General features: G+C 29.1%; 88 protein-coding genes, 6 tRNA genes, 2 rRNA genes, 1 pseudogene, 2 riboswitches and 3 other annotated features (1 of these 102 running past the window's edge). Of the genes and pseudogenes, 82 read left to right on the top strand and 15 right to left on the bottom strand.

Annotation, left to right across the window (positions count from 1 at the left end):
* Window positions 1-6: 6 nt before the first annotated feature.
* The 7 genes from HH195_RS10470 (at window position 7) to HH195_RS10440 (ending at window position 6,006) form a co-directional block, all read left to right on the top strand.
* A complete protein-coding gene (locus HH195_RS10470; protein ID WP_196371037.1) occupies window positions 7-1,206 on the top strand; it encodes a molybdopterin molybdotransferase MoeA in 1,200 nt (399 codons plus the stop codon).
* A 10-nt stretch (window positions 1,207-1,216) separates the two neighbouring features.
* Entirely contained in the window at window positions 1,217-1,789 is a 573-nt protein-coding gene (locus tag HH195_RS10465; RefSeq protein WP_055258824.1) for a molybdenum cofactor guanylyltransferase, read from the top strand.
* A gap of 6 nt (window positions 1,790-1,795) precedes the next feature.
* The gene (gene mobB / locus HH195_RS10460; protein ID WP_055258822.1) at window positions 1,796-2,284 is read left to right on the top strand and encodes a molybdopterin-guanine dinucleotide biosynthesis protein B; all 489 of its coding nucleotides are present in this window, start codon (window positions 1,796-1,798) and stop codon (window positions 2,282-2,284) included.
* A 48-nt stretch (window positions 2,285-2,332) separates the two neighbouring features.
* Window positions 2,333-2,824, top strand: a complete 492-nt coding sequence (locus tag HH195_RS10455; protein ID WP_196371036.1) for a MogA/MoaB family molybdenum cofactor biosynthesis protein — start codon at window positions 2,333-2,335, stop codon at window positions 2,822-2,824.
* 18 nt (window positions 2,825-2,842) lie between these two features.
* Window positions 2,843-3,859: a molybdopterin-binding protein gene (locus HH195_RS10450; RefSeq protein ID WP_055258818.1), complete on the top strand. Its 1,017-nt coding sequence runs from the start codon at window positions 2,843-2,845 to the stop codon at window positions 3,857-3,859.
* 29 nt (window positions 3,860-3,888) lie between these two features.
* The gene (gene moaC / locus HH195_RS10445) at window positions 3,889-4,365 is read left to right on the top strand and encodes a cyclic pyranopterin monophosphate synthase MoaC (protein WP_196371035.1); all 477 of its coding nucleotides are present in this window, start codon (window positions 3,889-3,891) and stop codon (window positions 4,363-4,365) included.
* Between the two features lie 162 nt (window positions 4,366-4,527).
* Window positions 4,528-6,006, top strand: coding sequence for a 4Fe-4S dicluster domain-containing protein (locus HH195_RS10440; RefSeq protein WP_196371034.1), 1,479 nt, complete (start codon window positions 4,528-4,530; stop codon window positions 6,004-6,006).
* 167 nt (window positions 6,007-6,173) lie between these two features.
* On the opposite strand, the gene HH195_RS10435 is transcribed toward HH195_RS10440, so the two are convergent.
* Entirely contained in the window at window positions 6,174-7,154 is a 981-nt protein-coding gene (locus HH195_RS10435; RefSeq protein WP_196371033.1) for a hypothetical protein, read from the bottom strand.
* Between the two features lie 560 nt (window positions 7,155-7,714).
* On the opposite strand from HH195_RS10435, the gene HH195_RS10430 reads away from it, so the two are divergent.
* The 10 genes from HH195_RS10430 (at window position 7,715) to HH195_RS10385 (ending at window position 20,208) form a co-directional block, all read left to right on the top strand.
* Window positions 7,715-8,764 carry a carbamoyl phosphate synthase small subunit gene (locus HH195_RS10430; protein WP_196371032.1) on the top strand — a complete coding sequence of 350 codons (1,050 nt, stop codon included), beginning with the start codon at window positions 7,715-7,717 and terminating at the stop codon, window positions 8,762-8,764.
* A 12-nt stretch (window positions 8,765-8,776) separates the two neighbouring features.
* The gene (carB, locus tag HH195_RS10425; protein WP_196371031.1) at window positions 8,777-11,986 is read left to right on the top strand and encodes a carbamoyl-phosphate synthase large subunit; all 3,210 of its coding nucleotides are present in this window, start codon (window positions 8,777-8,779) and stop codon (window positions 11,984-11,986) included.
* 197 nt (window positions 11,987-12,183) lie between these two features.
* Window positions 12,184-12,393 (top strand): hypothetical protein, encoded by a 210-nt coding sequence (locus HH195_RS10420; RefSeq protein ID WP_055258806.1) that lies wholly within the window; start codon window positions 12,184-12,186, stop codon window positions 12,391-12,393.
* A 282-nt stretch (window positions 12,394-12,675) separates the two neighbouring features.
* Complete coding sequence (gene murI / locus HH195_RS10415; RefSeq protein ID WP_196371939.1) at window positions 12,676-13,458, top strand: glutamate racemase; 783 nt, start codon at window positions 12,676-12,678, stop codon at window positions 13,456-13,458.
* Window positions 13,459-13,678: 220 nt separating this feature from the next.
* Window positions 13,679-13,948, top strand: a complete 270-nt coding sequence (locus HH195_RS10410) for an STAS-like domain-containing protein (RefSeq protein ID WP_196371030.1) — start codon at window positions 13,679-13,681, stop codon at window positions 13,946-13,948.
* A 257-nt stretch (window positions 13,949-14,205) separates the two neighbouring features.
* Window positions 14,206-14,718 (top strand): peptidylprolyl isomerase, encoded by a 513-nt coding sequence (locus HH195_RS10405; RefSeq protein WP_196371029.1) that lies wholly within the window; start codon window positions 14,206-14,208, stop codon window positions 14,716-14,718.
* 89 nt (window positions 14,719-14,807) lie between these two features.
* Complete coding sequence (locus HH195_RS10400) at window positions 14,808-15,497, top strand: helix-turn-helix domain-containing protein (RefSeq protein ID WP_196371028.1); 690 nt, start codon at window positions 14,808-14,810, stop codon at window positions 15,495-15,497.
* A 259-nt stretch (window positions 15,498-15,756) separates the two neighbouring features.
* The gene (locus tag HH195_RS10395; RefSeq protein ID WP_196371027.1) at window positions 15,757-17,460 is read left to right on the top strand and encodes a S8 family peptidase; all 1,704 of its coding nucleotides are present in this window, start codon (window positions 15,757-15,759) and stop codon (window positions 17,458-17,460) included.
* 82 nt (window positions 17,461-17,542) lie between these two features.
* On the top strand, window positions 17,543-18,868 hold the full coding sequence (locus tag HH195_RS10390) for a peptidoglycan-binding domain-containing protein (RefSeq protein WP_196371026.1): 1,326 nt from the start codon (window positions 17,543-17,545) through the stop codon (window positions 18,866-18,868).
* Between the two features lie 23 nt (window positions 18,869-18,891).
* Window positions 18,892-20,208 carry a peptidoglycan-binding domain-containing protein gene (locus HH195_RS10385; RefSeq protein ID WP_196371025.1) on the top strand — a complete coding sequence of 439 codons (1,317 nt, stop codon included), beginning with the start codon at window positions 18,892-18,894 and terminating at the stop codon, window positions 20,206-20,208.
* A 75-nt stretch (window positions 20,209-20,283) separates the two neighbouring features.
* On the opposite strand, the gene HH195_RS10380 is transcribed toward HH195_RS10385, so the two are convergent.
* Window positions 20,284-21,336, bottom strand: a complete 1,053-nt coding sequence (locus HH195_RS10380) for a YkvI family membrane protein (protein WP_196371024.1) — start codon at window positions 21,334-21,336, stop codon at window positions 20,284-20,286.
* 152 nt (window positions 21,337-21,488) lie between these two features.
* Between HH195_RS10380 and HH195_RS10375 the strand changes: the two genes are divergently transcribed.
* The 3 genes from HH195_RS10375 to HH195_RS10365 all read left to right on the top strand — a co-directional run bounded on the left by HH195_RS10375 (window position 21,489) and on the right by HH195_RS10365 (window position 24,356).
* Window positions 21,489-22,601, top strand: a complete 1,113-nt coding sequence (locus HH195_RS10375; protein ID WP_196371023.1) for a hypothetical protein — start codon at window positions 21,489-21,491, stop codon at window positions 22,599-22,601.
* A 78-nt stretch (window positions 22,602-22,679) separates the two neighbouring features.
* Window positions 22,680-23,612, top strand: a complete 933-nt coding sequence (gene mnmL, locus HH195_RS10370; RefSeq protein ID WP_196371022.1) for a tRNA modification radical SAM protein MnmL/YtqA — start codon at window positions 22,680-22,682, stop codon at window positions 23,610-23,612.
* 24 nt (window positions 23,613-23,636) lie between these two features.
* Window positions 23,637-24,356 (top strand): 2-phosphosulfolactate phosphatase family protein, encoded by a 720-nt coding sequence (locus HH195_RS10365; RefSeq protein ID WP_196371021.1) that lies wholly within the window; start codon window positions 23,637-23,639, stop codon window positions 24,354-24,356.
* Between the two features lie 51 nt (window positions 24,357-24,407).
* Here HH195_RS10365 and HH195_RS10360 read toward each other — a convergent pair whose 3' ends face one another.
* The 4 genes from HH195_RS10360 to HH195_RS10345 all read right to left on the bottom strand — a co-directional run bounded on the left by HH195_RS10360 (window position 24,408) and on the right by HH195_RS10345 (window position 29,129).
* Window positions 24,408-25,331 carry a DMT family transporter gene (locus HH195_RS10360; protein ID WP_196371020.1) on the bottom strand — a complete coding sequence of 308 codons (924 nt, stop codon included), beginning with the start codon at window positions 25,329-25,331 and terminating at the stop codon, window positions 24,408-24,410.
* Window positions 25,332-25,538: 207 nt separating this feature from the next.
* Window positions 25,539-26,480, bottom strand: a complete 942-nt coding sequence (locus HH195_RS10355) for a DMT family transporter (protein ID WP_112365442.1) — start codon at window positions 26,478-26,480, stop codon at window positions 25,539-25,541.
* A gap of 57 nt (window positions 26,481-26,537) precedes the next feature.
* Window positions 26,538-27,458, bottom strand: coding sequence for a DMT family transporter (locus HH195_RS10350; protein ID WP_055258781.1), 921 nt, complete (start codon window positions 27,456-27,458; stop codon window positions 26,538-26,540).
* Between the two features lie 495 nt (window positions 27,459-27,953).
* Window positions 27,954-29,129, bottom strand: coding sequence for a class I SAM-dependent rRNA methyltransferase (locus HH195_RS10345; protein WP_196371019.1), 1,176 nt, complete (start codon window positions 29,127-29,129; stop codon window positions 27,954-27,956).
* 135 nt (window positions 29,130-29,264) lie between these two features.
* On the opposite strand from HH195_RS10345, the gene HH195_RS10340 reads away from it, so the two are divergent.
* Together HH195_RS10340 and HH195_RS10335 are read left to right on the top strand one after the other, a co-directional pair.
* A complete protein-coding gene (locus tag HH195_RS10340; RefSeq protein WP_196371018.1) occupies window positions 29,265-31,187 on the top strand; it encodes an ABC transporter ATP-binding protein in 1,923 nt (640 codons plus the stop codon).
* A 144-nt stretch (window positions 31,188-31,331) separates the two neighbouring features.
* Entirely contained in the window at window positions 31,332-31,949 is a 618-nt protein-coding gene (locus HH195_RS10335; protein ID WP_196371017.1) for a DUF1643 domain-containing protein, read from the top strand.
* Between the two features lie 74 nt (window positions 31,950-32,023).
* Here the strand turns inward: HH195_RS10335 and HH195_RS10330 are convergent, their stop codons facing one another.
* Complete coding sequence (locus tag HH195_RS10330; protein ID WP_196371016.1) at window positions 32,024-32,239, bottom strand: (2Fe-2S)-binding protein; 216 nt, start codon at window positions 32,237-32,239, stop codon at window positions 32,024-32,026.
* A gap of 222 nt (window positions 32,240-32,461) precedes the next feature.
* On the opposite strand from HH195_RS10330, the gene HH195_RS10325 reads away from it, so the two are divergent.
* From HH195_RS10325 to HH195_RS10315, 3 genes are all read left to right on the top strand, one after another.
* A complete protein-coding gene (locus tag HH195_RS10325; protein ID WP_196371015.1) occupies window positions 32,462-33,799 on the top strand; it encodes a hypothetical protein in 1,338 nt (445 codons plus the stop codon).
* A 39-nt stretch (window positions 33,800-33,838) separates the two neighbouring features.
* Window positions 33,839-34,118, top strand: a binding site (T-box leader).
* Window positions 34,119-34,255: 137 nt separating this feature from the next.
* The gene (ileS, locus tag HH195_RS10320) at window positions 34,256-37,366 is read left to right on the top strand and encodes an isoleucine--tRNA ligase (RefSeq protein ID WP_196371014.1); all 3,111 of its coding nucleotides are present in this window, start codon (window positions 34,256-34,258) and stop codon (window positions 37,364-37,366) included.
* A gap of 374 nt (window positions 37,367-37,740) precedes the next feature.
* On the top strand, window positions 37,741-38,739 hold the full coding sequence (locus tag HH195_RS10315) for a LacI family DNA-binding transcriptional regulator (protein WP_055258768.1): 999 nt from the start codon (window positions 37,741-37,743) through the stop codon (window positions 38,737-38,739).
* 72 nt (window positions 38,740-38,811) lie between these two features.
* On the opposite strand, the gene HH195_RS10310 is transcribed toward HH195_RS10315, so the two are convergent.
* Window positions 38,812-38,997, bottom strand: a complete 186-nt coding sequence (locus HH195_RS10310; protein WP_055258765.1) for a hypothetical protein — start codon at window positions 38,995-38,997, stop codon at window positions 38,812-38,814.
* Window positions 38,998-39,107: 110 nt separating this feature from the next.
* Between HH195_RS10310 and HH195_RS10305 the strand changes: the two genes are divergently transcribed.
* From HH195_RS10305 to adhE (HH195_RS10290), 4 genes are all read left to right on the top strand, one after another.
* Window positions 39,108-39,683, top strand: coding sequence for a nucleoside recognition domain-containing protein (locus HH195_RS10305; RefSeq protein WP_196371013.1), 576 nt, complete (start codon window positions 39,108-39,110; stop codon window positions 39,681-39,683).
* Window positions 39,684-39,692: 9 nt separating this feature from the next.
* Complete coding sequence (locus tag HH195_RS10300; RefSeq protein WP_058993366.1) at window positions 39,693-40,217, top strand: spore maturation protein; 525 nt, start codon at window positions 39,693-39,695, stop codon at window positions 40,215-40,217.
* 544 nt (window positions 40,218-40,761) lie between these two features.
* Window positions 40,762-43,350: a bifunctional acetaldehyde-CoA/alcohol dehydrogenase gene (gene adhE / locus HH195_RS10295; protein WP_196371012.1), complete on the top strand. Its 2,589-nt coding sequence runs from the start codon at window positions 40,762-40,764 to the stop codon at window positions 43,348-43,350.
* Window positions 43,351-43,890: 540 nt separating this feature from the next.
* The gene (gene adhE, locus HH195_RS10290; protein WP_196371938.1) at window positions 43,891-46,488 is read left to right on the top strand and encodes a bifunctional acetaldehyde-CoA/alcohol dehydrogenase; all 2,598 of its coding nucleotides are present in this window, start codon (window positions 43,891-43,893) and stop codon (window positions 46,486-46,488) included.
* Window positions 46,489-46,563: 75 nt separating this feature from the next.
* On the opposite strand, the gene HH195_RS10285 is transcribed toward adhE (HH195_RS10290), so the two are convergent.
* Window positions 46,564-47,232: an aquaporin gene (locus HH195_RS10285; RefSeq protein WP_196371011.1), complete on the bottom strand. Its 669-nt coding sequence runs from the start codon at window positions 47,230-47,232 to the stop codon at window positions 46,564-46,566.
* Between the two features lie 314 nt (window positions 47,233-47,546).
* On the opposite strand from HH195_RS10285, the gene HH195_RS10280 reads away from it, so the two are divergent.
* The 12 genes from HH195_RS10280 (at window position 47,547) to HH195_RS10225 (ending at window position 63,778) form a co-directional block, all read left to right on the top strand.
* Window positions 47,547-48,791 (top strand): aminopeptidase P family protein, encoded by a 1,245-nt coding sequence (locus HH195_RS10280; protein ID WP_055258755.1) that lies wholly within the window; start codon window positions 47,547-47,549, stop codon window positions 48,789-48,791.
* A 71-nt stretch (window positions 48,792-48,862) separates the two neighbouring features.
* Window positions 48,863-49,037: riboswitch (Lysine riboswitch) on the top strand.
* Between the two features lie 161 nt (window positions 49,038-49,198).
* Window positions 49,199-50,953, top strand: a complete 1,755-nt coding sequence (locus HH195_RS10275) for a Na+/H+ antiporter NhaC family protein (protein WP_148524079.1) — start codon at window positions 49,199-49,201, stop codon at window positions 50,951-50,953.
* 537 nt (window positions 50,954-51,490) lie between these two features.
* Window positions 51,491-53,428, top strand: coding sequence for a methionine--tRNA ligase (gene metG, locus HH195_RS10270; RefSeq protein WP_055258753.1), 1,938 nt, complete (start codon window positions 51,491-51,493; stop codon window positions 53,426-53,428).
* Between the two features lie 140 nt (window positions 53,429-53,568).
* Complete coding sequence (metG, locus tag HH195_RS10265; protein ID WP_196371010.1) at window positions 53,569-55,113, top strand: methionine--tRNA ligase; 1,545 nt, start codon at window positions 53,569-53,571, stop codon at window positions 55,111-55,113.
* A gap of 191 nt (window positions 55,114-55,304) precedes the next feature.
* Window positions 55,305-56,813, top strand: a complete 1,509-nt coding sequence (locus HH195_RS10260) for a DUF445 family protein (RefSeq protein ID WP_055258749.1) — start codon at window positions 55,305-55,307, stop codon at window positions 56,811-56,813.
* 145 nt (window positions 56,814-56,958) lie between these two features.
* Complete coding sequence (locus tag HH195_RS10255) at window positions 56,959-57,738, top strand: TatD family hydrolase (RefSeq protein WP_196371009.1); 780 nt, start codon at window positions 56,959-56,961, stop codon at window positions 57,736-57,738.
* 40 nt (window positions 57,739-57,778) lie between these two features.
* A complete protein-coding gene (gene rnmV, locus HH195_RS10250) occupies window positions 57,779-58,321 on the top strand; it encodes a ribonuclease M5 (RefSeq protein ID WP_058993355.1) in 543 nt (180 codons plus the stop codon).
* A 9-nt stretch (window positions 58,322-58,330) separates the two neighbouring features.
* Window positions 58,331-59,179, top strand: coding sequence for a 16S rRNA (adenine(1518)-N(6)/adenine(1519)-N(6))-dimethyltransferase RsmA (gene rsmA, locus HH195_RS10245; RefSeq protein ID WP_196371008.1), 849 nt, complete (start codon window positions 58,331-58,333; stop codon window positions 59,177-59,179).
* A gap of 80 nt (window positions 59,180-59,259) precedes the next feature.
* A complete protein-coding gene (locus tag HH195_RS10240; protein ID WP_196371007.1) occupies window positions 59,260-60,960 on the top strand; it encodes a hypothetical protein in 1,701 nt (566 codons plus the stop codon).
* 191 nt (window positions 60,961-61,151) lie between these two features.
* Entirely contained in the window at window positions 61,152-61,718 is a 567-nt protein-coding gene (locus tag HH195_RS10235; RefSeq protein ID WP_196371006.1) for a hypothetical protein, read from the top strand.
* 83 nt (window positions 61,719-61,801) lie between these two features.
* Complete coding sequence (locus tag HH195_RS10230) at window positions 61,802-62,578, top strand: prolipoprotein diacylglyceryl transferase (protein WP_196371005.1); 777 nt, start codon at window positions 61,802-61,804, stop codon at window positions 62,576-62,578.
* A gap of 351 nt (window positions 62,579-62,929) precedes the next feature.
* Window positions 62,930-63,778, top strand: coding sequence for an Mrp/NBP35 family ATP-binding protein (locus HH195_RS10225; protein ID WP_196371004.1), 849 nt, complete (start codon window positions 62,930-62,932; stop codon window positions 63,776-63,778).
* 47 nt (window positions 63,779-63,825) lie between these two features.
* Here HH195_RS10225 and thiT read toward each other — a convergent pair whose 3' ends face one another.
* Complete coding sequence (gene thiT / locus HH195_RS10220) at window positions 63,826-64,524, bottom strand: energy-coupled thiamine transporter ThiT (RefSeq protein WP_196371003.1); 699 nt, start codon at window positions 64,522-64,524, stop codon at window positions 63,826-63,828.
* 82 nt (window positions 64,525-64,606) lie between these two features.
* Window positions 64,607-64,714, bottom strand: a riboswitch (TPP riboswitch).
* Between the two features lie 335 nt (window positions 64,715-65,049).
* Here thiT and nrdD point away from each other — a divergent pair.
* Window positions 65,050-67,164 (top strand): anaerobic ribonucleoside-triphosphate reductase, encoded by a 2,115-nt coding sequence (nrdD, locus tag HH195_RS10215; protein WP_196371002.1) that lies wholly within the window; start codon window positions 65,050-65,052, stop codon window positions 67,162-67,164.
* Between the two features lie 159 nt (window positions 67,165-67,323).
* Here nrdD and HH195_RS10210 read toward each other — a convergent pair whose 3' ends face one another.
* Window positions 67,324-68,016, bottom strand: coding sequence for an HDIG domain-containing metalloprotein (locus tag HH195_RS10210; protein WP_196371001.1), 693 nt, complete (start codon window positions 68,014-68,016; stop codon window positions 67,324-67,326).
* Window positions 68,017-68,240: 224 nt separating this feature from the next.
* Between HH195_RS10210 and nrdG the strand changes: the two genes are divergently transcribed.
* Together nrdG and HH195_RS10200 are read left to right on the top strand one after the other, a co-directional pair.
* Window positions 68,241-68,747, top strand: coding sequence for an anaerobic ribonucleoside-triphosphate reductase activating protein (gene nrdG / locus HH195_RS10205; RefSeq protein WP_058993341.1), 507 nt, complete (start codon window positions 68,241-68,243; stop codon window positions 68,745-68,747).
* Window positions 68,748-68,824: 77 nt separating this feature from the next.
* The gene (locus tag HH195_RS10200; RefSeq protein ID WP_196371000.1) at window positions 68,825-70,306 is read left to right on the top strand and encodes a leucyl aminopeptidase; all 1,482 of its coding nucleotides are present in this window, start codon (window positions 68,825-68,827) and stop codon (window positions 70,304-70,306) included.
* A gap of 77 nt (window positions 70,307-70,383) precedes the next feature.
* On the opposite strand, the gene asnS is transcribed toward HH195_RS10200, so the two are convergent.
* Window positions 70,384-71,781 (bottom strand): asparagine--tRNA ligase, encoded by a 1,398-nt coding sequence (asnS, locus tag HH195_RS10195; protein ID WP_196370999.1) that lies wholly within the window; start codon window positions 71,779-71,781, stop codon window positions 70,384-70,386.
* Between the two features lie 59 nt (window positions 71,782-71,840).
* Window positions 71,841-72,087 (bottom strand) — a binding site (T-box leader).
* A 133-nt stretch (window positions 72,088-72,220) separates the two neighbouring features.
* Entirely contained in the window at window positions 72,221-72,916 is a 696-nt protein-coding gene (locus tag HH195_RS10190) for a metallophosphoesterase family protein (protein WP_196370998.1), read from the bottom strand.
* Between the two features lie 254 nt (window positions 72,917-73,170).
* On the opposite strand from HH195_RS10190, the gene HH195_RS10185 reads away from it, so the two are divergent.
* Window positions 73,171-74,247 (top strand): M24 family metallopeptidase, encoded by a 1,077-nt coding sequence (locus HH195_RS10185; RefSeq protein WP_196371937.1) that lies wholly within the window; start codon window positions 73,171-73,173, stop codon window positions 74,245-74,247.
* A 112-nt stretch (window positions 74,248-74,359) separates the two neighbouring features.
* Here the strand turns inward: HH195_RS10185 and HH195_RS10180 are convergent, their stop codons facing one another.
* Both HH195_RS10180 and murC read right to left on the bottom strand, forming a co-directional pair.
* A complete protein-coding gene (locus tag HH195_RS10180; RefSeq protein WP_196370997.1) occupies window positions 74,360-75,178 on the bottom strand; it encodes a purine-nucleoside phosphorylase in 819 nt (272 codons plus the stop codon).
* 213 nt (window positions 75,179-75,391) lie between these two features.
* Complete coding sequence (murC, locus tag HH195_RS10175; protein ID WP_055258717.1) at window positions 75,392-76,765, bottom strand: UDP-N-acetylmuramate--L-alanine ligase; 1,374 nt, start codon at window positions 76,763-76,765, stop codon at window positions 75,392-75,394.
* Window positions 76,766-77,083: 318 nt separating this feature from the next.
* On the opposite strand from murC, the gene purR reads away from it, so the two are divergent.
* The 37 genes and pseudogenes from purR to HH195_RS09990 all read left to right on the top strand — a co-directional run.
* On the top strand, window positions 77,084-77,899 hold the full coding sequence (gene purR, locus HH195_RS10170) for a pur operon repressor (RefSeq protein WP_196370996.1): 816 nt from the start codon (window positions 77,084-77,086) through the stop codon (window positions 77,897-77,899).
* 104 nt (window positions 77,900-78,003) lie between these two features.
* Window positions 78,004-78,291 carry a septation regulator SpoVG gene (spoVG, locus tag HH195_RS10165; protein ID WP_058993329.1) on the top strand — a complete coding sequence of 96 codons (288 nt, stop codon included), beginning with the start codon at window positions 78,004-78,006 and terminating at the stop codon, window positions 78,289-78,291.
* 184 nt (window positions 78,292-78,475) lie between these two features.
* Window positions 78,476-79,840: a bifunctional UDP-N-acetylglucosamine diphosphorylase/glucosamine-1-phosphate N-acetyltransferase GlmU gene (glmU, locus tag HH195_RS10160; RefSeq protein ID WP_196370995.1), complete on the top strand. Its 1,365-nt coding sequence runs from the start codon at window positions 78,476-78,478 to the stop codon at window positions 79,838-79,840.
* 93 nt (window positions 79,841-79,933) lie between these two features.
* Window positions 79,934-80,083, top strand: a pseudogene (locus HH195_RS10155) (ribose-phosphate pyrophosphokinase); the annotation flags it as partial.
* A gap of 113 nt (window positions 80,084-80,196) precedes the next feature.
* Window positions 80,197-80,886 (top strand): response regulator transcription factor, encoded by a 690-nt coding sequence (locus HH195_RS10150; protein ID WP_196370994.1) that lies wholly within the window; start codon window positions 80,197-80,199, stop codon window positions 80,884-80,886.
* A complete protein-coding gene (locus HH195_RS10145; RefSeq protein ID WP_196370993.1) occupies window positions 80,886-82,289 on the top strand; it encodes a sensor histidine kinase in 1,404 nt (467 codons plus the stop codon). The genes HH195_RS10150 and HH195_RS10145 overlap by 1 nt, the downstream gene beginning before the upstream one ends.
* Window positions 82,290-82,387: 98 nt before the next feature.
* Window positions 82,388-82,954, top strand: a complete 567-nt coding sequence (gene pth / locus HH195_RS10140) for an aminoacyl-tRNA hydrolase (RefSeq protein WP_112365420.1) — start codon at window positions 82,388-82,390, stop codon at window positions 82,952-82,954.
* Window positions 82,955-82,973: 19 nt separating this feature from the next.
* Entirely contained in the window at window positions 82,974-86,495 is a 3,522-nt protein-coding gene (gene mfd / locus HH195_RS10135; protein ID WP_196370992.1) for a transcription-repair coupling factor, read from the top strand.
* 78 nt (window positions 86,496-86,573) lie between these two features.
* The gene (locus tag HH195_RS10130) at window positions 86,574-87,614 is read left to right on the top strand and encodes a SurA N-terminal domain-containing protein (protein WP_196370991.1); all 1,041 of its coding nucleotides are present in this window, start codon (window positions 86,574-86,576) and stop codon (window positions 87,612-87,614) included.
* A gap of 215 nt (window positions 87,615-87,829) precedes the next feature.
* The gene (gene spoVT, locus HH195_RS10125; RefSeq protein WP_055258697.1) at window positions 87,830-88,378 is read left to right on the top strand and encodes a stage V sporulation protein T; all 549 of its coding nucleotides are present in this window, start codon (window positions 87,830-87,832) and stop codon (window positions 88,376-88,378) included.
* A 75-nt stretch (window positions 88,379-88,453) separates the two neighbouring features.
* A complete protein-coding gene (locus HH195_RS10120; RefSeq protein WP_196370990.1) occupies window positions 88,454-89,992 on the top strand; it encodes a putative polysaccharide biosynthesis protein in 1,539 nt (512 codons plus the stop codon).
* Window positions 89,993-90,036: 44 nt separating this feature from the next.
* Window positions 90,037-91,485, top strand: a complete 1,449-nt coding sequence (yabN, locus tag HH195_RS10115; protein WP_112365416.1) for a bifunctional methyltransferase/pyrophosphohydrolase YabN — start codon at window positions 90,037-90,039, stop codon at window positions 91,483-91,485.
* A gap of 169 nt (window positions 91,486-91,654) precedes the next feature.
* A complete protein-coding gene (locus HH195_RS10110; RefSeq protein ID WP_055258692.1) occupies window positions 91,655-91,930 on the top strand; it encodes an HU family DNA-binding protein in 276 nt (91 codons plus the stop codon).
* A gap of 65 nt (window positions 91,931-91,995) precedes the next feature.
* Entirely contained in the window at window positions 91,996-92,256 is a 261-nt protein-coding gene (locus HH195_RS10105; protein WP_055258690.1) for an RNA-binding S4 domain-containing protein, read from the top strand.
* A gap of 110 nt (window positions 92,257-92,366) precedes the next feature.
* Complete coding sequence (gene yabP, locus HH195_RS10100) at window positions 92,367-92,654, top strand: sporulation protein YabP (RefSeq protein ID WP_055258688.1); 288 nt, start codon at window positions 92,367-92,369, stop codon at window positions 92,652-92,654.
* An 8-nt stretch (window positions 92,655-92,662) separates the two neighbouring features.
* Window positions 92,663-93,037, top strand: a complete 375-nt coding sequence (gene yabQ, locus HH195_RS10095; RefSeq protein WP_055258686.1) for a spore cortex biosynthesis protein YabQ — start codon at window positions 92,663-92,665, stop codon at window positions 93,035-93,037.
* Window positions 93,038-93,126: 89 nt separating this feature from the next.
* Window positions 93,127-93,408: an FtsB family cell division protein gene (locus tag HH195_RS10090; RefSeq protein WP_055258684.1), complete on the top strand. Its 282-nt coding sequence runs from the start codon at window positions 93,127-93,129 to the stop codon at window positions 93,406-93,408.
* Window positions 93,409-93,478: 70 nt separating this feature from the next.
* The gene (locus HH195_RS10085) at window positions 93,479-93,880 is read left to right on the top strand and encodes a S1 domain-containing RNA-binding protein (protein WP_055258682.1); all 402 of its coding nucleotides are present in this window, start codon (window positions 93,479-93,481) and stop codon (window positions 93,878-93,880) included.
* Window positions 93,881-94,166: 286 nt separating this feature from the next.
* A tRNA-Leu gene (locus HH195_RS10080) sits at window positions 94,167-94,255 on the top strand.
* Between the two features lie 5 nt (window positions 94,256-94,260).
* Window positions 94,261-94,336, top strand: a tRNA-Met gene (locus HH195_RS10075).
* Between the two features lie 6 nt (window positions 94,337-94,342).
* Window positions 94,343-94,419: transfer RNA gene (locus HH195_RS10070), tRNA-Met, on the top strand.
* A gap of 16 nt (window positions 94,420-94,435) precedes the next feature.
* Window positions 94,436-94,524, top strand: a tRNA-Leu gene (locus tag HH195_RS10065).
* Window positions 94,525-94,746: 222 nt separating this feature from the next.
* Window positions 94,747-97,119, top strand: coding sequence for a stage II sporulation protein E (gene spoIIE, locus HH195_RS10060; protein ID WP_196370989.1), 2,373 nt, complete (start codon window positions 94,747-94,749; stop codon window positions 97,117-97,119).
* A 170-nt stretch (window positions 97,120-97,289) separates the two neighbouring features.
* On the top strand, window positions 97,290-98,702 hold the full coding sequence (gene tilS, locus HH195_RS10055) for a tRNA lysidine(34) synthetase TilS (protein WP_196370988.1): 1,413 nt from the start codon (window positions 97,290-97,292) through the stop codon (window positions 98,700-98,702).
* A complete protein-coding gene (gene hpt / locus HH195_RS10050) occupies window positions 98,695-99,243 on the top strand; it encodes a hypoxanthine phosphoribosyltransferase (RefSeq protein ID WP_055259166.1) in 549 nt (182 codons plus the stop codon). The genes tilS and hpt overlap by 8 nt, the downstream gene beginning before the upstream one ends.
* A 47-nt stretch (window positions 99,244-99,290) precedes the next feature.
* Window positions 99,291-101,096 (top strand): ATP-dependent zinc metalloprotease FtsH, encoded by a 1,806-nt coding sequence (ftsH, locus tag HH195_RS10045; protein WP_055258676.1) that lies wholly within the window; start codon window positions 99,291-99,293, stop codon window positions 101,094-101,096.
* A 216-nt stretch (window positions 101,097-101,312) separates the two neighbouring features.
* Window positions 101,313-102,983 carry a formate--tetrahydrofolate ligase gene (locus HH195_RS10040; protein ID WP_196370987.1) on the top strand — a complete coding sequence of 557 codons (1,671 nt, stop codon included), beginning with the start codon at window positions 101,313-101,315 and terminating at the stop codon, window positions 102,981-102,983.
* Between the two features lie 216 nt (window positions 102,984-103,199).
* Window positions 103,200-104,015: a type III pantothenate kinase gene (locus tag HH195_RS10035; protein ID WP_055258672.1), complete on the top strand. Its 816-nt coding sequence runs from the start codon at window positions 103,200-103,202 to the stop codon at window positions 104,013-104,015.
* A complete protein-coding gene (dusB, locus tag HH195_RS10030) occupies window positions 103,984-104,964 on the top strand; it encodes a tRNA dihydrouridine synthase DusB (RefSeq protein WP_196370986.1) in 981 nt (326 codons plus the stop codon). Before HH195_RS10035 ends, dusB begins: the two co-directional genes overlap by 32 nt.
* A gap of 251 nt (window positions 104,965-105,215) precedes the next feature.
* The gene (gene greA / locus HH195_RS10025) at window positions 105,216-105,692 is read left to right on the top strand and encodes a transcription elongation factor GreA (protein ID WP_055258669.1); all 477 of its coding nucleotides are present in this window, start codon (window positions 105,216-105,218) and stop codon (window positions 105,690-105,692) included.
* A gap of 42 nt (window positions 105,693-105,734) precedes the next feature.
* Entirely contained in the window at window positions 105,735-107,243 is a 1,509-nt protein-coding gene (lysS, locus tag HH195_RS10020) for a lysine--tRNA ligase (protein ID WP_055258667.1), read from the top strand.
* Window positions 107,244-107,371: 128 nt separating this feature from the next.
* Window positions 107,372-107,535 (top strand) — a binding site (T-box leader).
* A 74-nt stretch (window positions 107,536-107,609) separates the two neighbouring features.
* Window positions 107,610-109,001 carry a glycine--tRNA ligase gene (locus HH195_RS10015; protein WP_196370985.1) on the top strand — a complete coding sequence of 464 codons (1,392 nt, stop codon included), beginning with the start codon at window positions 107,610-107,612 and terminating at the stop codon, window positions 108,999-109,001.
* 178 nt (window positions 109,002-109,179) lie between these two features.
* Entirely contained in the window at window positions 109,180-110,556 is a 1,377-nt protein-coding gene (gene murD, locus HH195_RS10010; RefSeq protein ID WP_196370984.1) for a UDP-N-acetylmuramoyl-L-alanine--D-glutamate ligase, read from the top strand.
* 468 nt (window positions 110,557-111,024) lie between these two features.
* Window positions 111,025-112,534 (top strand): 16S ribosomal RNA (locus HH195_RS10005).
* Window positions 112,535-112,627: 93 nt separating this feature from the next.
* Window positions 112,628-112,703, top strand: a tRNA-Ala gene (locus HH195_RS10000).
* Window positions 112,704-112,706: 3 nt separating this feature from the next.
* Window positions 112,707-112,783 (top strand) — tRNA-Ile (locus HH195_RS09995).
* Window positions 112,784-112,887: 104 nt separating this feature from the next.
* Window positions 112,888-115,343: ribosomal RNA gene (locus tag HH195_RS09990) — 23S ribosomal RNA — on the top strand (it continues 448 nt past the right edge of the window).
* The 16S and 23S rRNA genes sit together here with 2 tRNA genes alongside, the layout of an rRNA operon.

Raw genomic sequence — 115,343 nt, 5'->3', positions numbered from 1 at the left:
GATATTATGGTATCTTTAGAAGAAGCACAAAAATATTTATTAGATAATTCAAGAAAAATGGATATAGAAATTATAAACATATGTGATAGTCATAAAAGGGTTTTAGCAGAAGATATACATGCACCTTTTGATAATCCTCCATTTAATAAGTCACCTTTGGATGGATATGCTGTTATGGCTGAAGATTTAGAGAATGCATCAAAGGAAAATCCAGCTATATTTAAAGTTATAGATAAAGTTTATGCAGGTTATGTTGCTAAGGAAAAAGTAACTAAGAATACTGCGATAAGAATAATGACTGGTGCACCTATTCCAGATGGAGCAAATTGTGTTGTAAGACAAGAGAATACAGAAAGAGATGGAGATATGGTCAAAATTTTTGAGAGCCTTAAACCATATGATAATTTTTGTTATAAGGCAGAGGATTTTAAAGCTGGAACAAAGATTTTAGAGGAAGGTGAAATCTTAGATTCATCAAGAGTTATGTCTTTAGCTTCATTAGGATTTGATAAAGTTAAAGTTTACAAAAAAGTAAGAGTTGGAATAATAACAACAGGGGATGAAATACAAACACCAGGGACAGCTTTAAAACCAGGAAAGATTTACAATAGCAATGGATATTTCTTATATACTAGACTTATTGAACTTGGAGCTGATCCTGTAATATTTAATTTAGCTAAAGATGATTCGCAAGGTATACAAAATGCAATGGAACAAGCTTTTGATAAATGTGATATATTAGTGACAACAGGTGGGGTTTCTGTTGGAGAAAAAGATTTAGTTAAAGAAAGCGCTAAAAATGCAGGTTATGAAATATTGTTTTGGAAAGTAAACATAAAGCCAGGATCACCTATGTTTGGTGCTGTAAAAGATGGGAAAATACTCATAGGTCTTTCAGGGACTCCTGTTGCAGCTTCAACAACTTTTGAATTGACAGTAAGACCTATTCTTAGCAAGATGATTAACTGCAATGAGATAAATTTAAAACAGGTAAAAGCTATTGCAGAAGATGAGTTTACAAAGGTCTCAGGAAAAAGAAGATTTTTAAGAGTGAAAATTGAGCAAAAGCAAGAAAATAGAGTTTACATAGAGCATGCATATCAAAGCCCAGGGCAAGTTCACACAATGTTAAATAGCAATGCAATACTTGAAGTTAAACCAAAAACATCTATTAAAAAGGGTGATTTAATAGAAGTTATTTTATAGGAGAATTTTTATGAGTATTAAAAAAAGTGCAGTTATATTATCTGGTGGAAAAAATTCGAGAATGGGATATGAAACTAAGGCTTTTTTGAAATTAAATGATAGGAAATTTATAGATTTAATAATAGAGTCACTAAAAGATTATGATGACATAATAGTGTCTTGTAATAAGTTAGAAGATTATAAATATTTAAAACAAGTTACATTGATAGAAGATGAAATAAAGGATATTGGCCCTATGGGTGGGATTTATTCTTGTCTTAAAAAGTGTAATTATAATAAATGTTTATTTGTTGCGGCAGATATGCCATTTATAAATAAAAATGTTATAGACACTTTAACTTATTGCGAATTTAATGAAGATGCATTGGTTCCTATAGTTAATGGGAAAATTGAGCCTTTAGTTGCTGTGTATGATAAAAAAATAGTACATATTATAGAAGAATTGATAGATAATAATGACTTTAAAATAAGAAATCTTTTAAAACTTATAAATGTAAAATATATAGAAATAAATGACAATAAAGCATTTATAAATGTAAACACTAAAGAAGAATATGAAAATATTAAAAAAGAAGAGGAATAGGGTACTATGGCAAAAGTTATAAATATAATTGCCTGTAAATCTAATGTTGGTAAAACAACTTTAATTGAAGGTTTAATAAAAGAACTTAAATTAAGGGGACATAGTGTAGCAACAATAAAACATGATGCTCATGACTTTGAAATTGATAAGGAAGGCAAAGATACATGGCGTCATAGAAAAGCTGGTGCTGAGGCTGTAGTTATATCCTCTAAAAGTAAAATGGCGATGATAAAGGAAATTAAGCAGGAAATATCACTAGATGAATTGATTAATCTAGTTAGTGATTATGATTTTGTAATAGTTGAAGGTTATAAAAAAAGTTCTTATAAAAAAATAGAAGTTTTTAGAAGTGCAGTAAGTACAGAAATTATAACTCCAAAAGAAAAGTTAATTGCAGTAGCTAGTGATATTGAACTTAATTTAGATGGAGTTTTAGAGGTCAATATTAATGATTATAAATCTTTAGCAAATATTGTGGAAGAAATAGATTTGTAAAGTTTTAATAATATTATTAATATAAAAAATATTTAGGAGGTAAATAGAATGTATACAGTAGGAATTATAACAAGTAGTGATTCAGGGTATGCAGGAAAAAGAGAGGATAAAAGTGCAGAAGTTATAAAAAAATATGTAGAGAGCAGGGGCTTTAAGGTTGAAAAATATATTTTAGTTCCAGATGATAAGGAAATGCTTAAAGAAGCTTTTATAAAAATGAGTGATGATTTAAAACTTAATTTAGTTTTAAGTACAGGTGGAACAGGTTTCTCTCCAAGAGATGTAACTCCAGAGGCTACTAAAGAAATTATACAAAGAGAAGCTCAAGGGATAGCAGATGCTATAAGAATGTATAGTTTACAAATAACTAAAAGAGCTATGTTATCTAGAGCAATATCTGGAATTAGAAATAAAACATTAATAGTAAATCTTCCAGGAAGTCCAAAGGCTTGTGAAGAAGCTTTAGATTTTGTTTTAGAGGATTTAAAACATGGAATTGATATATTAAATGAAACAGCTAAGGATTGTGCAAGAAAATAAATGAGGAAGTGGATTTAAATGAAAAAAGTAAATGTACGTGATGCAGTAGGAATGGTCTTATGTCATGACATAACACAAATAATACCAGGAAAATTTAAGGGTAGAGCTTTTCAAAAAGGACATATAATACAAGAAGAAGATATAGAAAAATTATTAAGCTGTGGTAAAGAACATATTTATGTTTGGGAGTATAAAGAAGGAATACTTCATGAAAATGAAGCAGCTGAAAGACTTAGAGATATAGTTTGTGGTGATGGAATAGAATTTGGAGCAGAAATAAAAGAAGGAAAAATAGACTTTTTTGCAAAAGAAGATGGACTTTTAAAGGTTAATGAAGAAGAACTTTTTAAGATTAACTCTTTAGGGGAAATGATGGTTGCAACAATACATAATAATACTCCAGTTAAAAAAGGTGAAAAATTAGGTGGAACAAGAATAATTCCATTAGTTATAGAAGAAGAAAAAATAAAAAGAGCAGAAGACCTTATACCAACTAAAATAATGGAAGTTAAAAAAATACACCCTAAAAAGGCTTATATGATAACAACAGGTAGTGAGGTTTATTCAGGTAAAATTCAAGATGCTTTTGGACCTGCTGTAAAGAGAAAACTTGAAGAATACAATTGTGAACTTGTAAGACAAGTAATTTTACCAGATGATAAAGAAAAAATAAAAGAGGCTATAAAGGATGCATTAAATGATGGAGCAGAACTTGTAATGTGTACAGGAGGAATGTCAGTTGACCCAGATGATATGACTCCGACTGCTATAAAAGAAACAGGAGCAGAACTTGTAACTTATGGTTCACCAGTTTTACCAGGAGCTATGCTTTTAGTTGCATATAATGGTGATGTCCCAATATTAGGGCTTCCAGGATGTGTAATGTACAATAAAAGAACTGCATTTGATTTAGTTTTACCAAGAGTATTAGCAAATGAAAAAGTTACTTTTGAAGATATAGCAAAACTTGGTCATGGTGGATTCTGTTTAAACTGCAAGGTTTGTACTTTCCCACATTGTTCATTTGGTAAATAGAATTAAGATTAAGTAAGAAGGTGTAGATTATGTCTAATGAATTTACTCATTTTGATAGTAAAGGAAATGCTATCATGGTAGATGTTACTGAAAAGCAAAAAACTGAGAGAGTTGCAGTGGCTGTTGGAAAAATAAAGGTTAGTAAAGAAACTTTAGATTTAATTTTAGTAGGAAAAATAGGCAAGGGAGATGTTTTAGGAGTTGCAAGAGTTGCAGGTATAATGGCATCAAAGCAAACATCTAATTTAATTCCTATGTGCCATCCACTTATGTTGACAGGAAGTGGTATAACATTTGATATAGATGAAAAAAATTTAGAAATAAATATAACAGCTACAGTTAAGGTTTTTGAAAAAACAGGTGTTGAAATGGAAGCTTTAACTGCTGTAAGTGTTGCGGCTCTTACAATTTATGATATGTGTAAAGCAGTAGATAAAAGAATGGTTATAGGAGATATTCATCTCTTAAAGAAGACCGGAGGAAAAAGTGGAGAATTTAATTTTTAGACAGAAAACTTTATTGTAATTTTTATTATATCATTATAATAATTATGTAGTATCCCTAAAAGTTCAATCATATATTTTAGTTTAGAATAATAGTTATTTATATAGCTTAAAAGTTACTAGATTTAAATATATTTAGGTTGAGTTTTTGGGGGTATTTTATTTATGGAGAAAGATACTAATAAGAAACATATAAAATTTGATACATCTGTTCAAATTTTAAAATATGAAGTTTTAAAAAGAGTAGCTGAAAATGCATTTAATGACACATTGGATAAAAATATTTTAAGTATAGCAAAAGAAGTTGTTGATGATTTAAACCCTAATGTTAGATGTTGTATTTATAAGGAAAGAGCTATTGTCCAAGAACGAATAAAGGTGGCTTTAGGAGGGGATAAGCTTAATGATAATGTTATTGAAGTTATAGATATAGCTTGTGATGAATGCTCAATAAATAGATTTATAGTTACAAATGCGTGTAGAGGATGTTTAGCTAAAAAATGTCAAGAAAGTTGCAGATTTGGGGCAATAAGCTTTGATAGCAAAAAATCTAAAATAGATTATTCTAAGTGTAAAGAGTGTGGAAAGTGTAAAGAAGCATGTCCTTACGATGCTATAGCAGAAGTTAGAAGACCGTGTATGAAATCTTGTTATCCTAAAGCATTATCGTATAATACTGAGAGTAAAAAAGCAGTGATAGATAATAATAAATGTATTCAATGTGGAGCTTGCGTTATTAATTGTCCTTTTGGAGCAATAATGGACAAATCATCAATAGTAGATGTAATAAATCTTATAAAGGATAATTCTAAAAAAGTTTATGCAATTATTGCACCAGCAATTGCTTCACAGTTTAAAGGAAATCATATAAATAAAGTTATAACAGCCATTAAAACATTAGGGTTTGATGATGTTTTAGAAGTAGCTTTAGGGGCTGATTTAGTAGCACTTCATGAGTTTAATGAATTTGCAAACTATGGGGAAGAATCATTTTTAACATCAAGTTGTTGTCCATCTTTTGTTTCATTTATTGAAAAAAAATTCCCAATGCTTAAAGATAATATATCAAATACTGTATCTCCTATGATAGCTATTGCAAGGCTAATAAAGAAAAATGATGAAAATTCTAATATTGTATTTATAGGTCCATGTATAGCAAAGAAAATGGAGATATTAAGAGAAGAGATAAAAGAAGAAGTTAATTACGTTATGACATTTGAGGAACTTTTAGCAATGCTTGATGCAAAAGATATATGCATAGATAAGTGTGTTGATGGTATGAGTGAAAATGGTTCTCTTTATGGAAGAATGTTTGCACGTTCTGGTGGAGTGTTAGAAGCTATAAAGCATGTAGTTAACGAATATGGACAAGATATTTATTTTAATCCACAAAGTGCAAATGGAATAAAAGAATGTGATGCTAAGCTTATGCAGGCTAAATTTAAAAGAATTCAATGTAATTTTTTAGAAGGAATGATTTGTACTGGAGGATGTATAAACGGGCCTGGTACATTAAATCATGATATTAAAAATAATAAAGAAGTAGATATTTATGGCAAGGAATCAGACTATCAAAATATAAAAGACTCTACTGAAAAATATAATGATTTGATGTTGAATTTAAAAAAGTATAAAGATAGATAAATTTTTAAATTGATAAATAAAAATTTATCTATAAGTGTATAAAACCATATTTTTAATACAATGTTGATTTTAGAGAAGATAAAAAACTTAATTTTTAAACTTATCTAAATCAACATTTTTTATATGGTTAAAATATTAAAACTTTATATATAGAGCTGTTAAAATATTTAATGATTTTTATAGCATAAAATAGCATCAACTCTTTTAACATGTTGATTAAATTTAATCCATCTTCGTCCTATCCATTTCCAACCACTTAAAAAACCTCTGTCAAATCTATCTAAATAAGCCCAGTAACCTCGTCCATTTATTTCCCATATATAAACTAAATTATTAACACAGTTTCTTATATAAGATGGAGGTACGTATTTGCAAGGGTTTTCACTAGAATATCCAGGGCCATGAGCGGGACCTCCTTGATGTGGTGGTTTTGGTGGTGGACATTTATGAGTTCCATCATAATCTATTATTTTTACATTTTTACTATTTTTTAAAGGTAATTTAGAAGGTGGTGGACTTGTTGGAGGTTTATCGTAATTATAAGAAGGTGCAGGGCCCCTTTCATCTTCTAAGAAATCATAGTCATCATTATCATAATTGTTGTATTCATCATAATAATCAAAGCTTCTTTGATTTTCATCAGAGACATCTTCTCTAGGAGATTTTGGTTTACAAGAGCCTTGACTGCCACAATAGTTTTTCTTATGCATAGACCAAGGGTAATTCCAATTCCATGGAAAATGATTAGACCAAGGATAATTCCAATTCCATGGCCACCAAGGCCCTTGCCATGGAGTAAATGGTGGGAATGGAGGTCTTAATTTAGTTACATCTAAATAGGGAATTTTTATTTTAGCAAATTTAATTGGTTTATTTTTATCATCAACCTGTTTAGATTCTTGGGAACCTCTGTAATCATAGTCACTAAGATAATTATAATTAGGATAATCATAATCGCTTAAATAGTTATACGATTCATCAAAATTATACTCATCGTAATTATCATACTCATAATAGTCATCAGTATTATAGTCTTCTCTCAAATCATAGTCATATGTTTCATCAGTAATATTCATATCTGTTAAGGAATCTATGTCTTTATTTTCGTTAAGAGATTTTAAAAATTCATCAGGATAAATAATTTCCATAAAAAACTCCTAAATATTAATTATATTATAAGATATGTAATATTTGTAATTTTATGATTTTGTTAATAATATTTTGTTCATACTTAATAATGTTGACAAAACATTATATATATATCATAATGTTAAAGTAAATATTCAATAGGACAAAGGTATAGGTTGAAATTAAGTTAAGGTGTTAGAAATTTTCTAACACCTTAACTTATTTGTGAATTGGAAATATTATTTAATATGTGAAAAATAAAATTTTTTATAAATAAATAATCTTATTGACGATTTTAAATAATTAGACTAAAATATGTGTAATAAGAATTTATAAACAATACACTTTAAATTGGTCCTGTGAGGCCAGAAAGAGGTATAAACATGAGAAATAAAAATGGAGAAAATCTATTACAAAACAAAATAACTTTGAATTTTATAATAATTGAAAATATATGTAGGTAACAGGGGATTAAAAAAATGAAATTTTAATCTCCATGTTACCTTTTCCTTTTTTTAAATAAATAATACGTAAATTCCTTGTAAAGTGTGTTTTATAAATATTTAAAGGAGGCAGTTTTATGAAAGCAAAGCTTATATTAGAAAATGGTATTGTATTTGAAGGTAAAGCATTTGGATACTTAAAAGAATGTGTTGGTGAGGTTGTTTTTAATACAGGAATGACAGGATACCAAGAAGTTTTAACAGACCCATCATACTATGGACAAATAGTTACTATGACATATCCCTTGATTGGTAACTATGGGATAAATTTAGAAGATGTTGAATCTAATAAACCAAAGGTTAGAGGGTTTATAGTTAGAGAAAAATGCCAGTATCCAAATAATTTTAGGTGCGAATTAGAACTTGAAACTTATTTACATCAAAATAAAATATTAGGTTTAGATGGAATAGATACAAGAGCTCTTACAAAAATATTAAGAAATAATGGTACTATGAAAGGAATTATAGTATTAGATGAGCATTCAGAAGAAGAAGTTAAACAAAAATTATCAGCTTTTTCTAATAAAGATGCAGTATCAAAGGTTTCAACTAAAGAAATATATGAATTAAATGGTGTAGGAAAACATGTTGCTATGATTGATTTTGGAATGAAAGAAAACATAGTAAGAAATTTTATTAAAAGAGATTGTAAAGTAACAGTATTTCCACATGATGTTAAAGCAGAAGAAGTTTTAAATGTAAATCCTGATTTAGTGTTTTTATCAAATGGTCCTGGAGATCCAGAAGATATGGGATATGCAATAGAAGAAATAAGAAAAATAGCCAAACAAAAACCAATGGTAGGAATATGTTTAGGGCATCAATTGTTAGCTCTAGCTTTTCATGGTAAGACTGAAAAATTAAAATTTGGTCATAGAGGATGTAATCATCCTGTAAAAAATATTTTAAACGATAGAGTTCACATAACATCACAAAATCATGGGTATTATGTAGCTAAAATACCAGAAGGATTTGAAGTGACTCATATAAGTATGAATGATGAAACAGTAGAAGGAATGAGACATAAGACTATGCCAATATTCTCTGTTCAATTCCATCCAGAGGCTTGCCCAGGTCCAAAGGACAGTGAGTATATATTTGATGAATTTATGAAGTATGCACTATAGGAGGAAAATATTATGCCATTAAATAGAGATATAAAAAAAGTTTTAGTAATAGGTTCAGGTCCAATTATAATAGGTCAAGCAGCAGAATTTGATTATTCAGGAACACAAGCTTGTCAAGCTTTAAAAGAAGAAGGTATAGAAGTTGTACTTGTAAACTCAAATCCAGCAACTATAATGACTGATAAAGAGGTTGCCGATAAAGTTTATTTAGAGCCTTTAACTTTAGAATTTTTAGAAAAAGTAATAGCAAAAGAAAGACCAGACTCCCTATTAGCAGGAATGGGTGGGCAAACAGGATTAAATCTTGCTGTTGATTTAAGTGATGCAGGGATTCTAGATAAATATAATGTTAAAGTAATAGGTACATCAATATCTTCAATTAAAGAAGGCGAAGATAGAGAATTATTTAGAAATATGATGAATAGAATAAATCAGCCTGTTATAAAAAGTGAGATTATAACTGATTTAGAATCAGGTATTGAATTTGCTAAAGAAATTGGATATCCAGTTATAGTAAGACCAGCGTATACTCTTGGAGGAACTGGTGGTGGAATAGCTAGTAATGAGCCAGAACTTAGAGAAATATTAAGCTCAGGATTGCAACTAAGCTCAATAGGTCAAGTATTACTTGAAAAGAGTGTTAAGGGTTGGAAAGAAATAGAGTACGAGGTTATGAGGGATTCTAAAGGAAACTGCATAACTGTTTGTAACATGGAAAATATAGATCCAGTTGGTATACATACTGGAGATTCAATAGTTGTTGCACCTAGCCAAACTTTATCAGATAAAGAATATCAAATGCTAAGAGATGCTTCTTTAGCAATAATAGATGCAGTAGGAATTGAAGGAGGATGTAACGTTCAATTTTCTCTAAATCCTCACTCATTTGAATATGCTGTTATAGAAATAAACCCTAGGGTTTCAAGGTCGTCAGCTCTAGCTTCAAAGGCAACAGGTTATCCAATAGCAAAAGTTGCTGCAAAAATAGCTTTAGGATACGGATTAGATGAAATAAAAAATGCAGTAACTCAAAAAACATATGCGTGTTTTGAACCATCTCTTGACTATGTAGTTGTAAAAATTCCAAAATGGCCATTTGATAAATTCCAAAGTGCAGATAGGGCTCTTGGAACTAAGATGATGGCAACTGGAGAAATAATGGCTATAGGAAGTAATTTTGAATCAGCTTTCTTAAAAGGGATAAGGTCTTTAGAGATTGGTAGATATTCTTTAGAACATAAAAAGTTTCAAGAGCTTTCTATGTATGAATTAAGAGAAAGAGTTATAACTCCAGACGACGAAAGAATCTTTGCCTTGACTGAAATGTTAAGAAGAGGATACAGAATAGATATGGTTTCTAAGATAACAGGAATAGATATATTCTTCTTAGAAAAATTTAGATGGCTTGTTGATGAAGAACAAAAACTTAAACAATCTAGTATAGATAACATGAATAAGGCTTGGCTTTATAAGTTAAAAAGAAGAGGATTCTCAGACAAAGCAATTGCTGATATGCTAAGAGTAACACCAGAAGAAATATATAGATTAAGAATGATTTGGAATATTAAGCCTGCGTACAAAATGGTTGATACTTGTGGTGGAGAGTTTGAAGCTTTATCCCCATACTATTACTCAACATATGAAGAATATGATGAGGTTGAAGTTTCAGATAAAAAGAAAGTAGCAATTTTAGGTTCGGGTCCAATTAGAATAGGTCAAGGTATTGAGTTTGATTATTCTTCAGTTCACTGCGTAATGGCACTTAAAAAGTTAGGAATAGAAACAATAGTTATAAATAATAACCCAGAAACAGTAAGTACAGACTTTAGTATATCTGATAAGTTATACTTTGAACCATTAACAGAAGAAGATGTTTTAAATATATTAGATAAAGAAAAACCAGATGGAGTTATCCTTCAATTTGGTGGTCAAACAGCAATAAAACTTGCTAAATTTTTAAAAGAAAAAAATATAACAACTTTAGGAACTACTTCTGATCAAATAGATTTAGCTGAAGATAGAGAACAGTTTGATGCTTTATTAGAAAAGTTAGATATTGCAAGACCAAAAGGAAAAGGTGTATGGAATGTTGAGGAAGGGTTAGAAGAGGCGAGAAGACTTGGATTCCCTGTTCTTGTTAGACCTTCGTTTGTTCTTGGAGGTCAAGGAATGGAAATAACTCATGATGAAGATGAGCTTGTATTCTATTTAAAAAATGCTTTTGAAAAAGATAGTAAAAATCCAATTCTTGTAGATAAATATTTAATGGGAAGAGAAATAGAAGTAGATGCTATATCAGATGGAGAAGATGTTTTAATTCCAGGAATAATGGAACATTTAGAAAGAGCTGGTGTTCACTCAGGAGATAGTATAACTATGTATCCTCCACAACACTTAAGCGATAAAATAAGAAATGATGTATTGGAATATACTAAAAAACTTGCTTTAGAAATTGGAATAAAAGGGATGATAAATATTCAATTTATTGAATATCAAGAAAATCTTTATGTTATAGAAGTTAATCCAAGAGCATCTAGAACTGTTCCATATATATCAAAGGTAAGTACAGTTCCGATAGTAGATATAGCTACAAGAGTTATGCTTGGAGAAAAATTAAAAGATTTAGGTTATGGTACAGGTGTATTTAAAGAACCAGAATTAGTTTCTGTTAAAGTACCAGTATTTTCAACTCAAAAGCTTCCAAATGTTGAGGTAAGTTTAGGACCTGAAATGAAATCAACAGGAGAAGTTTTAGGTGTAGGTAGAAACTTAGAGGAAGCTTTATATAAGGGATTTTTAGGTGCATCAATGTATATTGGTAACGGAAATAAAACAATTCTTGCAACTGTAAATAATCATGATAAAAAAGAATTTTTAGAGATAGCTAAAGATTTAAATAAATTAGGATTTAATTTTGTAGCAACTGAGGGTACAACTAAATTTTTAAGAGATGCAGGAATTGATGCTAGAGAAATTGCTAGAATAGGGGAGAACTCTCCAAATTTAATGGATCTTATAAAGAATAAGGAAATAGATTTAATTGTTAATACTCCAACTAAAGCAAATGATTCAAAGAGAGATGGTTTCCTTATGAGAAGAGCAGCAGTTGAGAGAAATATTGGTGTTATAACTTCATTAGATACATTAAAAGCATTAGTAGATGTTAAGAAAAGCAAAGTTGAAGATAAAGATTTAGAAGTATTTAATTTAGTTGAAATGTAATTTAAAAATAATCCACAAGTGATAGATTATTTAATCTTGTGGATTATTAATCTTCATACAAATAGTTTCTATGTTTTTATTAATTATTGAAAAACTAATAATTAAATAGTATTTAAAACATACATAAGTGGAATAATAAATGCAAAGTTTGTAGTAATGAAAATGATTTGTTATAATTTAGAAAAGGAGTGATTATAATGTTAGAAATGTTTAATAAACTTGATAAATTTGATAAAAAAGATTGTGAATTAAAGAGAGCAGTTCATCAATTAATAAAAGAAGATAGAAAATTAAAAAATGCAATACTTTTAGATTGTGCAATTGGAGCTATGGTCGTTGGTACAATTATAGGCTTAAAGATGCATAAATGTTATAAATATCGTAAAGAATCTAAATATGAAGAATAATCATATTTAGTTTTTGATGGATGTAGATTATTTTTAAGATAAATAGGAATAGAAATGATGTTTTTTATTTTTTAGCATTTACGTTTTTATATAAAAAGTAGTTAATTTTTATGTGAAAGTGTAAATGTTTTTTTTATTGCTTAAAAATAGATATAATTTTGTTATAGATAAAATAAAGTTTAAAGTAATGAGATTTAGTATTTAATGAAATTATAGATTTATTAGTCATAAAGGTATAAAATAATTTTAGTGTTATAATGCAATGTAGGAGTGAGAGTGAAAATGTATAATACGGTTGATAAAAATAGTCCTATAGGTTTTTTCGATTCAGGGGTTGGTGGTATAAGTGTTATGAGGAGAGCTGTTGAACTTATGCCAAATGAAAATTACATATATTTTGGAGATTCTAAAAATGCTCCATATGGTGTTAAACATGCTGATGAAGTGAGAAAATTAACTTTTAATGCTATGAAATTCTTTGAAGAAAGTGGAGTAAAAGCTGTTGTTATAGCATGTAATACAGCCACATCTGCAGCTATAAAAGAGTTAAGAGAAACTTATAATATTCCGATAATAGGCATAGAACCAGCTATAAAGCCAGCAGTTGAATCTAAAAAACAAGGTAAAATAATAATAATGGCAACAACTATGACCCTTGCAGAGAAAAAATTTAACAATCTTATGGACAAGTATAAAGATGAAAGAGAAATTATAAAACTTCCAGCACCTGGTTTAGTAGAATTTGTTGAAAGTGGAATATTCAGTGGCGAAGAGGTTATGGATTTTTTAAAAGAAAAATTAAGTCCTTATTTGAATAGTAAAATATCGACTATTGTATTGGGATGTACCCATTATCCTTTTGTAAAAAATGCTATACAAGATATAGTTGGAGAAGATGTTGATATAATAGATGGTAGCTATGGAACCATAAGAGAACTAAAAAGAAAATTAGAAAAAATTAATTTAATAAATAATCAAAGAGAAGATGGATATGTTAAAATATTTAATTCATCAGAAGATAAAAAAATAGTAGAACTTTGTAAAGTATTATTAAAAACAAAATAAAAAAAATAATAAGAATTAAGCTATCTGGATATATTACTTATAAAGGTAGCTTAATTTTTATAATACGAAAAATCAATAGAATTAAATATAAAGAAAAATATTTAAACAATTTGTTAAAATATTGACATGAAAAACGTAAGGTGATATTATAATATCATAAAAAAAGAATTTTCAGAAAATTTTAAATAAATAAAAAATTACAAACTTAGGAGGGGAATTTATGAATATAAATGTTAAAAAAATATTAGGGAATGCACTAAATATTGAGGATGCTATTGTTTTAAGGAGCTATTTAGAGGAAAATCAAAATCAAAATGTTGAATTAGATTTTGAGGGAATTGATAGAGTACCATCAACTTTCTTAAATTGTTTATTTGCTGATATGATAAATAAAGAGGGAAGAGATATTGTAGCTAATAAAGTAGAAGTGAAAAATTTATCAAATTATAATGATTATTCAAGAGTTGTGTTAGGAACAACATTTTGTTAACAAAAATATTTAATATAATTTGAGGGTAGTTTATAATTTTAAGCTACCTTTTTTATATTTATTAAATCGTATTATTTTTATGTGGAGTGAATGATTTTATATTATAATGTTTTAAATTATAATAAGGATTTCTTTAAATAATTAAAAAAATAATATATAATTTATTAAAAGACTACTTAAATATAAATAGTAGAAAAATATGAAAGGAGAAGCTACTTATATAATATAAATTTAATTATAGGTAGCACATAAAATTTATGAATCCAATAGTTACTATAGAAATGCAATCTGGGGACAAAATAAAAGTAGAACTTTATGAGAATATAGCTCCAAATACAGTAAGAAATTTTGTTAGTTTAGTTAAAAAAGGTTTTTATAATGGAGTAATATTTCACAGAGTTATTCCGGGATTTATGATTCAAGGTGGAGATCCAGACGGAAATGGAACAGGTGGTCCAGGATATTGCATAAAAGGTGAGTTTGAGGCTAACCGTATTAAAAATGATTTAAAACACACAAGAGGTGTTATATCAATGGCTAGAACCATGGTTAATGATTCAGCAGGAAGTCAATTCTTTATAATGGTTGAAAATGCTCCACATTTAGATAGACAATATGCAGGATTTGGTAAAGTTATAGAGGGAATGGAAGCTGTTGATAAAATAGTATCTGTTAAAACTGATAGAATGGATAAACCTTATGAAGATCAAGTTATGGCTAAGGTAACAGTTGAAAATGCTGATAATATGCCAGAACCAGAAAAAATATAAATTTTTTAAATATTAAAATTGGTGCTTAAGGTAGTTAAGACTAACCATAAGCACCTTTTTAGAATGTATTTAACAAATGGAGGTAAATTATGAGTAGAGTTGGAGAAAGAATAAAAAGTGTTAGGGAAAAAAGCGGATTAACCCAAAAAGCTTTAGCTAAAAAATTAGGTGTAGCTGAAAAATTCATAAATGAAGTTGAAACTGGAAGAAAAATATTAAATGAAGCACTTATAGAGAAGGTGTCTAAAGTTTTAAATACAGATTTAAATGATATAAGTATGGTTGTAACTGATGATGATTTACAAAAAGAAAAAATAGCAGAATCTTTAAGAAAAGCTCCTGCTATTAAAAAAACTAAACCAGATAAAGAGGTTGATGAGGTTTGGAATCAAGCTTTTGGTAACGTCTTAAAAAATGTTCCTATATATAACTATAGTTTAACTAAAAATAATGGATATAAACAACTTCCTATGCATTCAAATAAAATAGAAGGACATTCATCTGATAAAGTATTTTATGTTGTTATAGAAAAAAATGATATGACAGGATATAGAATTCAACAAGGTGATTTAGCTTTTTGCCATTCTATAAAAGAAATTGAAAACAACTCTATATGTTTAATTGAATTTCAAGGAGTAAGAGTTATTAGACAAATAAAAAGATTAGATAATTCTAAGGTATTATTAATAAGTAATGGTGGTTCTATGAAAACAGAAACTGCATTAATAAAAGAAGTACTTCCAATAGCAAAACTTGATAGAATAGAATTTAATATATAAATTTGTTGCATGCTTATATTACTTTTATAAATTAAAAATTTAAAAAATAAAGCTGTACTATAATAAACATTGTAGTACAGCTTTTTATTATTTAATACATTTGTATGGAATAATAAAACATAAATGTATAAGTTATCCACAAATGTGGATAACTTATGTGGATAACTTGTTTTAAAATTAAAATATATTATGAAAATGTATATAAATCTAATAAATAAGAATATTTTATAATAAATTAATTATTTTTTAGGAGAATTTTATGAGTGAAGGTTTAAGGCAGTTTTCTAAGTATTTAAGCAATATTCCTCAGGATATATTAAATGAGATAATAGTTAAAAATTCTTTTAATACTCAAGATGGTAATTTTATAGAATTTATAGTTGTATATCAGGGGACGGCAGATGATTTTAGAACAGATGCTGAAAGTATAGGAGTTAAATTTGATGATTTAGGTTATGGGTTTGGCATTGTAACTATGAAGGTTTCTGAGATTAATAAATTAGATAATTTAACAAGGATTCAATATGTAGAATTACCAAAAGTATTAGAAACTACTGATTATCAAAGTAATAGTGCGTCTTGTGTTCAATCAGCTTGGAATACTTATGGATTATCTGGAGAAGGAACGATTATAGGTTTTTTGGATACAGGTATTGATTTTACTCATCCAGGATTTATAAGCAATGATGGAGAAACTAGGCTTCAATATATTTATGATTTGCAGACAGATAAAATATACAATAGAGATGATATAAATAGAGCTTTAAAAAGTGATGAACCTTATGATGTTGTGCCAGTTCAAGACCTTGCAGGTCATGGTACTCATGTAGCAGGAATTGCATGTGCTGGTGGGAAGATAAATTTTAATAATTATGGAGTTGCTTATAAAAGCGATATAATCATGGTCAAAATAACCAGGGAAGGTGATATAAATAGATCACTGTCTACTCAACTTATGAAAGGAGTGAAATTTTTAATAGATAAGGGATATGAATTAAATAAACCTTTGATTATAAATATAAGTTTAAGTACAAATCAGGGAGGACACAATGGAAGGAGTTTGCTTGAACAATATATAGAAATAGTAAGTACAGTAGAAAAAGTGACAATAGTTATAGCTGCGGGAAATGAAGGAAGTGCAGGGCATCATGTTGGCGGTGAAGTACAACAAATAGTAAGAATACCTCTTAGTATAGCAGATGAAGAAAAATCTATTTCTATTCAATTTTATAAGACATTATTAAATAGTTTTTCAATAGAGATAATATCTCCAGCTGGAATAAGTAGTCAAGAAATTATATTAGACCAGCGTTATAATGAAAGATTTTTAGGAAGGGTAAAAGTAGCAACTTATAATATGGGGGCATCACCAATTGATGTAATTGGGCAGATATATATTAGATTAACCACATCAGATGTTCAATTAATTTCTGGAGAATGGACAATTATTTTAAGAAGTTTAAATGAGTATGAGGGTTATTACGATATGTGGCTTCCAGTGGCAGAAGGGTTAAATCCGCAAACAAAATTTTTACAGCCAAGTATTTCAAATACTCTAGGAATACCAGCTACAGTAGATGGGGTTATTTCTGTTGGTAGTTATAGTTATATAAATAATACTCTTTCACCTTTTTCAGGAAGAGGGGTTAAGAGACCGGGAAGGGACAGAAAGCCTGATATATTAGCACCTGGAGAGAATATATTATCAACTATAGTGGGAGGAGGATTTGATACTAAAACAGGAACATCTATGGCAGCACCAACAGTAGCAGGTGTATGTGGTCTTCTTTGTGAATGGGGAATTGTAAAGGGTAATGATATATATCTTTATTCGGGAAGGCTTAAATATTATTTGTGTAGGTCTGCTAAAAGACCTATAAATAATTTAAATTATCCTGATATAGCCTATGGATATGGATTGGTATGTGTGGATAATGTAGTTAATTTAATACAATCTGAGTAATGTAATTAGTTGTAGTTCAAAATCACATCTTATAAAAAGTTTCATACAATAAATTATATTATTTATTTTAAAGGAGAGTTTTATGGCTAAAGGTGCTCTTAAGGTTCAATGCTTTAGTGAAGACACATATATTCCTGTTAATAAGGCAAAAATAATAATAACCCCAACAGGTATAGATGGTGTAGCTATAGGGAATAATATAGAACTTTATACTAATTCATGGGGAGCCACAGAAGTTATAGATTTGGAAACTCCTCCAATTAAAAATTCCCAAACACCAGGTCTTATTCCATATAGTTTTGCTGATATAACGGTAGAAAGAGATGGGTATATACCGGTTTTAGTGAAAGGAGCTCAAATATATCCAGATAGAGTTGCATTTCAAAAAATAAATTTCACGAATGATGATAAGTTAACAAGGCAACAAATAATTATTGATATTCCAGCTAATGTACAAGTAGGAAATTATCCAGCTAAAATACCAGAAGCAGAAGAAAAACCTCTTCCAAAGCCTCAGGGAACAGTAGTGCTTCCTCAACCAGTTGTTCCAGAATATATAAGAGTTCATGCAGGAGTTCCAGATGATAATTCAGCTCCTAATTATACAATACCTTATAAAGAATATATAAAAAATGTGGCATCTTGCGAGATATATTCAACATGGCCAGAAACAACAATAAGAGCTAATGTCTATGCTATAATATCATTTACTTTAAATAGAGTTTATACAGAGTGGTATAGAGGTAAGGGAAAAAATTTTGATATAACAAGTTCTACGGCTTATGATCATGCATTTAGTTATGGAAGAAATATATATGAGAATATAGGTGCAATTGTTGATGAGATATTTTCAACATATATAAAAAGAGATGGTGCAAAGCAACCACTTTTAACCCAATACTGTGATGGTGTAAATGTTCAATGTCCTAATTGGATGACTCAATGGGGTTCAAAATATTTAGGCGATCAAGGAAAAACCCCTTATGAAATATTAACATACTTTTATGGAGATAATATAAATCTTACAACGGCACCTAAAGTAAATGGTATACCAAAGTCATATCCTGGAACATCTTTAACTATAGGATCTACTGGAGAAGCGGTAAAAACAATTCAAAGTCAGTTAAATGACATAGCTAAGGCTTTTCCATTGATTCCTAAGGTAGCGGTAGATGGAATATATAATCAAGCAACTGCTAATTCCGTTAAAGTTTTTCAAGAAAATTTTAACTTATCAAACACAGGTATTGTAGATTATGCAACTTGGTATAGGATTTCTGATATTTATGTAGGAGTTACTAAAATAGCTGAACTTAGATGTTATGATGGGAACTCAAAAAAGATATTTGTTCCGCCAACTATATCAGCCTATGAGGATGATATACCAAAAGTACCTTATTATATATAGAGTAATTTTAAGGAGAAAATTATATGGCAAAAGGTTCTTTAAAAATAGAATGTTTTAGTGAAAATACATTTATTCCTGTAAATAAGGCGAAAGTAATAGTAACGCCTACAGATTCAAATGGAACTGCTACACGAGATAATGTAGAATTGTATACAAATTCTTCAGGAGCAACACAAGTTATAGAATTAGATGCACCACCGATAGAAAATTCTTATACTCCAGGACTTATTCCGTATAGCTTTGTTAATGTGACAGCAGAGAAGGAAGGGTATGAAACTGTTTCTATTAAAGGAGTTCAAATATATCCAGGTAGAGTTGCAATTCAAAAAATAAATTTTAAAGAAACTACGACTCCATCAAGACAAGAAGTTATAATTGAAATTCCAGCTAATGTTCAAGTTGGAAATTATCCTCCTAAAATATTAGAGGCAGAAGAAAAACCACTTCCAAAACCACAAGGAGTGGTAGTTCTTGCACAACCTGTTGTTCCTCAATATATAAGAGTTCATGCAGGACTTCCAAATGATAATTCAGCACCAAACTATACAGTCACTTATAAAGAATATATAGCAAATGTAGCGTCTTGCGAGATATATTCAACATGGCCAGATACGACAATAAGAGCAAATATTTACGCTATAATCTCATTTACTTTAAATAGAATATATACAGAATGGTATAGGGGACAAGGAAAAAATTTTGATATAACAAGTTCTACTGCTTATGACCAAGCTTTTAGTTATGGAAGAAATATTTATGAAAATATTGAACAAATAGTTGATGAAATATTTGCAACATATATACAAAGGCAGGATGCTAAGCAACCTCTTTTAGCCCAGTTTTGTAATGGGACAACAGTTACATGCAATGGATTATCACAATGGGGTTCTAAATATTTAGGTGATGAAGGAGATACGCCTTATGAAATATTAACTTATTATTATGGTGATAATATAAATCTTGTAGTAGCACCGAAAGTTCTTGGTATTCCACAATCATATCCTGGGTATTCATTAAGTTTAGGGTCAAGTGGAAGTGCGGTTAGAACAATTCAAAATCAACTAAATACAATAGCAAATTCATTTCCTTTAATACCTAAGTTAGCTGTTGATGGAATATATGGAAGTAGAACTCAAAATTCGGTTAAAATATTTCAACAGACATTCAATTTGCCAGTTACAGGAATTGTAGATTATGCTACATGGTATAAAATATCAGCTGTTTACGTGGGTGTTACTAAAATTGCAGAGCTTAGAGATGATTTAGATTTGCTTGAAAAAATATTTATCCCACCAGTTATTGAGGCTTTAGAAGAAGAAATACCGAGGGTGCCATATTAATAAAAAATATTTAAAAATAATCCACAATATAGTTAATAAATTTTAACTTTATTGTGGATTATTTTTTATAAATAATTATTTTTTCATTTTAAAAAAATAAAAATAACAACATTGTGCAATAAAAATAAGACTAAGTATGCCAAAGATAGGATATAAAGTTGATATAAGGTTGGAAAATCCTATAAGAGATATAGGAAGTGCTATTAAAAGCACAAGAAATATAGATTTCTTATATTTAATTTTAAAAGATTTATTTAATGTTTTGCTTATTGAGTATACATCTGAAACTTCTGTTGAGAACATTTCAGCTAAAATTATAGCAAGAAGTAAAATTTGAATAGGTTTGCCAAATCTATCGGTAATATAAAGAAGAGGTATATCGTATTTGTAAATGTAAGGTTGGTTAACCATAAGCATAGCATTTATAAAGATGCAAATTATTGAAAGAACTAATGCACCTAAAGCAATACCTTTTATCATGGATTTTCTATCAGATGTTTCGTAGCTTAAAGGTACAATAACTCCACAGCAACATAATGTGTTATATCCTGCATATAAAATTGTAGATGTTAACCAGCCAGAGTTTTCTACAGGCTCAATGGATAAAATATTTGAAATAGTTAAATCTTGTCTACAAAATAAAAGGTATAAAATCATAATTAATGTGATTACTGTAACTAATGATGGTACGATAACTGAGTTTATTTCAACTAATCCATTTGTTTCACGCAAAAGAGCAAAGGATGCAATTATAGCCATTATAATAGAACCGACTATTTTAGGTATACCAAAAAATTGATGTAAAAGTGCACCACTTCCAGCTAAGATTATGGACGCACTAGATATTAAGTAAAATGTTGTTGTAATACCTGTTATTTTTCCTAAAATATTAGGACTTACAAGATTTATAGCCTCACTATATGAACTTAATTTATGCTCTATGCTTATTTTAGATATGATGGTACATATAAATATGTAAAATATACCGGTTAATAAAATTCCTAAAAAGCTTATATATCCATATTTAGTGAAAAAAGTTGTTATTTCTTTACCAGAAGCTAATCCAGCTCCAACAATAGTTCCAATAAAGACAGCAGCTATTTGAAATATTTTAATAAAGTTTTTCAAATTTATCCCCCCTTAAATAAATATATTAGATAAATATTAGTTTATTCATAAAATCAATCATAGATTTATATGTTTTGGAAAACATAATAATGTATTTATATGTCTTAATTTTAAAAATAATAAACCTAATATAAAAAGGAGTGAATATCTTCATGAAAAACTTAGTAATAGGTATTTTGTCAGTTTTAATGCTTTTTACTTGTGGATGTACTAGGCAAAAAGAAATTGAAGAGCAAAAACAAGAAGTTATAAATTTAAGTTTTGATAATAACATATCGTCTAGTATAGCTGATACATATATGAATGCCTTCTCTATTGGAGATGTTACAGGGATGAAATCTTTAGGAACAGAAACATTTCAAAAAGGATTTGATGGAGAATTAAATAAAAATATTAAAGTTTTGGGAATAAGACAAGAAGAGGCAAATCAAAATGGCTTAAGTGCTCTCTATGAATATACTGTTATAAAGGCATTAGAAACTGAGCCTAGAGCATATTTACAAACTTATTATCTTAAAGTTAAAAAAGAAAATAATTCTTATAAGGTAGAGTCTGCTACAGCGATTCCACAATATGAAATCTTTAGAGAAGGAAAAGAGTTAAAAATAAGAAAAGATAATAATGTTGAAATAGGTAATTTAATGATTATGAAAAATTTGCCTGATGTTGCTTATTCTAAAAGTGATAGTGGTGATGTTGTTATGTTAAGTGTTCCTAATAAAGACTATGGACCAATTGGTATATCATATACAGGACAAAAAGTTGCTATAAGTACAACGGATGGAGAAAGAAGTTATGTTGGGATAGTTGAGGTTGATGAAGCAGTAAATACAGCAACACAAAGTTCTAATCAAAGTTCACAAGGTTCAAATCAAGGTCAAAATTCACAAGATAACGGGCAAAATCAAAGTGAGGAGATTTATTTTGATGAATTAGTGGGAAAAAGTATAGATACAATAGATGTCTATAGTAATGTGGTTATAAAAAATATAGTATTTTCTAAAGATGATGCTTATGTTGCTGTAGTTTATGACAATGAGGATTCTGTGACTAAATTCAAATTTTATAAAGTAAGTGGTGAGATTGTAGGATTAAACTTGGATAGCATTTTTGCACAAAATAAATATAATTTAATATATAAGGATTATAAAGATAATGAAGTTTATTTTGATGTTACAGGTGTTAGAAATGCAGATGGCATAGTTGAAAGTTTGCTTGGAAGCTATAAGGTGTCAACAAAGGATTTTAAAGTAAGTAAATTGTAGTATAATAAATATAAAAAGTGCAATAAGTTTATCTAAGTTGTTGCGCTTTTTTTATTGGTTGAGAAAGGATGAATTTTAGTGGAGATAAAAAAAAATTGGGGAGATAAAAGGTATCATACTTTAAATTATTTTTTAAGAGAAAAATTTGGTTGTAAAACTTTTAAAATAAGTTTAGATGGGGGCTTTACTTGTCCTAATAGAGATGGAAAAGTTGCAAAAGGTGGGTGTACTTTTTGTAGTTCAAATGGTTCAGGAGATTATGCTGGAGAAAGAATGAAGTCAATTTCTGAACAATTTGATAATATAAAAGATATGATGAATAAAAAGTGGAAAGATGGAAAATACATAGCTTATTTTCAGGCTTACACAAATACATATGCTCCAATTAATGAACTTAGGGAAAAGTATGAAGAAGCTATTTCAAAAGATGGTGTTACAGCTCTTGCTATTGCTACAAGACCAGACTGTATAAATGAAGAAGTTTTAGATTTGATAGAAGAGATGAATAAAAAGGTGTATACATGGGTAGAACTAGGTCTTCAAACAATTCACGATAAGACAGCAGAGAGTTTTAACAGGGGCTATAATTTAGAAACTTTTGATAAATCTATGGAAATGTTAAAAAAGAGAAATATAGATACTGTTGTTCATTGTATATTTGGTCTTCCAAAGGAAACTAAAGAAGAAATGTTGCAAACAGTTGACTATATAGCACATAGTGGTGCTAAAGGCATAAAATTTCATCTGCTTCATCTTATGAAAAACACTAATATGGTTAAGGATTATGAAAATGGCAATTTGAAATTTTTATCTAAGGAGGAATATATAGACCTTGTTTGTGAAGGGGTATCTAGAATTCCACAAGATATGATAGTTCACAGATTAACAGGAGATGCTCCAAGAGATCTTTTAATAGGGCCTATGTGGAGTTTAAATAAATGGGAAGTTTTAAATGCTATAGATAAAACTTTAGAAGACAATGATATTTATCAAGGAAAAAACTTTAAGTAAAGTTAAACATGGGGGAATGTCTTTATGAAGATAGATTTAATAATTTCAGCAGATTATATAGAAGAAAATAAAATAAAGGATAAAATAGTTGTAGTTATAGACATGTTAAGAGCAACAAGTGTTATAACAACAGCTTTAAAAAATGGAGCGAAATGTGTAATTCCAATTCTTACGGTAGATGAAGCTTTTGATAAAGCAAAAAAATTAAAAGATTGTGGGGAAAATGTAGTTTTAGGTGGAGAGAGGAGAGCTTTAAAAATAGAAGGTTTTGATTTTTCTAACTCGCCTTTAGAATATGCTCAAAATAAGGTATTAAATAAAACAGTAATTTTATCTACTACAAATGGTACAAGAGCGTTAAATCTTTGTAAAAAAGCTGATTTAATATTGATTGGTTCTATGATAAATGGACTTGCAGTATCTAAGAAATTGCTTGAATTAAATAAAGATGTTGTGTTTGTCAACGCAGGAACAAATGGCGAATTTTCTATGGATGATTTTATTTGTGCGGGATATATGATAGATAATATATTGAAAGAAAAGTATTGTGAAATGTCTGATATAGCCAAAACTGCTAAATATGTTTATGAAAATAATACAGATATAATTTCGTTTATTAAAAATGCTAGACATTTTGAGGTTTTAACATCTTTAGGATTACAAGATGATTTAAATTATTGTTGTTCTAAAAATTTAACAGATATAGTTCCTATTTTTAGAAATAATAATATAGACATATTATAAGTTATTCTACTAAATATTATTAAAAGAAAATTTAAATTAAAAACAAAAATTTTAGCTAGTAGCCTTAGTTTCTTTTTTTGAACTATCTGTAGTTTTTGAATTGTATAGGACTAAGGTAATAGCTGCTGCTAAAATTATTATGTAACCGATGATAGAGATAATTGTTGGAAGTGATCCAAATACAATAAATCCAAGCACAGCAGAGAATATAACATCAATATATGAGAATATAGCTATTTCTCTAGCAGGGGCATATTTATAAGCTGAAGTTATGGCAAATTCAACTACAAGATAACAAACTCCTGATAAAAGTAAGTAAGTCATTGCTTTAATAGTTAAAACCTTATAATCCATTAGCATAAATGGTGTAAGAACTACTGCACAGGCAACATTGTAAAAGAATACAATTGTACTTGGTGAAGCAGTTTTTCTTAAATATCTCATAGAAACTGAATCTCCAGCATTCATTGCAGAACCAAATATAGCGGCTAAAGATGGTGTAAGAACAAATTTGGCGCTAGATGGGTTTATTACAAATACAGCTCCGACAAAGCCAACGCATATCAATACAACTTGCCAAAATTTAATTTTTTCTTTCAAGAATATAAAAGAGAAAATTACAAGAAAGAACACACTTAAATCTTGAATTACGCTAGAAGTAGATAAAATTAGATACTGAAGTGCATAAATATTTGCAGTTCCTCCGGTTAAACCACATATTGTTCTAATGGAAAGACCAAAAATATTTTTTTTATTACCAATAAATCTACCCTTATCTTTGAAGCCGTAGGTTTTAGCTATAACAATAAATCCTCCGATAATACAAATAAAGCTTTTGTAAACTATTTTTTCTGTTGGAGGAATAGGACCTGCTAATTTTAATAATGTATTCATTAAAGCAATTGATATAGCATATAAAATTATGTAAATTAATCCTTTTTTCCTGTTATCTAAACTATTAAATTTTTCACTCATACTATTATTTTATGTAAAAATACATAAACCTCCTTTAAATATAAAATTGTAAAAATAAAAAAAATAATACTTAGTAGATTAACTTTATAAGTTAGTTAATTCAATTATATTGTTTAGTTATGAACATTTATAAAATAAATAATTAATAAAAAATTAATTTTTTGTAAATTAAAAAACTATGCTTAAATTAAGCATAGTTTTTTTCTTTTATGCTGTATGTTTTTGATTTGAAGTGTTTTCTTTAACTTTAAAATTGTATAAAACTAAAAGTATAGCGGCTGCTATAATTATGACATATCCTATTATAGCTGTTACTTTTGGGAATGTTCCAAATACAATAAATCCAAGAGCGGCAGAAAATACTACATCTACATAGGAAAAAATAGCAATTTCTCTACCTGGAGCATATTTGTATGCTGAAACCATGGCAAATTCAACAACGATATAACAAAGTCCAGCAAGAATCAAAAATATAGTTGTATGTAATGATAAAACTTTATAATCCATTAACATAAATGGAGTAAGTATTATTGCAGAAACAAAGTTATAGAAGAATACTACGGTAGATGGAGAAGCTTTTTTTCCTAAAAATCTCATAGAAACAGCATCTCCACCATTCATTGCAGCACCAAAAATAGCAGCAAGAGCAGGAGCAATAGCAAATTTTACGCTAGTTGGGTTTATTACAACTAAAGCACCTAAAAATCCAACACAGATTAATACAATTTGCCATAATCTAATTTTTTCTCTTAAGAATATAAATGAAAATATTACAACAAAGAATACGCTTAAGTCTTGAAGTACACTGGCTGTTGATAAAATTAAATATTGCAAAGCATAAAGGTTAGCTGTAATTCCAAGTATTCCACATATAGTTCTCATAGAAAGACCTAAAATATTTTGTTTATTTCCAAAGTAACGACTTTTATCCTTAAATCCATAAGCTTTAGCTACAGCAATAAAACCTGCGATAGCACAAATTCCATTTCTATAAACAGTTTTTTCAGCTACTGGAATATGACCTGCTGATTTTAAAAGAGTATTTGTAATAGCTAAAAATAAGCCAAATATAAGTATATATATAAGACCTTTTGTTTTATTATCTAAATTGTTAATTTTTTCTGACATTATATTTTTGTGTGAAGCCACACATCCTCCTTAATAAAATTTTTCTTTTGTATATTAGTAAATTAATTGATACTTTTGTTAAAGGCTAGTATCAAGAGCTTTTTTAGTTTCTTTAATTTTAAAGTTATATAAAACTAAAAGTATAGCGGCTGCTATAATTATTGCATATCCTATTATAGCTGTTACTTTTGGGAATGTTCCAAATACAGCAAATCCAAGAGCAGCAGAAAATACTACATCTACATAGGAAAAAATAGCAATTTCTCTACCAGGAGCATATTTGTATGCCAAAACTATGGTAAAATCAACTACAGTATAGCAAACTCCTGCAAGAAGTAAAAATATAGTTGTATGTAATGATAAAACTTTATAATCCATTAACATAAATGGCGTAAACACTATTACAGAAACAAGGTTAGAGAAAAATACTACAGTAGATGGAGCGGCTTTTTTTCCTAAAAATCTCATAGTAACAGAAGTTCCGCTATTCATTGCAGCGCCAAAAATAGCAGCAAGAGCAGGGGCAAGAGCAAATTTTACGCTAGTTGGGTTTATTACTACTAATGCACCTAAAAATCCAACACAAATTAATACAACTTGCCACAATCTAACTTTTTCTTTTAAGAATATAAATGAAAATATTACGACAAAAAATACACTTAAATCTTGAAGTACACTAGCTGTTGATAAGATTAAGTGTTGCAAGGCATAGAGGTTAGCCGTAATTCCAAGTATTCCACAAATATTTCTCATGGAAAGACCAAAAATATTTTTTCTATTTCCAAAGTAAAGGCTTTTATCTTTAAATCCGTAGGTTTTAGCAAGAAATACAAAACCTGCGATAGTACAAATTACATTTTTATAAACAATCTTTTCCGCAATAGGAATAGGACCTGCTAATTTCAAAAATGTATTCATAATAGCCAAAAATAAGCCAAATATAAGTATATATATAAGGCCTTTCGTTTTATTATCTAGATTATTAATTTTTTCTGACATTATATTTTGTGTAAAAACACTTCCTCCTTAGTAAATTTTTTATCTAATAGATTAGACTAAGAACAATTATAATACAAAGTTTAAAAAAAATTAAGGGATTTTATGAAAAAATTTTTTGAAATGGATTAAAGGTATGAAATTTTTTATGAGAGAAAACGAGGAAATATAAAGGATAGGAAGGTTTTTGAAATATATAATACTTTAAATTAGATAATTATGGATTAAAGAATTTGAAAAAATTTAATATATAATTTAATAATAGAAGACTATATTAAATATTCTTCTTATACTATTTTTAGATATTATAAGCGTAGATATTTAACATAGTCTTGCATTTATATAAATTAAATATTATATAAAATAAGTTATATAATATTTAAATTAAAGTAGCCAAGCAGGATATTTTTTAAAATATCCGTGCTACATTATTATATTTTCCAAAATAATTTAGATAATTCTAAGAAATTTATGGAATTTATTAAATTAACTTAAAAACTAAATAACTTGAAATATAAAAAATTTTAAATAATAAGACTCATCTGAATTCCAAAGAATTGGATGATCTGAACTTTGTGTTCTAACTTCAATTTGCCTTAGAGTTCTTCTTGCATCATGGGCAGCTTCTAAAACTGTTTTTTTAAGTTGTTCTTCACTCATATAATGAGAACAAGAGCAGGTTGCAAAATAGCCACCTTTCTTTACCATTTTTAATCCTCTAAGATTTATTTCTTTGTAGCCCCTTATTGCTTGTTTTATTGTATTTCTAGATTTTGTGAAAGCTGGAGGGTCTAATATAACAACATCAAATTCTTTTCTATTTCTTGACCATTCTCCTAAAACATCAAATGCGTTATGACATTCAAATTTTACTGTGTTTTGAAGATTATTAAGCATGGCATTTCTAGTTGCACAGTCTACTGCATGTTGAGATACATCAATACCTAAAACTGATTTAGCACCTGCTATTCCAGCATTTAATGCAAAAGAACCTGTGTGTGTAAAGCAATCTAGAACATCTTTATTTTTACAAATCCTATGAATTGCAGCTCTATTTTCTTTTTGATCTAAGAAAAATCCAGTTTTTTGTCCGTTTTCTAAATCTACTATATATTTAACACCATTTTCAATTATTTCTATGTCTGTATTAAAAGGCTTGGTTAAAAATCCTTTAGTTTGCTCTAAACCTTCTATTTCTCTAGTTTTTATATCACTTCTTTCGTAAACACCTTTTGCATTATATTCTTCAACTAAGATTTTAACTATTAGGTCTTTATACTGTTCCATACCTAAAGTTGATATTTGAATTACATAATAATCTTCAAATTTATCTACAGTAAGTCCTGGTAAAAAGTCAGCTTCGCCAAAGATAAATCTGCAAGAAGATGTGTCAATTACAGTTTTTCTATAATCCCAAGCATCTTTAAATCTTTTTTTGAAAAACTCTTCATTAATTTCTTCATTTATATCACGAGTCATTATTCTAATTGTTATTTTACTTCTGTCATTTATGTAGCCTTTTCCTAAAAAATAGCCTTTATGATTATAAACTTCAACTATATCTCCATTTTCATAATCACCATCATATTCATTAATTTCATCAATATAAACCCATGGTCTACCTTGTTCTACTCTTTTGTTTTTTCCTTGATGTAAATAAAATTTACTCGCCATAAAATTTCTCCTCTCAAACTATTAGCTTTAAAGATTATAACATAAAATGATTAATTATTGATGTTTATAAATTCTTTAATAAAATTGAGTGTTATATTATAATGAAGTTAATATTCTTAGAAAAGGATGATAAAAATGAATTTAATTACGTTGGAAAATATAACGAAAAGCTATTCAGAAAAAAATTTGGTTAATAATATATCTTTAGGAATAAATGAAGGAGAGAAAATAGGTCTTATTGGTGTAAATGGAACAGGAAAATCTACCTTTTTAAAAATTATTGCAGGTATAGAAGAGTGTGATAGTGGAAGTATTACAAAGGGAAATAGGGTTAGAATAGAATATTTATCTCAAAATCCTGATTATGATAATGAATTAACTGTTATAGAGCAAGTATTTAGAGGAAATTCTAAAGAAATGCAAATTATAAGAGAATATGAGGAAGTTTTAGAAAAAATAAATTCAAATACAGCAGATGAAAGTTTACATAAAAAACTTATAAATCTTCAAGGGGAAATAGATAGTTTAAATCTTTGGGATTTAGAAAGTGAGGCTAAAATAGTTTTAACAAAGCTTGGTATAGAAGATTTTAATGCTAAAGTGGGGAATTTATCTGGGGGACAAAGAAAGAGAGTGATGTTAGCTTCAGCTCTTATAACTCCGTGTGAGCTTTTGATTTTAGATGAGCCTACAAATCATTTAGATAATGAAACTATAAACTGGCTTGAGGAATATTTAAATAAAAGAAAAGGTGCTCTTTTAATGATTACTCATGACAGGTATTTTTTAGATAGAGTAACTAATAGAATTTTAGAATTAGATAGAGGAAGATTATTTAGTTATGATGGAAATTACTCTATGTTCTTAGAAAAAAAGATGGAAAGATTAGAGATTGAACAAGCAAATGAGGATAAAAGACAAAATCTTATAAGAAAAGAATTAGCTTGGGTTAGACGAGGAGCAAAAGCTAGAAGCACTAAACAAAAAGCAAGACTTGATAGGTTTCATGATTTGACTTCTCAAGAAGGATTAGTAACCAATGATAATATTGAGATTTCTGTTATGAGTAGTAGGTTAGGTAAGAAAGTAATAGAACTTCATGATATTTCAGAGACTTTTGGGGACAAAAAAATAATAAATGATTTTAGCTATATAGTTTTAAGAAATGATAGGATAGGTATAGTTGGACAAAATGGGGTTGGAAAATCAACTCTTATAAAAATTTTAGAGGGAAAATTAATTGCAGATAGTGGGGAAGTTATAAAAGGTGAAACAGTAAAGATTGGTTGTTTCTCTCAAGATGATAGTCACATGAATCCTGATATGAGAGTTTTAGAATATGTAAAAGAAGCAGGAGAATATTTACCAACAGCAACAGGTGATAGAATAACTGCCTCTCAAATGTGTGAAAAGTTTTTATTTGATGGAACTATGCAGTGGACTTTAATTGGAAAATTATCAGGTGGTGAAAGAAGAAGACTTCATCTTTTAAAGATTCTTATGGAAGCTCCAAATGTATTGCTTTTAGATGAACCTACTAATGATTTAGATATAGAAACATTAAAAATTTTAGAAGACTATTTAGATGATTTTAACGGTGCAGTTATAACAGTATCTCATGATAGATATTTCTTGGATAGAATTTGCAATAAGATATTTTCTTATGAAGGAAAAGGTGAGATAAAAAAATATGAAGGAAATTATAGTGATTATTTAATCCACAAGGAAAAAGATAAAGTTGTTGATAAAGAAGAAAAAACTGTGGATAAAAATAAAATTTCTGTGAATAAAAAAGTTGAAAAAATTAGAGAGAAAAAATTAAAATTTACTTTTAAAGAGCAAAAGGAATTTGAAACTATTGATAGTGATATAGAGATTTTAGAGAATAAAATTATATCATTAGATGAAGAAATGAGCAAATATTCTAGTGATTTTTCAAAACTTCAAGAACTTATGAAGGAAAAAGAAGAGGTCGAAAAGAATTTAGAATTTAAATATGAAAGATGGGAATATTTAAATGACTTAGCTCAAAAAATAGAGGAAAGTAAGAAACAATAGTGTTAAGTTATGCATATATTTAGATTATGCTAAATAATATGATAGTGAGTTGCCATATATTTTATGGCAACTTATATCAGGGTTTAAAATTTAATTATCATAATTTAAAAAAATACAATATGAGTATAAAAAGGGGACTATAATATGCAAAAGAATAATCATTTTAAGTTTTTTAAAGATAATAACATAGAAAAAATAATTGATGAAGTTGAAGATAGAATTTTTAAGATTGTTGTACCTATAAACAAAGAAAATAAAAATTCGATTCTTATAGTTTTAAAGGTACCAAAACCTTATCAATTAGAAAATTCAATGAAAAGTTTAAAAAGAGCTACAAAGTATCTTTTAGACCATGATGATGAATTTGGAGGAATAAAAAGAATTAGTTTTGTATTTGTTTTTCCGTGCATTGAGTATACAAAATATGCTTTAGAAGAAATATTCAAAACAAAAGGAGAATTATTCTTATTAGGCAACGAGGGAATATGGCAAAATGGTGAATTTATAAAAAATGATTTAGTAATATTTGAAGAAATGATAGATTGTAATCATATTATTTTTGCTTGGGGGGAACCGCCAATAGGATTAAAATCTATTTTTGAAGATAGAATACAATATATATTAAAGGGTTATAAAACTGTTAAAAATAATTGTTTTGATTTAAAAAAGACCTATGTTGTCGGAAGTAGTACAAGCCAAGGATATCCAAGAGCTTGTTCATCATGGGCAAAAGATATGGAACTTATTGAATGGCAAATTTAAACTATAAAACTTATAGTAATATTAGGAGCAAGAAAATTAAGGCTATGATTATCGTAATCATAGCCTTAAAGTAATTAATTATTCATTTCAGTTATTAAATTTTCTATTTTAAGTTTACATCTAGAACCTTTACATGAACCAGTACAAGCAGCAGTATCTTTTATAACTTTATCTAATGTATCAGCTCCTAATTTTATTGATTCTTTAATTTTAGCTTTTGATATAGCTTTACATACACAAACTTTAGTCATTTTATCTAAAACAATTTCTTGTAAATCTTTATTATCCATAAAAATTCCTCCTAGTGCTTAATTATAGCAGTTAGTTTAAATTACTATTTATAAAGGATATTTTAATTAATTTAATTATATCAAAATAAGTCATAAACATAAATAATAATAAATGTTTATTAATAACAAAAATAAATATTTAAAATATTTTTAATGTTTGTTTAATTAAATAAAAAAGTGGGTAATATCATAGCTAGAATTAGAAAGTGTTAGGAGATGTGCATGAAAAAGAAAAGTAGAGTTATAGTGCTATTACTTGTATTTTTAATTTTTTTTATTTCAAATAATGCTTTAGGAGTTGAAATAGAAAACATTTTAGAAAGAGAAGAAGTTTATGAAAATAAAGATTACGAAGAATTACAAAAAATAAATAATGAACTAGATGATAATAAAGAAGAAAAAATAGATATTTTAAATTATAGTAAATGCATTTTAGAAATTGAGAGATTATACGATTTATTGAATGGAGATTACAGCAATTATAATTACGAAGAAATTGTTGATGAGTTTTTGCAAGTAAATTTAAATGATTTAAATGATATTATAAGATATCTAAATGATATATATGCTGTAAATGATGAAATTAAAGAGAAAATTATAGATTTAAATGATGGTAAGATTAATACCGTTTATGAAATAACAGATATTTTAGAAAAAATTATTTTATATTATACAGACTATAAGTTTGAAGAAGATAAATGCATGGAATTAAATAATAAAGAGAGTACAGAATTAGAAGATACACATATGCATGATGAGATAATTTATGTAAAGGATAGTTATGATATCAATGAAATTAATAATTCTTTAGATATAGAAAATTCAATCCAAAATGTTGAAACATCTGAAGAGTTATTAAGTGATAATAGGGTTAGAGAAGTGTCTGAAAGAGATAATTCTAATATTATATATAGCGCTGATACGAAAAATGTTAATAAAAATGAAGAAAGCTATAAGGTTAATGTTTCAAACTTAGAAATAATAAAAGAAAATGATAAATTAAAAATAACTTTTAAAATAGATAGTAATTTAGATTTGAAAAATGAAAAAAATGATTTGAAAATATATATAGGAAATAAGAAAATGGATAATAAAATATTAATAACTAAGGATAAAAATATAGAAAAATACTTATATTTAGAAAATATAACTAGTATATCTGGAGATATTTTAAAATTTGGTAAGGATGATATTTTAGTAGATGGAATGTATACAGTTATTTTAAGTGATGAAGAGCAAAAAGAACTAAATAGTGTCGGATTAGAAAATCTAATAATAAAAGCACAAGTTAATTCGGATAATAAAGTTAGCAGTGTAGTTGGATATTTAAAAGAAGAAATTGCTTTAGAAAATAGTAATTTAAATAGTTTGAATGATAAAAATGAAACTCCATTGTTAATAGCGGAAAGTGATAGTGAAAATGAAAAAAGTCAAAAAGATATTGCTAATACATTACCTAAAACAGGAATATTACCAGTTAATTATTTGTCTTTATATGTAGGTATTTTCATGGTTTTATTAGGAAGCTTTTTTATTGGGTATAAAAAAATAGATAACTAGACTTTATTGACTTTTTTAGGAGGCTATTATATAATTTTTTTAGTAACTTTGATCAGGGCAAGTACTTAAATTAAAGCCTTTTAGAGAGTGATTGGTTGGTGAAAAATCATAGGAAATTTAAGGAATATCACCTGTGAGTTGGATGCTGAACGAAAGTTTTATTTTTATTAAGTTATCCCGTTTATCCACGTTACAGGATTAAGGCATAATATGTGCTTTTACGAAACTTAGCAAGAAACCTTACTTATATAATTTTAAAATTTATTGCTAAGATAACTATGCAATTTAGGTGGTACAGCGAATATACTTCGTCCTTTAGAGGACGGAGTTTTTTGTTTTTAAAGGATTTTTTATATACCTGTCTAAAATTTACTTAGTAAGCAAATAATTAATTAGTAAACCAATAATTAATTATTTATTATGATATACATTTAATAATGAAAGGAGTTTAGGTTAATGTATAAGAAAGTTGAACTTCCAAAATCAGGTTTTGTTGGAATCGAAAAAGATATAGCTGATTTTTGGAAAGAAAAAGATATAAAGCAAAAGAATTTTGATATGAATAAAGATGGAGAATATTTTACTTTTTATGATGGACCTCCAACTGCAAATGGAAAACCTCATGTAGGTCATGTTTTAACTAGGGTTATGAAGGATATTATTCCAAGATACAAAGTTATGAAAGGGCATAAGGTTATAAGAAAAGCAGGTTGGGATACTCACGGGTTACCAGTTGAGCTTGAAATAGAAAAGAAGCTTGGAATTTCAGGAAAACCTCAAATAGAGGAATATGGAGTTGAAAAGTTCGTTAAAGAATGTAAGGAAAGCGTATTTACTTATGTAAGCATGTGGGAAAAAATGACTGACCAAATAGGATATTGGGTAGATATGGAACATCCTTACGTTACTTATCATAATAATTATATAGAATCAGTATGGTGGGCTTTAAAACAAATGTGGGATAAAGACTTACTTTATAAGGGTCATAAAGTTATGCCATATTGCCCAAGATGTGGAACAGCTTTATCTTCTCATGAAGTTGCTCAAGGATATAAAGATGTTAAAGACTTAACTGCAATTGCTAAATTTAAAGTAGCAGGAGAAGATAATAAATATATATTAGCTTGGACAACAACTCCGTGGACATTACCTTCAAATCTAGCTTTATGTATAAACAAGGCATATACATATGTTGAAGCAAAAGTTGAGGATGAAATAGTTATATTGGCTAAGGATTTAGCACCAAAAGTTTTAGGTGAAGATTATGAAATAATTAGAGAATTTCCTGGAACAGAATTACTTGGAACTAAATACGAACAATTAATGCCTTTTGGAAAAGTTGAGGGAAAAGCTTTTGAGGTAATTCATGGTGATTATGTAACTTTATCAGATGGTACTGGTATTGTTCATATAGCTCCAGCTTATGGTGAGGATGATAGTTTAGTTGCCAAAGCTAATGGAATTACTTTTATAAACTTAGTTGATAGAGAAGGTAAATTCGTAGAAGAAGTTACTCCATGGGCAGGTAAGTTTGTAAAGAAATGTGATGAAAGTATTTGTAAATGGCTTGAGGAAAATAACAAATTATTTAAAGCTGAAAAGCACCTTCACTCATATCCACATTGTTGGAGATGTGATACACCACTTCTTTACTATCCAAAAGAGAGTTGGTTTGTTGCAATGACAACTCTTAGAGATAAGTTATTAGCAAATAACAATAAAATAAATTGGTATCCAGACAACATAAGAACAGGTAGATTTGGTAAGTTCTTAGAGAATGTTATTGATTGGGGAATATCAAGAGATAGATATTGGGGAACTCCTCTTCCAATATGGGAATGTGAATGTGGTCATAGAGAATGTATAGGAAGTGTTGAAGAGCTTAAGGCGAAGGGAATTAATGTTCCAGATGGAATAGAACTTCATAAACCATTTATAGATAATGTTCATATTAAATGTGAAAAATGTGGAAAAGAAATGACTAGAACAGCAGAGGTTATTGACTGTTGGTTTGACTCAGGTTCAATGCCATTTGCTCAACACCATTATCCATTTGAAAACAAAGAATTATTTGAACAAAACTATCCAGCTCAATTTATATCAGAAGCTGTAGACCAAACAAGAGGATGGTTCTATACATTACTTGCTACATCAACAGCAATTTTTGATAGAAATCCATTTGAAAATTGTATAGTTTTAGGTCACGTTTTAGATAAAAAAGGATTAAAAATGTCAAAATCTAAAGGAAATGTAGTTGATCCATTTAGCGTTTTAGATACACAAGGTGCAGATGCTACAAGATGGCATTTCTATACTGCAAGTGCTCCATGGCTTCCAACAAGATTTTCAATAGATGATGTTGCAGAAACTCAAAGAAAGTTCTTAAGTACATTATGGAATGTATACTCATTCTATGTTTTATATGCAGAACTTGATAACTTTAATCCATTAGATTACAAAGACTTTGTATCAGATAATGTAATGGATAAATGGATGATGTCAAAGCTTAATACTTTAGTTAAAGATATTGATGAACATTTAGATAATTACAGAATAACTCAAGCAGCTTTAGAAATTGAAGAGTTTACAGATGAGTTATCAAACTGGTATGTAAGAAGAAATAGGGCAAGATTCTGGTCAGAAGAATTAACTGATGATAAGATAGGTGCGTATACAACTTTATACAGAGTTTTAACCACTTTAGTTAAAGTAGCTGCTCCTTTTGTTCCATTTGTAACAGAAGAAATATATCAAAATTTAGTGGTTAATTTAGATAAAGAAGCTAAGGAAAGTGTTCATTTATGCATATGGCCAGAAGTTTCAGAAAAGGCTATAAACAAAGAGTTAGAAAAAGAAATGGACTTAGCGTATAGATTAGTTAAGCTTGGAAGAAGTGCAAGAAATGCTGCTAATATTAAGAATAGACAGCCACTTTCAGAAATGTTAATATCAACAGATGCTCTTCCAAAATATTATGGAGATATAATAAAAGATGAACTTAATATAAAAGCAGTTCAATTTGGAGCTGATTTATCTGCTCATGTTAAGTTTGAAATAAAACCTAACCTACCTGTTTTAGGAAAGGCTTATGGTAAACTTATACCTGCAATAAGAAAAGAAATAGCTAGCAAAAATCAAATGGAACTTGCACAAAAACTTCAAAATGGAGAAGTAGAAGTTATAAATGTTAATGGAGTAGAGATTGAACTTAATAAAGAAAATTTACTTGTAACAATGCAAGGTTTAGAAGGATATGCATTTGCTGGTGAAGGACAAATTGGTGTAGTTTTAGATACTACTATTACAAATGAGTTAAGAGAAGAAGGTCATGTAAGAGAAATAATATCAAAAATTCAAAATATGAGAAAAGAAAATGGATTTGAAGTTTTAGATAGAATAACTCTTTATTTAGCTAACAATGATATGCTTATGGATGTTGTTAAAAAGTTTGAAGATACAATAAAGAAAGATACTTTAACAGAAAAAGTTGTTTACGGTTCTGATAAAAATTATGTGGATACTGTAATAAACGGTGAAAATTTAGGTATAATTGTTGAAAAAATCTAGTTGTTAGTTGATATGAAAACTGAGTATTGGCTTAAGTTATAAAGCCAATACTCTTTTTAAATTATTATAAATTTTAATGATTTAGTGATGCAAATAATTGCATAGTTAGATAAAACGTATTAATATTATTAGGTAGACTAATTTAACAACTGTTATTTTAGAATAAAATGTTTATGTTATTACAAAGAATAAGTATATGATTTTTAAAATCAATATAGCTAAATTTGGTTAAATACTAAGTTTTTGAGTTGAATAATAAAAAATGGATAAATATAAATCCCTTGTATAAAATGATACTAAATATTATAATAGATTATTGGTGAAAAAATGAGGGTTGATTAAATTAAATATTTTAAAGAGGAGATGAAAAGTACATGGCAGCTTCAATTAAAGATGTAGCAAAAGAGGCAGGTGTATCTATTGCTACTGTATCAAGAGTATTGAATGATATAGATGTAGTAAATGAAGAAACTAAAAAGAAGGTTTTAGAAGCAATAAAAAAATTAGGTTATAGACCTAATATTGTTGCTAGAAGTTTAAAAACTCAAAGAACTAGAACAATAGGAATACTTATCCCTGATATATCAAATCAATTTTATCCTGAAATAGTAAGAGGGGCTGAGGATGTGGCAAACATTTATGGTTATAATGTTATGCTTTGCAACTCTGATTTTGATACGGATAAGGAAAAAGAATATTTAAGAGTTTTAAAAGAAAAGATGGTTGATGGAGTTCTTTATATGAGTTCTTCATTAGAAAATGATATATTAGATTTAATAAATGAATTAGATGTAAAAACGGTATTAGTTGAAACAGATGATAAAAATGCTGATTTGCCAAGTGTTACAATAGATAATGTAAAAGCTACATATGAAGTAACTAAATACTTAATAGATAAAGACATTAGAGATATAGCTTTTATAGGTGTTAGCAGAGAAGATAATAATGCTTGGAAAAAAAGATTTACTGGATATAAAAATGCATTGCAAGAAAGTAATATAGAGTTTAGAGAAGAGTTCACATATTTCCATAACTTAAAAGTGGAAACAGGATACACTGGGGTTATAGAGATGTTAAATAGAGGAGTAAGTCCAAAAGCAATAGTATGTGCATCTGATGAAATTGCCATGGGTGCAATAAATGCTCTAAGAGATAAAGGTTTAAAAGTTCCAGAAGATGTAAGTGTTGTAGGTTTTAACGATATAGATCTTGCAAGAGCCTTTTATCCTAAATTAACAACAGTTTATCAACCAATGTATGATATGGGTTCTGTTGCTATGAGAATGCTTATAAAACTTATAAATAATAAAGTTTTAGAAGAAGGACATTTTGTATTAAACTATAAGTTAGTTGAAAGAGATAGTTGTAAATAATTATTAAAAGTTTTATTATTGATAGCAATAAAAAAGGCAGAGGAATTAATCCTTCTGCTTTTTTTATTTATATTATAAAATACCCTCAGTTTTAAGAATGCTTTCTAAATCTTGAACCTTTTTTGTAAGGGAAACGAATTGTTCCTTTAAAACTTCTTTTGACAAGTCATTTGAATCTAATATTTGCTCTAAATTTTCAACAGCTTTTAAAGCATTTTCCACTTCTTGTTGAGCTAGTTTTAAATTGTCTTCGTTCATAAAAATTCTCCTTTGGATTAAATAAAATATAACTGTTAATTTTATGTTATCACTACTAAATGGTTAATGCAAGGCATATATTAATATGAGATTAATAATTAGGAGATAATATGATAAATTACATATGGTTTTTTATAATAGCTTCAGGAGTATTATTTGGAGTATTTACAGGGCAAGGAGCAGTTATATCAAAAGGTGTTATAGAATCAACTGAAAGTGCTACAAGATTTGTAATATCATTAGTTGGAATTATGTGCTTTTGGTGTGGAGTTATGAAGGTTGCTGAAAAAAGTGGATTGACAGCTAAAATTGCTAAGCTTTTAAAACCAATACTAAAAATGATTTTTAAAGAGAGTGCTAAAAGTGAAGAGGCGCTAGGGGCAATTGTTATGAACTTAACTGCTAATATGCTTGGTCTTTCAAATGCAGCAACTCCTTTTGGTATAAAAGCTATGGAAGAGTTAGAAAACATAAATAATAAAAAAGGAATTGCATCAAATGATATGGCTCTTTTTTTAGTTATGAATGCATGTTGTATTCAGCTTTTACCATCTACCGTAATATCTATAAGGGCAGCTGCAGGATCAAATAATCCAGCAATTATAATACTTCCAGCATTAATATCAACTGCAGTAGCGTGTATTGTTGGAATTATATGTTGCAAAATACTTCAAAGATATTTTTAGAGGTGCTATATGGGAAATTATTTATCAAGTAGTTTAGTTCCATTAATACTTTTAATTATAGTGTGTTATGGAATGATTAAAGGTGTTAAAGTTTATGAGTGGTTTATAGAAGGTGCGAAAGATGGACTTAAAGTTTGTATAAGAATATTTCCTCCGCTTCTTGCTATGCTTGTAGCTGTAAGAATATTTAAAGATGCTAATCTTTTGAATTTACTTAATAATTTTTTTGCACCAATAGTTAGTTTGATAGGTCTTCCAAAGGAATTAGTTCCATTAGTTTTCATAAAACCTTTATCAGGTAGTGGTGCTCTTGGGATTTTTACAGAAATAATAAATACTGTTGGGGCTGATACTAAAACAGGACTTATAGCTTCAGTAATAATGGGTGGAACAGAAACTATATTTTATACAATAACAGTTTACTTTGGTGCAGTTGGTATAAAGAAAATAAGGCATACTCTTTGGGGAGCAGTTATGGCAGATTTGGTAGCTATAATAATGGCTATATTTATGACTAATCTATTGTTTTTTTAAACCTTGCTTAATGTGTTTAAGTAAGGTTTTTTATAGTTGGAAGAACTCAAACTAAATTTGTAATAAAATAAACATTTATTTTAGTTTATAAAAAACAGGTTATTTATAAAAAAATTAGGGCGTATGGACTATTATCAATACATATTAATAAATGTAAATAAAAAGTAAAAAAATAAAAAAAAGGTGAATATATAAGTAATATGAAATAAAAAAGAGAATTTTAAAGGTAATAGTTAACAATTTAACTATAAGGCTAAAAATGAAATTAGTAACATATTAACATATATGTTAAAATAATAACATAATGAGAAATGAAAAATAATAAAAACTTGTGAAAATAAAAGTTTTTGTGTAAAGATTGATTTGAAATTGCAATAACGGTAGTTAAATTATTAACTTCTAATATTGATTAGTAAAATTTAAAGTATTTAAATTTTGTATATTACATAATAGATTTTGATATTTAATTATCATAAATTATAGATATATTTTAAGAGGGGAGAATATTGTAAAGAGTATTCTTTATAATAAGGTGTAATTAGCTATGAAAGTAACAAATATGGATGAACTTTTAGAAAGAATTTCTCAAATAAGAGAAGCACAAAAAATATATTCAACATATACTCAAGAACAAGTTGATGAAATTTTTAGACAAGCTGCTTTGGCTGCTAATAATGCTAGAATAAAATTAGCTAAAATGGCTGTTGAAGAATCAGGAATGGGGATTGTAGAAGATAAAGTTATAAAAAATCACTTTGCTTCTGAATATATATATAATAAATATAAAAATGAAAAAACTTGTGGAGTTATAGATAGTGATGTTGCTTTTGGTATAACAAAAGTTGCTGAACCAATAGGTGTTGTTGCAGCAGTAGTTCCAACTACAAACCCAACATCGACTGCAATATTTAAGGCTCTTATAGCTTTAAAAACTAGAAATGGTATAATTTTTTCACCACACCCAAGAGCCAAGAATGCAACAATTGAAGCTGCAAGAATAGTTTTAGAAGCTGCTGTTAAAGCTGGAGCACCTAAAAATATAATAGGTTGGATTGATGAACCATCTTTAGAAATGACTCAAAGAGTAATGTCAGAATGTGATATAACATTAGCAACTGGAGGCCCTGGAATGGTTAAGGCTGCATACTCATCAGGAAAACCAGCAATCGGAGTTGGAGCAGGTAATACACCAGCAATAATTGATGATACAGCTCATATAAAAATGGCAGTAAGTTCAATATTAATGTCTAAGACTTTTGATAATGGAGTTATTTGTGCTTCTGAACAAACAGTTTTAGTTATGGATTCTATTTATAATGAGGTTAGAAAGGAATTTGCTGATAGAGGAGCTTATTTCTTAAAGAGCGATGAAATAGATAAGGTGAGAAAAACTATAATAGTAAATGGTGGGTTAAATGCTAAAATAGTTGGACAATCTGCATTTAAAATAGCAGAACTTGCTGGAGTTAGTGTTCCAGAAGATGCTAAGGTATTAATTGGGGAGGTTGAATCAGTTGAACTTGAAGAAGAATTCTCTCATGAAAAATTATCTCCAGTACTTGGAATGTATAGAGTTAAAACATTTGATGAAGCTTTAGCTAAAGCAGAGAGATTAGTTGAGCTTGGAGGATTTGGTCATACTTCAGTTTTATATACAAATACACAAATATCAAAGGATAGGGTTAAAAAGTTTGGAGCTACTATGAAAACTGGTAGAACAATAATTAACATGCCATCAACTCAAGGAGCTATAGGAGATATTTATAATTTCAAATTAGCACCATCTTTAACACTTGGTTGTGGCTCATGGGGAGGAAACTCAGTTTCTGAAAATGTAGGACCTAAGCACTTGATAAATATTAAGAGTGTAGCTGAGAGGAGAGAAAATATGCTTTGGTTTAGGATGCCAGAAAAAGTATACTTTAAATATGGTTCATTGGGAGTTGCACTTCCAGAGCTTAAAGAAATGAAAAAGAAAAAAGCTTTTATAGTAACAGATAGAGTTTTAGCTGAGCTTGGATATGTTGATAAAATTACTAAGGTTTTAGATGAAAATGGAATAGATTTTAGAGTGTTCTCAGAAGTTGCACCAGATCCAACTTTAGCAATAGCTAGAAAAGGTGCTGAAGCTATGAGGAGTTATAACCCAGATGTAATTGTAGCATTAGGTGGAGGTTCACCAATGGATGCTGCTAAAATTATGTGGGTATTATATGAACATCCAGAGGTTAATTTCCATGATTTGGCTATGACATTCATGGATATTAGAAAGAGAGTGTATCCATTCCCTAAAATGGGTGAAAAAGCAATGATGGTTTCAATACCAACATCAGCTGGTACTGGTTCAGAAGTTACTCCATTTGCAGTTATAACTGATGAACAATCAGGGGTTAAATATCCACTTGCAGATTATGAATTAACTCCAGATATGGCGATAGTTGATGCAGAACTTATGATGAATATGCCAAAGGGATTAACAGCAGCATCAGGTATAGACGCTTTAGTTCATGCAATAGAGGCTTATGTTTCTGTTTTAGCATCAGAATTTACTAATGGATTAGCTTTAGAAGCAATAAGATTAGTATTTAAGTATCTTCCTCAAGCATACAATGAAGGAACTACAAATGTTAAAGCAAGAGAAAAAATGGCTCATGCATCAACAATAGCAGGAATGGCATTTGCAAATGCATTCTTAGGAATTTGTCACTCAATGGCTCATAAATTAGGAGCAGAACATCACATAGCACATGGTGTAGCTAATGGAATATTAATAGACCATGTTATAAGATTTAACGCTGTTGATAATCCAAGAAAACAAGCATCATTCCCACAATATAAGTATCCAAATGCTAAATGGAGATATGCAAAAATTGCTGAACATTTAAATTTAGGTGGAAAAAATGATGATGAAAAAGTAGAAAACTTAATAAAAGCAATACAAAATCTAAAAAAACAAATAAACCTTCCAAGTACAATTGCTGAGTGTGGAGTAACTAAGGAAGCTTTCTATAGCACATTAGATTCAATGACTGAAGATGCATTTGATGATCAATGTACAGGGGCTAATCCAAGATATCCATTAATGAGTGAATTAAAAGAAATGTATATAAATGCTTATAGTAATGAGGAATAAAAAATAATATTTTAAAATAAAAAAGACAGTAGATATTTAACAAACAATATTAACTGTCTTTTTTGTTATATTTTAATAATTAAATTTGTAACTTTGTTATAATTATGATTTTAATTTAAGGGTTTAATAGAATTTTATACATATTTATAGAAAAAAATGTTTTAAAATGCTTTAAAAAAATTGTATACACATAAGATATAGTTAATAATATGGAGAAAATTAAAGATAGAAGTTAATAAATTAACAATGTTAGCGATAATGGGGTGGAAAAACTGAATCAAATATGATAATATATTAACAGAAATAAGGTTTATATACAACATTAAATATAGACCATATATTAATTAATAGTAAGTAAAGTAATATTTATCAATAATAGTTAAAACATTAACATCTAAATAGTAATTAAGATTGAATTTTAAATTAAATAATAAGAGATACTAAGTTTGGTAAGTTATTATTTATTATTTAAATTATAAATACTTTAAGAAAGGGAGAATGGGACAAGAATTACAGTTTTATATGTCTCAAGGTGAAATTATGAAAGTAACAAATACTGATGAACTTTTAGTAAAAATTGCTGAAATAAGAGAAGCTCAAAGAATATTCGCAACATATACTCAAGAACAAGTAGATAAAATATTTATGGAAGCTGCTTTAGCTGCTAATAATGCTAGAATAAAATTAGCTAAAATGGCTGTTGAAGAATCAGGAATGGGAATTGTAGAAGATAAAGTTATAAAAAATCACTTTGCTTCTGAATATATATATAACAAATATAAAAATGAAAAAACTTGTGGAGTTATAGAAAAAGATGAAGCTTTTGGTATAACAAAAGTTGCTGAACCAATAGGTGTTGTTGCAGCGGTAGTTCCAACTACAAACCCAACATCAACTGCAATATTTAAGGCTCTTATATGTTTAAAAACTAGAAATGGTATAATTTTTTCACCACACCCAAGAGCTAAGAATGCAACAATTGAAGCTGCAAGAATAGTTTTAGAAGCTGCTGTTAAAGCTGGAGCACCTAAAAACATAATAGGTTGGATTGATGAACCATCATTAGAATTAAGCCAAAAGGTAATGTCAGAATGTGATATAACATTAGCAACTGGAGGCCCTGGAATGGTTAAGGCTGCATACTCATCAGGAAAACCAGCAATCGGAGTTGGAGCAGGTAATACACCAGCAATAATTGATGATACAGCTCATATAAAAATGGCAGTAAGTTCAATATTAATGTCTAAAACTTTTGATAATGGAGTTATTTGTGCTTCTGAACAAGAAGTAATTGTTATGGATTCTATTTATAATGAAGTTAGAAAAGAGTTTATTGCAAGAGGAGCTTATTTCTTAAAGGGCGATGAAATAGATAAAGTAAGAAAAACAATAGTTAAGAACGGAAGATTAAATGCAGATATAGTTGGTCAATCAGCATTTAAGATAGCACAATTAGCAGGGGTTAATGTTCCAGAAGATGCTAAGGTATTAATTGGGGAAGTTGAATCAGTTGAACTTGAAGAAGAATTTTCTCATGAAAAATTATCTCCAGTACTTGGAATGTATAGAGTTAAAACATTTGAGGAAGCTTTAGCTAAGGCAGAAAGATTAGTTGAACTTGGAGGATTTGGTCATACTTCATCTTTATATACAAATACACAAATATCAAAAGATAGAGTTGCTAAATTCGGGGCTGCTATGAAAACTGGTAGAACAATAATAAATATGCCATCAAGCCAAGGTGGAATAGGAGATATCTACAACTTTAAGATAGCGCCATCTTTAACTCTTGGTTGTGGTTCATGGGGAGGAAATTCAGTTTCAGAAAACGTAGGACCTAAACATTTAATTAACGTAAAAAGCGTTGCTGAAAGGAGAGAAAATATGCTTCTATTTAAAGCACCTCAACAAGTATATTATAAATTTGGTTCACTAGTTATGGCTTTACCACAACTTGCAGCCATGAAAAAGAAAAAAGCATTTATAGTAACAGATAATATGTTATCTGAACTTGGATATGTTGATAAAATAACAAAAATATTAGAAGAAAATGAAATAGATTTTAGAGTATTCTCAGATGTTGAACCAAATCCAACATTAGGCTCAGCTAAAAAAGGTGCTGAACTTATGAGAGCTTACAATCCAGATGTAATTATAGCATTAGGTGGAGGTTCACCAATGGATGCTGCTAAGATTATGTGGGTATTATATGAACATCCAGAAGCTAATTTCCATGACTTAGCTATGACATTTATGGATATTTCAAAGAGAATATATCCATTCCCTAAGATGGGTGAAAAAGCAATGATGGTTTCAATACCAACATCAGCTGGTACTGGTTCAGAAGTTACTCCATTTGCAGTTATAACTGATGAGAAAACAGGTGTTAAATATCCACTTGCTGACTTTGAATTAATGCCCAATATGGCAATAGTTGATGCAGAACTTATGATGAATATGCCAAAGGGATTAACAGCAGCATCAGGTATAGATGCATTGGTTCATGCACTTGAAGCTTATGTTTCAGTTATGGCATCAGAATTTACTAATGGATTAGCTTTAGAAGCAATAAGATTAGTATTTAAGTATCTTCCTCAAGCATACAATGAAGGAACAACAAACATTAAAGCAAGAGAAAAAATGGCTCATGCTGCAACAATGGCAGGAATGGCATTTGCAAATGCATTCTTAGGAGTTTGTCACTCAATGGCTCATAAATTAGGAGCAGAACATCATATAGCACATGGTGTAGCTAATGGAGTATTAATAGACCATGTTATAAGATTCAACGCTGCTGATAAGCCAACAAAACAAGCAATATTCCCACAATATAAATATCCAAATGCTAAATGGAGATATGCAAAAGTTGCTGAATATTTAAATCTTGGTGGAAGAACTGAAGATGAAAAAGTAGAAAGATTAATAAAAGCTATAGATGAACTTAAGAAACAAGTAAATCTTCCAATGACAGTAAAAGAATGTGGAGTTAACGAAACAGACTTTATGAGAAGTTTAGATAAAATGGCAGAAGCAGCTTTTGACGATCAATGTACAGGAGCTAACCCAAGATATCCATTAATGAGCGAATTAAAAGAAATGTATATAAACGCTTATGAAGGAAATAACGAAAGAGTTTAATGAATAGATAATATATAAAAATAATAAAACTATGCTGATATTTCTTCAGCATAGTTTTTTATTGTTTATAAATATTTATTTTTCGGTATCTAAAATAAATCTACCAATTATAGCAGATAAAATTCCACAGCAAATTGGTGCAAGGATAAACAACCATAATTGTTTAATAGCAAGTCCACCTACTAATAGAGCAGGTCCAATGCTACGAGCTGGATTTGCAGACATTCCTGTTACTGGTATACCTACTAAATGAATAGTAGTTAATGAAAGTCCAATAACAATACCTGTAACAAGACCACCATTTCCCTTTTTACTAGTTACTACTAATATAACTAGAATAAATATAAATGTTAATATAAATTCAGTTAAAAAAGCACCACCAGCACCAAAATGACCAAAACTATTTTGTCCTAAGTTTGTTACGGGCATATGACCTGATTTTAAAATTATAAATAACATAGATGAAGCAAGTATTGCTCCTAAAATTTGAGCTATTATGTAAGATATAAATTGATGGAAAGATATTCTTTTGTTAATAAACATAGCCACAGATACTGCAGGATTTATATGGCAACCAGAAATATTTCCTATAGCATAACACATTATCATAAGTGCTAAACCAAAGGCAGCAGCAATTCCTAAAATGCCAATTCCGGTTGTTCCACCACCAAGTACAGCAGCTCCAGTACCTATAAATACTAAAACAAAAGTACCTATAAATTCAGCTATTGCTTTTTTTGCCATATTAAAGGCCTACTTAAAGTTTTATAATTAAATATGTAAACAAAATGTGAACACGAATAGCATTATACCATTAAATAAATTAATAGTAATTTATTACATTAATAAAATTAAAATTGTTAATGTTTACTTTATAAAGTAATTAATTTGAAAACAAGTAACAATAAATAAAAATAAATAATAAATAATGTGAATTTAGTATATTATTAATTATTATTACCAATTTTTAAGCAAATAAAACTTAACTGAATAAAGTTTTTCTTTGTGTTAAAATAATAGATATAGTAAGTAAAGAATTTGGAAAGTAGGGAAGGGTTATGAAAAAAGAAGTATTTATAAAAAATAGAGATAATTTAGCTAATCTTTTAGAAAATAATTCATTGGTGATATTGTTTGCTGGAGAGGCATTTTTTAAAAGTGCAGATGAAAAATATAAATTTACGCCAAATAGAAATTTTTATTATTTAACAGGTGTAAATGAAGAACATCATATTTTGGTTATGCAAAAACAAAATGATGAACTTTTTGAAACTTTATATGTTTTAAGACCAGATGAAATTCAAGAAAAATGGACTGGTAAAACTATAAGAGATTATGAAGCAAGAGAGATTTCAGGAATAGAAGACATTAAATATTTAGATAATTTTTACGCAGATTTAAACAATCTTTTAATAAGTGGAGATATAAAAAATGTATACTTAGATTTAGAAAGAAGAGGATTTGATGAAGAACTTAGATATCCTCAAAGTTTCGCTAAGAAGTTAAAAAAGAAATATGCAGATATTATAGTTAAAAATGTTTATAATGAAATAGCTAATCTTAGAAAAATTAAATCAAAAGAAGAAATAGAAGAAATGCAAAAAGCTATTGATATAACTACAAAAGGTGTAGAGGTATTAATGAAAAATTGTAAACCGGGAATGAAAGAATATGAATTAGAAGCATATTTTGATTTTACTTTAAAACAAAGTGGTGTAACTGATTTTGCTTTTAACACAATAGCGGCTTCAGGTAAAAATGCTACTGTTCTTCATTATGTAGATAATAATAGTGAACTTAAGGATGGAGAATTAATTCTTTTTGATTTAGGTGCTCAATTTAATTATTATAATGGAGATATTTCAAGAACTTTCCCTATCAATGGTAAATTTACAGCTAGACAAAAAGAGGTTTATGAGGAAGTATTAAAAGTAAATGAAGAGATTTCAAAGATGTTAGTTGTAGGTGTAACTTTTAGAGAAATAAATGATAAGGCTAACGATTTAATTGCAGAGGCTTGTATAAGGTTAGGATTAATAGATGATAAAAAAGATTTTAGAAAGTATTATTTCCATTCTATAGGACATAGTTTAGGTCTTGATACACATGATGTTGGAGAAAGATGGGGAGAATTAAAAGAAGGTATGGTGTTTACTGTTGAGCCTGGAATTTATATTGAAGAAGAGAGAATTGGTATAAGAATAGAAGATGATGTTCTTATAACTAAGGATGGACCTGTAGTTTTAACAAAAGATTGTATAAAAACTGTTGATGAAATAGAAAATTTTATGGCTAATATATAAATAAGGAAATTAATTCTTGCATATTGATTATAAATAGTGTATATATAATAATATAAAAAGTGAATAATTTAAATTAAGGTAGAGGTGCGGTTATTAAAAGTATTTAAACTTTTATGTTAAGCAAATGAGGTTTAATGAAAGGAATAATCGCCGAAGTGTTTAGCTAAAGCTTTAATGCTAGATGCTGGGGGTATATAAAATATATATATCACTGTCACAAAAAATTTGTGGAGAGCTATCATCTAAATTTTATAAACTATAAGTTTATTTATAAAATGAAGTTATTTTGTTTTATTTAAAAGCGTATTTATAGACCTTGGGTGATAAACTCAAGGTCTTTTTATTTTGTTTTAGGGGAAAAGTTGCCTTAAGTTATTATTCGCATAATAAAGGGGGAAAATTAAATAGTGAAAAAGAAAACTTCGTTACAAATATTTTTATCTATATTTATATTTTCGATGCTTTGTTCAACAGTAGTTTTTGCTTCTAATGGAGATGTAGATACAGGTTCTTTAAGTTTTGGGGCAATGACAATATTACCTCCTCTTGTTTCGATAGTATTAGCATTTATAACAAGAAATGTAATAGTATCTTTATTTTTGGGGACATTTTCGGGATGTGTAATATTAAACTTAAATGGATTTAATATATTTTCTGCAATTTTTCAAGGGGCTATAGATTTTACTTATAGGGCTTTAGAGGTATTATCAGATCCTTGGAATGCAGGAATAATTCTTCAAGTTTTAGTAATTGGAGGTGTAATACATTTAGTTGCTAAAATGGGTGGAGCAAAGGCTATTGCAGAGGCTTTAGCTAGAAAGGCCAAAACAGTTAAAAGTGTTCAACTTACAACTTGGCTTTTAGGACTTGCGGTATTTTTTGATGATTATGCTAATGCTTTAATTGTTGGGCCTATTATGAGACCTGTTACAGATAAGCTTGGAATTTCAAGAGCAAAATTAGCTTTTATAATAGATGCAACAGCAGCACCAATTGCAGGTCTTGCAATTATATCTACTTGGATTGGACTTGAAATTGGGCTTATTGGAGATGCTTTTTCAAGTATAGGAATAAATGTGGATGGATTTAGTGTATTCCTTCAAACAATACCGTATAGGTTTTACAATATATTAATTTTAGTTTTTGTATTTATTACAGCAATAACTTTGAGAGAATTTGGCCCTATGTTAAGTGCAGAAAAAAAGGCTAGGAAAGCTTTAAAGAGGGAAGCACTTTTAGAGAGGGTTGAAAAAATAGAAAAAACGCATAATGAACTTGAACCAAAGGAAGGTGTAAAACTTAGTATATGGAATGCAATAATTCCAATAGGAACTTTAGTATTCTCATCACTTATAGGTTTTTATTATAGTGGATATTCTTCTGTAATGAATGGAGCAGATGTTGTGGCAAAAGAAGTTTTTATAAATGCACCATTTAGTTTTAGTGCCATTCAAGAAGCTTTTTCAAACGCTGATGCATCAGTAGTTTTATTTCAAGGAGCGCTTCTTGCAAGTTTAGTTGCTATAATAATGTCAGTTTGTAAAAAGATTTTTACTATATCAGAAGCAATAGAAACTTGGATTGAAGGAATGAAGGGACTTCTTATAACAGGAGTTATATTGGTTTTAGCTTGGTCATTAAGCTCTGTAATAAAGGAACTTGGAACTGCTGCTTATTTAGTTTCTGTTTTGCAGTTTGCAATACCAAAATTTTTACTTCCATCAATAATATTTATATTAGGTTCTATAATAGCTTTCGCAACAGGAACAGCTTATGGAACAATGGGTATACTTATGCCTCTTGCGGTGCCTTTAGCATATGCAATAAACCCAGATATGAGTTTTATAGTTGCTTGTACATCAGGCGTTTTAACAGGAGCAATTTTTGGGGATCATTGCTCACCTATATCAGATACAACTATATTATCATCAACTGGGGCTGGTTGTGATCATATAGAGCATGTAAGAACTCAAATATGGTATTCGTTATTTGTTGGGGCTATAACGATAATATTTGGATATATACCTGCTGGTTTTGGTGTAAGTATTTGGATTATACTACCTGTTGCTATAATTGCGCTTATAGCAATAACATTTATGGTTAGTAAAAAGATTGAACTAGAAGATAATGAAAAAGTAAGTGCTAAAAGTATTGAAGCATAAAAATTATAAATAAATGATAAACTTAAGATAAAGACTTTAGCAATAAGTAAAAAAAGAGGGTTTTAGAATATAGCAAGACTACCTTAATTTTAGAATTAGGGTAGTTTTTTGTGTTAAAAGCTTTAAATCAATTGACACTTTTTACATTTTATCATATGATAAGAGAGTAAATGCTATGATGAGAAGAGTAGCAAGGTTGAGAGTGCAAAAGAGAGCTGGAAAAAGGTGAAAGCCAGAGACTTGAGATTTTGTGAATATGGCCTTTGAGCAGATTTTTTGAGGAATATTATTCTAAGGAAAGTACGGTAGCAACCGTTATATTGCTAAGTAATTTTTTTATTCTACTTATTAAGGTATCTATGGTGACATGGGTATAAATTAGAGTGGTAACGCGTGAATAACGTCTCTATGGTATTTCCATAGGGATTTTTTAATATTAGTTTTTCTATATTTGAATGATTATAGGATTAAGTTTTGATTTATTTTATTAAACAATGTAAATACTAGAATATGATATAAATTTAGGGAGGATAAAATATGATGAAAAAACCATATTATATAACAACACCAATTTACTACCCATCAACAAAGCTTCATATTGGAAATACTTATACAACAGTAGCTGCTGATGCTTTAGCTAGATTTAAGAGATTAACAGGTCATGAGGTTATGTTTTTAACAGGTAGTGATGAGCATGGTCAAAAAATAGAAAGAATAGCTAATGAAAAAGGAATAACTCCAAAAGAACACGTAGATGAAATAGTTGCAGGAATAAAAGACTTATGGAAAATGATGAACGTAAGTTATGATAAATTCATAAGAACAACTGATGACTATCATGTGAAGGCTGTTCAAGATATATTTAAAAAATTATATGATCAAGGAGATATATATAAGAGTTCTTATGAAGGGTTATATTGTACACCTTGTGAATCATTTTGGACAGAAACTCAATTGGTAGATGGAAAGTGTCCTGACTGTGGAAGACCAGTTGAAACTGCAAAAGAAGAGGCTTATTTTTTCAGAATGAGCAAATATGCAGATAGACTTATTAAATATATAGAGGAAAATCCACATTTTATTCAACCAGAATCAAGAAAAAATGAAATGCTTAATAACTTCTTAAAACCAGGTCTTCAAGACCTTTGTGTATCAAGAACAAGTTTCACTTGGGGAGTTCCTGTAAGTTTTGATGAAAAACATGTTGTTTATGTTTGGATAGATGCTTTAACAAACTATATAACAGCTTTAGGATATGGTCAAGAAAATGATGAACTTTACAAAAAATTCTGGCCAGCAGATCTTCATTTAATAGGAAAAGATATATTAAGATTTCACACAATTTATTGGCCAATAATGCTTATGGCTTTAGGATTAGAACTTCCAAAACAAGTATTTGGTCATGGATGGTTACTTGTTGATGGTGGTAAAATGTCAAAGTCAAAAGGAAATGTTGTTGATCCGGTAGTCTTAGTTAATGAATTTGGAGTTGATCCAGTAAGATACTATCTTTTAAAAGAAATACCATTTGGCTCTGATGGATTATTTAATAATGAAATATTTATAAAGAAAGTAAATTCGGATTTAGCTAATGATTTAGGAAACCTTTTATCAAGAACTATAGCTATGGTTGATAAGTATTTTGATGGAGTTATTCAAGCACCAACTTGCAAGGAAAATATTGATGATGAATTAATAAATCTAGCTTTAGATACTCCTAAAAAGGTAGAAAAGGCTATGGATGAATTAAGAATTCCAGAAGCTTTAGAGGAAATTTGGACTCTTATAGGCAGAGCGAATAAATACATTGATGAAACAACTCCATGGATACTTGCTAAGGACGAGGAAAAAAGAGATAGACTTGGAACAGTTTTATATAATCTTTTAGAATCATTAAGATTTATATCAGTTTTAATGACTCCATTTTTAACAGAAACAAGTGAAAAAATGAATGCTCAATTAAATACAGAATTAACTACTTGGAATAGCTTGGCTTCTTTTGATGGAACAAAAGCAGGAGGTCATGTGGTTAAAGGAGATGTTATATTCCCAAGAATAGATGTTGAAGAAAAGCTTAAACAACTTGAGGCTTTAAAACCAGCCCCTGTAAAGGCTGCTAATGAAGAAATAGTTAAAAATCCTATAAAAGAAGAAATAACTATAGAAGATTTTGAAAAAATAGATTTAAGAGTTGTTAAGGTTTTAGAATGTGAACCTATTAAAAAGGCTAAAAAGCTTTTAAAACTTAAAGTCGATTTAGGTGGCGAAACAAGACAAGTAGTTTCAGGTATAGCAATGCATTATAAACCAGAAGATTTAGTGGGTAAATATGTGGTTTTAGTTGCTAACTTAAAGCCAGTTAAGTTAAGAGGAGAATTATCACAAGGAATGATTCTTGCAGCATCAACTTCAGATGATTCATTATTGACACTTGTAAATCCAGGTGAACTTCCAACAGGTAGTCAAGTTAGATAATTAATTAGATTGTTTTATTATATTTATAATTAATAATGTAGTAATTAAAATATAATTTGATATTTAGAGTTATAAAATTTAAGGTTCTAGAAGGTTAATTTATTGCTTTCTAGACCTTTTTATTATAGGAGGGAATAAATTTGAAAGTATTAATAGCAAATGCATGGCCTTATGCAAATGGTTCACTTCATATAGGAAGAATTGCATCGTGGCTTCCTGGAGATGTTTTAGCTAGATATCATAGGGCAAAAGGAGATGAAGTAATATTCTTATCAGGTTCAGATTGCCATGGTGCTCCAGTTTTAAAAAAGGCAAAGGAAGAAAATAAAACTCCAAAAGAGATTAGTGACTTTTATCATAGAGAATTTATTAGATGTTTTAATAAACTTGGTTTTTCTTACGATATATTTTCGAGAACAGATACGTTTAATCATAGAGAGGGCGTAAAAAAATTTATAATAGAACTTTATGAAAAAGGATATATTTACGAAAAAGAGGTTCAAAAATATTATTGTGAAAACTGTTTAGAGCTTTTGGAAGAGGAAGATTTAGAAGATGGAAAATGTAAGGTTTGTCAAGGTGAAGTAGTAGAAGCATCATCTAAGCATTTATTTTTTAAATTATCAAGTTTTGAAGAAAATATTAAAAATTTAATAGACGATAATAATACTTGGAGAAGTGATGCTATAAATATTACGAGAAGGTATTTAGATGGCGGATTAAGGGATAGAATTATAACTAGAGATATAGATTTAGGAATTAATGCACCTATTAAAGGGTATGAAGATAAAAAGATTTATGTTTGGATAGATGCATTAATGTCTTATCTTACGACATCTATGAATTATATAGATGATATGGGAGAAGATTTTAAAGAGTATTGGAATGATGCAAATAGTAGAGTATACTTATTGCATGGAAAAGAAAATATACCTTTTCATACAACTGTATTTCCTGCTATATTATTTGGTCTTGGGATTGATAAATGCAATATAAGAATGTTATCATCACAGTATTTAAATTTAGAAGGAAAGACATTTTCAACTAATAAAAATTGGGTTCTTTGGGTTCCTTATATGATAGAAAGATTTAATATAGATTTAATTAGATATTATTTAATAAGTAGAGGACCAGAAGTTAAAAATTCAGATTTTACATGGAAAGATTTTATAAATGCTAATAATAATGAGTTATTAGGTTGTTTTGGAAATTTTGTAAATAGAACTTTAGTATTTATAAATAAAAATTTAAATGGAAGTCTTGAAAATTGTGAAATGGATAAAAGATGGATGGGGGTTTTAGAAAAAGTTTATGAGTATGTTGGGCAAAAATTTGAGGAAGGTTCTTTTAGGGAGGCTTTAAAATATGTGTTTAAAATAATAGCAATTGCTAATGAATATTTTGATAAGGAAAAGCCGTGGCTTTTAATTGATAAGGATAGGAAAAAGTGTGAAAATCTTTTATATACCTATGCTCAAATAGTTATAGCATTAAGCAATATTTTAAATCCAATAATGCCGTTTACTTGTGAATGTATTAGGGATTTTATGGGGAATGATAATGTTTTATGGGAGTTTAAAGAAGTAAAGAATATAAAGGTTAAAAGAGTTGATTTTTTATTTGAGAGAATAAACAGAAAAGTAGCTATAAATGAATTTGAAAAATTAAAAATGAAAAAAAGATAAAACAAATAGCCCTTGAAATTTGTGTAAGGGGGACAAATTCCTCAAGGGCTAATTTAAGGGGTAAAATTAAATTAGTGTTTTAGCTACGTTACAATTATTATAATACTAGTTGTATGTGTCAATTTAGTGTCAAAATCATAAAAAATTATTTATATTACAAGAAAAATGTAGTAATAGGAGGTAAAATGTCGATGAAGATTTATTTAATATCTGCATTAGTTGGAGCTGTTATAGGTTATATAACAAATTGGTTAGCTATAAAAATGCTTTTTAAACCTCATAATGAGAAAAGAGTATTTGGTATAAGAATTCCTTTTACACCAGGATTAATACCTAAAGAAAAGAAGAGAATTGCAAAAAGTATAGGTGAAACAGTAAGTGAACATATTCTTACAAATGAGGTAATTGCTCAATCTTTAAATAATGAAAAGATTTTATTTGGTTTAAAAAATATGGTAGATACAAAAGTTCATAAAGCTTTTGATGAAAATTTTAGTGTAAATGAAGTTATGAAAAATTTAGAAGCTAATAATGCTTTTATGGAAGAAAAATTAAGAAAAAAAGCGTATACAAGTTTAGAGAAAATAATTAATAACAAGGAAATAAATGTAATAATTTCTAGTAATATTTTTAATTGTATTTTGGAGAGAGTAAAAGAAAAACCTCAGTTAATTATAAAATTGATTAAAAGTAAAAAATTCAAAGATAGTTTATTAGAGTTAAATGCAAAGCAAAAATCTAATAAAATATTAGATAAAAAAATAGTAAACATGATAAGTGAAAAAACTTTAAATTTTATACAAGAAGAAAAAATTTTGAATGATATTATACCAGATGAAATATCAAAAGGTATTGAGGAGCTTATATACAATCAAAAAGATATAATTTGTGAGAATTTAATAAAGGCTTTAGAGGGTGAAATTTTTTCGAGTAAAATAAAAGACATAATAGGGGCAATATTGCCATCTATGGTAACCATGTTTATGAGCATTGATAGTCTTTATGAAAAGTTATTTAATTCGGTTAAAGGGTATTTATTAGTAGAAGAAAATAAGATAATTGTATGTAATTACATTATTTCTATGTTAAATAATTTAAAGGATACTAAGATAGAGGAGATAATAAGGTCATTATCAGAGGATGATTTTAATAATATTTGTAAAAATATTTCTGATTTACTAAATAATAAATTGTTAAGTGATGAAAATATATTGATGTGTATAGAAAAGTTTGAAAAATACATGGAAAATATAGATTCTTATGAAACTATTATTTTGAAAGTAGATGAGAACTATAAGCAACATTTAAAAGAATTTTTAGATTCTAGTATAAAAAAGTTAGTAAAAAAAGAGGAATTTAAAGATTTAAGTGAAGGTATTGTAAATAATTTAATAGGATATTTGTTAGATTTAAGAGTAAAAGATATCTTTGATAATGAAGAAGAAATGTTTAATTTTGTGTGGAATATAATTAGTAAATATTACAATGATTTTATTGAAAAAGATGCACATAAAGTTGTTGAATTAATAGATATTTCAGGGCTAATAGAAGAACAAATAAATTCATTTGATGTAAGTTATGCAGAAAAGTTAATAGTGAAAATAGCAAGAAGGGAATTGGGAGCAATAACTTGGCTTGGTGCACTTCTTGGGGCATTTTTAGGTTTGTTATCTCCGCTTTTATCAAGGCTTTATAGTTAAATAGTAAAGTGGATGATGCTTGTAAATTCTTTTGCTCTTATATAAAATCAATAATAGTATATGATGAAGTTTGTTAATATTAACTGTTAAGATATCATAAGGTTAGTGTAACACTAAAATATAATATAAATGTAAAGGAGTTTTTATGAAATATAGAATTTTTGATACTCATGCTCATTATGATGATGAAAAATTTAATGAGGATAGAGAAAGTGTAATTAAAGAAATACAAAAAAATGGAGTAATTGGGGTTTTAAATGCTGGTGCTTCTTTAGAAGGATGCATAGATTCGGTAAAACTTGCGAATGAAAATGACATGTTTTATGCATCAGTTGGTATACACCCAAGCTATGCTGATAAGGTTACAGATGAAGTTATAGAAAAATTAAAAGAACTGAGTCAAAATAAAAAAGTAAAAGCAATTGGTGAAATTGGCCTTGACTATTATTATGAAGAAAATCCATCAAGAGAGAGTCAAAAAGAAGCTTTTAGAAAGCAGATGAAATTGGCTCAGGAATTAGATTTGCCAGTTGTAATTCATGATAGAGATGCGCATAAAGATACTTTAGATATATTAAAAGAGTTTCCAAAAGTTAATGGAACTATCCATTGTTTTTCAGGATCTGTTGAATTTGCTAAAGAGTGTATATCACTTGGATATTATATAGGGTTTACAGGAGTTTTAACTTTTAAAAATGCAAAAAAATTAGTAGAAGTTTGTGAAAGTATTCCGTTAGATAGAATGTTAGTTGAAACAGATTGTCCTTATATGGCACCTACACCTAATAGGGGGAAGAGAAATCAATCAGATTATATACAATATATAATAGAAAAAATATGTGAAATAAGAGGATTAGGTAGAGAAGAAATACAAGACATACTTCTTGAAAATACAAAAAGAAGATATAAAATAGATATAGTGTAATATATGATGGTTAACTAAAAAGAAGAAAGGACGTGTAATCTTGATAAAAGAAGTGATAGTTGTAGAGGGCAGAGATGATATTACAGCCGTAAAAAGAGCAATAGATGCAGAAATGATAGCAACTGGTGGATTTGGTATAAATAAAAAGGTTATTGATAGAATTAAAGAAGCTCAAAAGAGAAAGGGCGTTATAGTTTTAACTGATCCAGATTTTGCAGGAGAAAAAATAAGAAGTATAATATCAAAAAGAGTTCCTGGTATAAAGCATGCATATATAAGCAGAGCAGAAGGAACAAAGGGAGATAACATAGGTGTTGAAAATGCAGAACCTGAAGCTATAATAAAAGCTTTAGAGGAAGCTAAAATAACCCTAGAAGAAAAGAGAGAAGAGTTTACAATTTCAGATTTAGTTTATTTTAAATTGTCAGGAGATCCAAAAGCTAAAATTAGACGTGAGCTTATAGGAAAAGAGCTTAGAATAGGTTATGGTAATGCAAATCAAATGTTATCAAGATTAAATAATTATGGGATAAGTAAGGAAGAATTTATTAAAGCCATAGAAAAGATAGAAAATATGATATAGGAGATTTTAATGGATATAAAAGATGTAAAAACTAAAGAATTAGTAGAAAAATATAATTTTAGGTTTTCAAAAAGCTTAGGGCAAAACTTCTTAATAGATGATACAGTTTTAACTGATATTGTAGATGGTGCTAATGTTTGTAGTGATGATTTAATTATCGAAATAGGTCCAGGAGTTGGAACACTAACTGTACAACTTTTAAAGAAAGCAAAAAGGGTTGTTTCAATAGAATTAGATAGTGACCTTATACCGATTCTTATGGAAGAGCTTGGAGATAATCCTAATTTTCAACTTATACATAAAGATGCTTTAAAAGTAGACTTTAATGAAATAATAGGTGATGAAAAAAGTGTAAAGCTTGTTGCTAATCTTCCTTATTATGTTACAACCCCAATAATAGCTAATCTTTTAAATGGAGGTTATAAATTTAAATCTCTTACAATAATGATACAAAAGGAAGTTGCGGAGAGAATAAACTCAAAGCCAAATTGTAAGGAATATGGTGCGTTATCACTTCTAGTTCAGTATTTTTGTGATACATCAATTATTAGGACAGTTGCTCCATCTTGTTTTATGCCAAGACCAAAGGTTGAATCTATAGTTATAAAGCTAGATAGATTAGAAAAACCACGAGTAAATGTTAAAGATGAAAAACTATTCTTTGATATTATAAGAAGTGCTTTTAATATGAGAAGAAAGACTTTATGGAATGCTACAAAGAATATAGGTCTTTCAAAAGAACAAATGGAGAAAGCATATAGTGATGCAGGCATTGATCCTAAAAGACGTGGTGAAACTTTAAGCATTAATGAGTTTGGGGCTTTAGCTGATGCTGTATACAAATATATAAATAAGTAATTAAAATTAAAAAAACTATTCTTAATTAGCATATCCCTTCATATAAATGTAATGATAAATTTATATGGAGGGATATTAATTTGGCAAGTAATAAATTATATAGAAGCTTTATAATACTTCAAGAAGATGAAAGAGGCCATTCAATATCAAATGATAAACCACTGTCAGGTTATGCAAAAATTGAAGCAAAGGGTGAAAAATGTAAAATAGCATTTTATGCTCAAAACTTAAAATCAGCAGATGAAAAGTGTCATATGGCTCTTGTATGTAGTAAAAAAGATGGAAATTTTATTTTAGATTTAGGATTAATGAACATAAACTCTCAAGGTAAGGCTGAAGCATCTTTAGAATGTGGCACAAATAACATAGGGAATTTAGATGTCAGTTATGACAAGATAATAGGAGCTGTTGTATATAAGGAGATTGGTGGAAAAGTAATATATTTAATGTGTGGTTTCTTAAATGGGCAACAACCAAAAGATAATTGGAAAGTATACAATATATTATCTAAGCATGGATTGATTAAAAAATCTAAGAATGATGGTAGTAAGAAAAATGAAGAGAAACATAATACAAACAATAAAGTTGAAAAAGAAAATAACGAACAAAGAACTGTTGAACAAGGCATAGAAAGAGAAGATACAGATATTAGATTAAATAGTGAAACAAGAACAGAAAATATTGATAATCTTTTAGATGAAAATGTTTCAGAAGATATGGAGTTAAATAGTGCACAAGTAAATGATGATATTTTAGATGAAGATATAAATGAAAATGAAAGTAGATTTGATGAGTATGAAAATCTTATTGAGGCTAGAATAAATGGTGGAAACTATGAGAGAGAAGCTGATGAAAGTTATTCTGAATTAGAAAGTCAAAGGAAAATTGAAGTAATAAAATTAGATAATAACATTGTTGAAGATGGTGTAATGAATGAGAAAACGACTAGAGGTGATATACAGGAAGATGTATATTATGAAAAACTTCAAGGAAGTGAACAAAATTCTGTTAGTAGCCAAGGAATTACTGGTATTCAAAGTAGTATGGGTGTTACAGGACTAAATGGTACTACAGGAGTTCAAAGTAGCATGGGCATTACAGGACTAAATGGTGTTCAAGGGATTACTGGAACACAACAGGATCAAGGTATGCAACAAGGACAAAGTACAGTAACTCAATGGAGCACTGGAAGTCAAGGCGTCACAGGAACTCAAAGTGCTCAAGGTGTTCAAATGGAAACTCCTCAGCAAGGAACTATGCATGCTGGATATAGAGCATGGCAAGAAGAAACTAAACAAAGTAAATCAACGCAAGATGAGAAAACTAGAGATGATGTTTTTGAAGATGTTGAAGAAGAATTTGAGTTAACAGGCTCAACAGCAGAATTTTTTTCATCAGTAGTTGATGATTTTGAATATACTAGAGGTTTTGCAAAAGATGTTAAAAAGTGCAAGTGGTATAAAGTTAAAGTAGATAATTTTGATGTCTTATGCAATATGTCAAATTACAACAAATATACAGTTGCATATTATCCGATGATAAATTACTATCCTTATATTTGTAGGAAGGGATATTTTATGATTGGATTTAAGTATGATGAAAATGGAGTTGTGAAATATGTAACGTATGCTATCCCTGGATACAAGGATAAAAAAGATCAACCTTATGCTGGAAAAACTGGATTTGTTACATGGTGTCCAGAATTTAAAAATTCTGTTGATGGACATTGGATAATGTTCTATGATTTTCAAGCTTCTAAAGTTTTAGTTCCTATTGTGTAGATAGAATAATTAAAAGTTGATAGTTTTATTTAAAATAGCTATGTTTTATTAGTTTACTAAAACATAGCCTTTTATTTTGCTGTATATTTTATAAGGAATGTGCAAAATAAAAAAGTAATTCTTTCGTTATATTGTGAATATACATATTATATATAAAGTTAACTAAATGAGGGGAAGGAGAGGAAGCAAAGATGAATAAAAAGCAACTATCAATAACTCTAATATTAATATTTTTGATGACAGTGCTTTTTATAGGAAAGAATATTTTTAGTGATAATATAGAACGAGCTGTATTAGAAAATTATAATATAGGTGAATTGAGTTCATATTCAGCATTAGAAGGAGTTATAAATTATACTTTACCAGATACATGGGATGTTCAAGAACAGCAATATCCAGGAAACTATATAATATATAATAATAATTTTGTAAGTGATGATATGAGTATACTTGGGTATATACAAATAATAAATTACTCTAAAAGTTTAGAGGAACTTATAGATAAAGATAAGCAAAGCATAGATTTTGATGAATCTAATTATTATAGCAAAGAAATTCAAGATATAGATGGTGAACAGATATACAAAGTTGTTTACAAAGAAAAAGGTGATGGAGGGCGAGTATATTTAAATATGATTTATTATAAAAAATTAGATGATGATAGAATTTTAAAGGTGCTATTTAGCTCGTTAGATGATAAATTTAAAGAAAGTAATGATACAATATATAACATAATTATAAAAAGTTTTAATCAATAATAATAATTTGATTATAATCCATAAAAAAACTATAATAAGAAATGAAAAAGATATGATTTAACTTATATAGTTATGGAGGATTTATGAAATTAGTATTGTTTAATTTATTTGGGTTTAAAGTATATAGTTATGGTCTTATGATAGGAATTGGTATTATTGTGGCAGTTATGATTTTAAATTTTAATATGAAAAAGAGAAATTATGATGAAAACAAAGTATTTAATATGATAATAGGCACTGTATTGTCAGGAATTTTAGGAGGAAAGCTGTTATTTATAATAACTAATCCTAATGACTTTATAAAAAATCCAACAACTATCATTACTAACTTTGGATATGGTTTTGTTGTTTATGGTGCAATAATTGGAGGGATGATATCTATTATTTTATATAGCAAGAAAAACAAGTGGAATACTTTAGAAATATTTGATTTCGTGGTTCCATGTCTTGCGATAGCTCAAGGATTTGGAAGAATAGGATGTTTTTTAGCAGGATGTTGTTATGGGGCTGAAACAAGGAGTTTTTTATTTGTGGTTTTCCCAGAGAATAGTTTGGCAATTCCGCATGTACATCTTCACCCCACTCAAATATATTCTTCAATTTTTGATTTTACACTTGGTATATTTCTTATTATATATAGTAGGAAAAAGAAGGATAGTGGAAAAACTTTCTCGTTGTATCTTATATGTTATAGCATAGGTAGATTTATTATAGAATTTTTAAGAAATGATGTTCGAGGAAATATTGGGATGCTTTCAACATCACAATTTATATCAATATTTACATTAATACTTGGAGTATATATTTGGATTTATAGCTCTAAAAAGTTTTTAAAAAAGAAGAATACTGCTACCAATTAAACAAAAGTAATATTTAATTTAAGAGTATTAATTTATAGGTGTTTAAGAATTGTATTTAATAGTGATAAATGTAAAATTATATTTTTATTTATACTGTTAGATACAATTTTTTTTATATGAATTTTAAAATGTAAGTGAGAAATTTACTATACTTGACAAACTTTATCCTAGTGCTAAGATAAAATATAGATATAAAATAGTGCTAGTTCTAAATAAATTAAAAAGTACATATAAATTGCATTTTATTTTATCTTTTAAGCATATGAAAGTGAATAATGGAACTAGAAATATTTTTATATGTTATTAGACATAAATATAATAAGTAAATAATAGAGAAAAAGGAGAATAAAAATGAGTAGTAGTTGTTCATCATGTTCAAGTAGTAGTAGTTGTGCTTCAGCTAAAAATGGTAGTGGATGCGGAAATGGAATCGCTAAAATAAAAAATAAATATGGAAATATAAAGAATATTGTAGGAGTTATAAGTGGTAAAGGTGGAGTTGGTAAATCAACTGTAACAGGAATGTTAGCGTCTCAGTTAGCTAAAAAAGGTTATAAAGTTGGTGTATTAGATGCGGATATTACTGGTCCTTCAATGCCAAGATTTTTTGGAATAAATGAAAAAAGGGCTGAGATATACTCAGAAGGTGAAGGGGTTAGATTTATTCCTGTAGAAACAGGTTTAGGAATCAAAGTGATATCATTAAATCTTATTACAGAAGTTGAAGATGAGCCTGTTATATGGAGAGGCCCTGTTATAAATGGAGTTTTAAATCAAATGTATCAAGATACAGTTTGGGGAGATTTAGATTATCTTTTAATAGATATGCCTCCAGGAACTGGGGATATAACTTTAACAGTAATGCAAAGTTTCCCATTAAAAGAAATAATAATAGTTTCAACACCTCAAGATATGGTATCTATGATAGTTAAAAAACTTGTTGTAATGGCTGAAAAATTAGGAGTTCCTGTAAGAGGGGTAGTTGAAAATATGGCATACATATTATGTGGTAAATGTGGAGAAAGGATGAATGTATTTAGTAAAAAATCATCAGAGGAACATGCTAAATATTTAGGTTTAAAACTTTTAGGTGAGTTACCTATAAACTTAGATTTTACTGAAGCATTAGAAAACGGAAAAGCAGACGAATATGTAGTACAAAATGAGTTGTATACATCAGTATTTAAAGATTTATATTAAAATAAAAATAAGGATATCTAAACAAGATAGTTTAGATATCCTTATTTTTATGTATTTGTTTTGGTTGGCTTATATTTATTTACGTTTTTGATTATCCTATCAATTGGTAAAAAGTACAAAACAACTAGACAAATTATAGTATCTGGTAGTAAGAATGAGCCATTATAAACTATTGAATATACTAAAGGCGACATACCAGCTGGAGCATAACTTCCATAGAAGGCAACTCCTGATATAACATGACAGACAAATCTAAAGAAAATGGCGATTATAGCACCGAGTAATCTTTTTTTTGGAAAAAATCCTGCTATCCCTAAGCATAAAAAAGGAAGAGGATAATCAAATAAAACTTGTATAGGTTGAAGTATATATGGATTTATAAGTAAAGTAAGTAATCCATAAATGAATCCTGTAAGCATACCAACTCCTGGACCATAAATATATGCTATTAAAATTATAGGAACCATACTAGCTAGTGTTACGCTTCCACCTTGAGGAAGTTGATAAATTTTAAATAAGCTAAGAACGACACTTAGGGCTAATGCAATGGCTATTGTGGTAATCATTCTTACATCAAATTTTGTTTTTCTAGCTTTTAATAGCACAAGAATTATTACTGCAAGCCCAATTATAGTAACTATTGTCATAGGACTAGCTAGGATTGTTCCAATATTTGAAGGTAATCCTGTAAAAATTTGAGAAAATCCCGTAACAAATTTGTTTAGGATTTCTTGAAAAGACATCATTTTAAAAGTCCTCCTTGAAATTTATTATTCCTATTTTTATAAACAAAAAAGGCGTAATTATCGCAAGATAAGTACGCCTTTTTTGTTTATAAAAACGCTTTCCTACGCTGGCACTATCCAGATCAGGTCTTTGAGGGTTAATGAATAAATTCATTTCTCAGCCTAAATTTAGGCACCCCTAGCACATGATATTCTTTATTATTTATATTATATATTTAAATATATTATTAATCAATCTAATTTTTGATATAATGATGGATTTTTCACTAATTGATTCATTTAGAATTCTAGTGAATGCGGTTTTCTTTAACCAATTATTATAAAATAATAAAGATATTTGAAAACTGGATACGCAAAAGTTTAAATGTCAACATATGAAAATCTTTAGAAAAAGTTAAAAAAGAAAGAAAAAAAGACCTATATAATATAGGTTTAATTTAAAGGAAAATTTAAAATTAGCACCATAAATGATAGTAGAGTATAATAAATTCTCGGTACTATATATAGTAGAGTGGAGGAATTGTAATGCTACATGTTGTGAAAAGAGACGGTAGAGATGCAAGATTCAATACCGATAAAATAAGTAATGCTATAAAAAGAACGGCTCAAGAAATAGGATATGATATATCTGAGAGTCAAGTTTTAGGAATAATTCAAAAGGTACTAAATTATATAGAAATGTCTGGTAAAAGTCATGTATCAGTAGAGGAAATTCAAAATTTGGTACAAAAGGCATTAAATGATAGTGGATTAAAAAATATATCTATGGCTTATTCAAATTATAGAGCAGAGAGAACTAGGGTTAGGGAAATAAAATCTGATTTGATGAGGGCAATAAGTAAAATAGGAGTAGAAACTGATAGAGATAATGCTAATGTTGGAAATAACTTTTCATCAAAACTTTTAAGAATAGCTTCAGAATCTAATAAATGGCATAATTTATCTATAATGCCAAAGCATTTAGCGAAAGCTCATGAAAATGGTGATATATATTATCATGATTTAGATAGTTATAATTTAACTACTAATTGCCTTCATATACCTACAAGAATGGTTTTGGAAAGAGGGTTCAATACAGGATATGGAACAATAAATACTCCAAAAAGAATAGAAAGTGCTGCTGAATTATCTTGTATTTTGTTGCAATCTAGCCAAAATGATATGTTTGGAGGGCAATCGCATCCAGATTTTGATAATGACATAAGTATATTTGTTCATCCAACTAGAGAAGAAATTAGAAAAGAGTATGAAGAACTAGGCGTAGCATCAGATAAAATAGAGAAACTTACAGAGAAAAAGTTAAGAGCAAGAATACATCAAGCAATGCAAGGAATTATATATAATTTAAATACAATGCATTCAAGAGCAGGCTCACAAGTACCATTTAGTTCAGTAAATTTAGGATTGCCAGATTCCAATGATGCTGCTTTAGTTTGTGAGATTTTTTTGAAAGAGTACGAAAAAGGTTTAGGAAAGGGAGAACAGCCCATATTTCCTAATATAATATTTAGGGTAAAAGAGGGGGTAAATAGAGAGGTTGATGATCCTTATTTTTACCTTTATGAACTTGCGTGTAGGGTAGCTGCAAAGAGAATGAATCCTACATTTATGAACATAGATGCTGATTTTAACAAAGAGTATTATGAAAGAGGATATAAGCCAGCTACAATGGGATGCAGAACTTATTTAATGAGTAATGTAAATGGTGAACCTGGCTGTGCAGGTAGAGGAAATATTGCGCCAGTGACAATAAATTTACCTAGGATTGGTATATTAGCAAAGGGAAGTGAGGAAAAATTCTTTAGAATTTTGCATGAAAGGCTAGAAACATGTAAAGAAGCTTTATTGCATAGATATGATGTTTTGAAAAAACTTAAAGTTAAAGATTTACCTTTTGTAGCTGGTCAAGGACTTATGAGAGGGTCAGAGGGATTAAATCAAGAGGATTCCATTGAACCAGTTTTAAAGCAAGGAACTTGGGGAATTGGATTTATAGGTCTTGCGGAAGCTTTAATCGCTTTAACTGGAAAACATCATGGAGAGAGCGAAAAGTCTAGGGAATTAGGTCTAAAAATAATATCATATATAAGGCAATATACTGATAGAGTAACTGAGGAAACACAGTTAAATTGGAGCTGTTATGCAACCCCTGCTGAAGGATTATCAGGTAAGTTTATAAAACACGATAAAAGAGCTTTTGGAAAAATCAAAGATGTAACAGATAAAGATTATTATACAAACAGTTATCATGTGCCTGTTTATTATCCAATATCAATAAAAAATAAAATAGAAATAGAAGCTCCATATCATAAGATTTGTAATGCAGGGCATATAAGTTATTTAGAAGTAGACGATTGTCCAGATGGCGAAACTATAATGAATATATTAAACTATGCTTACAAACACACAAATATAAGTTATTTAGGTATAAATTTTCATATAAGATATTGTAAGTGTTGTGGTACGTATCTTCATAGCAATGAGTTAGCATGTGTAAATTGTGGTTCAAGTGATATACAAGGGATTTCAAGGGTTACAGGATACCTAAGTCTAGATGAGAGATTTGGCCCAGGTAAGAGTGCAGAAAGGAAAGATAGAGTTTCACATGTTGGAAATAATCATAAAGCATATAAGATATAGATTATTTAAATGCTTAAATTTAAATATTAAGCTTAATGAAGAATATTATTTATTTTTTTAAAATATTTATACTTTATAAGAGTTAATATAAATAAGAAATATCGATAAATTTGATATTTCTTATTTTGTTTTAAATTTAAAATTATTAGTAAATATTAATTAGAAATTTATAGAGAAATTATCATAATGTAATCCTGTTTTAGAAGACATTATATTTAAAAATTTATTTATATCATTAAGTATTGTTTCTTTGTCTTCTTTGGAGAGATTTTTTTCTCCAAGTCTATCACATAGTGAAAGTAGAGCTACATCATGTATGTCTGTGTTTTCTATCATGTTTAAAACTTCATTAGTTTTTATTCTATTTAAAATATAGAAGTGTGTCATGTGATATTTTATTAAAGAAACAATATTATCTCTAAGGGTTATGTTATTTATATGGGTCCTTAGAATTCTACGAGCCATTTCTCCCCCGACTAAATCATGATGAGGGTACATATATATAATATTATCGTCGTTATTTAATACAGTTGTTTTTGTTTTTCCTATATCATGGAGAAGTGCAGCAAACATAAATGCCTTTTTGTTATGAGCTAAATCTTTATATTTAGCTGCTTGGTCAATTACATATAAAGTATGTGTTAATGTATCTTCTTCGTTATCAAGCATTGAGTTTTTTTTAACTTTTTTTAAATTACATAGGGTATTTATTAAATTATAGCAAGTGTCATTATTGCTATTAAGAAACGTTTCCATTAAATATATTGACGGTTTTTTATCATATAATAGATGATGTTCTAATTCATAAAATAATTCATCTGAAGTTTCATTAATTATACTTTTGATTTCCATATTAAATCCCCCTAACAATGTGGTTATAGTATAATATTATCCATATTATACTATTTTTAATCAAAAAATATGATAAAAAATTATAAAATACACTGTGATTAAGTAGAAAATTTATATTATTAGTTGTAAAGTATATCAATAGTTTTTATAAAATAAGAAGTATTTTTATATTTAAATCATAGTATACTTAAATTTAAATATTATTAAAGGCTGGAGTGATAAAAATGAACAAGATAAGACTTGCTGGAATTGCTTATGAAAGTTTAGTAAATGGCCCAGGAATGAGAAGGGTGTTTTTTTCTCAAGGATGTAAGCACAATTGTTTGGGGTGTTTTAATGAAGATACTCATGATTTCTTAGGAGGAGAGGAAAGGGATATAGAGTTACTAATTGATGATTTGAAAAATAATCCTATGATAAACGGGGTTACATTTAGTGGAGGAGATCCATTTGAGCAGGCAGATAAGTTTGCATATATGGCGAAGAAAATTAAAGAGCTAGGTCTTAATATTTGGTGTTATACTGGATATACTTTTGAATATATATTAGAAAATCTTAATAAAAGAGAGGGCTGGGAGGAACTTTTAAATAATATAGATGTTTTGGTTGATGGGAAGTTTGAGATAAGTAAGAAAATAGACGGATTAAAGTTTAAAGGTTCTACTAATCAAAGAATAATTGATGTTAATCAAAGTCTGAAAAATAAAAAAATAAAGTTAATAGAGTTTTAATAAAATAATAAATGTATTTAGATATAATTAAATTAATAGTGAAAAATTTGGATTTTATAATGAAAGGAAGGTTTTAAATGTATAATTTTTTGGTTAAAGATACAACTATAGAGAATGCAGACATGATAATAGTTCCATTATTTGAAGATAATTTGAATTTCAGAGATGAAGAAATAAATAGAAAATTAAAAAGATTGGAAAGAAGAGAACTATTTAATGGTGACTTTGGGGAAATTTTAAATATAACTGGTGTTAAAGATGAAATACAAAATATTATATTCTTAGGTCTTGGTGAAGACGAAAAGTTAAATAAAGAAAGGTTAAGAAGAGTATTTGGAAAGGTTCAAAAATATATAGAATCATTAAAAGGAAAAAAGATTTTCATAGAGTTCGTAAAATCAAAAAATATTTCTATAGAAGATAGCGTAAGGGCAATGATAGAAGGTTTATCTTTGTCAAATTATAAGTTTAATAAATATAAAAGTGATAGAGAAAAGATTGATGAAACAGATGTAAGTATAACAATAGGTGGACATAATTTAGAACATAAAGATTATAGTGATATAGTGGAAGAAAGCAAAATATTAGTTGAAACAGTGTTTAATGCTAGAGATTTAGTAAATGAACCTTCCAATGTAATATATCCAGAAACATTAGCAGAAGAGGCTGTAAAGTTTTCTAAAAGATATGGTTTTGAAATAGAAATAATAAATCATAAGAAAATAGAAGAACTGCAAATGAATTCATTTTTAGCCGTAGGAAAATCATCTATACATAAGCCAAAAGTAATTGTAATGAGATATTTTGGAGATAAAGATAACTTAGATCAAAAATTAGGATTAATTGGTAAGGGATTAACTTATGATTCAGGTGGATATTCTTTAAAACCATCAAACTCTATGGTTGATATGAAGTCAGATATGGGAGGAGCGGCTACTGTAATTGGAGCAATAAGTGCTATTGCTAAAAGAAAGTTGAAAATAAATGTAGTTGCAGTAGTTGCGGCTTGTGAAAATGTAATAGGAAATGAGGCATATAAACCAGGAGATATAATAAGCTCTATGGCAGGAAAAAATATAGAAATATTAAATACTGATGCAGAAGGTAGATTAACTATGATTGATGCTGTAACTTATGCTATAAGAGAGGAGCATATAACAGAAATTATAGATGTAGCAACCCTTACAGGAGCAGCTCTTGTTGCACTTGGAAATGATGTAACAGCGGTTGTAACTAATAATGATAGCTTCTATAAAGAATTGGAAAAAGCATTTACATCAACTGGAGAGAAAATGTGGAATTTACCTAATTTTGATGATTACAAAACACTTATAAAATCAGACATAGCTGATTTAAAAAATACTGGTGGAAGATATGGTGGAACTATAACAGCAGGTTTATTTGTTGGTGAATTTGTTGAGAATAAACCATGGTTGCATTTAGATATAGCAGGCCCTGCATATATAACAGTTCCTTGGGACTATTGTCCAAAGGGTGGTACAGGAGCTGGTGTTAGAACGCTTTATGAATTAGCTAAAAATAGAAGCGAAGATAGATAGGGTATGTTTAAATAACAGATAATTATTAAAAAAGATAGAACATTTTTTTAATGTTCTATCTTTTAAGTTTATTAAAATTAGAATTCAGAACTTCCAGTAGTTCTTGGGAATGGTATAACATCTCTTATATTAGACATTCCTGTTATATACATAATAAGTCTTTCAAAACCTAGTCCAAATCCAGCGTGTTTAGTTCCACCGTATTTTCTAAGTTCTAAATACCACCAGTAATCTTCTTCATTTAAATTAAGTTCTTGCATTCTAGCCTTTAATACATCTAATCTTTCTTCTCTTTGGCTACCACCTATTATTTCACCTATTCCAGGAACTAGACAATCAGCAGCTGCAACTGTTTTTGCGTCTTCATTTAATCTCATATAGAACGCTTTAATATCTTTTGGATAGTCAGTTACAAAGACAGGTTTTTTGAAAATTTCTTCTGTTAAATATCTTTCATGTTCAGTTTGAAGGTCAATTCCCCATTCAACTTCGTAGTCAAATTTCTTTCCTGAATCTTTAAGCATTTTAACAGCGTCAGTATAAGTAACTCTTCCAAAATCAGAATTTACTACATGGTTTAATCTATCTAATAATCCTTTATCAATAAATTGATTAAAGAATTGAAGTTCTTCAGGACATTCTTTCATAACATAGTTTATAACGTATTTTAACATAGCTTCAGCAAGATTCATATCATCTATAAGGTCAGCAAAAGCTATTTCAGGTTCTATCATCCAAAATTCTGCTGCATGTCTTGCGGTGTTTGAGTTTTCAGCTCTAAATGTAGGACCAAATGTATACACGTTTCTAAATGCTAATGCATAACATTCAGCGTTTAATTGACCAGAAACTGTAAGATTTGTTTCTTTTCCGAAGAAATCTTCTTTAAAATCAACTTTCCCATCTTCAGTTTTAGGAATATTATTTAAATCTAAAGTTGTAAGTCTAAACATTTCTCCAGCACCTTCACAGTCAGAACCTGTAATTATTGGAGTGTGAGTATAAACAAATCCTTGCTCTTGGAAAAATTTGTGTATAGCATATGCAGCCACGCTTCTAACTCTAAATACTGCTGAGAAAGCATTACTTCTTGGTCTTAAGTGAGCTATTGTTCTTAAGTATTCAAAAGTGTGTCTTTTCTTTTGAAGAGGGTAATCAGCATCTGATAATCCTTCAACTACTATGTTCTCTGCTTGAATTTCAAAAGGTTGTTTTGAATCAGGAGTTTCAACTAAAGTACCAACAACAGAGATTGAGGAACTTATAGGAAGTTTTGAAACCTCTTTAAAATTAGAAATTTTTGAACTGTCAAATACTACTTGAACATTTTTAAAAAAAGAACCGTCATTAACTTCAATAAATCCAAAAGCATTTGAAGCCCTTAGTGTTCTTATCCAACCAGAAATTTTTACTTGTTTATTAGTAAAATCACTAGTGTTTCTGTATAGTTGTTTAACTAATATAACATTACTCATTTTATAACCTCCATGTAATTATTATTTACATTTTAAAATAAAAAAATCCATTTCATCCTCAATGGGACGAAAATGGACATATTCGCGGTACCACCCAAATTGCTATAAAAATAGCCACTTAGTAAAGCATAATAATGCTTTTTTCAAATTTAACGGTTGAAAACCGTCTAAGCCTACTATCCTTTAATGGATTTCGGTTAGAAACTCAGAGATGTTCTTCTATAAAGTTTTAATGACAGGACTCACACCATAACCTGCTCGCTAAACATTAAAATCTAAATATACTCTTCTCGTCATAGTTTATTTTTATTAAATACAAACTTGCACTTTTAAAGGCAAATCTACTGTCTTTTAACAATATATAAATTGATTTTACAATAAAAAATTAATATTTGCAATATAATTCAAAGCCATAGAATAATATGCTTTTTATACCTAGTTATTCTTTACCAAGTTCATAAGATTTTATAAGTTTTTCAGGAAAGTTTAAATTTTTCATTGTATTCATAATTTCTTTATAATCATAAGAAACTGAATGTATCTCAGGTGTTAAATTATCATCTGTTATATCAATTATTAGATATGTTGCGTTTGGAGTTCCATTTTTAGGTTTACCTACACTACCATCATTTATTATAATTTTAGAATTAATTATTTTTACATAAGGAATGTGTGTGTGTGCACAAACCAAAACATCATAATTAAATTCGTTAATAACTTCATCAATTTTTTCATAGTTTTCAGTTAAATATTCATTAATTCTTCTAGGACTTCCATGAACAAATTGTATTTTTTTATTATTAAATTCTAAGGTAATAGTGTTAGGAAGTTCTTTTAAAAATTTTATATTTTCATCAGTCACATTTTTAATTGCCCAAGGTAAGCTAAAGGAGTTTACTTCATTTTCACGAATGAACGTATAATCCTTATCAACAACGGAAGCATCATAATTCCCTTTAATACAAGGAATTTTTTCATTTCTAAGTCTTTCTATAACCTCATTAGGATTACATCCATACCCAACTAAATCTCCAAGGCATATAGTATAAGTTACATCTTGTTTTTTTATAGCTTCTAAAACTGCGTTTAAAGCAAAGATATTTCCATGTATATCTGAAATAACAGCAATTTTCATAATATAGTCCTCCTAAAATTAAAATTTTTGTTATAAAAGTATTATAAATATTGTTGTATTACTAATATAAGAATAAAATAAAGTTAATATAAATCTACTTTATTTTCAACAATAACTTTTATAATTATCTATATTTAGTATAGTTATACTATAGATTTTTATATAGGCTAAAAAGTTTAGTATGTAAATTAACCTTATAAATTAATTATATCACTATACTATAAGGTTTAATTTTAGGGAAAGGAATGATATTTTTGAAAGAAGAAAGATTAAAAAGAGTTTTACAGGAAATGGATAAAAATAATTTATCACAAATGATAATAACAGAAACAGCTCCTATATTTTATCTTACAGGTGTTTGGATACATTCAGGTGAAAGATTGATGGCTCTTTATATAAATACTAAAGGTGATAAAAAATTTATAGTAAATGAATTGTTTCCAGTAGATAATAATTTAGGCGTTGAGGTTGTTTATTATAATGATACTGAAAATCCATTAGATTTATTGAAAGGAATTATAAATAACAATGAAGTCTTAGGAGTTGATAAAGATTTTAAGGCTCATTTTTTAATTGGATTAATGGATAGAAAAGTTGCAAAATCTTTTGTAAATAGTTCTCCAATCATAGATAAAATTAGGATGATTAAAGATTTAGAAGAAATAAATCTTATGAGAGAAGCATCAAGAATTAATGATTTAGTTGTAGAAAAAGTAATAACAGAAATAAAAGATGGTATTTCTGAAAAATTTATATTAAATAGGTTAGGGGAGCTGTATGGAGAAAATAAAGCAGAAGGTTTTTCTTTTGAACCTATAGTTGCTTTTGGAGAAAATGGAGCAAACCCTCATTATGAAACAGGTAGATGTATTTTAAAAAAGGGTATGGGAGTTTTAATAGATACAGGATGTGTAAAGAATCATTATTGTTCTGATATGACAAGAACTGTGTTTTTTAAAGAAGTTACAGACAAACAAAAGGAAATATATAATATAGTTTTAGAAGCTAACATAAATGCTATGGAAAAGGTAAAACCAGGAGCAAGGTTTTGCGATATAGATAACGCTGCAAGAAATACTATCGAAAAATATGGTTATGGAAAGTATTTTACACATAGAACAGGACATTCTATAGGAATAGAAGTACATGATTTTGGTGATGTAAGTGCAGTAAATAGTGAAGAATTAAGACCAGGAATGATATTTTCAATAGAACCTGGAATATATTTAGCAAAGGATATGGGGGTTAGAATTGAGGATTTAGTTTTAGTAACTGAAAATGGATTTGAGAGATTGAACAATCTATCTAAAGAACTTCAAGTAGTTAGATAATTTATTAAATAAAATTACAGTGTTGATTTTATTAAAATTTAAGTTTATATAAATAGTCAACACTGTATATAAATTGTAAAAACAATAGAAATATAGTTATCTAATGCTTATACTAAATTTCTCTAATTATATTTGTCATAAGATTAATAAATTTTTCTTTAACTCTTTCTGATGTTTCCATAACTTCTAAATGATTTAATGGTTGAGCTAAAATTCCAGCTGCCATATTTGTAGCACAAGAAATACCTAAAACTTTCATACCACAGTGGTTTGCTACAATAACTTCAGGTACAGTAGACATACCAACGGCATCAGCACCTATTATTCTAGCCATTCTAATTTCGGCTGGAGTTTCATAATTTGGACCACTAAACATTGTATAAACTCCCTCTTGTACAGAAATATTTAAAGATTTAGCTATATCTTTAGCTTTTTTGATTAAATCTTTATTATAGGCGTTAGACATATCTGGGAATCGTGTTCCAAAGTCGTCCAAATTTTTACCAACTAGAGGGTTTGAACCTGATAAGTTTATGTGGTCAGAAATTATCATTAAATCTCCAGCATTAAAATCTTTATTTACTGCTCCAGCAGCATTTGTAACTATTAAAGTTTCAACTCCTAAAAGTTTCATAACTCTAACAGGGCAAGTAACTTCTTGCATTGTATACCCTTCATAGTAATGAAATCTACCTTGCATAGCAACAACTTGTTTACCTTGAAAATTTCCAATTACAAGTCTTCCTTTATGACCTTCAACTGTTGAAATAGGGAAATTTGGAATATCGCTATAATTGTAGTATTCAGCATTTTCTATTTTATTTGCGATAGCACCAAGTCCAGAACCCAAAATAAGTCCTATTTTTGGTTCAAATTTAGTTTTAGATTTAATATATTCAGCAGAAAATTTTATTTTGTCAGATAAATTCATAAAAAACACCTCTTAATAATTTATTTCTCGTCAATAATAGTAAAATTAGTTTAATACTTAAAAAGGATTAATATATAATCTAAGGATTATTAACATTATCTTAATATAAAATAAAAGAAGATGCAAAATAATTGCACCTTTTTCTAATTTTGTATTGAAATATTTAAATAATTTTGTTTTTTTATTAATTCTATTTAATTTTAAAATTTAAATTTATTTTAAAAACATCTCTCCAACCTTTACGACATCTCCAGCACCAACTGTAAGTAATAAATCACCATCTTGTAATTTGGATTTTACATAGTTTAATGCATCTTCGTGAGAATGAACATTTGTGCACTTAACTCCAAGTTTTCGTATAGCATCACCTAGTTCATCAGATGATACAAGACCTGTATCTTTTTCTCTCGCAGCGTAGATATCCATCAATATAAGTTCATCGGCATCATTGAAGCATGTTGTAAAATCGTTAAATAATGTTTTAGTTCTTGTATATGTGTGAGGTTGGAAGACACAGTATATCTTATTGTGTTTTATTTTTTTAGCTGTTGATAAAGTTGCCTTTATTTCAACAGGATGATGAGCATAATCATCTATTACAGTAATTCCGTCTTTAACCCCTTTGTATTCAAATCTTTTATGTGCACCATGGAAGGCTAACAATCCATCTTGTACTTTATTAAAAGGTATGTTAAAAATCAATCCTAATGAAACAGCTGATAAAGCATTAGAAACGTTGTGAAGACCAGGAACAGATAAAGAAATAGTTCCAAGGAATTTATCTTTATTATAGGCATCAAAAGTATAGGCACCTTTTTCATTACAAACTAAATTTTTAGCTGTAACATCACCTTCATTTATTCCATAAGTTATGATATTGCACTTAGGCTTGTCTAAAATATCTCTAACATTTTTATCATCTATATTTACTATTGCATAGCCATCTTTAGGTATTATGTTTATGAATTCCTTAAAAGTTTCTTTTATATGATTTAAATCTTTATAAAAGTCTAAATGGTCAGCATCTATATTCAAAATTATTCCTACATATGGGAAAAATCTTAAAAAGCTTTGCTTATATTCGCAAGCTTCAGTTATGAAATACTCACTATTACCAACTCTGAAGTTCCCATCTATAACATCTAAATTACCACCAACTAATATTGTTGGATCTAAATCAGCGCTTAAAGCAATATGGGAAACCATAGATGTAGTTGTTGTTTTACCGTGAGTTCCAGCAACAGCTACATTGTATTTATGACCTTTCATAATTTGACCTAAAAATTCAGCTCTATCCATAAGCTCGATATTCTTCTTTTTTGCCTCTACAAGTTCAGGATTATCAGATGGAATAGCTGCGGTATATACAATTAAATCAACATTTTTTAAATTATCTGCTTTATGTCCTATGTATATTTCTGCTCCATGAGACTTTAGTGTATTTAGTATATCAGAGTCTTTAAAATCAGAACCTGAAACCTTATAGCCAGCATTTAAAAGTACAGCAGCAAGTCCACTCATGCTAACCCCACCAATACCTATAAAATGAACCTTTTTATTTTTATCTGTTATTAAATCAAAAGACAATAAAATCAACTCCTTTAATAATCTCTTATATAATTATATACACTTTTTGTTATAAACACACAATAAAAATATACTTTTATATAAATTTATTATAAGAAAGTGAAAGAGTAATTTTTATTATAGATAAATAACAATTGTTTATACAGTTAAAATACATAAAATTCGTATCTATACGTAATAGAATCATTAACATACATCTTAAAGTTTGTTATAATAAATTTGTGAAATTAATTAATAAGCTTTAAAAGTGGTAATACTTAGATTATAAAAAGTTTGCTATAAATTTTTAATTAGTTGATAAAATGGAGTGTGGTTTTTTTGGAAAAATTAAGTAGGAATACTAGGGTATCTATTATTACAAAAATATTAATAGAAAATCCTAATAAAATAATAGGTTTAAATAGATTTTCAGAGCTTTTAAATGCAGCAAAATCCACAATAAGTGAAGATATAGTTATTGTAAGAGAAGCTTTAGAGAAGGTTTCAATGGGAAAAGTTGAAACTATAGCAGGGGCTGCTGGAGGAATTAAGTTTATTCCTATTATGGGGGAAAAAGAAATAAAGGAGTTTTTAGATGAACTTTGTGTGTTAGCTAGTGAAGAAGGTAGAGTTATGGCTGGTGAATTTTTATATGTTACAGATATAATGTTTAATCCTAGCATAATATCAAAGGCAGCTATAATACTTGCAACATATTTTTATGGAAAAGGGGCAGATTATGTTATTACTGTTGAAACCAAAGGTATTCCATTAGCTTATGAAGTTGCTAAATGTTTAGGAGTGCCTATGGTTACAGCAAGACGTGATAGTAAAGTTACAGAAGGTTCAACTGTTTCTATAAATTATGTATCAGGGACATCAAAAAGGATTCAGCAAATGTGCTTATCAAGAAAATCATTAAAATCAGGAAGTAAATGCATCTTTATAGACGATTTTATGAGAGGTGGCGGAACTGCTAACGGAATAATCGATCTTTTAAAAGAATTTGATTCAGAACTTGTTGGAAGTGGAGTTTTAATAGACAATAAAATGTCTTCTAATAAGGTTTCAAAAAATTACATATCATTAGTAGATATATTAGCTATTGATGATAAAGAGGGCATAAAAATGGTTCCTTCAGGGAGTTTGATATAAATTGCAGTTGTTAGTATAAAAAATATATAAATTTTCTAAATTTAGGAAGGAAATTAATATGTTTTATAGAAATATATTAGTGCTAACAACTGGAGGTGGATTAAATGAATATTACTGACGTGAGAATCAGAAAAATTACAACAGAAGGAAAAATGAAAGCTATTGTTTCTATAACTTTTAATGAAGAATTTGTAATTCATGATATTAAGGTTATTGAAGGACAAAATGGATTATTTATTGCAATGCCAAGCAGAAAGACACCAGACGGTGAATTTAAAGATATTGCGCATCCAATAAATAGTGCAACAAGAGAGAAGATTCAAAAGGCTATTTTAGATGAATATGAAAAAGTAAAGAATTCTGAGTTACAAGGAATATCTACACAGGAATAGTTTTGAAAAGTAAAAGGATAATTTCCTTTTACTTTTCTTTTTAAATGTATTTACACTATATATAATAAGTGTTGAAAAGAAATGGTTAATAAAATATAATTAGAATGATATGAGCGTACTATTTAGAATATTTCAATTACGAAGAATATGAATATACTAAATTTTAATAGAAAGAGGTGAAGTTATGGACAGATATGCCATAATATTAGCAGCCGGACAAGGAAAAAGAATAAAGTCTAATCTTCCAAAAGTTTTACATAAAGCTTGTGGAAAAGAAATGGTGAATCATGTTATTGATACTATGAGAGAAGCCGGAATTGATGATGTAAATGTAATAATTGGAAAGGGTGCGAAACTTGTACAAGATAGAACAAGCTCAAGAAATGTTACATATTCATTGCAAGAAGAGCAATTAGGTACAGGACATGCTGTTAAATGTGCAAAAGCTTTCTTAGATGGGAAATCTGGTGTAGTAGCAATATTTACAGGAGATGCACCATTAATAAAAGCTTCTACAGTTAAAAAGTTAATCGATACCCATATAGCAAATAACAACTGTGCTACATTACTAACATCTATTGTAGAAAATCCAACTGGTTATGGAAGAATAGTTAGAAATAATAATGTAGTTGAAAAAATAGTTGAGCATAAAGACTGTAGCGAAAATGAATTAAACATAAATGAAATAAATGCGGGAATGTACTGTTTTGATATAAAGAATCTTTTAGATGCATTAGGAAAGTTATCAAATAATAATGCTCAAGGCGAATATTACTTAACCGATGTTATAGAAATATTTAAATCAAATGGAGAAAAAATAGGAGCAATGGTTACAAATTTTGAAGAAACTTTAGGTGTTAATTCAAGAAGTGAACTTGCCGTTGTTGAAAATATATTAAGAAAAAGAATAAATAAAATACATTTGGATAATGGGGTTACTATAATTGACCCCAATAATACGTATATAGGTGTTGATGTTAAAATAGGACAAGATACAATAATATATCCAGGAAATGTTATAGAAGGGAATACCGTAATAGGTGAATCATGTGTTATATATCCTAACTCAAGAGTAAATAATAGTATTATAGAAGAAGGTGTAGAAATACAATCTTCTGTTATTTTAGATAGTAAAATAGGTAAAAATACGACAGTAGGTCCTTTTGCTTATATAAGACCTGAAAGTAATATAGGAAATAGTGTGAGAATTGGTGATTTTGTAGAAATTAAAAAATCTACAATTGGAGATAATACTAAAGTGTCACATTTAACATATATAGGAGATGCTGAAGTTGGTACTTCTTGTAATTTTGGTTGCGGTACTGTGGTTGTTAATTATGACGGAAAGAAAAAACATAAAACTAAAATAGGAAATAATGTTTTTATAGGATGTAACACAAATCTTGTTGCTCCAGTTGAAGTTAAAGATAATTCATATACAGCAGCAGGATCTACTATAACTAAAGAAGTGCCTGAGGGTTCTTTAGCAGTTGCTAGAGCGAGACAAAAAAATATTGATGGTTGGGTAGAGAGAAACAACAATAAATAATTTCAAATATAAAGGTTAAATTATTATTTCAAGGAGGTCTTCATCATAATGGAAAATAATAAAATAAATACAAAAGCATTTACAGAAAATTTTCCTCTAGAAGAATTAGTTATGCTAAATACTATAGCCCTACCAGAAGATAATAAAAACTTAAATGAATTTAAGTTGTTATCTATTGCACCTCTTTTAGCAGATGCTATTAAGAGGATTTATGATGATAAACCTTTAAGTAGCTTGTTTTAAACCCAAAGTTTATATACAAAGTGTAGTAGAAAAAGGAATATAGGTGTCTACTGCACTTTTCTTTTAATAATTAAAATGCAATATCAAAAGATAATATGTAGGAGGATTATGTTATGGAAAGCTTAAAGGAGAAAATTTTAATAGTTGATGATGATGAAAATATATGCGAGGTAATAAGAATATATCTAGAATCAGCTAATTATGATGTTAAGACAGTTCATGATGGAGGAATGGTTCAAGGTATTTTTATGAGATATAAACCAGATTTAGTCATATTAGATATGATGCTTCCAAACATAGAGGGTATAGATCTTTTAAAATGGATAAGAAAAGAAGGAAATGTTCCAGTCATAATGTTAACTGCAAAAGGAGAAACGTTTGATAAAGTTTTAGCTCTTGATTTAGGGGCGGATGATTATGTAGTTAAGCCGTTTGAACCAAAAGAGTTGATAGCTAGAGTTAAGGCTGTTATGAGAAGATACACAGTAGAAGATAAGGCTTTAGAAAAAAAATTAGAGTTTAAAGATTTAATTATAGATTTAAATTCTTATAAAGTTATTTATAAAGGTGAAGAATTGAAAATGCCTCCTAAGGAGTTTGAACTTTTATATTATTTAGCAAGTAATAGAAATAAGGTTTTTACAAGGGAACAATTGCTTTGTGAAGTGTGGGGATATGATTATCCAGGAGATTCTAGAACAGTTGATGTGCATGTGAAAAGATTAAGAGAAAAATTAAATAATGAAAGCGAATGGCAATTAGAAACTGTTTGGGGAGTTGGATATAAATTTGAGGTGAAATAATGAAAAGAAAGAGCTTAGTATTTAAGCTTATAGCGACGATAAGTGTAATTATACTTATAGTATTTTTTACCACTGGAATTATTTTATCCTATTTTGTAAGACAGGATTATTTTAATTTGGAGAAAGAAAAGCTAGATATGGAGAGCAATACTATACAAGAAATTGCTGTAAAATATCAAGGTGGCACATCTGAAGATAGAGAAAATATCTATACAATGCTACATCTAATTTCAAATTATTTAGAAGCAGACATAATGCTTGTCAATAGTTCAGGTTATATCTATGGGATATCAAATGATAAGTATCAATACTTGTACAATAAAAGATATACAAGTTTTAATGTAGAGAATTTAAAAAATGATAATATATTAGAATATAAAAGTGGAGATAAATACATATATTGCAGGGGTATGTATAATAGCAATGATGAATTTATTGGTGGGATAGTATATGTAATTCCTCAGGAAACTATAAATAGACCGATAGATGATATGTATAATATCATATGGATTTCAGTTGTTATAGCTATTATTATATTAAATATTTTATTTTATTTTATTTCAAAGAAATTTATAATTGAACCTTTAGAATCAATAAATAATGTGGCTAAAGATTTTTCTAATGGTTATTTTGAAAAAAGAGTAAGTATTAAAAATAATGATGAGATTGGAGATTTGGCTAAAACATTTAATAATATGGCAGATTCTATAGAAGAGGCAGAGAATAATAGGCGAGAATTTATATCAAATATATCTCATGAATTAAGATCACCTATAACATCTATAAAAGGTTTTATAACGGCTATTTTAGATGGTATTATACCTAAAGAAAAGGAAAAAGATTATTTAAATATAGCAAATGATGAGATAATGCGTCTTACAAGGCTTGTTAATGATCTTTTAGATTTATCGGCAATGCAAGCTGGTAAAGTTCAGTTTAACTTTATGAAAATAGATATAAATAAGGCTGTAAGAATAACTGTACTTAAAATGGGTCAAAAAGCTTTAGAGAAAAATATAAAAATAGATATAAATTTAAATGGAAAAAATCTTTTCGTTTTAGCTGATAATGATAAAATAATTCAGGTCTTGATTAATCTTATAGATAATGCTATAAAATATTGTAATAAAGGTGGTAAAATATTAGTAAGCACTAAAGTTAAAAATGAAAAAGTTATTGTGTCAGTTTATAATAATGGTCCGTGTATTAAAGAGGAAGACTTAAAGTATATCTGGGATAGGTTTTATAAAGCTGATAAGTCTAGAACTAATAAAACCAGTACAGGTCTTGGACTTCCTATAGTTAGAAATATAATATTACAACATAATGAAGAGATTTGGATTGATAATACTGATAAGGGAGTAAGCTTTAGCTTCACCTTAAAAAGAATTAAAGATGATTAATTTTAAATTTTATTTACCCTTCGCAGATTATGTGAAGGGTAAGGTTTTTGCATATACAATTTTAATTGAATATAATAGAAATAAAGGAGAAAATTTCAATGTTTTTAATAGTTGGACTTGGAAATGTAGGAAAAGAATACGATAATACAAGGCATAATATAGGTTTTCAGGCTATAGATTATATAGCAGCTAAGTATAATATTGATATAAACAGGATAAAATTTAAGGGAATATATGGGGATGGAATAATAGAGGGAAACAAAGTAATTCTATTAAAACCTACAACTTATATGAATCTAAGTGGAGAGAGTATAAGGGAGGTTATGAATTTTTATAAAATATCAGAGGAAGAGCTAATAGTATTGTATGATGATATAAGTTTGCCAGTTGGAAGGCTTAGAATAAGGGAAAAAGGAAGTGCTGGTGGACATAATGGAATAAAGAGCATTATAGCTAATATTGGAACAGAAAAATTTCCAAGAGTTAAAATAGGGATAGGACAACCTAATCATGATTTAGTTGGTCATGTTCTAGGAAAGTTTACGTCTGAAGAAAGTGAAATTTTAAATAAGGTTATTCCAGTTTGTTCAGATGCTGTAGCTGAAATGATAAAAAAATCAGTAAAAGATTCAATGAATATATATAATGGTTTCAAAGTTGATTAGGAAAATGGAGGTGTCTAGTTTGAGACTACAAGGGTTAATAAATCCTTTATTAAATAGTGATAGCTTTACAAGCATAAAAGATTCTTTAAATAGAAATAAAAATTTAGAGATAAATGGACTTTCTGAATCTGGAAAAAGTTATATGATAAATGCTATTTATGAGGAGCAAGACAAATCTATGGTTATAGTAACCCATAGTGATATAGAAGCTAGAAATATGTGTGAGGATTTATCGTTTTACACACAGGATGTTTATTATTTACCTGCAAAGGAAATAGTATTTTATAATATTGCAGCTATATCTGGCGATTTAAGATGGGCTAGATTATCTGTTATAAGGGAAATATTAAATAAGAAAAAGAAAATAATTATAGTAACTATGGATTCTTTTGCGACAACATATACACCTGTTAATTTATTTAAGGAAAATACTATTAAATTAAAGGCTGGAAAGGAACTAAATTTATTAGAGTTATCTAAAAAGCTTTTAGGGTGTGGATACGAAAGAGTAGAGGTTGTTGAAGGAAAGGGAGAATTTTCTTTAAGAGGTGGGATATTAGATATATATCCACCTAATAGTTCTGTTCCATATAGAATTGAGCTTTTTGGAGATGAAATTGAGTCAATTAGAAGATTTAATGTAGAATCTCAAAGAAGTATTGATAAGATAAGGGAAATTGAAATTTTTCCAGCTAAAGAAATAATATTAAATGATGAGATTGTAGATTATGCTATAAAAAATATAAGTTCTGAACTTGAAAATTTTAAAGAATCAAAAAATCATGATGATGAAGTTATAAACAGAGTCTGTGATATGGTAAATAGGAATATAGAAAATTTAAAGGAAAATTGGACTTTTGAAACTATAGATAGTTACCTTCCTTTTTTCTTTAAAAAGCCGTCTACACTTTTTGACTATTTGGATAATTATTTAATGATAATAGATGATACAAAAAGATGTAGAGGAAAGCTTGATAGTACAATTATTGAATTTAAAGAAAATTACGAATCTTTTTTGGAAAGAGGAAGTATACTTCCATCGCAGGGGAATTTATTGTTAGATGAAGAGATTATTATTAATTCTTTTAAAGATAGAAAAATAGTAGCTATAAATTCTTTTGAAGGAAGTAAAGATTTTTATTCTTTGTGTGAAAGTGCAACTTTTAAGCAAGGCACATTAAATAATTATCAAGGACAGTTAGATTTTCTTATAGATGATATTAAAGATAGAAAAGCTAGAGGTTTTAAGACGATTATTTTAGCAGGAACAAAGCCAAGGGGGGAAAGGCTTGTTAACACTTTAAGGGAAAATGATATAGAGAGTGTATACAAGGAAAAAATAGATGAAATTAAGGATGGAGAAGTTGTCATAACTTATGGAAGTCAACTTAAAGGTTTTGAATATTCGGACTTAAAATTATGTTTAATTTCAGATAAAGAATTTTTTGGTGAAGGAAAAAGAAAATCATCAAAGAAAAAAATAAAACAAAAAGGTGTAGCCAAAATAGCAAGCTTTGGAGAACTTAAGCCAGGTGATTATGTAGTTCATGTAAATAGTGGTATTGGTGTTTATAAAGGCATAAAGCAAATAGAAGTACAAGGTCATATGAGGGATTACTTAGATATTGAGTATACCAAAGGAGATAAACTTTATGTTCCTGTTGAACAATTGGATTTAGTTCAAAAGTATATAGGTTCAGAAGGAAGTTCTCCTAAGGTAAATAAGCTTGGAGGAAATGAATGGATAAAAGCCAAAGCCAAAGCTAGAAAATCTATAAATGATATAGCTGAAGATTTGGTAAACCTTTATGCAACAAGAGCTGCATTAAAGGGATATAAGTTTTCAAAAGATACTCAATGGCAAAAACAGTTCGAGGATGAGTTCCCTCATGATGAAACACCAGATCAATTAACATCTTTAGAAGAAATAAAAAAAGATATGGAATCTGATAAGCCTATGGACAGACTTTTATGTGGAGATGTTGGTTATGGTAAAACAGAGGTTGCAATAAGAGCAGCTTTTAAAGCTGTTATGGATGGAAAGCAAGTAGCATTTTTAGTTCCAACAACTATATTAGCAGACCAACATTACAATAACTTTTTAAAAAGATTTTCAGGATTTCCTATAAAGGTTGATATGGTAAGTAGATTTAGAAGTCGAAAACAACAAACAGAAACTATTAAGGCATTAAAAGAAGGTAATGTAGATATCTTAATAGGAACTCATAGGCTTGTTTCTAAAGATATAGAATTTAAAGATTTAGGTCTTTTAATAGTAGATGAAGAACAAAGATTTGGAGTTGCTCAAAAGGAAAAAATTAAAAGTGTTAAAAAGAATGTAGATGTTTTAACCCTAAGTGCTACGCCTATTCCAAGAACACTTCATATGTCATTAACAGGAGTTCGTGATATATCAGTAATAGAAACGCCACCAGAGGATAGATATCCGATACAAACTTATGTTGTAGAACAAAATGATCAATTGATAAGAGATGCTATTCTTAGAGAAATAGGAAGAGGTGGTCAAGTTTATTTTGTATATAATAGAGTTGAAAGTATACAAAGCATGGCAAGTTATATTCAAAATTTAGTTCCAGAAGGAAAGGTAACTATTATTCATGGTCAAATGACAGAAAGGCAATTAGAAAAAGAAATGATTGCTTTTATGAATAAGGAGTTTAATATATTAGTTTGCACATCAATAATAGAAACTGGAATAGATATTCCAAATGTTAATACAATGGTAGTCTATGATGCAGACAAAATGGGACTATCTCAACTTTATCAGTTAAGGGGAAGAGTAGGAAGAAGTAATAGGGTTGCTTATACTTATTTTACTTATCAAAAAGATAAGATTTTAACAGAAGTTGCTGAGAAGAGACTTAAAGCTCTTAAAGATTTTACAGAACTAGGTTCGGGATTTAAAATTGCTATGAGAGATTTAGAAATAAGAGGAGCAGGAAATATGATGAGTTCTGCTCAACATGGTCAAATGGCTGCTGTTGGATATGATTTATATTGTAGAATGCTTGAGGATACTATAAAGCTAATTAAAGGTGATATAGATCAAGAACCAGTTGAAACAACAGTTGATATAAAAGTTGATGCATTTATTCCATCAACGTATATAGAAGATGAGATACAAAAAATTGAGATATATAAAAAAATAGCATCTATTCAAAATATGGATGATTATGTATATGTTGAGGAGGAACTTGGAGATAGATTTTCAACCATACCAAAAGAGATTTACAATCTCATGGATATAGCATATATAAAAAGTAAAGGAAAAATTTTAAATATAGAAGAAATAAAAGAGATAAATAATGAGGTTATATTCAAATTTGAAAGTAGAGAAAGAACTGATAAACAGTTATTTATAAGGCTTTTAGAAAAGAATAAAGAAAATATATTGTTTAGATTTGGTGATAAACCAGCCTTTGTTTATAAATATAAGGATATGAAAAAAGAAAGTGTTTTAGAAAAATTTAAAGAAATATTGGATGATTTAGTTTCCTATAAAAATAAAAAATTGAAATAAAATTGTAATATTGGTATATTATTATAAAGTTAACATTATAAAAATATGAAAATATAAGGAAATTAAGTGAGGGGAATTATGAAAACTTGGAAAAAATTAGTGTTAGTTATAGCTGCTGGAGTTGTAACAATTGGTGGAGTTTGTCTTACTATGGTTGAGAAAACAGATGAGGCAATACAAAAAACTGTTGTGGCTGTTGTAAATGATGAGGATATAACATTAGGGGAGGTTAATGGAAATTTAAAGGGATTGTATACAACATTAGAAACACAATATGGTAGTGATTATCTTAAGGATTCGCAAATACAATCTAGAGTATTATATGAAAGACAGAGTATGTTAAGCTCCTTGGTTCAAGAAAAACTTATGGTTTTACAAGCTGAAAAGTTGGGAATAGTGCCATCAGAAGATGAAATAAATATTCAAATAGATGCTAAAATGGAAAGTCTTAAAGAGTATTTAGGAGATGACTATGAGGAATATATAGAAACATATGGGGAAAGTTCTGTTAAAGAAATGTTTAAAAATTCTATAATATGCGAGTTGCTTGAAGAGTATATGACTAAGGATTTGTCAGTTTCTGATGAAGAAGTTGAAACTTATTATAATGAGAATAAAAATGATTATTTAAATTATGGAAGTGCTAATATTAAGGAACTTTCATTTAAAACTGAAGAGGAAGCAAAGGTTGCAAGTGAAGCTACAAAAAATGGTACAGCAACTTTTGATGCTTTATATAACGAATATGTAGCTAATGTTGAAAAGGCAGAAGCAGAGGATGCAACAGATGAAGAGAAAAATCTTCCGACAGCTAGTGATTTAGGAAAAATAGGTTATAACTCAACTACTTATGAAACTACATTTATGGAAGCTGTAAAAGGTATAACAGAAAGTAAGGGGGTATCAGAAGTTATAAATTACAATTCAAAGTATGTTATACTTGAAGGAGATAATGTAGTGGCAACAACTGAAAAACCTTTAGATGGTGAATTAAAGGAAGAAGTAAAGGAAAAAGTTTTATATAATAAAAAGGTTGATGTTATGACTGAAGGATTAACTGCTTGGGAAGAGGAATTTAATGCAAAAACTTATACTGATAAGTTAAAAGAAGGTTTATAAATTATTTAAAAAATCGCAAAGTATTGATACTTTGCGTTTTTTTTGTTTTTAAATTTAATATTTAATTTTTAAAGTAAAATTTTCTTTATAGATAAATTATAACCAATGTGTATAAAATTTGAAATTAATAAGATACTAATATTGAAAACTAGATATAGTAATACCCTATTTTATTAAAAATAATTATACATAGATAATTAAGGAGGAAAAAACAAATGAAAGCAACAGGAATAGTTAGACGTATTGATGATTTAGGAAGGGTTGTAATTCCAAAAGAAATTAGGAGAACACTAAGAATTAGAGAAGGAGATCCATTAGAAATATTTACTGATAGAGAGGGTGGAGTTATATTAAAAAAATATTCTCCAATTGGTGAATTAACAGATTTTTCAAAAGAATACGCTGAAGCATTACAACAAACTATGGGACATATAATTTTAATTGCTGATAATGATGCCTTTATATCAGTAAGTGGCACTACAAAAAAAGAATTTATAGATAAAAAAGTTAGTGATGAACTAGAACAAGTAATAGAAAATAGAAAAACAGTTATTTTGGGTGAAGATGGAAAAAATGTAATACCTCTATATAACGATGATGATGAATCTAAATATTCAAGTCAAGTTATATCACCAATTATAGCAGAGGGAGATGTGATAGGCTCTGTTATAATAATTTCTAAAGAAGATGAAAAATTAGGAGAATTAGAAAGTAAATTGGCAGAAACTGCAGCTGTATTTTTAGGAAAACAAATGGAGCAATAATATTTAATTATCATTAGGAATAATACCTCTAGATTAACAATAAAATTAAACAGTTAATAATATCTGGAGGTATTTATGAAAAAGCAATCATTGGTTAAGGGTAGTTTAATACTAGTTTTTGCTAGCATATTAGCAAAATTTTTAGGTATATTTTTTAGATGGCCACTAATAATGTTAATAGGGGATGAAGGGCTTGGATATTATCAAATGACTTATCCCCTTTATATGTTGTTTATAGCTATATCAACTGGAGTTCCAATAGCTGTTTCAAAGCTTATATCTGAAAAAATAGCGCTAGGAAAAAGAGATGAAGTGTTTCAGGTTATAAAAGAAGCATTAAAAGTAATGATTTTATTGGGTCTTGGGACAACCATTTTTCTAGGGGGTTTTGGAAAGGTTATTATACATGCGTTAAAATGGGATGAAAAAGCGTACTATTCAATACTTGGAGTTTGTTTAGCTCCTCTTTTTATAGGATTTATGACACCACTTAGAGGTTTCTTTCAAGGAATGCAAAATATGACACCAACAGCAGTATCTCAAGTTATAGAACAGATAGGTCGCGTGTTTTTTGGTGTTGGACTAGCGTTCTTATTATTTCCATATGGAATAGAAAAAGCGGCAGGGGGAGCTTCTTTTGGTGCAGCGGCAGGAGCGATTTTAAGTGGTTTATATCTTTGGCCTAAGTATTTAAAAGTTAAAAAAGAAAATAACATAAGAAAAATAAGTAGAAGCGATAAGGTATTTATGGAAATAATGAAAGTAGCACTTCCGATATCAGTAGGAGCAGCTGTAGGAAGTATTATGGGAGTTATAGATTCTGTTTTAGTCCCACAGAAACTTTTACAATCAGGAATGAGTATGCAAAATGCAACGATACTTTACGCACAACTAACAGGAAAAGCATCAATATTTACTAATATTCCAATGACTTTAACGGCAGCATTATCTGCTTCAATAATTCCAATAATATCTGAACTTTATATATTAAAAAATAAAAATGGTTTAGAAAATAAAATAAATTTATCTATAAAGCTTAGTATGTTAGTTGCGTTACCTTGTTTTTTAGGATTATATTTTATGGCAGGGCCTATAATGAAATTAATATTTCCAGGGAAATCAGAAGGGTTTATTATTCTTAAATATTTAGCATTAAGCATTCCATTTTTAGTAATAACCAATATAACAACATCAATTTTACAAGGAACAAGATATTATTATAGACCAGTTTTAAATTTATTTATTGGGTGTGTAATAAAAGTAATTTTAACTACTATTTTAGTTCCAATGCCAAATTTAAATATATATGGAGCAGTTATAGCGACTATATCAGCTTATTTTGTAGTAGCAATATTAAATGTTATTTACATGGTTAAGAAATTAAAATGCAGATTTTATTTTACAGATATAGTAACAAAACCTATCATTGCATCCTTATTAATGATTACAGGTGTCTTATTAACATATTTAAAAATTACGGATATAGGAATAAATAGTAGTTTATCATGCTTGATTTCTATATTTATGGGTATTATTATATATGTAGTATTAATAATATTATTAAAAATATTAAGGTATGATGAGATTAAGGAAAGAAAAATATATAAAAAATAAATTAATCTTAACATATTTTATATTTTACACGAAGGAGAGCTGTTATGCTAAAGATAGTAGGTCTAGGCCCTGGAGATTATAATGCATTAACTATAGGTGTTTTAAATGAGCTTAAAAAAAACAAAAATATTTATTTTAGAACAGAAAAACACCCTACAGTTGATTTTTTAAAAGAGCAAGGTATAATATTTAATACTTATGACCATGCTTATGAAATGTTTGATAGTTTTGATAATGTTTATGAATATATTGCAAATGATATAATAAAAAATTTGGCCGATAAAGAAGAAATAATATATGGAGTTCCAGGACATCCGTTGGTAGCGGAAAAATCAGTTTTAAATTTAATAGAACTTTGTAAGAAGAATAATATAGAGTATAAATTATATCCAGCTGTTAGCTTTATAGATGCTATCATGGAGAGTTTAAAAATAGATCCAATAGAAGGCATAAAAATAATTGATGCTTTTGATATAAATAATCAAATCATTGATAAGAGAATAGGATGTGTAATAACTCAAGTTTATAATAAATTTATAGCTTCTGAAGTTAAAATAAAACTTTTGGAAGGATATAATGAAGATACAGAGATATTTTTTGTTAGAGCAGCAGGAATCGAAGGGCTAGAAAGTATAAGAAAAATTCCTTTGTACGAATTAGATTGGCAAGAAGATATAGATTATTTAACGTCAATTTATATTCCTAAAGATTTAAATAACAAAAAAGATTTTTATGATTTTGTTGATTTAATAGATACTTTAAGAGGGGAAGATGGTTGCCCTTGGGATAGAGAACAAACTCATAAAAGTATTAAAAGGAATGTAATAGAGGAAAGCTTTGAAGTTTTAGATGCAATAGAAAAAGAGGACGAAAATGCACTCATAGAGGAGCTTGGAGATGTACTTTTACAAGTGATTTTTCATTCATCTATAGGAAAAGAAGATGGTTATTTTGACATAAATGATGTTATACAAGGCATATATAATAAAATGCTATATAGACATCCTCATGTCTTTAAAGATTTAAAAATAAGTTCAGCAGAAGAAGTATTAGATAATTGGGATGAGATTAAGCAAAAAGAAAAAGGATTTTCAACACTAACAGAAGAAATGAAAAGTATAGCAGATGCGTTACCAGCTTTGATAATTGCAAGTAAAGTACAAAATAAAGCTAAAAAGGTTGGATTTGATTTTGATAGTGCCTCTGACGCTATTAAAAAAATAGAAGAAGAGTTAGATGAAGTGAAGGACGTATATAAAGATGAAAATAAGTCAAGAATAGAAGAAGAACTTGGAGATTTACTATTTTCATGTGTAAACTTATCAAGATTATTAAATATTGACTGTGAAGAAGCTCTTAGAAAAACAATAAAAAAATTTATTGCTAGATTTTCTTATATGGAGAAAAAAACTTTAGAAAAACATAAATTTCTTAAGGATTTAACATTAGAACAAATGGATGAGCTTTGGAATGAGGCTAAAAACTTTCAATAAAATCATAAAAATAAGCTTTTAAAATAATTATATTATTATTTCTTAGATAATATAGAATCATTGACTATACAAAGAAAAAAATATATTGTATGATAATATAAGCTAAGTTTAGTATTTATAGCTATATTAAAAAATTAGCTAATTACGTAAATTTAAGGAGGATGTAAAAGTGAATAAAGCAGAATTAATAACAAAAATGGCTGAAAAGTCTGGATTAACAAAGAAGGATACTGAAACAGCTTTAAGAGGATTTATAGAAAGTGTTACTGAAGCTTTAGAAAATAAGGAAAAAGTTCAATTAGTTGGTTTTGGAACTTTTGAAACAAGAGAAAGAGCTGCAAGAGAAGGAAGAAACCCAAGAACTAAAGAGGCAATAATTATTCCTGCATCAATAGCTCCTGTTTTCAAACCTGGTAAAGAGTTAAAGGAAAAAGTTAATAAGTAATTTTGAAAAGAACCTAAGAAATCTTAGGTTCTTTAATAATATTTAGGTTTATAGGAGGAAAATATATGAGATTAGATAAATATTTAAAAGTATCTAGAATTATAAAGAGAAGAACTGTAGCAAAAGAAGCTTGTGAGGGTGGGAGAGTTAGTATAAATGGGAAGGTGGCAAAACCATCAACTAATTTAAAAGAAGATGATATTATAGAAATAGTTTTTGGAAATAAAGTATTAAAAGCAAAAATTATAAATTTAGCTGAACATGTTAGAAAAGAAGATGCAAAAAATATGTATGAAATAATAGAAGGCGAAGAGGATACAGAATAAAAGTATAAATGTCTCCATATTTAAAAATTGAGTTAGTTATTTTTTATGTTGAGTTAGCATAATTATAATTTAGAAAATATTTTAAAGTTTTTAATATATGGAGGAGTTTTATGGAAAATAAACTTGTAAAAGAAGAAAATAAAAATAGTTTAAATCTTGAAGATAGAAAAGTTTTAGTAGTAAATGGAGTATTAGAGGTATTAAATTTTAATGATGAGAAGATAACAGTAAACACTAATTTAGGCTCTTTAGCTATAAAAGGGAAAAATCTTAGAGTGAAAAAATTAGACTTGGAAAATAGTGAAATAATAATTCATGGATATGTAGACAGCTTAATATATTCAGGAACAAAGGCTAGAAGAAAAAGAAGATTTATAATTCCTAGATTAGGGAGATAATAATTATTATGTTATTGCCATTAAAAATACAGTTTGATATGATAATATACCCATTTATAGCTGGCTTTATAATAGGTATTTTTTTCGATATTTACAGGATAATAAGGGGAAAAGAGAGAATAAAAATTATAAGTATATTACAAGATGTATTATTTTGGATATTATGTAGTATAATAGTATTTATATTTTTATTAAAGTTTAATTATGGTTTTTTAAACCTATATGTGTATGTATTTATACTTTTGGGAATGGGAATATATTTTATTTTCTTGTCTAAAAAACTACTGAAATTTGAATCTTTGCTTATAAGGAAATTATTAAAAATTATAAGGGTAATATTTAAGAATTTAATATATATATTTAAAAGTATTTTTATAAAATAATTACTAAAGAATTGAAAAAAATCTTGAATAAAAAAATAATAGTGTTTAAAATATACTTATAATAAGCCATTTTTTATTGGGGGACATATATGAGAAATGGAAAAATTAAAATTAAAACGTTAGTGGTTATGATAATATTTGGAGTATTTATTATAGCTTTTGTAAGACAGGAATCTACTATGAAAAGGTTAAATAAGAACATAGCTACAAAAAATGAAGAACTTCAGCAATTGCAAGAAGAAAATGTAAAGTTGCAGAATGAAGTTGATATGGTAAACTCAGATTCATATATAGAAAGATTAGCTAGAGAACGTCTTGGAATGATAAGAAATGGAGAAAAGGTTATAATAAGTTCTAGTGAATCTAATTAATTGTATTTTAGGTTATTATTTAAATAACATATATTTATTTTAAATTAATTTAAGGAGGAATCTTTTAAACATGACCTTAGAGGCAGGAAACATATTAGAAGGCAAAGTAATAAATATTACTAATTTTGGTGCATTTGTTGAAGTTGGTGGAAAGACAGGATTAGTTCACATCTCAGAAGTTGCTGATTCTTATGTTAAAGATATAAGAGAACATTTAAAAGAACAGGATGTAGTTAAAGTTAAAGTTCTTTCAGTAGATGATAATGGTAAGATGAGTTTATCTATTAAACAAGCAATGCCACCTAAAAGAAAATCCGCTAAACCTATAGAAATAGATTGGATTTCAGAGAAAAGAAAAACTTCTTCAAATAATTTTGAGGATATAATGTCTAAGTTTTTAAAAGATAGCGAAGAAAGACTTCAAGATGTTAAAAAACATCAAGATGTTAAAAATAAAAAGAGAAGTTACTAAAATTTAAATTAACATAATAATAGTATTTATTATGGTTAGTATATTATATATGGAGTAAATTCATTTTAAATTAAAATCAAGTATGGTAATGGCTGTTTCAAAATTATTTACATTCTTTTTAATTTACATTTACGTTAATATAAATTTTTAAGAATTATCTATATTTGATACAGCCTTTATGTCTGTTATAGAATTATAAAAAAAATTTTAAAAAAGTGTTGACACTTACTAAAGTGTTATGTATAATAAAACATGTCGCTAAGATAACTAAAGAAATTAAATGTATGCCGAAGTGGCGGAACTGGCAGACGCACAGGACTTAAAATCCTGCGATGCTAACACATCGTACCGGTTCGATTCCGGTCTTCGGCACCAAATATCGCGGGGTGGAGCAGTTGGCAGCTCGTCGGGCTCATAACCCGAAGGTCGTAGGTTCAAGTCCTGCCCCCGCAACCAAATTATGGCGGGATAGCTCAGCTGGCTAGAGCATTCGGTTCATACCCGAAGGGTCGTAGGTTCAAGTCCTATTCCCGCTACCATTTAAATTAAATATATGCCGAAGTGGCGGAACTGGCAGACGCACAGGACTTAAAATCCTGCGATGCTAACACATCGTACCGGTTCGATTCCGGTCTTCGGCACCAAAACTCATCTAAATTTTTAGATGAGTTTTTTGTGTTTTCAATAAAAAATGATATATAGTATTTTATTTTATTTTTGTGTAGATTATTATAAAAAAAAATAAAAAAATATATATAAAAAGAGAAATATGTCTTACGAAAATGTAAAAAAAATACATAAATTTATATAAAAAAATATCCCATATTGGTATAATATAATTACAATTAATGGAAGAGGTGAATTGTATGCAATATGGAGCTAAAGTTAATAATTATGGCGACAATAAAAATTCTATATTAAAAAACAATAGTTATGTTGTTATAAATTTTGTTTTGTATTTTATTATAGGATTATTAATAAGCAGGGTTAACATAGCTATGAGCTTTGGCGGTTTTAATAGTTTAGCACCTTTTGGGATAGCATATTCTTTATCTGTAATGAAAAAAGATAGAAAAACATTTTATTGTGCTTCGCTAGGAATATTTTTAGGATATATAACTCTTTTTAATAAGGTGAAAGAATTTCCTCTATATTTAATAATATTGATGCTAATAATTATTTTACAAACTGCTAATATGAAAATAACTGATAATCAAAAGATTAGGCTTAGTTTTTTAATTGTGTTTTTTACAGTTTTATCATATGGTGTATTCATAAGTAAGACTGATTTCATTATAAATATAATAATATCTTTTATAATTTCAGGTCTTATTTATCCTATATATTTTATGATGATATATAGTATAAAATGTTTAGATAATATCTATAATAGGCATATGTTTAATAGTAATGAAATTATAACTTTGGGATTATTTATAGCATTGCTTATAGTTGGAATTGGAGAGATTTCATTATTTCAGATTGGGTTTAGAAATATAGTAGCATTACTATTTGTTATTTCTATCTCGTATGGAATTAGTTATAATATGGGAGCTTGTATTGGTGCTATTATGGGAATTGTTTTAGGCTTTGTTTCTGGAAATTTACCTTTGTATATAGCAATTTATAGCTCTTGTGGTCTTGTAGCTGGAATATTTAAAGAAACAGGAAAAATATTAACATTTTTTTCTTTTAATATAATGTATTTAATTATAAATATGTATTGTGAAACTCTAACTCAATATGGAATGATAGAAGTATTAATTGCAACTGGTATATTTTTTTTAATTCCTAAAAATTTATATAAGCATATATTTTTAGAACAGAATGAAGATATAAAAGTAAATAAATATAATGAAAATTGTTTGGATAAGATTACAAATGATTTCACTATAAAGGTGAGGAATTTAACTGATATTTTAGGGATGATTGGGAATATATTAAATTACAAAAGAGACGAGGAGTTTTCTCTAGAAAATAAATATAATGTATTAATAGATGATATATCGGAAAAAACTTGTGTAAATTGTGAAAGAAAGTTAGTATGTTGGAAGAACGAATTGACTTCAACTTACAATTCATTTGTAGAACTTATAGATAATTGTCAAAATGATATGTTTCCGTTAGAGCTTGAGAAGAAGTGTTTAAAAAAATATACGTTGATAAAAAATTTAGAAAATACAATGTCTATTTATAGAATTAATGAAAATCTCAAAAAAAGATTGAAGGAAGGACGAGAACTTCTATCAAAAAATATAAATAATATGGCTTTGACTATAAACGAGCTTGCTGATAATTTTCAAGGGGAGCTAGATATTTTAACAGGAGTAGAAAATGATGTTAAAGTTGCTTTAAGTAAAGAATATATAGTATATAATGATGTATTATGCTATAACGATAAATATGGAAGGCTTAATGTAAAGATACAATTGGATAATTTTAATCAAATGGAAATTTGTGAATATATAGTGCCTATAGTCAGTAGTGCAGTTGGAAAAACTATGAGTCTTTGTGAAAATGGTTTTGAAATGAATAAAAGTGTTAATAGGTGGGAAGCTTGTTTTGAGGAAGCGACTAAATATAAAGTTACATCTTATGTAGCTGCTGATAAAAAATTTGATGAAAAATATACAGGTGATTCTTATAGTAATGGTAAAACCAAAGATGGAAGTTATATAATGGCTATATCAGATGGTATGGGCTCAGGAAAGGGCGCTGGTACAGAAAGTAAAATGGCTATCGAGATTATGGAAAAATTTATAGAACTTGGATTTGACGATATAATAGCTATAAATACTATAAATTCTATAATAGGAATTAAGTTTGATGAGGAAGAAAAGTTTGCAACTTTAGATATGCAGAAGATAGATTTATATAATGGAAAAGTTAAATTTATGAAGGTTGGAGCTGTAGAGAGTTTTATAAAGAGAAAAAAGGATGTTGAAGTCATAAACTCTAATTCTTTACCTTTTGGCGTATTGGATAGAGTAGATATAGATATAGTAGAAAAAAATGTTAAAAACGGGGATTTGATAATAAGTATAAGTGATGGTATTTTAGATAATAAAGAAAATAGTTCTTTTAATGTTGAGTGGCTTGTCAATTTTTTAGAAAATACTAATATCAAGCAGCCAAAAGATCTTGCTATAAGTATACTAAAAAAAGCTAAGGAATTTAATGAAGGAAAAGCTAAAGATGATATGACTGTAATTGTGTCAAAAATTTTTACAGAAGGTTAAAATAATAGATAATAACTAAATTATAGTTATTATCTATTAAAATTTTATTAGTGTACAAAATTTTTAATTTTAATATTTGAAGATATTATAAAACTAATTTATAATTCTAACTAAAGATTTAATATGCTATAATGTTATAAGGTTAAATTTATAATGGAGTGTGTTTAATAGTGGAAAATAAAGTTTTGGGTTTTATAAAAGAAAACTCCATGATTAAAGATAAAGATAGAATATTGGTAGCTTTATCTGGAGGTCCTGATTCTATTTGTCTTTTAAATATTTTGAATGAACTAAAGGAGAATTTAAATATAACTATATTTGCAGCTCATGTTAATCATTGTTTAAGAGGGGATGCAGCATTAGATGATGAGAATTATTGTTTAAATTTTTGTAAAAATTTAAATATACCTTGTTATATTAAACGAGTAGATATTAAAAAATTAGCTAAAGATAAGGGTGTATCTACTGAAATGGCAGGAAGAGATGCGCGTTATGAATTTTTTGAAGAATTAATGAAGACATTAAATATAGATAAAATAGCAATAGCGCATAATGCTAATGATCAGGCTGAAACTATTATAATGAGAGCTATTAGAGGGACTGGTATAGATGGTTTAGTTGGAATTAGGCCAATTAGAGATAATAAATACATAAGACCTATTTTATGCTTAACAAGAGATGAAATAGAGAAATATTGCATAATAAAAGAATTAAATCCTCATATTGATAAGAGTAATTTAGAAGAAATTTATTCAAGAAATAAAATAAGGTTAAAAGCCATACCTTATATAGAGGATAACTTTAATAAGGAGGTTATTTTTGCCTTAAATAGACTAGCTTATAGTTGTAGTAAAGATATAGAGTTAATCAATAGTATAATAAAATCTAAATATAGTGAATATTGTATTATAGAAAAAGCTTATATTATTATTAAAAAGCAGGCTTTTGAAGAAATGGATGCTGTAATTACAAGAATTATTAGAAAAGCTTTAGCTGATATTAGTTTGAGATTCAATAATTTTGAAATGAAGCACATATATGACATAATAAGCCTTCAAAAAGGAACTTCGGGAAAGAAAATAAATATAACTAATAATGTTGTAGCGATTAATGAGTATGGGGATATAAAGTTAAAAGTAAATAATAATACAAAAGAAGAAAATAATCATGTTAGTGTTGAAGAATTAAAAATTTCCAAAAAAGATATAGAAAATAGTGATTTTTGCTATGCAAATGGTGATTTTACTTTTAAAATATATAATAAGAACAATTTTAATGGATTTGTTAATAACAATTTCATAAAAGTATTTGATATTTCTAACATTTCGACTATAACTATAAGAGGTAGAAAAAGTGGAGATAAAATAATTCCATTAGGAATGAAAGGAAATCAAAAAATAAAAAATATATTAATTGATGCTAAAGTTCCTAAAGATTTAAGAGATACCATACCTTTAATATTATTTGATAATGAGGTAGCTTGGATTTTGGGATTAAAAACTAGTGATAAATTTAAAGTCACTAAAAATACTAAAACATTTTTAGAAATAAGATATAATAGGAAAGGACATGATTATGAATAGTATTACAAATGATATTGAAGAAACTCTTTACTCAGAAGAAGAAATATTAAAACGTGTTGAAGAGATTTCAATGCAAATATCAAAAGACTACGAAGGTAAAGATTTATTAATAGTAGGTATTCTAAAGGGTTCTGTAATTTTCACATCAGATCTTGCAAAACATATAAAGATACCTTGTTCTTTAGATTTTATGGCTGTATCTAGTTATGGCAGTTCAACAGAAAGTTCTGGTGTTATAAAAATACTAAAGGATTTAGATGAAGATATTGAAGGAAAACATGTTTTAATAGTAGAAGATATAGTAGATACAGGAATAACTTTAAGTTATCTTTTAGAGTATTTAAATGTTAGAAAGGCTGCTAGTATAGAAATAGTAGCACTATTAAATAAAAAAGCTAGAAGAAAAGCAGATATTAAGGTGAAATATATTGGATTTGATATTCCTGATGAATTCATAGTTGGATATGGCATGGATTATAGTGAAAAATATAGAAATCTGCCATTCATAGGAATATTAAAAAGAGAAATATATGAAAAATAATCATCACTAAATATAAAATTTTATGATATAGAGAGGAGGCAAATGCAATGAGAAAGACATCCAAATTAACTGTGTGGATTGTTGTACTTATAATGATTATAATGGCTGCTGTTACTTTATATAATAGTGGAGATGTTAGTTCAACTATTGGGTACAGTCAATTTGAGCAAAGTTGGAGAGACAATCAAGTTGCTACAGCTAATGTAAATGTAAGTAAAGATTTAATTTCAGGAACTATGAGAAATGGTTCAAAATATAATGTAGTAGTTCCTACTGAAACATTTAATCAATTATTAACACAATATTCAAGTACTAATACTGCTGTAATACAATTTCAACAAACAAATAGTTCATCAGCATGGATATCAGTTGTTCCAACAATACTTATGGTAGTAGTATTTTTAGTATTTTTCTTTATGATAATGAATCAATCTCAAGGTGGTGGAGGAAATAGAGGTGTAATGAACTTTGGTAAGAGTAAGGCTAAAATGGCTCCACCAAATAGCAACAAGGTTACTTTTAAAGATGTAGCTGGTGCAGATGAAGAAAAAGCAGAACTTGAAGAAATAGTAGACTTTTTAAAACAACCTAAAAAATATATAGAAATGGGTGCTAGAATTCCGAAGGGAGTATTATTAGTTGGTCCTCCAGGAACTGGTAAAACATTGTTAGCTAAAGCAATATCTGGCGAAGCTGGTGTACCATTCTTTAGTATATCAGGTTCAGATTTTGTTGAAATGTTTGTTGGTGTTGGTGCGTCAAGAGTTAGAGATATGTTTGATCAAGCTAAGAAAAATGCTCCTTGCATAGTATTTATTGACGAAATAGATGCTGTTGGTAGACAAAGAGGAGCTGGTGTTGGTGGTGGTCATGATGAAAGGGAACAAACTTTAAATCAGCTTTTAGTTGAGATGGATGGATTTGGAGTTAATGAAGGAATAATCATGATTGCGGCAACTAATAGACCAGATATATTAGACCCTGCACTTTTAAGACCAGGTAGATTTGATAGACAAATAGTAGTTGGTGCTCCAGATGTAGCGGGAAGGGAAGCTATACTTAAGGTCCACACTAGAAATAAACATTTAGGTGATGATGTGGAATTAAAAGTATTAGCTAAAAGAACACCTGGATTTACTGGGGCTGATTTGGAAAATCTAACTAATGAAGCAGCACTTTTAGCAGTTAGAAGAAATAAGATGACAATTGATATGGATGATATAGAAGAAGCTATAACAAGAGTAATAGCAGGACCAGAAAAGAAAAGTAGAGTGATGAGTGCTCACGATAAAAAAATTACGGCTTATCATGAAGCGGGTCATGCGGTGGCTATGAGAATGCTTGAACATTCTGATCCAGTTCATGAAATAAGTATAATCCCAAGAGGAATGGCAGCAGGATATACTATGCATCTTCCAGAAAATGATAGAAGTCATATATCTAAATTGAAATTAAAAGATGATATGGTAGGGCTTTTAGGTGGAAGAGTTGCTGAACAAATAATAATTGGAGATATAAGTACTGGTGCTAAAAATGATATAGATAGAACTAGCAGTATTGCAAGAAGTATGGTTATGCAGTATGGTATGAGTAGTAAAATTGGTACTATATCATTTGGAAATGATAATGGCGAGGTATTCTTAGGTAGAGATATGGGAAAAAGCAGCAATATAAGTGAGGAAACAAGTGCTAAAATAGACGAAGAAGTTAAGGCACTTATAGATGAAGCTTATAAAAGAGCTGAAAAAATATTAAATGAAAATGTTAATAAACTTCATGCAGTTGCTCAAGCTTTGCTTGAAAAAGAAAAAATTGATGGAGAAGAATTCGAAAGAATATTCCAAAACTCATAAAATAAAGCAGTTAAGCCTTTGGTTTAACTGCTTTATTGAATTATACAAGTATTAAAATAATTTAAAGTTCGTATATAATAAAACTTTTTTAAAAAAAATATGTATTTTATTCGTATAAAACTTTATTTTTTTAAAAAAAATTAATATAATATAAATATAAAATTTGATAGTTAAATTATAATTTGTAGAAGATATTAAAGAAGTGAGGGCATATTTATGAAAAGTGATATAGAAATAGCTCAAAACGCTAAAATGGAGCCAATAGTAAAGATAGCTGAAAAATTAGGGGTGCTAGAAGATGAAATAGAGCAATACGGAAAATACAAATGTAAAATTTCTTTAGATATTATGAAAAAAAATGAAAATAAAAAGGATGGAAAGCTTATATTAGTAACAGCAATTAATCCTACGCCAGCTGGAGAGGGAAAATCAACAGTTACAGTTGGTTTAGGTGATGCTTTTAATAAAATAGGAAAAAAAGCAGTTATAGCTTTAAGGGAGCCTTCTTTAGGTCCTGTTTTTGGAATGAAAGGAGGGGCGACAGGTGGTGGAAATGCACAAGTAGTTCCGATGGAAGATATAAATCTTCATTTTACTGGGGATATGCATGCAATAACATCTGCAAATAATTTATTAAGCGCAGCTATAGATAACCATATTCATCAAGGCAATCTACTTAGAATAGATTCTAGAAGGGTTCTTTTTAAAAGAGTTATAGATATGAATGATAGGGCATTAAGAAATATAGTTGTGGGATTAGGTGGAAAAATAAATGGTTTTTTAAGAGAAGATGGATTTAATATAACAGTTGCATCAGAAATTATGGCTATTCTTTGCATGGCTAAAGACCTATCTGATTTAAAAGAAAGAATGGGTAATATACTGGTAGCTTATAATTTAGATGGTGAACCTGTATATGCAAAAGATTTACAAGTTCAAGGTGCTATGGCTCTTCTTATGAAAGATGCAATAAAACCTAATTTAGTTCAAACATTAGAAAATACACCTGCAATAATACATGGAGGACCTTTTGCAAATATTGCTCATGGTTGTAATTCAATAGTTGCTACAAAGATGGCTTTGAAATTAGGTGATTTTGCTATAACAGAAGCTGGATTTGGAGCTGATCTTGGAGCAGAAAAATTTTTGAATATAAAGTGTAGGTATGGAGATTTAGCACCAGAGTGTGTTGTATTAGTTGCTACTGTAAGGGCTTTAAAACATCATGGTGGGGTTAAAAAAGATGAGTTAAATATACCAAGTGTTTCAGCTTTAGAAAAAGGTATTAAAAATCTTGAAAAACAAATAGAAAATATAAAAGAATTTAATATTCCGGTAGTTGTGGCTATAAATAAATTTATAACAGATTCAGAAGAAGAAATTAAATTTATTGAAAATTTTTGCTCAAATTTAGGGATAAAGGTTAGCAATACTGAAGTTTGGGAAAAAGGTGGACTAGGTGGAATTGATTTAGCAAATAAAATTTTAGAGACTATTGAGGAAAGTGATTCTAAATTTGTTCCGATATATGATATAAATGATTCTATAAAAGATAAAATATTAAAGATATCTAAAATAATTTATGGAGCCGATAATGTTAATTATGCACCACAAGCCTTAAAGCAAATAAGTGAAATAGAAAAATTTAATATGGATAAATTACCAATATGTATGGCAAAGACACAATATTCATTATCAGATAATCCGATGTTGTTAGGGAGACCTCATGGATTTGATATAAATGTAAAAGAAATAAATGTGTCAAATGGAGCTGGATTTATAGTTGTTCAAACAGGAAATATAATGACTATGCCAGGTCTTCCAAAAGTGCCAGCTGCAAACAAGATGGATATAGATATAAATGGAAAAATAACTGGATTATTTTAAAGTTAAATTAAATAAGCAGTAAAGAAGCTATATTGTTCAAATAAAATATTTGAGCAATATAGCTTTTATTTATCATTGAAAAAAATTGACAATCATCGTTTTGATTGCTTGACAAAAGCTTAGTTGTTGTTAAAATTATATTGTTATATGAAAGGGAGTAGCATGTTTTTCGACAGTTTATATGCTGTCTTTTAATTATATTAAGGTGGTGTAAATATGATTTTACTTGTTGATGTGGGGAACACTAACATAGTATTAGGAATCTACAGTAAAAATAAATATGTAGCTTGCTGGAGAATATCAACGGATTCTAAAAAAACATCAGATGAATATTCTATACAGGTTATGCAACTCTTTAACCAAGCAAATCTAAACACAGAAGACATAGAGGGAATAATTATATCTTCTGTCGTACCAAATGTTATGCATTCTTTAGAAAATATGATTAAGAAATGTTTTAATAAAGAACCAATAATAGTAGGCCCAGGTATAAAAACTGGACTAAATATTAAATATGATAATCCAAAAGAAGCAGGTGCAGACAGGATTGTAAATGCAGTAGCAGCTTATGAAAAATATAAAAAAGAATTAATAATTATAGATTTTGGGACAGCAACAACTTATTGTGCTATAACAAAAAATGGTACTTATTTAGGGGGAAGTATATGTCCTGGAATTATAATATCGTCAGAAGCTTTATTTGAAAGAGCAGCTAAACTTCCAAGAATTGAACTTGAAAAACCTAATAGAATAATATGTAAGAATACCGTAGAAGGTATGCAAGCTGGTATAATATATGGTTATGTAGGTCAAGTTGAATATATTGTAAGAGCAATGAAAAAAGAGATGCAAGATTTAGGACATAGTGAACCATTGGTAATAGCAACAGGTGGTTTAGCTAAACTTATATCAAATTCAACAAATGTAATTGATGTAATTGATTCAAAATTAACCTTAGAAGGATTGCAAATACTTTATGAGAAAAATAAGGAGTCATTAAATGCAAATTTCAAATGTAACTTTAGAGAATAATGTATTTTTAGCTCCCATGGCAGGTGTAACGGATATTGCTTTTAGAAGTCTTTGTAAAGAAATGGGCTGTGGTCTTGTGTATACGGAGATGGTTAGTGCTAAGGCGTTATATTATGAAAGTGAAAATACAAAAATATTAATGAGGATTGCGGAAGAAGAAAAGCCAGTTGCATGTCAAATGTTTGGTAGCGATTCTAAAATAATGTCATATGTAACAGAAAAATATTTTAATACTAATGATGATATATGTATTATAGATATAAATATGGGATGCCCAGCACCTAAAATAGTGAAAAATGGTGATGGATCAGCTCTTATGAAAAATCCAAAGTTAGCTTATGAAATAGTTAATGAGGTAAAAAAAGTTTCACTAAAACCAGTAACTGTTAAGTTTAGAATGGGATATGATGAAAATAGTATAAATGCAGTAGAATTTGCTAAAATTATTGAAAGTGCAGGAGCAGATGCAGTAGCTATTCACGGCAGAACAAGAGCTCAAATGTATACAGGAAAGGCAAATTGGGATATTATAAGACAAGTAAAAGAAGCTGTAAGGATTCCTGTTATAGGGAATGGAGATGTTTTTTGTGCTGAAGATGCCTTAAATTTAATAAAAACAAGTAATTGTGATGGAATAATGATAGGTCGAGGTTGTACTGGTAACCCATGGATATTTAAACAGATTGTTGATAAATTTAATAATAACGAAGTTAAAATGCCTAACTCTTGGGAAAAGGTAGATATGTGTATAAGACATTATAATCTGGCTTTGAAATACAATGGGGAGTATAAGGCTGTAAGAGAAATGAGGAAGCATTCAGCTTGGTATATAAGGGGTTTACCTAAATGTACAGAGATAAAAAATAAGATAAATTTAGAGAATGATTCTCTTAAGGTTTTAAAAATATTGAGCGAATATAAAAGTATATTAAAAGAAAATTATAAATAAGACCTATAATTAACTTAAAATATTGATAATTTAATATTATATAACATAAAATACAATAAAAGTATTCAGATAAGTTGACATAATCATAGTAAAGATTTATAATATTTTAAATACTTGAGAATAAACTGTTCTCAAGTTTTTTAAGGAGTTTTAATAATTTTTACATTAAATAATATTAAGTTAAAATTTAGTCCAATATTATATAATATAGATAAATTTGTGATAATTTTTTATGAAGGGAAGAAAATATTATGAGCGAAAAAAAGCATCTAATGACCTATGAAGGTATAAAAAAGTTAGAAGATGAATTAGAATATCTTAAAACCGTAAAGAGAAAAGAAATAACAGAGAAAATTAAGGTTGCTTTGGGATATGGAGATTTAAGTGAAAACTCTGAATATGATGAAGCTAAAAATGAACAAGCTTTTACAGAGGGAAGAATACTTCAATTAGAAAACATGCTTAAAAATGCAGTTGTTGTTGATGAATCAGAAATATCAACAGATGCTGTAACAGTAGGTTCTATAGTAAAGGTTAAAGACTATGAATTTGATGAAGAGGTTGAATATACAATAGTAGGTTCAGCTGAAGCTGATCCAATGAGCTTTAAAATTTCTAATGAGTCACCAGTTGGAGAAGGTCTTATAGGTAAGAAAGTTGGAGACATAGTGGAAGTAAATGTTCCAGGTGGAATAGCTAAATTTGAAGTATTAGGAATCAGAAGATAATTTTAAAATAATTTAATAAACATAATCATGGAGGTATGGAAAATGTCAAATGAAGATATAAATATTCACCAAGAAGATAAACTTAGTGAACAAGAAATATTAAGAAGACAAAAACTTAAGGATTTACAAGATGCGGGAAAGGATCCTTTTGACGTGTATAAGGTTGAAAGGACTCATTCTTCAGCACAAATAGTAAAAGGATTTGAAGAATTAGAAGGTAAAGAAGTTAAAGTAGCCGGAAGATTAATGTCTAAGAGAGGGCAAGGAAAAGTATTGTTTTCTGACATTCATGATAGGGATGGAAAACTTCAATTATTTGTAAAAATAGATGCTGTTGGTGAAGAAGCTTTAAAAGAATTTAAAAGCTTAGATCTTGGAGATTGGATTGCAGCAACAGGAACAGTTTTTAAAACAAAAACAGGAGAAGTATCTGTTAAGGTTACTTCATTCCAATTAATCTGTAAATCATTAAAGCCATTACCAGAAAAATTCCATGGATTAAAAGACCCAGATTTAAGATATAGACAAAGAGAAGTTGATATAATAACTAATCCAGAAGTAAAAACAACTTTCTTAAAGAGGGCTCAAATAATAAAAGGGATTAGAAATTTCTTAGACAACAAAGGATATATAGAAGTTGATACTCCAATTTTAGGATCTATTGCAGGAGGAGCAGCAGCGAGACCGTTTATAACTCATCATAATACGTTAGATATAGATATGTATTTAAGAATAGCAACAGAATTACATTTAAAGAGATGTATAGTTGCTGGTTTTGAAAAAGTTTATGAAATGGGAAGAATATTTAGAAATGAAGGAATGTCAGTTAGACATAATCCAGAGTTTACATCTATAGAATTATATGAAGCTTATGCAGATTATAATGACATGATGGAACTTACTGAAAACATGGTGGCAGAAGTTTGTACATTGGTTAACGGAACAACTAAGGTTACATATGAAGGAACAGAAATAGACTTTAAACCACCTTGGAGAAGATTAACAATGGTTGATGCTGTTAAAGAATTTGCAGGGGTTGATTTTAATTCAATATCATCAGATGAAGAAGCTCAAGAAATAGCTAAAAAGCATAATTTGGAATTCCCTAAAGAATTACAATATGTAAGTAAAGGTGAAGTTTTAAATGCTTTATTCGAAGAGTTTGGAGAATCAAAATTAATTCAACCTACATTTATAATAGATTATCCATCAGAAAATTCACCTCTTACTAAAAAGAAAAGAGGAAATGCAGATTTCACTGAAAGATTTGAAGGTTTTGTTTACGGTAGAGAATTGTGTAATGCATATTCAGAACTTAACGATCCTATAGTTCAAAGAGAAAGATTTGAACAACAAGCAAAACAAAGAGATTTAGGCGATGATGAGGCGTATGTTATAGATGAAGAGTTTATGAGTGCGTTAGAAACTGGTATGCCTCCAACAGGTGGTTTAGGAATAGGTATAGATAGATTAATTATGTTCTTAACAGATTCATCATCAATTAAAGATGTTATATTATTTCCAACAATGAAACCTCAAGAAAATAATTAATATTTTAAGGACACTTAAACATTAAAGTTTGTGTGTCCTTTTTTATTTTATTTAAATAATAAATCATTAAAACGAAGTATATATATTGACATATTAGATGTTTTTGATAAAATAAAGACTATAAGTTAATATACACAATGAGAGAGAAGAGTAATCTTAAAAATTTTTAAGAGAGATGATGGTAGGTGTAAATCATTAAAGATTTAAGATGAATGGAACTTTTGAGTGTCTTTTAGAAAGTTGAGCTTAGCTAAGAAGGGTGGAACCGCGGAATAAATTTTTCGTCCCTTTAATTTTAGTTAGGTTTTTTTGTTTTTAAAGTTAATAATTCATATAATAAATTTAAAATTATTGGAGGTATAGAAAATGTCAGTAGAAAAGACTATGGATAAGATAGTTGCATTATGTAAAAACAGAGGATTTATATTCCCAGGTTCAGATATCTATGGTGGACTTGCGAATTCATGGGATTATGGTCCTTTAGGAGTTGAATTTAAAAATAATGTAAAAAAAGCTTGGTGGAGAAAATTTGTTCAAGAAAGTAAATATAATGTTGGATTAGATAGTGCTATTCTTATGAATAAAGAAGTTTGGGTTGCATCAGGTCACATTGGGGGATTCTCAGACCCACTTATGGATTGTAAAGAATGTAAAGCTAGATTTAGAGCAGATAAACTAGTTGAAGATCATATGACTGCAAATGGAGCAGAAGTAGCATCAGCTGATGGTTGGTCTAATGAACAATTAAAAAATTATATAGAAAGCAATAACATAGTATGTCCTAAATGTGGAAAGTTAAATTATACAGATATAAGAAAATTTAATTTAATGTTTAAAACATTCCAAGGAGTTACTGAAGATGCTAAAAATGAAATATATTTAAGACCAGAAACAGCTCAAGGTATATTTGTAAATTTCAAAGCAACTCAAAGAACAACTAGAAAGAAAGTTCCTTTTGGTATAGCTCAAATAGGTAAATCTTTTAGAAATGAGATAACTCCAGGAAACTTTACATTTAGAACTAGAGAGTTTGAACAAATGGAATTAGAATTTTTCTGCAAACCAGGAACAGATATGGAATGGTTTGAATATTGGAGAAGCTATTGTTGGAATTTCTTATTAAATTTAGGAATGAATAAAGAAAACATAAGATTAAGAGATCATGCAAAAGAAGAGTTAAGTTTCTATTCAAATGCTACATCAGACATAGAATACTTATTCCCATTTGGATGGGGTGAACTTTGGGGAATAGCAGATAGAACTGATTATGATTTAACTAAACATCAAGAACATTCAGGTCAAGATATGGCATATTTAGATCCAACAACTAATGAGAAATATATTCCATATGTTATAGAACCATCATTAGGAGCTGATAGAGTTGCATTAGCATTCTTAGTTGAGGCTTATGATGAGGAAGAATTAGAAGGTGGAGATGTAAGAACAGTTATGCATTTACATCCAGCTTTAGCTCCATATAAGGCTGCTGTATTACCTCTTTCAAAGAAACTTTCAGAAAAAGCAGACGAAGTTTATGGTGCATTAAGCAAATATTTTAACATTGAATATGATGAAGCAGGAAGTATAGGAAAAAGATATAGAAGACAAGATGAAATTGGAACTCCATATTGTATAACAGTAGATTTTGATACGTTAGAGGATAACTGCGTAACAATAAGAGACAGAGATACAATGCAACAAGAAAGAATTAAAATATCTGATTTAAAATCTTATATAGAAAAAAGCTTAGAATTTTAGTTGATAAGTATGTAGAAAGCATAGTAAGAAGGTTCTTACTATGCTTTTGCTTTATATTTTAACAACAAGCTATAAAGTAGCATATGTTTATTATGGGTGATATAATGAAGAAAAATGGATAGAATTATCTGTATAATGAGAGTGCATTAAAATTAAAATAATTGTTGGAGGATTAAAGGTGAAAAAAGATTTTACTGAGTTTAAAAATTTTATTAAAGGAAAAAAAGTTGCAGTAGTAGGAATAGGGGTTAGTAATATTCCTCTTATGAATTTTTTAGACAAGCTAGGAGCTAAAATAACAGGTTTTGATATGAAAACTGAGGCCGAATTAGGTAAAGTTGCTATTGACTTCAAAGGTAAAGGAATAAGCTTAGAGCTTGGAGAAAAATATTTGGATAGATTAACAGGATATGATGTGATTTTTAAAACACCATCCATGAGAATTGATAGTGAGGCATTAGTTAGATGTAAAAAAGAGGGTGCATACATAACTTCTGAAATGGAGGAATTCACAAAATATTGTAAGGGAAAAATATATGGAATCACAGGTAGTGATGGTAAAACAACAACAACTACAATAATTTCAAAATTATTAGAAAAACAAGGATATACTACTTGGGTAGGAGGAAATATAGGAACTCCATTATTTGCTGAAATAGAAAAAATAAAAGAAGAAGATAAAGTTGTTTTAGAGTTATCTAGTTTTCAATTAATGACAATGGATAGTTTGATAGATGTTGCAGTAGTGACTAATATTACACCGAATCATTTAGATATGCATCATGGTATGGAAGAATATATAGAGGCTAAGAAGAACGTATTTAGATATCAAGATAAAAATTGTCTATTAATTATAAATGATGAAAATAATATTACGAAAGAGTTTTATAAAGAAGCAAAAGGAAAAGTTGAAAAATTTAGTTCTAAAAAAATTAAAAACGAAGATGGATATTACGAAAATGGAGTACTTTATATTCATGGACAAGAAGTATGTAAAAAAAATGATATAGTTATAAAAGGAATGCATAACGTAGAAAACTATTTAGCAGCGTTTTTAGCAGTAAGGAATGAAGTTTCCATCGAAAATATGAAATTTGTTGCCCAAACATTTGGTGGTGTGGAGCATAGATGTGAATTTATAAGGGAAATTAATGGTGTAAGATATTATAATGATTCTATTGCATCTAGTCCAACAAGAACTTTAGCAGGATTAAAAGCTTTTGAAAAACCGGTGATATTAATAGCTGGAGGATATGATAAACATATACCGTTTGAGCCATTGGCATTTGAAGGATATGAAAAAATAAAGAGTATAGTTATAATGGGGGCTACAAAATATAAAATAGCTAAATGTTTTCAGGATTTAAGAGAAAGAAAAGGGATTAACATTCCAGTATATATTGTAAATAATATGGAAGAAGCAGTTAATAAATGTAGAGAGATAGCTAAAGAAGGAGATATAGTTACGTTATCTCCAGCATGTGCTAGTTTTGATATGTTTAAAAATTTTGAGATAAGAGGAAATATATTTAAAGATATAATAAATAACTTATAGTTTAATCTAAAAAAAGCAACTAAATCTATAATAAGGTTTAGTTGCTTTTTATGTTTTAATTAAGAAATATCTTATAGTAAAGCAATTTAATATTAAAGATGTCCAAGTATTTTATCTATTTGAAAAAGAAAACTCTCCCTGGAGTATCTATAATAGAAAAAATAAAAAAAAAGAAGAATAAAAGAGAAAATACAAAATAATTTTTTAATATTATAGAATATAATATGAAATTAAATGTCTTAATATGATATTATAAATTTCGTCGTCACGAGCTAACAAATTAAACAAGTGAAAAACAAAAAAAGATGTTGACAAATGAAAGTGATGATGTTAATATATAAAAGTCGCTTGAGTAAATAGCGAATGGATCTTTGAAAATTAAACAGATAATTTAAGTAAACCAGCAATTCTTTTATAAGTAATATGAGTAGATTAAACTCAAATAAAAACTAAGAAATTAGTATATTTTAATTTGAGAGTTTGATCCTGGCTCAGGATGAACGCTGGCGGCGTGCTTAACACATGCAAGTCGAGCGAGAAAAGTTCTTCGGAGCTTTTCTAGCGGCGGACGGGTGAGTAACACGTGGGCAACCTGCCTCATAGAGGGGAATAGCCTTCCGAAAGGAAGATTAATACCGCATGACATTGTTGAAAGGCATCTTTTAACAATCAAAGGAGCAATCCGCTATGAGATGGGCCCGCGGCGCATTAGCTAGTTGGTGAGGTAACGGCTCACCAAGGCGACGATGCGTAGCCGACCTGAGAGGGTGATCGGCCACATTGGAACTGAGACACGGTCCAGACTCCTACGGGAGGCAGCAGTGGGGAATATTGCACAATGGGGGAAACCCTGATGCAGCAACGCCGCGTGAGTGATGAAGGTCTTCGGATTGTAAAGCTCTGTCTTTAGGGACGATAATGACGGTACCTAAGGAGGAAGCCACGGCTAACTACGTGCCAGCAGCCGCGGTAATACGTAGGTGGCAAGCGTTATCCGGATTTACTGGGCGTAAAGGGAGCGTAGGCGGATATTTAAGTGGGATGTGAAATACCCGAGCTTAACTTGGGAGCTGCATTCCAAACTGGATATCTAGAGTGCAGGAGAGGAGAATGGAATTTCTAGTGTAGCGGTGAAATGCGTAGAGATTAGGAAGAACACCAGTGGCGAAGGCGATTCTCTGGACTGTAACTGACGCTGAGGCTCGAAAGCGTGGGGAGCAAACAGGATTAGATACCCTGGTAGTCCACGCCGTAAACGATGAATACTAGGTGTAGGGGCCCCAAGCCTCTGTGCCGCCGCTAACGCATTAAGTATTCCGCCTGGGGAGTACGGTCGCAAGATTAAAACTCAAAGGAATTGACGGGGACCCGCACAAGCAGCGGAGCATGTGGTTTAATTCGAAGCAACGCGAAGAACCTTACCTAGACTTGACATGTCCTGAATTACCAGTAATGTGGGAAGTTCCTTCGGGAACAGGAACACAGGTGGTGCATGGTTGTCGTCAGCTCGTGTCGTGAGATGTTGGGTTAAGTCCCGCAACGAGCGCAACCCTTATTGTTAGTTGGTACCATTAAGTTGACCACTCTAGCGAGACTGCCCGGGTTAACCGGGAGGAAGGTGGGGATGACGTCAAATCATCATGCCCCTTATGTCTAGGGCTACACACGTGCTACAATGGCAAGTACAAAGAGAAGCAATACTGTGAAGTGGAGCAAAACTCAAAAACTTGTCTCAGTTCGGATTGTAGGCTGAAACTCGCCTACATGAAGCTGGAGTTGCTAGTAATCGCGAATCAGAATGTCGCGGTGAATACGTTCCCGGGTCTTGTACACACCGCCCGTCACACCATGAGAGTTGGCAATACCCGAAGTCCGTAAGCTAACCGTAAGGAGGCAGCGGCCGAAGGTAGGGTCAGCGATTGGGGTGAAGTCGTAACAAGGTAGCCGTAGGAGAACCTGCGGCTGGATCACCTCCTTTCTAAGGAAGAACATCTTAGGAAAACTAAGATGATAATAAAGAATGCTTCTTAAATATCTGTTTAATTTTGAGAGATTAACTCTTAAAACATATGGGGGTATAGCTCAGTTGGGAGAGCACCTGCCTTGCACGCAGGGGGTCAAGGGTTCGAATCCCTTTACCTCCACCATATGGGTCTATAGCTCAGCTGGTTAGAGCGCACGCCTGATAAGCGTGAGGTCGATGGTTCGAGTCCATTTAGACCCACCATGTTCTTTGAAAATTACACATAAGTATTAATAAATAGAGTAAAGCCAATTAAATTTACTATTCTTTGTAAAATTGATTGCAACTATCTAAAAGATAGAAACAAAGGTCAAGCTACAAAGGGCGTATGGTGAATGCCTTGGCATCAGGAGCCGATGAAGGACGTGATAAGCTACGATAAGCTTTGGGTAGACGCACATAGTCTGAGATCCAAAGATTTCCGAATGAGGAAACTCACATGGGAAACCCCATGTATCGTTAACTGAATAAATAGGTTAACGAGGGTAAACCTAGGGAACTGAAACATCTAAGTACCTAGAGGAAGAGAAAGAAAAATCGATTTTCTAAGTAGCGGCGAGCGAAAGGGAAAGAGCCCAAACCGGAAACTTGTTTCCGGGGTTGTGGATAGAGCATAACGAGAAACTATAACTAATTGAAGAGAGTTGGAAAGCTCTACCGTAGAAGGTAATAGTCCTGTAAATGAAAGTTAGAGTAATCAAGTTCTAATCCAGAGTACCACGAGACACGTGAAACCTTGTGGGAAGCAGGGAGGACCACCTCCCAAGGCTAAATACTACCTGATGACCGATAGTGAAGCAGTACCGTGAGGGAAAGGTGAAAAGAACCCCGGGAGGGGAGTGAAATAGAACCTGAAACCATATGTCTACAACCGATCAAAGCACCTTATGTGTGCGATGATGTGCTTTTTGTAGAACGAGCCAACGAGTTACGATATGTAGCAAGGTTAAGTACTTAAGGTACGGAGCCGAAGGGAAACCAAGTCTTAATAGGGCAACTAGTTGCATGTCGTAGACCCGAAACCGGGTGACCTATCCATGGCCAGGTTGAAGCGAGGGTAAAACCTCGTGGAGGACCGAACCACGTTGCTGTTGAAAAAGCATGGGATGAGCTGTGGATAGCGGAGAAATTCCAATCGAACTCGGAGATAGCTGGTTCTCCTCGAAATAGCTTTAGGGCTAGCGTCGAATATGAGTAATGGAGGTAGAGCACTGAATGGGCTAGGGGGCATAGCGCTTACCGAACCTTATCAAACTCCGAATGCCATATACTATAAGTTCGGCAGTCAGACTACGAATGATAAGATCCGTGGTCAAAAGGGAAACAGCCCAGATCGTCAGCTAAGGTCCCAAAGTGTAAGTTAAGTGGAAAAGGATGTGGGATTTCTAAGACAACTAGGATGTTGGCTTAGAAGCAGCCACTCATTAAAAGAGTGCGTAATAGCTCACTAGTCGAGAGATCCTGCGCCGAAGATGTTCGGGGCTAAAACTTACCACCGAAGCTACGGGCTTGAATTTATTCAAGCGGTAGAGGAGCGTCGTAATCGGGCTGAAGTCATACCGTAAGGAGTGGTGGACTGATTACGAGTGAGAATGTTGGCATTAGTAGCGAGATGTAGGTGAGAATCCTACAGGCCGAATACCTAAGGTTTCCTCAGGAAGGCTCGTCCGCTGAGGGTTAGTCGGGACCTAAGCCGAGGCCGAAAGGCGTAGGTGATGGACAACTGGTTGATATTCCAGTACCACTACCATCGTTATTATCGATGGCGTGACGTAGGAGGATAGTGTGTGCTAGCTATTGGATGCTAGTCTAAGCATTTAGTCAGTTACAATAGGCAAATCCGTTGTAATAATGATGAGATGTTATGGGGAAGGTTCTACGGAACCGAAGTACATGATTCCACGCTGCCAAGAAAAGCGTCTAGAGAGAGAAGTAGTGCCCGTACCGCAAACCGACACAGGTAGGTGAGGAGAGAATCCTAAGGCCGGCGGAAGAATTGCAGTTAAGGAACTCGGCAAATTGATCCCGTAAGTTAGCAATAAGGGATGCCTATGAGAGTAGGCCGCAGAGAATAGGCTCAAGCAACTGTTTAGCAAAAACACAGGTCTCTGCTAAAGCGTAAGCTGATGTATAGGGGCTGACGCCTGCCCGGTGCTGGAAGGTTAAGGGGAACACTTAGCGTAAGCGAAGGTGTGAACTTAAGCCCCAGTAAACGGCGGCCGTAACTATAACGGTCCTAAGGTAGCGAAATTCCTTGTCAGGTAAGTTCTGACCCGCACGAATGGCGTAATGACTTGAGCACTGTCTCAACTGCAAATCCGGCGAAGTTGTAGTACCAGTGAAGATGCTGGTTACCCGCGATTGGACGGAAAGACCCCGTAGAGCTTTACTGTAGCTTAGCATTGAATTTCGGTATTGTCTGTACAGGATAGGTGGGAGACTGAGAGACTAGGGCGTCAGCCTTAGTGGAGTCGACGTTGGGATACCACCCTGATAGTATTGAAGTTCTAACTGGCGGCCATGAATCTGGTCACAGGACATTGTTAGGTGGGCAGTTTGACTGGGGCGGTCGCCTCCTAAAAAGTAACGGAGGCGCCCAAAGGTTCCCTCAGAACGGTCGGAAATCGTTCGAAGAGTGCAAAGGCAGAAGGGAGCCTGACTGCGACACCCACAAGTGGAGCAGGGACGAAAGTCGGGCTTAGTGATCCGGTGGTACCTCGTGGGAGGGCCATCGCTCAACGGATAAAAGCTACCTCGGGGATAA

This window comes from Candidatus Sarcina troglodytae (assembly GCF_015708635.1).
GTDB classification, from domain to species: domain Bacteria; phylum Bacillota; class Clostridia; order Clostridiales; family Clostridiaceae; genus Sarcina; species Sarcina ventriculi.
This window is presented reverse-complemented; position numbering and strand designations above follow the sequence as displayed.

Coding starts and splice junctions, on each gene's coding strand:
- HH195_RS10470 (WP_196371037.1), top strand. CDS start 7: ATGGTATCTTTAGAAGAAGCACAAAAATATTTATTAGATAATTCAAGA.
- HH195_RS10465 (WP_055258824.1), top strand. CDS start 1,217: ATGAGTATTAAAAAAAGTGCAGTTATATTATCTGGTGGAAAAAATTCG.
- mobB (WP_055258822.1), top strand. CDS start 1,796: ATGGCAAAAGTTATAAATATAATTGCCTGTAAATCTAATGTTGGTAAA.
- HH195_RS10455 (WP_196371036.1), top strand. CDS start 2,333: ATGTATACAGTAGGAATTATAACAAGTAGTGATTCAGGGTATGCAGGA.
- HH195_RS10450 (WP_055258818.1), top strand. CDS start 2,843: ATGAAAAAAGTAAATGTACGTGATGCAGTAGGAATGGTCTTATGTCAT.
- moaC (WP_196371035.1), top strand. CDS start 3,889: ATGTCTAATGAATTTACTCATTTTGATAGTAAAGGAAATGCTATCATG.
- HH195_RS10440 (WP_196371034.1), top strand. CDS start 4,528: ATGGAGAAAGATACTAATAAGAAACATATAAAATTTGATACATCTGTT.
- HH195_RS10435 (WP_196371033.1), bottom strand. CDS start 7,154: ATGGAAATTATTTATCCTGATGAATTTTTAAAATCTCTTAACGAAAAT.
- HH195_RS10430 (WP_196371032.1), top strand. CDS start 7,715: ATGAAAGCAAAGCTTATATTAGAAAATGGTATTGTATTTGAAGGTAAA.
- carB (WP_196371031.1), top strand. CDS start 8,777: ATGCCATTAAATAGAGATATAAAAAAAGTTTTAGTAATAGGTTCAGGT.
- HH195_RS10420 (WP_055258806.1), top strand. CDS start 12,184: ATGTTAGAAATGTTTAATAAACTTGATAAATTTGATAAAAAAGATTGT.
- murI (WP_196371939.1), top strand. CDS start 12,676: ATGTATAATACGGTTGATAAAAATAGTCCTATAGGTTTTTTCGATTCA.
- HH195_RS10410 (WP_196371030.1), top strand. CDS start 13,679: ATGAATATAAATGTTAAAAAAATATTAGGGAATGCACTAAATATTGAG.
- HH195_RS10405 (WP_196371029.1), top strand. CDS start 14,206: ATGAATCCAATAGTTACTATAGAAATGCAATCTGGGGACAAAATAAAA.
- HH195_RS10400 (WP_196371028.1), top strand. CDS start 14,808: ATGAGTAGAGTTGGAGAAAGAATAAAAAGTGTTAGGGAAAAAAGCGGA.
- HH195_RS10395 (WP_196371027.1), top strand. CDS start 15,757: ATGAGTGAAGGTTTAAGGCAGTTTTCTAAGTATTTAAGCAATATTCCT.
- HH195_RS10390 (WP_196371026.1), top strand. CDS start 17,543: ATGGCTAAAGGTGCTCTTAAGGTTCAATGCTTTAGTGAAGACACATAT.
- HH195_RS10385 (WP_196371025.1), top strand. CDS start 18,892: ATGGCAAAAGGTTCTTTAAAAATAGAATGTTTTAGTGAAAATACATTT.
- HH195_RS10375 (WP_196371023.1), top strand. CDS start 21,489: ATGAAAAACTTAGTAATAGGTATTTTGTCAGTTTTAATGCTTTTTACT.
- HH195_RS10365 (WP_196371021.1), top strand. CDS start 23,637: ATGAAGATAGATTTAATAATTTCAGCAGATTATATAGAAGAAAATAAA.
- HH195_RS10360 (WP_196371020.1), bottom strand. CDS start 25,331: ATGAGTGAAAAATTTAATAGTTTAGATAACAGGAAAAAAGGATTAATT.
- HH195_RS10350 (WP_055258781.1), bottom strand. CDS start 27,458: ATGTCAGAAAAAATTAATAATCTAGATAATAAAACGAAAGGCCTTATA.
- HH195_RS10345 (WP_196371019.1), bottom strand. CDS start 29,129: ATGGCGAGTAAATTTTATTTACATCAAGGAAAAAACAAAAGAGTAGAA.
- HH195_RS10340 (WP_196371018.1), top strand. CDS start 29,265: ATGAATTTAATTACGTTGGAAAATATAACGAAAAGCTATTCAGAAAAA.
- HH195_RS10335 (WP_196371017.1), top strand. CDS start 31,332: ATGCAAAAGAATAATCATTTTAAGTTTTTTAAAGATAATAACATAGAA.
- HH195_RS10330 (WP_196371016.1), bottom strand. CDS start 32,239: ATGGATAATAAAGATTTACAAGAAATTGTTTTAGATAAAATGACTAAA.
- HH195_RS10325 (WP_196371015.1), top strand. CDS start 32,462: ATGAAAAAGAAAAGTAGAGTTATAGTGCTATTACTTGTATTTTTAATT.
- ileS (WP_196371014.1), top strand. CDS start 34,256: ATGTATAAGAAAGTTGAACTTCCAAAATCAGGTTTTGTTGGAATCGAA.
- HH195_RS10315 (WP_055258768.1), top strand. CDS start 37,741: ATGGCAGCTTCAATTAAAGATGTAGCAAAAGAGGCAGGTGTATCTATT.
- HH195_RS10310 (WP_055258765.1), bottom strand. CDS start 38,997: ATGAACGAAGACAATTTAAAACTAGCTCAACAAGAAGTGGAAAATGCT.
- HH195_RS10305 (WP_196371013.1), top strand. CDS start 39,108: ATGATAAATTACATATGGTTTTTTATAATAGCTTCAGGAGTATTATTT.
- HH195_RS10300 (WP_058993366.1), top strand. CDS start 39,693: ATGGGAAATTATTTATCAAGTAGTTTAGTTCCATTAATACTTTTAATT.
- adhE (WP_196371012.1), top strand. CDS start 40,762: ATGAAAGTAACAAATATGGATGAACTTTTAGAAAGAATTTCTCAAATA.
- adhE (WP_196371938.1), top strand. CDS start 43,891: ATGAAAGTAACAAATACTGATGAACTTTTAGTAAAAATTGCTGAAATA.
- HH195_RS10285 (WP_196371011.1), bottom strand. CDS start 47,232: ATGGCAAAAAAAGCAATAGCTGAATTTATAGGTACTTTTGTTTTAGTA.
- HH195_RS10280 (WP_055258755.1), top strand. CDS start 47,547: ATGAAAAAAGAAGTATTTATAAAAAATAGAGATAATTTAGCTAATCTT.
- metG (WP_055258753.1), top strand. CDS start 51,491: ATGATGAAAAAACCATATTATATAACAACACCAATTTACTACCCATCA.
- HH195_RS10260 (WP_055258749.1), top strand. CDS start 55,305: ATGAAGATTTATTTAATATCTGCATTAGTTGGAGCTGTTATAGGTTAT.
- HH195_RS10255 (WP_196371009.1), top strand. CDS start 56,959: ATGAAATATAGAATTTTTGATACTCATGCTCATTATGATGATGAAAAA.
- rsmA (WP_196371008.1), top strand. CDS start 58,331: ATGGATATAAAAGATGTAAAAACTAAAGAATTAGTAGAAAAATATAAT.
- HH195_RS10235 (WP_196371006.1), top strand. CDS start 61,152: ATGAATAAAAAGCAACTATCAATAACTCTAATATTAATATTTTTGATG.
- HH195_RS10230 (WP_196371005.1), top strand. CDS start 61,802: ATGAAATTAGTATTGTTTAATTTATTTGGGTTTAAAGTATATAGTTAT.
- HH195_RS10225 (WP_196371004.1), top strand. CDS start 62,930: ATGAGTAGTAGTTGTTCATCATGTTCAAGTAGTAGTAGTTGTGCTTCA.
- thiT (WP_196371003.1), bottom strand. CDS start 64,524: ATGATGTCTTTTCAAGAAATCCTAAACAAATTTGTTACGGGATTTTCT.
- nrdD (WP_196371002.1), top strand. CDS start 65,050: ATGCTACATGTTGTGAAAAGAGACGGTAGAGATGCAAGATTCAATACC.
- HH195_RS10210 (WP_196371001.1), bottom strand. CDS start 68,016: ATGGAAATCAAAAGTATAATTAATGAAACTTCAGATGAATTATTTTAT.
- nrdG (WP_058993341.1), top strand. CDS start 68,241: ATGAACAAGATAAGACTTGCTGGAATTGCTTATGAAAGTTTAGTAAAT.
- HH195_RS10200 (WP_196371000.1), top strand. CDS start 68,825: ATGTATAATTTTTTGGTTAAAGATACAACTATAGAGAATGCAGACATG.
- asnS (WP_196370999.1), bottom strand. CDS start 71,781: ATGAGTAATGTTATATTAGTTAAACAACTATACAGAAACACTAGTGAT.
- HH195_RS10190 (WP_196370998.1), bottom strand. CDS start 72,916: ATGAAAATTGCTGTTATTTCAGATATACATGGAAATATCTTTGCTTTA.
- HH195_RS10180 (WP_196370997.1), bottom strand. CDS start 75,178: ATGAATTTATCTGACAAAATAAAATTTTCTGCTGAATATATTAAATCT.
- spoVG (WP_058993329.1), top strand. CDS start 78,004: ATGAATATTACTGACGTGAGAATCAGAAAAATTACAACAGAAGGAAAA.
- glmU (WP_196370995.1), top strand. CDS start 78,476: ATGGACAGATATGCCATAATATTAGCAGCCGGACAAGGAAAAAGAATA.
- HH195_RS10150 (WP_196370994.1), top strand. CDS start 80,197: ATGGAAAGCTTAAAGGAGAAAATTTTAATAGTTGATGATGATGAAAAT.
- HH195_RS10145 (WP_196370993.1), top strand. CDS start 80,886: ATGAAAAGAAAGAGCTTAGTATTTAAGCTTATAGCGACGATAAGTGTA.
- pth (WP_112365420.1), top strand. CDS start 82,388: ATGTTTTTAATAGTTGGACTTGGAAATGTAGGAAAAGAATACGATAAT.
- HH195_RS10130 (WP_196370991.1), top strand. CDS start 86,574: ATGAAAACTTGGAAAAAATTAGTGTTAGTTATAGCTGCTGGAGTTGTA.
- spoVT (WP_055258697.1), top strand. CDS start 87,830: ATGAAAGCAACAGGAATAGTTAGACGTATTGATGATTTAGGAAGGGTT.
- HH195_RS10120 (WP_196370990.1), top strand. CDS start 88,454: ATGAAAAAGCAATCATTGGTTAAGGGTAGTTTAATACTAGTTTTTGCT.
- yabN (WP_112365416.1), top strand. CDS start 90,037: ATGCTAAAGATAGTAGGTCTAGGCCCTGGAGATTATAATGCATTAACT.
- HH195_RS10105 (WP_055258690.1), top strand. CDS start 91,996: ATGAGATTAGATAAATATTTAAAAGTATCTAGAATTATAAAGAGAAGA.
- yabP (WP_055258688.1), top strand. CDS start 92,367: ATGGAAAATAAACTTGTAAAAGAAGAAAATAAAAATAGTTTAAATCTT.
- yabQ (WP_055258686.1), top strand. CDS start 92,663: ATGTTATTGCCATTAAAAATACAGTTTGATATGATAATATACCCATTT.
- HH195_RS10090 (WP_055258684.1), top strand. CDS start 93,127: ATGAGAAATGGAAAAATTAAAATTAAAACGTTAGTGGTTATGATAATA.
- HH195_RS10085 (WP_055258682.1), top strand. CDS start 93,479: ATGACCTTAGAGGCAGGAAACATATTAGAAGGCAAAGTAATAAATATT.
- spoIIE (WP_196370989.1), top strand. CDS start 94,747: ATGCAATATGGAGCTAAAGTTAATAATTATGGCGACAATAAAAATTCT.
- hpt (WP_055259166.1), top strand. CDS start 98,695: ATGAATAGTATTACAAATGATATTGAAGAAACTCTTTACTCAGAAGAA.
- ftsH (WP_055258676.1), top strand. CDS start 99,291: ATGAGAAAGACATCCAAATTAACTGTGTGGATTGTTGTACTTATAATG.
- HH195_RS10040 (WP_196370987.1), top strand. CDS start 101,313: ATGAAAAGTGATATAGAAATAGCTCAAAACGCTAAAATGGAGCCAATA.
- HH195_RS10035 (WP_055258672.1), top strand. CDS start 103,200: ATGATTTTACTTGTTGATGTGGGGAACACTAACATAGTATTAGGAATC.
- dusB (WP_196370986.1), top strand. CDS start 103,984: ATGCAAATTTCAAATGTAACTTTAGAGAATAATGTATTTTTAGCTCCC.
- greA (WP_055258669.1), top strand. CDS start 105,216: ATGAGCGAAAAAAAGCATCTAATGACCTATGAAGGTATAAAAAAGTTA.
- lysS (WP_055258667.1), top strand. CDS start 105,735: ATGTCAAATGAAGATATAAATATTCACCAAGAAGATAAACTTAGTGAA.
- HH195_RS10015 (WP_196370985.1), top strand. CDS start 107,610: ATGTCAGTAGAAAAGACTATGGATAAGATAGTTGCATTATGTAAAAAC.